Origin of the sequence: Methylobacterium organophilum, from assembly GCF_022533465.1 — a bacterium.
GTDB classification, from domain to species: domain Bacteria; phylum Pseudomonadota; class Alphaproteobacteria; order Rhizobiales; family Beijerinckiaceae; genus Methylobacterium; species Methylobacterium organophilum.
Genome location: NZ_CP092848.1, coordinates 3638684 through 3750845, shown reverse-complemented (window position 1 = coordinate 3750845; position 112162 = coordinate 3638684). Strand labels below are relative to the sequence as shown.

Sequence of the window (112162 nt, the reverse complement as noted above, 5' to 3'; positions counted from 1 at the left end):
CGTTCTCGGCGGCGATCAGCGCGGGATCCTTCCAGATCGGCTGCCCGTCCCGCCGCCAGTACAGGGCGAAGGCCCAGCGCGGCAGGCTCTCGCCGGGATACCACTTGCCCTGGCCGTAATGCAGGAGCCCGCCGGGGGCGAAGCGGTCGCGCAGGCGGCGGATCAGCTGGTCGGCGAGCCCGCGCTTGGTGGGCCCGACCGCGGCGGTGTTCCATTCCGGCGACTGGAAGTCGTCCACCGAGACGAAGGTCGGCTCGCCGCCCATGGTCAGGCGCACGTCCTGGTCGGCGAGATCGGCATCGACCCGCGCGCCGAGGGCGTCCATGGCCGTCCAGACCGCGTCGGAGAAGGGCTTGGTGATGCGCGGGGCCTCGGCGACCCGGCTCACCTTCATCTCGTAATGGAACTCGACCTTGGCCGGTTCGGCGAGGCCGGAGATCGGCGCGGCGGAGTGGTAATGCGGCGTGGCGGCGAGCGGGATGTGCCCCTCGCCGCAGATCAGGCCGGAGGTGGCGTCGAGCCCGATCCAGCCGGCGCCGGGAAGATAGACCTCGGCCCAGGCATGCAGGTCGGTGAAGTCGGTCGTGGTGCCCGCCGGTCCGTCCACGGCGGTGGTGTCGGGCACGAGCTGGATCAGGTAGCCGGAGACGAAGCGCGCGGCGAAGCCGAGCTTGCGCAGCACCTGCACCAGCAGCCAGGCGGAATCCCGGCAGGAGCCGCTCTTGAGCGTGAGCGTCTCGGCGGGCGTCTGCACCCCCGGCTCCATGCGCACGCCGTAGGCGACCGCGTCCCGGACGCGCTGGTTGAGGGCGACCAGGAAGGGCACGGTGCGCTCTTCCTGCGGCACGGCCTCGAGGAAGGCGGCGAGCTCCGGCCCGTCCGCATCCTGGGGCGTCAGGTAGGGGGTGAGCTCGCCGGCGAGCTCCTGCGCGTAGGCGAAGGGCTGGGTCTCGGCATAGGGCTCGACGAAGAAGTCGAAGGGGTTGATGACCGCGAGATCCGCGGTGAGGTCGACCTCGATGCGCAGCTCGTCGGTCTTCTCGGGAAAGACCAGGCGGGCGAGCCAGTTGCCGTTGGGATCCTGCTGCCAGTTGATGAAGTGGTTCTCCGGCCGGACCTTCAGGGCGTAGGCCGGGATCTTCGTGCGCGCATGCGGCGCCGGGCGCAGGCGGACCACCTGCGGCCCGAGGGCGATCGGCCGGTCGTAGCGGTAGTGGGTGACGTGATGCAGGGCGGCTTGGATCGACACGGAGGCTCCCGTTGCGCTGTCCGGCGGCATGGCCGAGGACGCCCCTCGGCGGCCCGGCCTTATACACGCGGTGCCGACCGGATGCCGCCTGACGCGTCGTCCGTGTCCGCAAGGGGCTGAGTTAGCAAGATCCGTGCATCGAGGGCAGCCGGTCCGGGGGCGGAGCGCCCGGCCGCGCACGGGAACTTCATCCCATGCCCCGTCTTTGAGGAAGACGCCCGTGGCCCGCCGGGCGCCGACAGGTCCGCCCGATGAAGATCTTCCAGTGCCAGGCCTGCGACCAGCCCGTCACCTTCGAAAGCACCGCCTGCGAGAGCTGCGAGCGGCGGCTCGGCTATGTCTGCGCGGTGCACGAGGTCTCGGCCCTGGAGCCCTGCCCCGAGGAGCCGGGGACCGGGCCGCTCTGGCACGCCTATGCCGATCCCGGGCGGAAATACCGCTTCTGTGCCAATGCCGGCCATGGCGGCTGCAACTGGCTGGTGCCCGCCGATTCCCCCGAGACCTATTGCACCACCTGCCGGCACAACCGCGTCGTGCCCGATCTCGGCATGCCCTGGAACCTCACCCGCTGGCGCCAGATCGAGGCGGCCAAGCACCGGCTGTTCTACACGCTGCTGCGCCTCGATCTGCCGCTGGCCACCCGCGCCCAGTATTCCGACGGGCTCGCCTTCGACTTCCTGGTCGACCCGGCCGAGAACCAGCTCGCCGGCCCGCCGGTGCTGACCGGCCACGACAACGGGCTCATCACCCTCAACATCGCCGAGGCCGACGACGTCGAGCGCGAGCGGCGGCGGATGCTGTTCGGCGAGTATTACCGCACCCTGCTCGGCCATTTCCGGCACGAGATCGGGCATTACTTCTGGAACGTGCTGGTGCGCTACGATGCCAGCCTGCCGGCCTTCCGGGCGCTGTTCGGCGACGAGAGCCGGGATTACGGCCGGGCGCTCCAGGCCTACTACGCCGCCGGCCCGGCGCCGGACTGGGAGGAATCCTTCGTCTCGGCCTATGCCACCGCCCACCCTTGGGAGGATTTCGCCGAGACCTGGGCGCATTACCTGCACATCGTCGACACGCTGGAGACGGCGAGCGCCTTCGAGATCTGCGTGCGCCCGCGCCGGCGCGCCCACCCGGAGCCGGCCCCGATCACCATCGACTTCGACCCGTTCGAGACGGCGGATTTCAATCGGCTGATCGCGGCCTGGCTGCCGCTCACCTACGCGATGAACTCGCTCAACCGCTCCATGGGCCAGCCGGCGCTCTACCCGTTCAAGCTGACCCCGGCGGTGATCGCCAAGCTCGCCTTCGTGCACGAGCGTATCTACGCCGTGCGCGGCAGCGCCCCGGCGGCCCAGGGCGATGCCGACATGCTCAAGGCGGTGATCGCGGGCCTGCGCCAGAAGGTGGCCGCCCCGGTCCTGTGAGGCGGCCGGGGCCGGCTATTCCGCGGGGGCGGCGGGCTTGGCGGCCTTCGGCGCGGCGGGCGGGGCCGAAGGCTTCGGGGCGGTGGAGCCGGTCTTGGACGCGGCGGCCGGCGCGGGGGCGGCACCCGGCGTGGCCTGGGCGGCGGCCGGCGGGACCTTCGGCGCCCATTCGGCGTCGGCGCGGGGGCCGTTCGGACCGTTGGTCGGGCCGGTGAGCTGGCCGGGCAGCGTGTCGGTCACCCGCTTCCAGGTCTGCGACTGGCACAGGAAGGCGATCAGGCAGCCCTTCACGGTCAGCTCGTCCGCCTCGTCGGACCAGACGGTGACGTCGTAGAACTTGCCGTCCTCGGCATTGTAGATCTTGCCCTCGTAATGGGCGTCCTCGTTGAGCTTCAGACCGAGGATCAGCTGGTGGCCGAGGGAGGCGCGGGTGCGCTTCTTCGGGTCGGGATTGCGGAAATCGACCCGCGGCTTGCCTTCGTCGTTCAGCGGCACCTTGAGCCACACGGCGTAGCCGCAGAGGTTCTTCTCCTGCGGGCCGCATTTCTCGACGCGGATGCGCGCCTTGCCGTCCTGGGTGAGCCAGGTGCCCGAGGGATCGTGCGGTGCGGCGGCCGAGGCGGCGACCGGCGCCAGCAGGGCGATGGCGGCCGTGGCGGCGGCGCGGCGCCAGAAACGGAAAAGGCGCGTCGTCGCACCGATTCTCGATCCGAAGGTCATACAGTCTTCCTCACATCCGGTCCGGGGACCCGGCTTGTCCGCCGGTTTCAGCCCCTGGCCCTCAAGCCTTTGACCCCCGCCTTCGGATGCGAAGGTGACCGCATCATGACCGGCTTGCGGCCAAGATGGAGGAAAACGCCTGTCGCGCCGCCGGCCGGCGCGGGCCCGGGCCGACCTCCGGCGCGCATGCGAAAAGGGCCGGCGCGGTGCCGGCCCTTCTCATCGTTCGATCCTTGAGACCGATCACTCGGCGGGGATGACGTCCGCCGCGAAGTGGCCGCACCAGTCCTGGCCGGCGACGACCGGCCAGAGGCCGTGGCCCTGCGGATCCGGCTGGCTCACCGGCGGGTTGAAGCGGCAGAGGCCTTCGTCCGTGGCGGCGGCGCCGGCATTGTTCTTGTGCTCGTCGTAGAAGCGGCAGCTCTGGCAGTTCGCGGAACCGGTGGTCGCCATGGATCTCTCTCCTGTTTCGGGCGGGCATCCGGGGAAGCCCCGTCGCTCGTTGGGTTCAGAATTAGAATAACTCCAGGCTGTCGTCAACAGTTTGGAACGATTCTGATCTAATGGCCACGCTGTCGCCGGCCCGAGGGCGGCCGGCGCTTCGCGATCTGCGGAAGGCGGGGAGCGGTGACCCGTGCGGGGCCGCACCGGCGCCGGCGCCGGTTCGACGAAGCGCGCGAAGAGGCGATTGACAGGCGGCCGAAAGGGTTTATCCGCCGCCGGACGGTGGGCGGCCGCATTGCGCCCCGTCCGCCGCTCCAGGACCCCTTCTCCATGCCCAGCGACAGTCACAGTCGATCGACCGCGCCGTTCGTGCGCGCCGCTGTCCGCAAGGGCGCCTGACCGGGCGCGCCTCGGGCCGGCCGCGTGCGAGCGGCCGGTCGTCAGCGAGGTGCCCCATGACCCTGTTTCGATTCTCCCTGGCCGCCCTCCCCTTCGGCGGCCTCCTCTCCGATGGCTGCGGCGCGCCCGCCCCGCTCCCGGCCGTCGAAGCCGGACCCCTGCGCCTGCGCGCCGTCTGGTCCATGGACCGGGCGACCGGACGCCTGGTCTGCCGCTGGGTGGCGGAGCCGACCGAGCCCGCCCCGCGCCAGGCCCGCTCCCCGGCGGTCGCGGACGGCCTCCGGCGCGACCACCGCCCCGCCCCGGGGGCGGAGGGGCCGCGCCGCACCGCCTGGCGGTTTCGTCAGGCGGCCTGAGGCCGGGGCCGGCTCAGGCCGTCCAGGTCTGCCCGTGATAGACGAAGCGCTCGCCCTCGCGTGCGAGGGCGGCGAGGCCGTTCAGGGCCGGGTCCTGCACGGTGATCACGCTCGTCGGGATGGCCTTCATCTGCGCGGCGAAGGGATGCTTCGTCTCGAAGGCCTTCCGGAACGCCCCCTCCTCCAGCACCTCGAGGAGGCGGGGGGCGATGCCGCCGCCGATATAGACGCCGCCCACCGCCAGGAAGGTGAGCGCGAGATCGCCGCAGACCCGGCCGAGCACCTTGGCGAAGAGGCGGATCGCCGCGGCGGCCTCCGCATCCGTGCCGTCGAGGCCCGTCCGGGTCACGGTCGCCGGATCGAGGGGATGCGCCTCGTGGCCGCGGACCTTGCGCAGGGCGGCGTGGAGCCGTGCCAGCCCGGCGCCCGACAGCACGGTCTCCACCGTGATGCGCCCCTCGACCCGCTCCAGCGCCGCCCAGACCTGCGCCTCCTCCGGGTCGGTCGGGCCGAGATCGGTGTGACCCGCCTCCGTCGAGACGATGGCGAGCCGGTCGGCATAGGGGACCAGGGCGGCGGCGCCGAAGCCGGTGCCGGGGCCCAGCACCAGCCGCGCGCCGTGGCCCGGCTCCGCCACGCCGCCGATCGGGGAGAGGTCGCCCGGCGCGATGCCCGCCGCGCCCGCCGCCACCGGCACGTAGTCGTTGACCACCACGACGCGGGACAGGCCGAAATCCGTCCCGATCCGCGCCCCCTCGATCACCCATTCCGCATTGGTGAGCCGCACGGCCGGCGCATCCACCCGGCCGGCGATGGCGAGGATCGCCGAGCGCGGCGCGGCCGCGCCGCCCTTCTCCAGCGCGGCACGGATCGCGGCGCTCGGATGGGGATGGCCGGCGGTGGGCTCGTGCGAGAGGACCCGGGGTTCGGCGTCCGGCGCGTCGATCAGGCCGAAGCGGGCATTCGTTCCGCCGATATCCCCCACCAGCACCGGGTATTCGAACATGCCCGCTCTCTCCTCATGGCCGGCTCCGCCGGCCGCGAGGCCCGGACGGCCGCACCCGCGACGCCGCATTCCCGAGACCGGGCCCCGCACGGGACCGGCCCTCCGACGCTGAGTCTGCAAAGCCGCGCCCGATCCGCAACCCTCTTCACGGATCCGCAATCCCGGCCAGGCCGGCTCCGCCCGAAATCCCGCCATGAGGTGCCGCGCCGACCGACCGGACAGGGCCGAAAGCCCAGTTGCCGTGGCCGCCCATGCCGATTATAGACCCCCCAGTCAGACCCCGCGCCCTTCGTCTAGCGGTCCAGGACGTCGCCCTTTCACGGCGAAAACACGGGTTCGATTCCCGTAGGGCGCGCCATTATATTCCTAAGCCATTGTCTGGCTGGAATTTCTGCTAAAATCAGTACCTTAGGCCGCCGCCGGTCATGCAATCGGGCGGTGCAAACGGGCCATGGCGCTGATGTCGTATCTCTCCCGTGATCGGCTGGGCACGTACTACTTTCGCAGGGTGATCCCGGCGGAGCTGCGCCCCTTCATGCCGGCGCCGTGGACCGGAAAGGCGAACTGGAAGCAGAGCCTCAGGACCAAGGAACCGGCTGCCGCCAAAAAGGCCGGCTCCAGGATGCTGCGCGACTGCATGGCCAACTTCGAGGTGGCGGAGCGGGCAAAGCGCGGGGAGATCCCAACGGCTCTGGCTCGACGCCCTGCCGCGATGCCCGGGCCTCAGGAGGAGGCGGACGTGCCGGCGGAGCTGCTCGCTGCGGATGAGGCCGAGCGATCGGACGGGGATGCTCGCAGACAGCTCCAGACCGCCGCCGAGCGTTCGCAGTGGCCCGACCTGATGCCGGTCGCCTTCGGCCGCCGCGGGATGGCTGAGGACCACCACCACGTCTACGGCGGTGATCCGCTCGATGTTGGCCTTGGTGGCGGCTTCCCGTTGCGCTTCCTCGAAGAGGCGCACGATGCCCGCAGCCACGCCCGTCTGGTCGTTGCTCATGGTCTGATCTCCGAAGGGACTGCTAGAGCGGTTCCCGCCTACGTAGCGACGGCCAAGTCGTTGTCGTAGCCGGCGGCGGCGAGGCTGTTGCGGCACTCGTCTGGGGTGAAGCGGGTGAAGGCGTGCCGGATGGCGTCCCAGAGGTCTGGCAGGGTGCGGGCGGCTGCGCTCCGCAGCAGGGCTTTCAGCTTGGCGAAGATCTGTTCGATCGGGTTGCACTCGGGGCTATAGGGCGGAAGGTAGAGCAGCCGGGCGCCGGCCGCCTCGACCCGCTCGCGGATGCCGCTGACCTTGTGAGCTTGCAGGTTGTCGAGGATCACGATGTCGCCGGGCCGCAGCACCGGGCCGAGGCGGTTGGCGACGTAGTCGCGAAAGCGCTGGCCATTGGTAGCGCCATCCGCGAGGTCGAAGGCGCACAGGCCGGTGGTGCGCAGGGCGGCGGTGACAGTGGTCGTTTTGTAATGGCCCTGGGGCACGAGGAGCCGGCAGCGCTCGCCGCACGGGGCGCGGCCGTAGCGGCGGGCCATGTTGGTGGCGGCCGCCGTCTCGTCGAGGAAGACGAGCCTGTCGGGGTCGCGGTCAGGCTGGGCCGCGAACCACGCTTCACGCGCCGCCTTCACGTCGGCCCGCTCCTGCTCCGTTGCGTACAGCGCCCCTTTTTACGGGTGATCCCATGGCGAGCGAAGAAGCGTGACAGCCCGCTCGTGCTGGTCTGCACGCCCTGCTCGGCCAGGGCGTCGCGCACCTCACGCAGGAAGCGTTCGGGCTGGGCCTCGTCGAGGGAGAGGATCAGATCCGCATGCGCCTCGATCGCCGGCAGGCGGTCGTCGCCGTGTGTCGGTTTGGGGGCGGCGTGACCCTGCTGCGCAAACCGTTGCGACCAGCGGCTGGCGCTCGACACGCTCACCCCGAACCGCGCCGCCGCCTGATGGAAGGAAGCGCCCTCTGTCACGGCCGCCACGACGCGCTCGCGCAGATCGACAGACAACGGTGAAGGCATCGCTGGATCCTTCACCGGTCAACGCTCCAGCCACCGTCCTGTCGCAACACCGCCGGGAACGGCCCTAATCGCCCAACGCGCCGCATCCCAACGACGTTCCGCAACCAAACAATTAGATTTCTCCGAAATCCTTAGTCCCGCCACTGCCCTTGATTGGATCAAGCTATAAAAGCCGTGCCTCTATGCCTCCAAATAGCTCGCGGCGAAAATCAATCAATAAACTGCAGGAGCTATTTGACAACTATGCTTTCATATAGCCTAAGAGCGCACCTAGTATATTCGTATATATGCTGTTTTGTTAAATAATCATTGTAGAACCGATTTGCATTCTGAGTTATGTATGAAAAATAGCCCGGAGCTTTGCTCTCAATCGTCAGGTACTCAACCACGTCAGAGTCATTATCTATTGGTATATAATGCTCCCAAGCATGTAATGCGCTGAAATAAAACAGCATACTATTGGATTTGTATTTCATCAGAACTGAATTCGACTTCAATGAATTAACTATACGCGCGCAAGTAGCGCCATTTCCATCCATAGATATAATAAATTTGTTAGCAAGCTGTTCCTGTAAAGCTATTTTCTTGTTGGTTCCGAAACCCATTGCTGCAAGTTTTTCGAATGTTGCCTGATTGTCGAACTGAACTATAACAGGCAAATCAAAATAGACATCGCTGCTTCCACGGAAATTTAATGCAGAGCGAACTCGCTGAACTTCTCCACTGAGTAGATGCTTTTCGGTGATAGTTCTCATCGGGTTACCATCAACTACCTGCAGAGGAGCGCCAGTCGTTGAGCCAACAAAAATTGCTTTACAAGCCTTATCGTCAAACAACCTATTATCTACAAATTCTACGGACTCATAAAAGTTATATAGAAAGAAATCTATGTCTGGTATCAACATATTATTGCCATTTATTTCTTTTTGAAAGGAAAAAATCGGAAAGCTAACGTTCGGCAGGTCGCCGTCATCAGCGTAGACGCCGAATGTGTATTTAGATTTTGGAGATGCATCACAGAATATTTCTTTAAAGAAGTTGTGATATACAGATGCGCGGTACCTTAACGATTGATTTTCCGCATCCACGTTGCTTAAAAGCGAGATATTCTGGTTTTCTAGGCCGAATACCAATAGCCCCCTATATATGTTCGATAAGTTTAAAAGATTCGACCTGATTACTGAGTCATCAAGCTTTTCGACATCCTTCCATCGAAGGATATCATCGATGAAGAATGGAAGATATTTTCCAACCTGTATGGACATATCGAATCTCCCGGCTAAATCTGATCAGATCAGTTCTGGAATTGTTGAGAACCGGAATGCTGGCGCTCGATTATTTTAAAGCGCCAGCATGCTAGGATAAACACGAAGCTTTGATCTATACCAGTGATATCATCAGGAAGTGCAATGCTTTAGCTTCGCTCGGCCGAACTGGTGCTAACGGTTGTCAATATCCTCCACCCGGATGATGTAGTCCTCACCCGTGTAGGAGCCGACCTCCACCTTGATCAGTTCCAGGGGAATCTTTCCGGGGTTGGTCAGCCGGTGCATCGAGCCTATCGGCAGATAGACCGCCTCGTTCTCGTGGACGAGGAGGATCTGATCGTTCAGCGTCACCTCGGCCGTGCCCTTCACCACCACCCCAGTGTTCGGCCCGGTGGAAGTGCTTCTGCAGCGACAACCGCCCGCCCGGCGTCACCATGATCCGCTTCACCTGGAAGCGTTCGCCGATATCGATGCGCTGGTACCAGCCCCAGGGCCGGTACATCCGGCGATGGGCATCCGCTTCCGGATGGGCCTTCTCCCGCAGGGCGCCGACCAGGTCCTTGACCTTGCCTGATCGGGCCTTCGAGGCGACCAGCACCGCGTCGGGGGTCGAGACCACCACCATGTCGTCGAGCCCGACGACCGTAGTGAGCCCGTCGCCCTCGCTGTGCACGAGGCTGCCCGTGGTCTCCACCAGCTCGACGCGGCCGCGCACGGAGTTGCCGTGGGCGTCCCCTCCAGCACCTGCCAGACCGCGTCCCAGGTGCCGACATCCGACCACGCGAAGGACACCTTGAGCACGCCGGCGCGGGTCGTCCGTTCCATCCCCGCGTAGTCGATCGAGGTTTTCGGCGCCTGCGCGAAGGCGCTCGCTTCGAGCCGGATGAAATCGAGGTCGGTCATGGCGTTCGCCAGGGCCCCGCGGGCGGCCTCCAAGACCTGGGGCGCGTCCACCTCCAGTTCGGCGATCATCACGTCGGCCCGGAACAGGAAGTAGCCCGAGTTCCAAAGGGCGTCCTCCCCGATCAGCCGCTCGGCACCGGCTGAGTCCGGCTTCTCGACGAAGTGCGCGACCCGGTGGAGATCGGGCGCGCCCGGAATGGCCTCGCCCGTGCGGATGTAGCCGTACTCGGTCGCGGCCCGGGTCGGCGCGATGCCGAGGGTCATGATCAGGCCGAGGCGGGCGCCGATGGCGGGCTGCCGGGCAGCCTGGGCGAAGGCGGCGGCATCCTCGATGACGTGGTCGGCGGCCATCACCAGCACCACCGTCTCCGGCCCCAGGGGCGCGCCGTGCACGGCGGCCACCGCCACCGCGGCGGCGGAATCGCGGCGCTCGGGTTCGAGCAGGATGTCGGCGGCGATGTGCGCCTGCGCCAGCTGCTCGGCGACGATGAAGCGGGACTCGGCCGAGGCGATCACCGTGGGCCTGGCAAACACGCTCCCATCGGGAACGCGGCGGACCGTCGCCTGGAAGGTCGAGGTCTCGGAATTGACCAGCGGCGTGAACTGCTTGGGCATGCTCTCGCGGGAGGCCGGCCAAAGCCGCGTGCCCGAGCCGCCGCACAGAATCACGGGTAGAATCAGATCACTTGTATGCATAGGATCAACCTTTTATACTGCCAGAACATTCTTTTCAGAAAATATAAGGATGCATGTTAATTCGTCCAAAATTCTCGACATATGACAATCGGCTATGTAAATCATCTTGCGCACATAGTAACAATGACGAAACACCTACTCCGATCATACGGTTGTCACTATCTGTGAATTTACTTAGATCTTTCACACCATTACTAATAATTACAATACTAACGCGAATTCCAGAACTAGTTGCATCATGATTGTGTATTCTAAAGCACAAATTATTATTTCCTCCAATTTCGACAGCAACCGGGCGGGAGTTATTGATTGAAATTTTTATCTCTTGATCAGCCGAATGTGCTTTGAGTTGCAAATAAAGCAAGGCGTCAGTGCTTAAACCTGCAACATAAGCATGTATCTGAGCCTCGCTATCTGATGCCCAAACGCCCCAATCCTCAGGCTTGTGCCAATTGCTTCCATACCGAAGTAAGTATCCCTTAAGATTGTCATGCGATACAACAGGATCGATGTTTGCCGCAAATTTATACAATATACCCGGCATTATGGAATGTAGTTCGCTCATGCGAGTTTGGTGGAGAGAAGCCTGAACAGCAACTTCGATAATTCCGTTTGAAATCTCGTTCCACGTTCTGCATTGATAGGAAAGAACTATTTTCTCTCTTTCCAAGCGGTATTCCGAGTTGAAAATCAAATGTTGAATTGCCATTATAAATGAATCTAAGCTGCCGCTAAGAAAATATTCCGCGAATTCACCGCCGGCCTCTGTTAGAGATGTATTTCGAGGTATGAGAGGTACCTTTCCATAAAACAGACTTTCTGTGATTGGAAGCCCCCAGCCCTCATAATGCGAATTGTAAAGCGTAAATAAGCAACACTTGTACAAATAACTCAAATCATTGTCGCCAACATTTGAGAGTATAGTCACCTTGCTTTTCAATATCGAGCTGTTATTATAGCGTGACATTGCGGACTCAACTAACCAGCCAAGCTTTCCGACGCAGATTAAGTTCGGAATGTTATCAATTCCGTGAGTGCGGCAAAGCTCAATCCACGCATCAAAGATAAATAGATGATTCTTTCTGCTCTCGATTGTACTAACAAATAGGACATAGGGACGAGCTGTCGCCCGGCTGGTAACGGCGGAAATTTTCGAATGTTTTTGAGTAAATTCCGGAGCAGCATCTAGTCGACATACGACGGGATCTATCTTCAACCCGTGAATAGACCAAGCTGCATCTTTTACATCTTTTGCTGTTTGAGAAGAATTCACGATTATGGCGTCTGCTTGAAGCAGAATTGCATATGCCCACTGCGTAAATTCACAAACAAGCTCTGGAGAACAATGTTCCGGTACCTTCATCGGGATCAAATCATGGATGAATGGAACATATTTTGCCCCAAAGCCCTCCTTTAACTCAGAAACTGCATTTATATAATTAGGTATCCACCAAGACGTTCCAAGATTGACGAGCACTGATTTTTCTGTGAAACCCGCGTAGTCAGAATTGTTCATAAAAGAATCGATTTCTTTGATAGCGTTACGCCAGGCTTCATCTTCGATATCATACCCAGTCTGCGACAACACCATCGCCGTTGTGAGCAAATCTAAATCAATTGCCTTCCAAAATCCGTACGGATAGATCATCGCAATAGCACGGTACCTTACATTTTTCTCAACAGACAGTATTACTTTTGTTTGGACTCTTTGAATTCCTGTCGGAGCGCGATTTTGTCTCCAGTATTGGAGAAGGTCGCTGACATCAAAACATAAATCAATGTCATCCTTGAAAACTGATGCCAGACCCTCATTCGATTCCGGCGATGCATCAATCTTAACTGCCATGTCCATCTCCGCTGTTGTTAACAAGATCATCTTCTTATCGGTCTCAATTGGATTGATGATGTTTTAATTCCTAGAGCAGCAACAAACTGCGTCATTCATGACACATGTATATTACACATTTATACGAATCTTAGATCCGCGAAATTGAGCCGACAAGTCAGTGCAGCTTGATTTGCAAGATGTCCCATTAATAGTACATGGTAGCGGTATCCATCAAGCCAAACGGATGGGACGTTACAGTACAATATGGTGCGAAAACCCAATGTATAACAACGTAAACACTAACTGCACGGTGCCAGCCGAAGATTCGGCAGTTTAGTTTTGTAGTGAGGGTATTTGGGGCGCATCATTTCAAAGTGCTTGAAGTTTCATCTATAATTACGGTTCTCCTAAATCCGGCTCACCAACGTTGCGTCATGCCAAATCAGCACTCTTTCCACAGTCTCGCGGCCGCTCACATCTTCATTGTGACGGCTAAAGATCATTAGTTTCAATCCTTCGTTAGAATGGCACCGGCGACGTGCGCTCTTTAGTCCGCTACGGCCGAGCTGGCTAGAGCCGTTCCCGGCGGTGTTGCGACAGGACGGTGGCTGGAGCGTTGACCGGTGAAGGATCCAGCGATGCCTTCACCGTTGTCTGTCGATCTGCGCGAGCGCGTCGTGGCGGCCGTGACAGAGGGCGCTTCCTTCCATCAGGCGGCGGCGCGGTTCGGGGTGAGCGTGTCGAGCGCCAGCCGCTGGTCGCAACGGTTTGCGCAGCAGGGTCACGCCGCCCCCAAACCGACACACGGCGACGACCGCCTGCCGGCGATCGAGGCGCATGCGGATCTGATCCTCTCCCTCGACGAGGCCCAGCCCGAACGCTTCCTGCGTGAGGTGCGCGACGCCCTGGCCGAGCAGGGCGTGCAGACCAGCACGAGCGGGCTGTCACGCTTCTTCGCTCGCCATGGGATCACCCGTAAAAAGGGGCGCTGTACGCAACGGAGCAGGAGCGGGCCGACGTGAAGGCGGCGCGTGAAGCGTGGTTCGCGGCCCAGCCTGACCGCGACCCCGACAGGCTCGTCTTCCTCGACGAGACGGCGGCCGCCACCAACATGGCCCGCCGCTACGGCCGCGCCCCGTGCGGCGAGCGCTGCCGGCTCCTCGTGCCCCAGGGCCATTACAAAACGACCACTGTCACCGCCGCCCTGCGCACCACCGGCCTGTGCGCCTTCGACCTCGCGGATGGCGCTACCAATGGCCAGCGCTTTCGCGACTACGTCGCCAACCGCCTCGGCCCGGTGCTGCGGCCCGGCGACATCGTGATCCTCGACAACCTGCAAGCTCACAAGGTCAGCGGCATCCGCGAGCGGGTCGAGGCGGCCGGCGCCCGGCTGCTCTACCTTCCGCCCTATAGCCCCGAGTGCAACCCGATCGAACAGATCTTCGCCAAGCTGAAAGCCCTGCTGCGGAGCGCAGCCGCCCGCACCCTGCCAGACCTCTGGGACGCCATCCGGCACGCCTTCACCCGCTTCACCCCAGACGAGTGCCGCAACAGCCTCGCCGCCGCCGGCTACGACAACGACTTGGCCGTCGCTACGTAGGCGGGAACCGCTCTAGGTAGGGGACTCATACAACCAATTGCTTTCTCTTGCGTTTTCTTCCTGGGTATGGGGCTTCCTGCGTAGGAGGATCGCAATGGCACGGCTGTTCTGGCTCTCGGACGAAGCCTGGGCGCGGATCGAACCGCAGTTGCCTCACGGTCAACCGGGCAAGCCGCGGGTCGATGACCGGCGGGTGATCAGCGGCATCCTACATGTGCTGAAGGTCGGCTGCCGCTGGCAGGACACGCCCTCTGCCTACGGCCCGCACACGACGATCTACAACCGCTACAACAGGTGGTCTCAGCGCGGTGTCTGGCAGCGGCTTTTTGCCAGGCTCGCTGCCGCAGGTCCTGTCCCCGAGGAGCTGATGCTCGATGCCTCTCACGTGAAGGCACACCGCTCGGCATCCGGCGGAAAAGGGGGGCCTGGATCCAAGCCATCGGCCGCTCGCGCGGCGGCTTCACGAGCAAAATCCATTGCTTGGCCGATGGTCGTGGCCGACCGATTGCGTTCACCCTGACACCGGGCAACGTGGCCGACATCAGTATGGCGTTGCCTCTGTTACAGGCCGTCGTACCACCCAAGCGCCTGATTGCCGACAAGGCCTACGACGCACAGAGCCTGAGGGATTGGTTGAAGAGCCGCAAGGTGATCGCCACCATCCCGTCCACGGCCTCCCGGACGGTCCCCTACAAGCACAGCCGGATCGCCTACCGGCGGCGCAACCGGATCGAGCGCCTGTTCGGCCATCTCAAAAACTGGCGGCGCGTCGCGACCCGATATGACCGTTTGTCTTGCAACTATCTGGCCGCCGTCGCGCTCGTTTCCTGTGTCGTCGCATGGACCTGAATGAGTCCACGACCTAGTCCTTAGGTCGCACCAGGCCCTCCTCCCCCGCCGTGCAACCGCCTGGAGGGAGGTCCGGGGTGGGCATACGGGGGAAATTCTGGCTCGCCCCGCGTAGGGTTACGTCTCGCGTGTGTGACCCTCTGGGCAAAGCGAGAGGAGGGCGCCCGATGAGCTGCCTTGACCGCTCAGCCCATCAGGTCGTACAACGCGGACCTTCAAGGCGGCTCCAGGCCACTGATTTATAAGCAGAATTACGAGCGGCCGAGCCCTCCCGTAGGGCGCGCCATTTGCGTACAGAAGTGCGAACACCAGCCGTACCTTGGACGGCACCGCTGGCAACAGCGGCTTCGAGGTTAGCCTTATCGCCGACGATGCGGATGACATCGTCATCGACCTCGACGCGATCGACGATGGATTGCAGCCAGGCCTTGCGGAACGGGATTTCCCCGGTCGTCACGTTCTTGCGCATGAGCGTCCCGAACCGTTCGACCAGTTCCGGGGAGATGGATGCCGGAGGGTGTTCCGCTACACGGATGCGATCCAGCGCCGCCTTGGCGCGGTCGCGTTCCAGCTTCAACGCCGCCAGCCGCTCGCGCAGGATGTCGTCGAGATCGGTCAGACCATCCTCGACCATCGCGTAGAGCCGCTTGAGCTTGTCCTGCGCTGCCGTGACCTCAGCCAGGAGGCTGTTCACGCGGCCATCGACCTCTGCCGCTCTATCGGACCGCAAAGCCCACAGCGAGGCCAGCGTCGCGCGAAGCCGGTCGGGCTGCAGCAACTCGGCGACGAGATGATCCGTCACCAGGTTGTCGAGCTTCTGCATCGGGATCGAGCGTCCCTTGCTGCCGGTTTTGCCCTGGCGACCGTGGGTCGAGCAGGAATAGTACGTGTACACTCGCCCCGATTTCGAGGTGCCGGTGCGCATCGTCATCGGCCCCGAGCAGGTGGCGCAGGTAGCCAAGCCCGTGAGCAGGACCGGCCCGGTCACGACGCGGGCTGGCGTGGCGCGCGGATTGTGCGCCTTGAGCGTTGCGTCCACCGCCTCGAACTCGAGCCGGTCGATGATGGCCGGCACCTTGATCGGGATGTGCTCGGTCTTCGGCTTCTCGACGAGGGTCTTCGAGTCGCGCCGGTTGAACACCCACTCGCCGATATAGACGCGGTTGGTCAGAATGCCGTGGATCGTGGCGACGCCGAAGCGGGCCCCGTTGCGGGTGCGGTAGCCGCGCTCGTTGAGCCAACAGGTCAGCGCCTTGATCCCCAGCGGACCCGAACGGCCGTCACCATTGCGATAGAGTTTGAAGATCAGCCTTACGGTCTCGGCCTCGACCGGATCGACGACGAGGCGCTTCTTGGCCCGGTTGCCGCGCTTCTCGCGTAGCCGAGCGGTAGGGTTGCGCCGTTGTAGAACCCCTGGCGCGCGTTCTCCTTCATGGCTCGAGGACATGCTTGGCGTTCTCGCGCGACTGATACTCGTCGAACAATGCGATCACTTGGCGCATCATGACTTGCGCGGGATCGTCGCCCAACTCCTGGGTGATCGAGACGAGGCGTACGCCGGACTTGGCCAGGCCGCGCACGTACATTTCCAGGCCGACGCCGTGCTGCTGAAGTGGATCCGCACCGTCCATCTCGGTTCGCGCCAGACCTACGGCGCACCGCGTGTCCACGCCGACCTGCGCGAGCAGGGCGAGCGGCATTCTCGCAAGCGCATCGCCCGGCTGATGCGGGAGGCCGGCCTCGTCGGAGCCAGCCATCGACGCGGCGGTCACGTGACGACGCGGCGCGATCAGGAGGTGCGGTCGGCCCCCGACCTCGTCGACCGCAACTTCAGGGCCGAAGCGCCGAACCGGCTGTGGGTCGCTGACATCACCTACGTGCCGACCGCGGTCGGCTTCCTCTACCTCGCGGTGGTGTTCGACGCCTTCAGCCGGCGGATCGTCGGTTGGGCGATGACCAACCACCTGCGCTCGGAGTTGGTGCTCGACGCCCTGGAGATGGCCGTCACGCAGCGCAAGCCGCGCGACGTGATCCATCATTCGGATCAGGGCTCGCAGTACACGTCGCTGGCCTTCGGCAACCGATGCCAGGAAGCGGGTGTACGCCCGTCGATGGGCTCGGTCGGCGACGCCTACGACAATGCCATGGCCGAGAGCTTCTTCTCCACCCTCGAATGCGAGGTGCGCGCCCGCCGCCGCTTCCGCTCGCAGGCGGAGGCACGCATGGCCGTCTTCAGCTACATCGAAGGCTTCTACAATCCGCTGCGCCGCCACTCGGCGCTCGGCTACCGCTCGCCGCTCGTCTACGAGCAAAAGACCGCGTCAGAACTGCCAATCGAGACCTTGCTCAGCCAAGCCCCCTGACCGTCCACAAAAACGGGGCAATCCCAGCCTATCGGCTTGGCCCGTGTGCGTCCTTCCCGCACGAAGGCCTCGTGCCAGCGCACGGCACTGGCGGGACCGACCTCGAACCGTCTGGCGGCCTCCCGGCGTGAGGCGCCTGCCTCGATCGCCATCATGACGCGTTCACGCAAATCGGCCGACAGGGCTGAGGGCATCCGGCGCTCCTCTTGGAAAGCCGGGCATGGAATCATATCCGCGCCGCTCTCGGAACCCCAGACGATTCAAGCCGGTCGGACACCGCTCTGGCTTCAGAATGAAGGCAGGCCAGGGGACAAGGTCAGCTACCGGGGAAGGCCGACGAGACGCGCGAGGCTTTCGAGGGCGGCCGGTTCCATTCGGGCGATGTCGGCTTCCTCGACGAAGAGGGCTACCTCACGGTGGTCGACAGGCTGAAGGACGTCATCAAGACAACCTCTTCCAATCGGGGAGCCCTGCCCCCGGCCATAACGTCCGCCATTCGGCAGCGGGTTTCAGGCCTTATCGGCTTCCTCCGGTCGCCAGCATGCCCGAGCTTCAACCCGAGGCCAGTTTTCGGTAGGATGACGGTGTCATGTGGAGGCGGTTGCTGAAGACGTGGGTCATGTGGCTCTGGTCGGAAAAGCCACAATTGGCCGCGACCACCTTGAGCGGAAGGGTCGATTGCGCCAATTGCTGCTTGGCGCGCAGGATCCGTCTCTGCATCACGTATGCATGTGGCGGACACCCGAATTCACTGCGAAACTTGCGCGTGAAGTGAAACACGCTCAGCCGGACGACTCCGGCCAATTCCGCAAGGGTAATCGGTTGATCGAGATTGTCCTCAACGTATTGCGTGATCAGCCGTCGTTGCAAGAGGGAGAGACCGCCGTGCGCCGCCGATGCCCGGAACTGGACCTCCGTGTAGTGGCGCAGGAGATGGATGCAGGCGCATTGCCGGACGGATTCGACGTAGAGGGGACTGCCGAGCCCGCGCTGGCGCGTCTCCTGCGCCAGGGCCATTACCATCCCGGCGAGCACGGGATCGTCCGCCCGCAGCACGTCGCGGAGGTTCACGGTACTGATCTCGCGTTCGAAGAGGTCCGACGCCGCTGCCATGAGGTGCGAGGGTGACAGATAGAGGTGCAGGACTTCGGTCGGTTCCGTCCAGCGCCAGTGCGAATGAATCTCGTGGCTCAGGAAGGAGATGCTGCCGGGCGCCACGAGATCGTTGCGCCAATCGCCCTCACAGCGGCGGTGCATCGGCGTGGCGCCGTCCATGTAGACGACGATGAGCAGATCCTGCATCGGCGGAATAGGCACGTCCGATGGCGCATAGCGGTAGCCGCGCACACGGATATTGTCCCACTGCAGAGCGGCACTGTCGACAGTCACCTCACCGGGCACCCAGATGGGCAATTCATCGGGTGTGATCAGTGCGCTCATCGGAAGAAGCTCACTGCTTCAGTGTCTGGTAGCAAAACATCGTTCATTCCGACCGCCAAGCGAGCTGCAACAAAGAATTGCATTGCCCTCTTTCTCAGCGTTGGCGCTGACGAGACTCGCAAGTCGCATTATATTGCACATCCGTGAAGCGCAAGCCACCGAGAACGATCCGGCGCTGGCGGCTCGGCCACGTTCCAGTACGTAGACAACCGTCTCCCGCTCCGATCTCTCGTCATTTGGACGAGGTCGAAACCTAAGACAGAGACGTGTTGCGACGGCCTCTCCCGCGCGGAACCCGCATCCGCTTCGGGCGGAGCGCGTACTCGCTCGCGAACCCGTCGGCCGGAGGGCCGAGGGGACCGGACAGCAAAATCAGACAACAGGTCGCTGCGGCCCGTTCAAGACTGCACGCCCGCATTGGCGGCTTCATGGCGTTACCGGTCGCTTAGGGAGGTCAGCGCAGCCGGAACAAGGGAACCGGGGGCCGACTCAACCGAGCGCCTCTCGAGCTGAGCTGTCCCAGCGAGCATGCCGTTCCGATCGATCAATCACGACGAAATCGGCCAGAATATCTCATAAAAATACGATAGGGAGAAAACGATGTCTGACGCGATCTCTTCCGCGGAAGTGAGCCACGCGCGCGCGCCGACACTGAGCCTAGACGCCATGATTATCGGCACGGGTGTGGCGGGCCTATATGAAGTTTATCTCCTGCGGCAGCAGGGCCTGTCGGTGATGGCCTTCGATACCGCCTCGGATGTCGGCGGAACTTGGTACTGGAACCGTTACCCGGGCGCACGGTTCGACTCGGAAGCCTATATCTACCAGTATCTCTTTTCGGAAGAGCTCTACAAAGGCTGGAGCTGGAGCGAGAAGTTTCCCGGTCAGCCCGAGATCGAGCGCTGGATGCACTACGTCGTCGATCGGCTCGACCTGCGCAAGGACATGCGCTTCGACACCACGGTCACGACGGCGCGCTTCGACGAGTCGACCGGCCGCTGGCGGGTGGAGACCGACCGGGGTGACGTGATCGACACTCGCTACCTGATCACCTGCTGCGGGATGCTGTCGGCTCCGCTGACCTCGGCGTTTCCGGGCCAGAACAGCTTCGAGGGGACGCTGTTCCACACGGCACGCTGGCCCAAGACCCCCGTCGACTTTTCCGGCAAGCGAGTCGGCGTGATCGGCATTGGCGCCACCGGCATCCAAGTGATCCAGACCATCGCCGACAAGGTCGGGCACCTCACGGTCTTCGCACGCACGCCGCAATACACGCTGCCGATGAAGAACCCGACCTACGGGGGCGCCGAGCAGGCCGCCTACAAGGCCCGCTTCCAGGAGCTGGCAGGCCGGATCCCGCACACCTTCTCCGGCTTCGAATACGATTTCGAGAACGGCGCGTGGGCCGATAGGACCCCGGAGGAGCGGCACGCGATCATCGATGAGATCTGGCGGGACGGCTCCCTCAAGCTGTGGCTGGCCTCGTTCGCGGAGATCTTCTCCGACGAGGAGGCCAGCGAGACGGTGTCGGAATTCGTGCGCGCGAAGATGCGCGAGCGGCTGAAGGACCCCCGCCTCTGCGACATCCTGATCCCCACGGATTACGGTTTCGGCACGCATCGCGTGCCGCTGGAACGCGGCTTCCTCGACGTGTTCCACCGGCCGAACGTGACGCTCGTCGGCCTGCGGGAGACCGCGATCTCCGCCATCACTCCCAAGGGGATCAGGCTCGCCGACGGGACCGAGCACGCGCTCGACGTGATCATCCTGGCGACCGGCTTCGACGCCGGGTCCGGTGCGCTGACACGGATCGACATCCGCGGACGCGACAACCGCTCCCTCAAGGAGGAATGGGGACAGGACATCCGCACCACCATGGGTCTGCAGGTCCACGGCTACCCCAACCTCTTCATGACCGGCGCGCCCCTCGCTCCCTCGGCGGCGCTCTGCAATATGACCACCTGCCTCCAGCAGCAGGTGGAGTGGATCAGCGACTGCATAGACTACATGCGGTCCAAGGACGTGCACGTGATTGAGGCGACGAAGGCGGCGCAGGACGAGTGGGTCGAGCATCACGACGCGCTCGCCGAGGCCACGCTCGTGACGAAGACCAACTCTTGGTACATGGGCTCGAACGTCGCCGGCAAGCCGCGCAGGCTCCTGTCCTACATCGGCGGCGTCGGCACCTACCGCCAGAAATGCACCGCCGTGGCTGAGCGCGGCTATCCCGGCTTCACCTTCCGCTGAGCCGACACGACGGACCACCACCGTCGATGAAAACGGGGCACGGCCTCCGGTGCCGTGCCCCTGCTCTTCAGCATCATGGGAGGCAGGGTATGACTGACATTTCGACATCGGCCGACTTGCGGAGGGAGCCCCTCGACGCGATCCTGCGGAACGCCGTCGCTTCCGAAGCCGGTGTGCCGGGGGTCGTCGCGATGGCGACGGACCGGCACAGGACGATCTATGAGGGCGCGGCCGGGCGCAGCCGCATCGACGGCGATGCCGCGATGACCCCCGACAAGGTCTTCGCGATCTTCTCGACAACCAAGGCGATCACCGGCACGGCGGCGCTCCAGCTCGTTGAGGAGGGACTACTCGACCTCGACGCGCCGGCATCGACCTACGCCCCCGATCTCGGGCGGCTGCAGGTTCTCGATGGCTTCGACGCGGCCGGCGAGCCGCGCCTGCGTGCGCCCAAACGAGCCGTCACCACGCGGATGCTGCTGCTGCACACCGCCGGGTTCGGGTACGACTTCTTCAACCGCAACTATGCGCGCTTGGCCGAGGAACGGGGGCAGCCGAGCGTCATCACGAGCTCGAAGGCGTCGTTGATGACGCCGCTGCTGTTCGACCCGGGCGACCGCTGGGAATACGGCAGCAACCTCGATTGGTGCGGTCAGGTCATCGAAGGCATCACGGGGCGGCGGCTCGGCGAGGTGCTGCAAGCGCGGATCTTCAAGCCCCTCGGCATGCGCGAAACGAGCTTCGTGCTGACCGACGCCATGCGTCGGCGCCTCGCCAGCATGCATGCCCGCAATCCCGACGGCACCCTCGCGGCGATGGATTTCGAGCTGCCGCAGGAGCCCGAGGTCCACATGGGCGGTCACGGCCTCTACAGCACGGCAGGCGACTACATCCGCTTCATCCGGATGTGGCTGAACGACGGCGAGGGTGAGCACGGCCGCGTCCTCAAGCCTGAGACGGTGCGGCTGGCCGAGCAGAACCATCTGCGGGGCCAGACCGTGACGATGCTGCCGGGCGTGATCCCCTCGCTCTCGAACGATGCGGAGTTCTTCCCCGGACAGAAGAAATCCTGGGGGCTCAGCTTCATGATCAACGACGAGGACGCGCCGACGGGCCGGCCCGCCGGCTCGCTCGGCTGGGCAGGTCTTGCCAACCTGTTCTACTGGATCGATCGCCGCAACGGCGTCGGCGGCTTCTGGGCGACGCAGATCCTGCCGTTCGGAGACCCGGTCTCGTTTGGCAGCTATCTCGCCTTCGAGTCCGAGGTCTATCGCGGCCTGTAAGAGTGCCTCACAAACTCCCGACCCCGGACGGCTCTCGCCTTGAGTCTGACGGCGCCACGGGAGTTTTGTGAGAGACGCTAAAGGCGCGAGCATTCGCTGTCCGGTACGAAGATCGGCCGAGGTCGAGCGAATTTGGAGGGGCGGATCCGGACGGCAATCCCCGCCTGTCCTACGGGATCGGGGGCGACATGCAGTGATGCCCCCCGATCCCGCTCGGCCTTTCGCATCGACGCCGCCAGGGTCCGGGCAATCGATCCCGAAATCCAGATCCGCAAAACGACACCGTTGGGACATTTTCCATGGAAGTGATCGCCGGTTCCGTGGGAATAAATGCGGCACAATCAATCTAATCGACCATTTTCCGCACAATTATTGCGAGTATAGAAAAATATTTCGGATCAAGATAAAATATTTATCTTGCTCGTTCTGCGACAGCAGAAATTATGATGACAAATACTAGAGAAACAAAAACATCGCGCCGTCTGGCGCAACAACGAATGCTGCGCTCAAAAAATTTCGAAATCTTGGGGGCATATGATGATCATGGGATTTCTAGGGCATCGTCCCAAACGGTGGTTTCCGGCTTTCGAGACAAGACGATGCGAAAACAAGGGTCGGGAGCACCGTCCCGAATCCGATATCCGGGACGATGCTCGAGCGCTCTTCGCCGAAGCGGATGCCGGATCGGTGAAACAGAGCGCGTCAAAACAGCGACCGGGCGCCGTTCCCGATTGCAACGCGACCGGACGCCGCTCTAGCCGAAGAGTGAGTTGGCTGAGGAAGAGTGCGGCCGATTTGGTTCTCCTCGCCACCGCGACCTGCCTGCCCAGCCGGAACGCGCAGGCGCAGGAGATCATGCCCTATGATTTCACCGTTCTGCCGGCCGGAACGACCCTGGCCATGGGCTACTATGCCTATGGCCACAACACCGATTACAGAATCACGGGCGGGCCGACCCTGCGGGACTCGGGCCTTGAGGTTCACGCCGGCATCGCCCGCCTCGTGCACTATGGTGAGATCGGCAGCATCCGCGGCGGCGTTCAGGTTTTCCAGATCTTCGGAGGCCTCCAAGATGTCCGGATCGGCTGTCAGCCCGTCGCGAGCACATTCGGCGCGCAGAACGTGACGCTCTCCGCTTTCTTCTGGCCCTACATCAACGTCGATTCCCAAACGGCGGTCATGGTGCTCGGCTTCATCAACCCGCCCACGGGGACCTACGATCGCTTCGCCGCGCTCAATCTCGGCGACAACCGCGTCAGGGGGACGGTCCAGCTCGGGCTGCAACAGGGCTTTGGCGAACACCTCGGCCTCGATCTCGCCTACGACGCGCAATTCTACGGCGAGAACGACCGCGCCTTCCCCGGCACCGGCCTGCTGACACAGGCACCGACCCACCGCATCCAGGCCTGGCTGAATTGGCGATGGAATCCGTCCTTCAGTACCTCGATCGGGTACACCGGGATCTGGGGCGGCGCACAAAACTTGAACGGCCTCCCCACCGGCGCGCGCACCGAAACGCAGAGGATCCGCTTTCATGGCGGATACTTCATCGATCCGACGCTTCAGATCGGCCTCGAACTCAACCACGACCTCCATTCTGAGGGCGGATTTCGACAGGATTTTGGAGCGATCATGCGTGTTCTGAAGGTATTTTAGCAACTGGCGTGATCCCCTCGCTCTCGAACGACGCGGAATTCTTCCCCGGACAGAAGAAGTCCTGGCGGCTCAGCTTCGTGATCAACGGCGAGGACGCGCTGATGGGCCGGCTCGCTCGGCTGGGCGAATCTCGCCAACCTGTTCTACTGAATGGATCGGCGCAACGGCGTCGGCGGCTTCTGGGTGACGCAGATCCTGCCGTTCGGCGATCCCGTATGCCGAACAGTTTCGGCGGATCGTGGCACAGACCCAGGGCTCGGCTGTACCGCTGTTGCCTTGGCTCGCCGGATACCCCTTGAAGGCCATGGGCCTCGCGGAGCAAGGGCCGCATCTTCTCGCCGTGGTGCGGTGGTGCGTCGATCATCCGCGATCCGGCATCTACCTGCGCCAGGCCGATATTCCTGGTGTCCACAGCAAGTTCATCGAGGCTCATCGCCCGGTCTTGGCGGAGTTGCTCTATCTCGCGTACCGCCCGAGACGATCGCTGGCGAGCGCTCTGGTATCGTGCAGTTCGCCGCGTGATACAGGTTCCGGGAGAAGCCCACCCGCATCCGCTTCAGGACCCTCGACCCGTCCAGGCTGCTGCGGAGTGCAGGCGCACGGGATTGTAGAAACCCTCGATGAAGGTGAACACGGCCATGCGGGCCTGTGCCTGAGAGGCGAAGCGCCGGCGGTCGAGCAACTCGCACTCCAACGTCGCGAAGAAGCTCTCGCACATTGCGTTGTCGTAGGCGTCGCCCACCGAGCCCATGGAGGGCCGCACGCCCGCTTCGCGGCAGCGACCGCCGAAGGCCCGCGACGTGTATTGCGATCCCTGATCGGAGCGATGGATCACGTCGCGTGGCCGGCGCACCGGCACGCGCTGATGACGTGCATCGCCTGTGCCTACCTGCAGCACCTGCGTTTGGCTGAGCCCGACCGGACGGATCGGGGGAAAAAAGGTGGCCAGCCTACCGGGGCCGCCGCCGTCTCCGAGCCTGCCAGCCATGCGTCAGGCCATCATCGGGCAGTTGTTCGTGGCGCTCATCCCGCCCGTGCAATGCCCGCACTGCCGGCGCCGCTTCCGGCTGCCGGCTGACCTCAAAGTGCCCAGGTAGTGCTAGAGGCTGTTACGGACCGGTGAGTGCGCCAGATTTGAAGGGATGCAATCCCGCCGCGCCTACCCCTCCGATGTCAGCGATGAAGAGTGGGCCGCTGATCGCCCCTTACCTGACGCTTCTGCCTGAGACTGCCGCGCAGCGGGAACACAGCCTGCGAGAGGCCTTCAACGGTCTGCGCTACATCGTGCGCTACGGCGTGGCTTGGCGCGCGCTGCCCCACGACTTGCCGCCCTGGCACTCGGTCTACGATCAGGCCCAGCGCTGGCTGCGAGGCGCGAGGGCCATGTCGCACTTTCGCCTCGTAGGCCTGACCAATGCGTCGGGCGCTTCGACGACTTGGAGCGCGCGGAGGTTGGCTCTCGGCGTTAGTGAGACCGCCTGGCGTTGATAGGAACGTGTTATCGAAATTATCTCGTCACCTCAATGACATACGTGTTCGCATTTTTATTCGACGTGGCGCGCCATCCTTCCCGAGCCTGATCCGGCCGGACTTTTTCTGGATTTCAGCATCGCGAAGCCTCTGCCGGGCACGCCGTCGGGCGGCGGGCTGAGGCCGTGTTCCCGGTGCGACAGGGCCGGCCGCGCGGGCCGGACCGGGGTGCCTCACGGTTTTTCGGTGAGCGCACCCCGGGGGCATGACCCCGCGCTACAGCTTGGCGGTCAGGGTAGCCAGCACGGAGAGGGGGGCTCCGGGCAGGTTGTTGAACATGTTGAACGGCTGCTCGATGTAGCGCGCGTTGGTCAGGTTGCGGGCGTTGATGGCGAGGCGGTAATGCTCGTCGACATCGTAGTACAGGGCCGCATCCACGCGGGTATAGGCGCCGACCGTGTAGCTGTTGTTCAGGTCGCCGAAGCGCTTGCCCACATAGGTCACGCCGGCGCCGATCCCGAGGCCGCGCAGGGCCCCCTCCTGGATCTGGTAGGTCGTCCAGACGCTGCCGCTGAAGGCCGGGGCGGCGAGCAGCCGGTTGCCCACCGCGAAGGTCGTGTCCCGGGTGATCCGGGCATCGAGATAGCCGACGCTGCCGATCACGTTCCAGCCCGGCAGGATCTCGCCCGCGAGGTCGGCCTCCACGCCCTCGGAGCGCTGCTGGCCGGTGATGACCGAGAAGCCGGTATGGACCGGATCGTTGGCCGAGACGTTGTTGCGCGTGATCTGGAAGGCGGCCGTGGAGAGCGTGAGGGTCGGCAGGATGTCGAGGCGGCTGCCGACCTCGTACTGCTCCCCGGTCTCCGGCGGCGGGTTGACGGTGTTCAGGACGTTGTCGGTCTGCAGCTTGAACGAGGTCGAATAGCTCGCATACAGCGTCAGCGGCTCGACGGGCCGGTAGATCAGCCCGACCCGCGGCGAGGTGCCCGACAGCGCCTGCGTCGGCGGAATCGTGCGCGAGGTCAAGGTGCGGCTGAAGTAGAACTGCTCGCCGTCGTCGTAGCGGATGCCGAGCAGGAGCTGGAAGCCGGCGCCGAGCTCGATCTGGTCCTGGGCGTAGAGGCTCGTCAGCGCGTTCTTCTGCTTCAGGTCGGCCTGGAGTGCGAGGGCGCCGGGGGGCGCGCCGAAGGTCGGGTTGAGGAAGCTGACCGAGGCGACGTTGCCCTGCGTCGTGTAGGCGCGGCGATAGCCGTTGGTGTACTCGACGCCGACGAGGACCGTGTGGCGCAGGCCGAGAAGGTCGAACTTGGCGACGACCTCGCTCTGGCTGTCCACGGTCGCGTAGGTCGAGGCGACGCCGGTGTCGCGCCGCGTGACCAGGGTGTTGCCCTTGGTCAGGCCGGTGGCGCGGGTGGCCAGCAGGTCGAAGCCGCCTCCCTGCGCGCTGAGCACCTGGCGCAGGGTGATGTTCTCGTTGAGATCGTGCTCGACCCGGAGCAGCCCGAAATTGGCCGCCGCGTTGTAGCGGGAATAGGGCTCGCCGTAGTAGCGCGCGATGTTGTCCAGCGGCACGCGCCCGTTCACGGCGATCAGGCCCTCGTCGTACTGGCTGTCCACCTTCGTGAACTCGCCGACGAAGGAGATGCGGGTGTCGGGGCTCGGGCTGTAGGTGAAGGCGGGCGCCACGAAGTTGCGCGTGTTGGTCCGGTCGCCGAAGTTGCGGAAGGTCGGGTCGTCCTGGAGCGCGAAGCTCACGCGGCCGGCCAGCCCGTCGATCTCGGGGATCGCCCCCGACACCGAGCCCTGCAGGCGCCGGAAGCCGAAGCTGCCGCCCTGCAGGGTGAGGTCGGCGGAGGGGGCGAAGGTCGGGCGCCGGGTGACGATGTTGATGAGGCCGCCGGGATCGCCGCGCCCGTAGAGCACCGAGGCGGGGCCCTTCAGCACCTCGATCCGCTCGACATCGGCGAGGTCGCGGGTCACCACCGCGAAGTTGTTGGCCTGGTTCAGGAGCACGCCGTCGATGGCGTAGGTCTGGGTCTTGAAGCCGCGGATCACGAAGGTGTCGGACCGGCCCTGGATCGTGCCGGCGGGCTGCACGTTGCTCACGTTCTGCAGGGCATCCGTCAGGCGGAGGTCCTGCTGGTCGGTCAGCACCTCGCGCGGGACGACGTTGACGGATTGCGGGCTGTCGCGCAGGGGCGTGTCGGTCCGCGTCGCCGTGCCGGAGCGGGTGGCGCGATAGCCGCGCACCGGGCTGACGGCCGTTTCCTTGCCGGGGCCGTTGCCCGTGACGCTGAGTTCCGAGAGGACCGTCTCCGCCTCGCCGTCGACACGGACGACGTCAGGCCTGGCGAGCGCGGCCTGGGGCGGCATCGCCAGGAAACCGAAGACGGCGCTACCGGCACAGACGGATAGCAACTTATAGTTGCGCACCGATCTTTTGGCTCTGCTGACGCGTGACATGCTGGGGATTCGTTCCAGGCCGCAAACAACATGCGATCTCATCGGGCGTTATTCGGCGGCCCTGCCCTTGTCCAATGCCCTCTGCCGTGAGCACCATGTAAAACCGATGTTCCGGGGCGAAGTTGCAGAAAAATCACAGATTGGAATTATTTAAATGAAGGATTTCACGTCGATTTTTGCGAAGAATGGGCCGCATTATCGTGCCGCTTTATTTGTCGATGTCTCATGAAAATCGCTGTTGAACAGTCGCTGGCGGCCGCTCTCGACGCGTGGCGGTCGCTTCCGTGCCTGTTTCGGCCCAGATGAAGGCCGCTTCCGGCAGGCGCGTGAGGCCCCGGCAGGCCTACGCGCCGGTCAGATCTCGATCTCCGTCCCGACCTCCATGGCCCGGCGCGGCGGGATGCAGAAATAGCTCGCCGTCTCCTCGGCATTGCGCTGCATCAGGGCGAAGATCTCCTCGCGCCAGCCCGTCATGCCCGGCCGCGCGTCGGAGGGGATCACCGTCTCCCGGCCGATGCAGTAGCTGATCGCGTCGGGGTCGATTCCGGGCAGCAGGCCGGCTTCGGCCGCGCAGCGGATGCCCTCGGGCACCTGCGGCTTCTCCATGAAGCCGAAGGACAGGATCACCCGGCGCATTCGATCGGTGATCGGCACGACCCGCGCCCGCTCGCCCGCCGGCACATAGGGCACGTCCTCGCTCCGGATCGTGACGATCAGCACCCGCTCGTAGATCGCGTGGACGTGGCGCACGAAGCTCATCAGCGGCAGGGGCACGCCCTCCTCCGCCGCGGTCAGGAAGGCCGCCGTGCCGGGCACGGTCGGCAGGTGCTTGGCCTCGATCCGGGCGAGGAAGTCGGCCTCCGGCATCCGGATCTCCCGGCGTGCCGCCTCGACCAGCTGCATGCCCCGGCGCCAGGTCAGCATCAGGAAGGCGACGCCGGCGGCGAGCGCCAGGGGAAACCAGCCGCCCTCGAGGAGCTTCAGGCTGTTCGCGCCGAAGAAGGTGAGATCGACCAGCAGGAAGGCGCCGTTGGCGGCCAGCACCAGGGCCGGGTTGAAGCCCCAGTGCAGGGCGACCAGGGCGGCGAGCACGGTGGTGATGACCATCAGCAGGGAGACCGCGATGCCGTAGGCGCCGGCCAGCGCGTCCGACGAGCGGAAGGCGAGCACCGCCCCGAGCGTCGCCAGGGCCAGCAGCCAGTTCACGATCGGGACGTAGATCTGGCCCTCCTCGTGGCTCGCCGTGTGGGTGATGCGCAGGCGTGGGAAGAAGCCGAGCTGGATCGCCTGTTGGGTCAGGGAGAAGGCGCCGGAGATGATCGCTTGCGAGGCGATCACGGTGGCGAGGGTCGCGAAGGCCACCAGGGGATAGTGGATCCAGGCCGGGGCGAGCTGGAAGAACGGGTTGTCCGCGGCGGCGGGGTCCGCGAGCAGCAGCGCGCCCTGGCCGAGATAGTTCAGGGCGAGCGCCGGCAGTACGATCGTGAACCAGGCGAGCCGGATCGGCAGCCGTCCGAAATGCCCGAGATCGGCATACATCGCCTCGCCGCCGGTGACGGCGAGGAAGGCGGCGCCCAGCATGGCGAAGGCGGTGCCGGGGCCGGCCTTCACCAGGTAGCCGAGGGCATGGAGCGGGTTCAGGGCCTGCAGGATCGCCGGATCGGCCGCGATGCCGAGGAGGCCGATGGCGCCGATCACGGCGAACCAGACCAGCATGACCGGACCGAAGATGCGGCCGATGAAGCCCGTGCCCTTCCGCTGCACCGAGAACAGGCCGATGAGGATGACGAGGGTGATCGGCACCACGAAGGGCGCGAGGGCCGGGGCGTCGACCTTCAGGCCCTCCACCGCCGAGAGCACCGAGATGGCGGGCGTGATCGCCCCGTCGCCGTAGAGCAAAGCCGCGCCGACCAGCCCGACCACGAGCAGGAGCGCCTGCCGGGAGCCGGGCCGGGCGTGGCGGGCGCCGAGCAGCGCCAGCATCGCGACGATGCCGCCCTCCCCCCGGTTGTCCGCCCGCAGGATCAGGATGGCGTATTTGAGCGCCACGATCAGCACGAGCGACCACAGGATCAGGGAGACCGAGCCGAGGACGGCCTCCCGCGAGAGCGCCTCCCCGGCCCCGGCGGCCCGGACCGTCTCCTTCAGCGCGTAGAGCGGGCTCGTCCCGATATCGCCGTAGACGATGCCGAGGGCGCCCAGCGCCGTGGCGACGACGGTGGGCCGGGCCTGGGCGGCCTCCGAACGCGCGCGCGGTCCAGCATCCATGGCCTTCGCCCCTTCATGCGATCCGGACGCGGGATCGGCGGGGCAGATACAGGCGACGGCCTCCTTTCGTTCCCCCGGGCCGGGCCGCTCACGAGGTTGTCAGGACGGCGCGCCGGCGAGGGGCGTCCCGACGACACCCTCCGGGCCGGGTGACGATCGGCCCTCCCGCGCCTCCGGCCCCGTCAAAAGGGGGGCGGTTCGATCAGAGGGGGCCTCTAGACGATGATTTGAAGCAGTGTCTGGGTATCCCAAGCAGGCGCCCCGCTCCATTTTGCAATTCAAAGATGAATTTATAAAAATTCACACAATTTAAAATCATTTAAACCACAAGTTAATCAATGCAATACATGACTATACGCTCATCAACGGGCGGTGATTGGAACGAAATCTATGAGAATTGGGACCAAGCTCACAGCATCTGCCGCCGTCTCCGGCGTGCTCGTCGGTGGGATGATCGTCAACCAGTGGCTGAGCAACCGCGCGGTCCTCGACGGCATCGCGGCGGTCGGGCGCGAGCAGACGATCCTGAGCGGGGTTTCGGCGGCGCAGCTCGCCTTCAGCCAGATTCTCCTGGACTACCGGACGATCGTGTCCGGCAGCGCCCAGGACGCCGCCGCCGCCCTGGCGGCCATCCGCAAGCGTGCCGAGACGGCCGCCCGCGGGCTCGACGAACCGATCCGTATCGCCCTGAAACCCGGCGTGCTTCAGGAGACGCAGGTCGCCCTGGGCGAGATCGCCCGCTCGGCCGAGGCCTTCGAGGGGGCCACGCACCGCTCCCCCGACCCGGCCGCCGCCGCCCGAGCCGATGCCAAGGTGCGCGAGGTCGCCGGCAAGGCGGAACGGGTGATCGACGAGTCGCGTGTGAATGCCGAGCGGTTCACCCAGGCCGCCACGGAGGCCGTGTCGGACCAGACCAGCCTGGCGAGCCGGATCGGTCTCGGCTCGGGTCTGCTCGTCCTGCTGGCCATCATCGGTTCGGCGTTCTTCATGATGGGCAACGTCGCGCGGCCGATCAAGCGGATCGGCGCCATCCTGATGCAGCTCGCGGAGGGCCGCACGGACACGGAGATCCTGTTCGTGGAGCGCAAGGACGAGATCGGCGAGACCGCGCAGGCGGCGCAGATCTTCAAGGACAACCTCGTCCGGATCCGCGCCCTCGAGATCGAGGCCGAGGCCAACCGCGCCTCGGCGGAGGAGCAGCGCAAGGCGGGCATGCGGCAGATGGCCGACGGCTTCGAGGCCGCGATCGGGGCCATCGTCGGCCAGGTTTCGTCCGCCGCGACCGAGCTGCAGGCGACCGCCCAGCAGATGACGAGCACCGCCACGCACACCGCCCACCAGTCCACCACGGTGGCGGCCGCGGCGGAGGAAGCCGCCTCCAACGTCGGAACCGTGGCGACCGCCGCCGAGGAACTCGGCAGCTCGGTGCAGGAGATCGGCCGGCAGGTGCAGGGCTCGGCCGTTCTGGCGCAGAACGCGGTCGGCGAGGCCGATCAGACCGCACGCCTCGTCCAGGCGCTGAAGACGACCTCGACGCGGATCGGCGACATGGTCGGCCTGATCTCCAACATCGCCAGCCAGACGAACCTATTGGCCCTCAACGCTACGATCGAGGCGGCCCGGGCCGGCGAGGCCGGCCGGGGCTTCGCGGTGGTGGCCGCCGAGGTCAAGGAGCTCGCCAACCAGACCGCGAAGGCGACGGAGGAGATTGCGGGCCAGATCGGCGAGATCCAGGGCGTGACCGATCAGGCGGTGGACGCGATCGGCGGGATCACCAATCGCATCCGCGAGATCGACACGGTCACCGCCTCGATCGCGGCCGCCGTGGAGCAGCAGGGGGCGGCGACGCAGGAGATCGTGCGCAACGTGGCCCAGGCCGCCACCGGCACCGGCGAGGTGACGACCAACATCGCCGGCGTGGCCCAGGCGGTGGACGAGACGGGGGCGGCGGCCAACCAGGTGCTGTCCTCGGCCTCCGAGCTCTCGCGCCAGTCCGAGCGCCTCTCGGCCGAGGTCGCCCACTTCCTGGCCACCGTGCGCGCGGCCTGAGATCGAGGCGACCGGGCCCCTCGCCCGGCCGCCCTCTCTGCCCTGTCGGGCACGGCGCCTCCCGGCCGCCGTGCCCGTGCCGCCGCTCCGGCCCGGGCGGTCCTCACCCGCCCCCTTCCGACGAGGACGTGGCGTTAAGTATTCACCGGATAGGCTCAGCGCTGCCGCGTCTGCGCGATGGAAGTCGCGCGGCCCGCATGAAGCACGGTGACATGATCCATTTCAGGCGCTGCGGATCCGTTCGATGACGACGGCCCTCTATCGCAAGGAAGCCCTCGACAGCCTGGCCGGGCCGAACCGCCTCGACGAGATGGTGAAGGTCACCTCGCCCCTCGGCTGGGCCGCGCTCAGCGTCGCCCTCGTCATCATCGGCGGCTGCCTGGGCTGGGCCTGCTTCGGCAGCTACCGCACCACGGTGAGCGGACAGGGCCTGCTGGTCCCGGCCGGCGGGGCCTTCGTCGGCGTCTACGCCCCCAAGAGCGGCTGGATCGACAGCTACCGGCAGCGCGGCGACCGCGTGAAGAAGGGCGAGCTGATCGCTGCGCTCAGCGCGCCGGAGGACGTGGCGCGCCTGAGCGACGTGGACGCGCGGGTCACCCAGCTCAAGGCGCAGCGCATCGCCCTCGCGGCGCGGCTCGACGACCATCTCGCCAAGGAGGCCATCGCCGCCCAGCGCAAGCGCGAGGCCCTGCAGGAGACCATCGCCCTGGGCCAGGCGCGGGCGAGCGCCCTGAACGAGCTCCTGCAGCAGCGCGAGTTCCTGCAATCCAAGGGGCTGACGCAGTCCGAGCGGGTCATCGAGGCCCGCGAGCGCCTGTTCGCGGCCCAGGAATCGATCTCCCGGGCCCGCACGGATCTCCTGTCCCTGGATGCGACGCTCCTGTCGCTGCGCCACCAATCCGATCAGGAGCTCGCGGCCCTCGATCGGCAAGTGCGCGACGCCGAGGGCCAGCGCGATCAGCACGCCTTGAGCAAGCAGCTCGCCACCACGGTGGCGGCGCCGGCCGACGGCGTGATCACCACGAACGAGGTCAACGACCACGCGCTCGTCGCCGCCGGCCAGAAGCTGATGGTGATCGAGAAGGGCGGGCCGCGCCTGGAGGCGCTGCTCTACGTGCCCGCGGACAGCGGCAAGGAGATCCGCCGCGGCATGGAGGTGCGCCTGTCGCCCTCCGTGGCCAAGAAGGAGGAATACGGCAGCCTGCTCGGGACCGTGATCCAGGTCGATGACAGCCCGGAGAACGAGAGCGCCCTGACCTTCCGCCTCGGCAACAGCGACTTGGCGCGGCTGTTCACGCGCAAGGGACCGCCGCTGCAGCTCGTCATCAGCCTGGCCCCCGGCCCGGGCGGGCCGGAGAGCTACGCCTGGACGACCGCGCGCGGCGCGAGCATCGAACTGACCTCGACGACGCCGTTGACCGGCGAGGTCACGGTCCGGTCGGGCCGGCCGATCAGCCTGTTCGTGCCGGCCCTGCGCAGGTTCTTCGGGCTATGACCGCCGCCAGGCCGCTGCGCTTCCCACGGATCCCGCGCCGGCGCGTGCCGACCATCCTGCAGATGGAGGCGGTGGAATGCGGCGCCGCCTGCCTCGCCATGGTGCTCGCCCATCACGGCAAGTGGGTGCCGCTCGAGGAATTGCGGGTGGCCTGCGGCGTCTCCCGCGACGGCAGCAAGGCCAGGAACCTGGTCCAGGCCGCGCGCCGCTACGGCCTCGAGGCCGAAGGCTGGCGCACGGAGCCCGCCCTGCTCGCGGGCAAGCCGCTGCCGGCGATCCTGTTCTGGGAATTCAACCACTTCGTCGTGCTGGAGGGCATCGGCCGCGACGTCGTCTACCTCAACGACCCGGCGACGGGCCCGCGCACGGTGACCCACGAGGCCTTCAGCCGCGCCTTCACCGGCGTGATGCTGACCATGAGCCCGGGCGCCGCCTTCGCGCCCTCGGGCCGGCGCCCCGACATCTGGCAGGCGATCCGGACCGAGCTCGCCCCCTCCTGGGGGGCGGTGGCCTTCCTCGTGCTCGCCGGCGTCGCGGCCCTGATCCCCGGCGTGTTCGTGCCGGCCGCGACCAAGATCTTCGTCGACGACATCCTCGTCCGGCATCTGACCGACTGGATCCGTCCCCTGATCCTCGGCCTGGCCTTCGCGGCCCTTCTCAGCGGGCTCCTGAGCGGGCTGCAGGGCTATTTCCTGGCGCGGCTGCAGTGGAAGCTCAGCCTGTCCCTCGGCCTGCGGCTGACCTGGCATCTCCTGCGGCTCTCGCCCGGCTTCTTCGCCCAGCGCTACGCCGGCGATGTCGTCAGCCGCCTGCACATGACGGAGCGGGCCTGCGACCTCATCGGCAGCCAGGTCTCCGCCCTGCTGGTCACGGGCCTCGCGACCCTGTTCTACGGGGGGCTGATGCTGGCCTACGATCCCGTTCTGGCCGGGATCGGCTTCGCCCTGGCGCTCGCGAACATCGTCTTCACGCGCCTCGTCGCGCGGCGCCAGGAGAACGCCGCCAGGAGCGTGATGCGCGAGCAGGCCACGCTCGGCAGCCTCTCGATCAACGGCATCCAGTCCATCGAGACCCTGAAGGCCACCGCCTCCGAGGACGATTTCATGACCCGCTGGGCCAATGGACAGGCCCGGACCATGAACGCGATCCGGGAGATGCAGGTGCCGATGCAGCTCCTCGGCCTCGTCCCCCAGGCCCTCGGGGCGCTGACCATGGCGGCGATCCTCGGGATCGGCGGCCTGCGCGCCATGGACGGGCTGATCACCGTCGGGACCCTCGCGGCCTTCCAGACCGTGCTGTCGAGCTTCCTCGCCCAGGTCGGCGGCCTCGTCGGCATCGCCTCCGAGATGCGGGAGCTGCGGGTCGCGATGGAGCGGGTCGACGACGTGCTGCGCTATCCCCTCGATCGCCGCGTCGTCGCGGAGGAAGGGCCCGTCGCCGCGAACGAGGCCGTGCCCACGCGCCGGCTGACCGGCGCGATCGAGGTCCGGGACCTCGTCTACGGCTACAACCCCCTCGATCCCCCCCTGATCGAAGGCTTCTCCCTCTCGGTCGCTCCGGGGGCGCGCATCGCCCTGGTCGGTCCGTCGGGCAGCGGCAAGTCGACGATCGCCCGCCTCCTCGTCGGCCTGGCCGATCCCTGGTCCGGCAGCATCGCCTTCGATGGCCTCGCGGCCGACCGCGTGCCCCCCGGCATCCGCTGTGCCTCGATCGCCTATGTCGACCAGTCGATCGTGCTGATGGAAGGCAGCGTTCGCCAGAACCTGACCCTGTGGGACGAGCGCGTCGGCGAGCGGAGCCTGCTGGATGCGGCCCGCGACGCGGAGCTGCACGAGACCATCGCCGCCCGGCCCGGCGGCTACGATGCGCCCGTCAGCGAAGGGGGGGCCAACTGGTCCGGCGGTCAGGCCCAGCGCCTGGAGATCGCCCGCGCCCTGGCCCTGGAGCCCAGCATCCTCGTCCTCGACGAGGCGACCTCGGCGCTCGACGCCGTGACCGAGCAGGCCATCCTGGACAATCTGCGCCGGCGCGGCTGCACCGTCCTCCTCGTCACCCACCGTCTCAGCGCGATCCGCGACTGCGACGAGATCCTCGTCCTCGAGCGGGGCCGCGTCGTCGAGCGGGGACGGCACGAAGCCATGCGGAACGGGGCCGGAACCTACGCGGAGCTGATCCGTGCTGCATGAGCCCGCTCATCGGATCGCCGGGCAACCCGTCGCCGCGGACGGGCGGTCGGCGGTCGCTCTCGAAGGGGGCGGCCTGCGCCTCGAGGAGGGCTCGGCGGTCCTCTATCTCGACCGGCCCGGTCAGGCCGGCCGCCGGCGGCGGCTTCTCACCCTGGAGGCGGGCGACATCGCCCTTCCGCTGGAAGGGGACGAGAGCGGGCTGCGCCTGCTCGCCTTCCCGGCGGAGGGCGCCCGCCTCTCGTGCGTCCCGCCGGAGCCGTTCCTGGCGGCGCTGGAGGCGGCGGATCCCGCGGCGATCGCGGCCATGGAGCGGTGGCTCCGGCAGATCGCCCGGGTGCTGGAGACGCCGCCCGCCGGCCAGGCCGGGCTTCTCGAGGAAGGCACCGGCGCCGTCGAGCCCGATCGCGTCGCCCGCCCCGCCGAGGGCCTGCTCTGGATCGACGTGATCGAAGGTGCGGTCGCCACCGGGCTGCCGGGCGCCGATCCCTGCCGGCCCGGCGATCCGCCCGTTCCGGTCGCGGCCGCGACCGGCGGGATCACGTCGGAGCAGGGCGCGACCGTCCTCGGGCGCAGCAGCGCAGGGCTCGCCGCGGAGGGCGGGCTCGCACGGGCCTTCGCCGCGCATCAGGCGCGCCTATCCCGAGCCTTTGCCGCGTGCCTCGCGGAGGCCGATGCCGCCGAGGCCGCCTTCATCGCGGGCAAGGCCCGCCACGACCAGGCCGTGCTCGCGGCGACGATCGAACCCCTCCTGGCGGAGAGCGGCCGGGACGCGTCCGCGGGCTCCTCCCTTGCAGGGGCCTTCCGCGCCGTCGCGGTCGCGAGCGGCGTCGCGCTTCCCTCCGGTTCCCCGCCCGCCCCCGAGGCGGAGGCCCCCCCGGAGAGCCGGATCGACTCCCTCGCCGCCTGGGCCGGCACGCGCCCCCGCCGGGTCCGTCTCACCGATGGCTGGTGGCGCAAGGGCGGCCAGGCGATGCTCGGCTTCCGTGCGGCCGACGGGGCGCCGGTCGCGCTGATCGCCGGGACCGGATGGCAGGGCGGCTACCGGGTCTGGTGGAACGGCGCCCGCCGCCGGGTCGACGCCCGCGTCGCGGCCGGTCTCGCCGATCACGGCTACGTGCTGCAGCGCCGCCTGCCGGACGCGCCCATCGACGGGCGCGGCCTGCTGCGCTTCGCGAGCCCGCTGGCGCTGCCGCTCCTCCTCGCCGTGCTGGTCATCGGGCTGGCGAGCAGCGCCCTGAGCCTGGTGATGCCGATCGCGACGGAGATCCTGTTCGAGACCGTCATCCCCGCCTCCTCGCGTCCGGAACTGCTCCAGCTGACGGCCGGCATCGCCGCCCTCGGGCTCGGCGCCATCGTGTTCGAGCTGGTCCGCAGCTTCGTCCTCCTGCGCCTCGCCACGCTCCTGAACGTGGATCTGGAAGGGGCGGTGTGGGATCGCCTGCTGCGGCTGCCGGCCTCGTTCTTCCGAACCTACGCCTCCGGCGACCTCGCCCTGCGTGCCTCGGCGATCAACCAGATGCGGGACGCCATCAGCGGCACGGTGATCGGGACCCTGCTCTCGGCGGTCTTCTCCGTCTCGAGCCTCGCCCTGATCGTCTATTACGAGTGGCGTCTGGCCCTGGTGGCGATCGGGCTCGTGCTGATCGAGCTCACCGTCATGATCCTCGTCAATCTGCGCGTCCTCGCCTGGAAGCGGCAGGCCCTGGCGGCGGAGGGGCGCCTGCAAGCCCTCGCGCTGCAGCTGATCCAGGGCATCGCCAAGCTGAAGGTCGCCGGGGCGGAGGCGCGCGGCTTCGCCCGCTGGGCCAGCCTCTTCATCGAGCGGCGGGGGCTGGACTTCCGCCAGCACGGGGTCGCGGCGGGCTTCTCGGCATTCGGGACCGCCTTCGGCATCGCCGGCACCGCGCTCATGATCGGCATCATCGGGCTGGGCGGCGTGGAGATCGGCCTCGGCCGCTTCATCGCCTTCAACGCCGCCTACGGGCAGTTCATGGCCGCCACCCTGTCGCTGGGCGGTGCGCTCCCCGCGCTCCTGTCCCTGCGTCCCCTCTACGAGCGCGCCGCGCCGCTGCTCCAGGCGGTCCCGGAGGCTTCGGGCAGCCGCGGGGCGGCGCCGGATCTGCGCGGCGGCATCGAGATCCGCGACGTGGTGTTCCGCTATCAGGCGGAGGGGCCGCTGGTGCTGGACGGCGTCTCGCTCACCGTGCGGCCGGGGGAGTTCGTCGGCATCGTCGGGACCTCGGGCTCGGGCAAGTCGACGCTGCTGCGCCTGCTGCTCGGCTTCGAGAGCCCGGCGAGCGGCTCGATCTTCTTCGACGACCAGGACATGGCGGCCCTCGACAAGCGGAGCCTGCGCCGCCAGATGGGCGTGGTGCTCCAGGGCAGCCGCGCCAGCGGCGGCACGCTGAAGGACGCCATCCTGAGCGGTGCTCCCCTGCTGGAGGCGGATGCCTGGGAGGCCGCCCGCATGGCCGGCCTCGACGACGACATCCGGGCGATGCCGATGGGGATGCACACCTTCGTGGGCGAGGACGGCGCCCTGCTGTCCGGCGGGCAGCGCCAGCGCCTGCTGATCGCCCGGGCGATCGTGCGCCGGCCGCGCATCCTGCTCTTCGACGAGGCGACGAGCGCCCTCGACAACCGCACCCAGCAGATCGTTTCGGACGGCCTCGAACGACTCGACGTGACCCGCATCGTCATCGCCCATCGCCTCTCCACCATCCAGAATGCCGACCGGATCTATCTGCTCGATTCCGGCCGCATCGCCGAGCAGGGCCGCTATGCCGAGCTGATGGAGAAGAACGGCCTGTTCGCCGAGCTGGTGCGGCGCCAGATCACCTGACGACCGCTCCGGGTCGCCCGCCGACAGCCTCGCCGGTCTAGATCCGCAGGCCGAGGCGCTCGCGCCGGTCGTCCTCGGCGGCGGGAATGCCTTTCAGGACGCGGTGCGGGTAGGTGTGCACGATGCGCAGCCCCTTCGGGGCCGGATTGCATCCGATGCAGACGGCATGGGTCCAGCGCGCCCAGAGATCCGTGTTCTGGCGATCGACGGATTCCTGGCGCTTCCGGGCCTGGGCCAGGACGGCCCTGATCTCCGCGGCCCGCTCGTCGCTGACGGATCTCCGTTGCTCGGGCGTCACCGATGGAGCGTCTTGCGGGTCCTGGGCGAGCGACGGGCGAGCGAATGCAGCAAAGAACAGTACCGTGGTGATCAAAAGGCGCATCGGATGCTCCTGTTTATTCAGTGAGCATTCCCCTTCGGCGCATCCGTACGCGTATCTCGAGGAAGAAGTTTCGACCGCTGCGGGATATTTCTGATTACCCACTTGGTGGTTGGAAGTTCTTGTCGCCTGTATGCCGTCGGGCCGCGTGCGGTCCTGGCTCAGTCGCCGTCCTCGAGCTGCTTCCTGGCGATGAGCGACGCCGCGGTCCGGTTCTCGACCCCCAGCTTCGTGTAGATCCCTTCCAGATGCTTCGTCACGGTGCGCGGACTGAGGGTCAGGATCTCGCCGATGTCCCGGCTCGACTTGCCCCGCGACAGCCAGAACAGGACTTCGGCCTCGCGGCTCGTGATCGGCAGCGTCCTGCGCAGGCGCTCCGGCCCCGAGGAAGGGTTGTCCTGCGCCAGCCTGAGCAGGATCTCGTCGGCCGTGCGTCCGATGAAGCTCAGGGTGTGCCGGGCGCCCGCTGCATCCGCGAAGGGGAAGGGCGCGGCCGTGGCGCCCGCGAGGCAGCCGCGCAGCCAGGCCACGGCGCCGGGGGGCAGCCCGGGGGCGAGGTTGGGGGCGGTGCCGGGGGGCGCGTCCGCAGTCGCGAAGGCGGCGAGGACGCGTCCGGCCTGGGGCGTGGACCACAGCACGCGTCCCTCCGCCGAGACGGCGAGCAGCGTCCGGTTCAGCGTATCCAGGGCCGCCCGCGCGCTCTGGGCGAGCCGGGCCCGGGTGAGATGCACGCGGATGCGGGCCAGGAGCTCGTCGGGCGCGATCGGCTTGGTGATGTAGTCGATCCCGCCGGCATCCAGCCCCTTCACGATGTGCTCGGTCTCCGACAGGCCCGTCATGAAGATCACCGGCACGTCGGCGAGGTGCGGCTTGCGCTTGAGGCGCCGGCAGGTCTCGAACCCGTCCATCCCCGGCATCACCGCGTCGAGCAGGATCACGTCGGGCGTGAGCTCGTCGACCAGGGCGAGCGCGAGGTCGCCCGCGACCGCGACCAGGACGGTGGCGCCGGTGCGCTCGATCGCCTCCGTCAGCATGCCGAGGGCGTCGGGCGAATCGTCGACGACGAGGACGATGTCGCGATGGGCCTCAGACATGGTCCGCGTCGGCCCGCTGCAGGTCGTGCAGGATCTGGAGGTAGCGGCGCAGGTCGTAGCTCTCCGTGAGGCCGCGGAGCTGCGCGACGAGCTCGGGCGGCGCGGCGCCGTCATGGTCCAGCTCCGCGAGCTTCGCCGCGATGCCGCGGACATGCCCGATGCGGCCGAGGCGCAGCAGCTCGGCCACGTGCCGGGGGGCGAGGCTCGCCGCCGCTTCGCGGGCCGGCCTCCGTCGCTCCGAAGCGGTGGGGGCTGGGCTTGCAGGCGCCGGGGCGGGGGCTTCGAGGCCGAGAAGGCTCGTGACCTGCTCCAGGAGGTCGCGCAGGTCGAAGGGCTTGGCGATGATCGCGTCATGGGGCGCGTCCGCCCCGCGGATCGGGCTGATCTCGTGGACATTGGCCGAGACCATGCCGATGGGGCCGCCGAAGCCGGTCTCGCGCAGGTGCTTGGCCACGGCCCAGCCCGTCATGCCCGGCATGGCGATGTCGAGGAGCAGCAGGTCGACCGTCTGGCGCTGGACCAGGGCGATGCAGTCGGGGCCGGAGGCCGCCTCCAGCACGACCAGCCCGAACGGTTCGAGGATCTCGCGCATCAGGGTCCGGTGGGCGGGGTCGTCGTCGACCACGAGCACGACGCGGCGCGGTCCCGCGAAGGCCGCCGGCGAGGCCTCCGCCCCCGGAAGCGCCAGCCCGTTGCTCGCCGGGCGGGTCACCGAGGCCAGCATCAGGCGCAGGCGGAAGCAGGTGCCGCGCCCGACCACGCTGGTGACGTCGATCTCCCCGCCCATCACCTGCGCCAGGAGCTTGGCGATGGTCAGCCCGAGGCCGGTGCCCGGGGCGTTGCGGGCCGCCGGGGTCGAGCCGCGCTCGAACGGCTCGAAGATGCGCTGGAGATCGGCCTCGGGGATGCCCGGCCCGGTATCCTGGATCGTGAACAGCGCGACCTGGTTGCGGTAGCTGAGGCCGAGGGAGACCTCGCCGCGCTCGGTGAACTTGATCGCGTTGGACAAGAGGTTGAGCAGCACCTGGCGCAGGCGCTTCTCGTCGGTGGCGACGATGGCCGGCAGGGTGTCGGGCCGCGTGAAGCGGAAGGCGAGCCCCGCCTCCTGCGCCTGCAGCCGGACCATGTCGGCGAGCTGGTCGAGGAAATCGCCCAGGCGGATCTCGTTGCGGTGGATCTGCAGACGCCCGGCCTCCATGCGGGAGATGTCGAGCAGGCCGTCGATCAGCCCCGAGAGGTGCTGGGCGCTGCGCCGGATCACCCGGATGCCGTTCAGGCGCGGGGCCGGGATGGCCGGATCGCTCTCGAGGAGCTGGGCGTAGCCGAGCACCGCCGAGAGGGGCGTGCGCAGCTCGTGGCTGATGCCGACCACGTAGCGGCTCTTGGCGAGGTTGGCGGCCTCGGCGCTCTCCTTGGCGGCCTGCAGCTTCGCGTCGGTGATCTTGTGGGCCTCGATCTCGGCCTCGTAGAGCGCGGTCTGCCGCCGCGTCTCGGCCTGGGCGACCCGCCGGCTCTCCTGGGCGAGCACGAAGAGCCAACTGACGATGCCCAGGATCACCACCAGGATGAAGAACACGCTCAGCAGGGCCGCCCGGAGAACCTCGCCCTGCTCCGGATGGGCCAGCGTCGCGCCCGCCTGCACGATGCCGAGGATGAGGCCGGTCACCGAGACCAGCGTCAGCATCAGGGCGAGATAGCGCCCGAGCGGGGCGCCGATCCAGACCGCGGTGCGGGCGGGCAGGACGCGGCCGATCAGGTCCTGGGCCTGGGCCTCGAGCCGCCCGTGCGGCTTGCACTGGTCGCCGCAGCGGGCATCGAGGGAGCAGCAGAGGGAGCAGATCGGCGCCCCGTAGGCCGGGCAATGCGCCATGTCCTCATGCTCGAACGGCAGCTCGCAGACCCGGCAGACGATCTCGCCGGAGGACCAGCGCGTCTGGGGCGGACGGGCCAGGTAGTAGCGTCCCCCGGTCAGCCGGGCGATGGCGGGCGCGCCCATGAAGGCGCAGGCCAGGGCGAGGAGCGGGCCGAAGGGCTGGAGGGCCTGCCCGAGGACGCCCAGATGGGCGAGGCAGCCGATCGTCAGGGCCAGCACCATCGCCCCCGTGCCCACCGGGTTCACCGCGTAGAGATGGGCGCGCTTGAACTCGATGCCCGGCGGCGACAGGCCGAGGGGCTTGTTGATCGCGAGGTCGGCGGCGAGGGCGCCGACCCAGGAGGCGACGACGACGGCGTAGAGCGGCAGCGTGCTGGCGATGGTCTTGTCGATGCCGAGCTCCATCAGCAGCAGGGCGATCACCACGTTGAACACCAGCCAGATCACCCGCCCGGGATGGCTGTGGGTCAGCCGCGAGAAGAAGTTCGACCAGGCGATCGAGCCCGCATAGGCGTTGGTCAGGTTGATCTTCAACTGCGAGAGCACGATGAAGACGCCGACGAGCACGAGCACCGCCGGGCGCCAGTCCGTGACGGTGCCGAAGGCCACCGCGTACATCTGGGTCGGCTCGGCCACGTGCTCGGGTGGCACCCCCTGACGCAGGGCGAGATAGGCGAGGCTGGCGCCGAGCAGGATCTTGAGCACGCCCGGCACGATCCAGCCCGCGCCCCCCGCCAGGACCGCGAACCACCAGCGCCGGTCCGGCCGGCCGCCCTCGGGGGGCGGCACGAAGCGCAGGAAGTCGACCTGCTCGCCGACCTGCGCCAGCAGCGCCAGGAGCACGCCCGTCGCGAGGCCGAAGCGGGGGACGTCGAAGCCCGCCGTCGCCTCCGGGCCGAGGCCGGGGAAGGCCGCGAGGGCCTCGAAGGGCAGCGTCCCCTTCGCCAGGATGGCCGCGACCGGAAGCAGGTTGAGGATCAGCCACAGCGGCTGCGTCCAGATCTGGAAGCGGCTGATCAGGCGGATGCCGTAGACCACGAGCGGGATGACCGCGCCCGCGCTGACGAGATAGCCGAGGCCGAGGGGCAGCCCGAAGCAGAGCTGCAGGGCGAGCGCCATGATCGCCGCCTCGATGGCGAAGAACAGGAACGTGAAGCTCGCATAGATCAGCGAGGTGAGGGTCGAGCCGAGATAGCCGAACCCCGCCCCCCGGGTCAGCAGGTCCATGTCGACGCCGTAGCGCGCGGCGTAGACGGTGATCGGCGCGGCGGTGGCGAAGATGACGAGCGCGGTCGCCACCACCGCCGCCAGGGTGTTGGTGAAGCCGGCGGTGAGGACCAGGGTGCCGCCGATCGCCTCGAGCGCCAGGAAGGAGATCGAGCCCAGCGCCGTCAGCGCGACCTGCCCCGGCGTCCAGCGCCGCGCCTTCTTGGCGGTGAAGCGGAGGGCGTAGTCCTCGAGGGTCTCGTCGGCGACGAGCCGATTGTAATCGCGTCGAATCGGAATGATGCGCTGGCGACCAGAACTGGATTCGAGCCCCGTCGCTACAATGCCAGGTGAGGTGGCGCAGCAGGATGCGGAGGAATCGCAAGATCTGCGCGCGCGCGGCACTCCCGGAACAGCCCCCACATCGTTCCCCATCGCAGCACGGATGCTTCGCGCCGCCAGACAGCGGCCGACCCTGCCTGCACATCCCGGGCCGCGACATACGCAAAACAGCGTATATGCTGCGCTGCACCCGCGCCCCTAGCCTGACTGCGTCGCACCGGCCGCACCGTGCCGGAACCAGGGACGCGAAGGCACGATGGCAGACAAGACGGATCCGGGCCGGGATGGCGGCCTGCACTCGCCGCTGCGGCGCAAGCTGCTCATGGGCCTGGCGGGCGGCCTCGCCGCCGCCCCGGCCCTCGCCCTGATGGGGCGCAACGCCGCCGCGGCGGCACCGACCTCGGCCGTGAACACCACGGGCCTCGCCGTCACCGACAGCGAGGTGACGGTCGGCATCCTGCATTCGGTGACCGGCACGATGGCGATCTCGGAGACGGGGGCGCAGCAGGCCGAGAAGCTCGCCATCGAGCAGATCAACGCGGCCGGCGGCGTGCTCGGCCGCAAGATCAAGATCATCCAGGAGGACGGCGCCTCCGACTGGCCGACCTTCGCCGAGAAGGCCAAGAAGCTCCTCGTCAACGACAAGTGCGCGGCCGTGTTCGGCTGCTGGACCTCGGCCTCGCGCAAGGCGGTGCTGCCGGTCTTCGAGCAATACAACGGCATGCTGTACTACCCGACCTTCTACGAGGGCCTCGAGCAGTCGAAGAACGTCATCTATACCGGCCAGGAGGCGACGCAGCAGATCCTCGCCGGGCTCGACTGGGTGCACAAGGAGAAGGGTGGCGACACCTTCTACTTCATCGGCTCGGACTACATCTGGCCCCGCACCTCGAACAAGATCGCCCGCAAGCACGTCGAGAACGTGCTCAAGGGCAAGGTCGTCGGCGAGGAATACTTCCCCCTCGGCCACACGCAGTTCAACTCGGTCATCAACAAGATCAAGCTGACGAAGCCGAAGGTGATCTTCGCCGACGTGGTCGGCGGCTCGAACGTCGCCTTCTACAAGCAGCTCAAGGCGGCCGGCATCGACCTGTCGAAGCAGGTGCTGATGACCATCTCGGTCACCGAGGACGAGATCGACGGCATCGGCGGCGAGAACATCGCCGGGGCCTATGCCTGCATGAAGTACTTCCAGTCGATCGAGAACGACAACAACAAGGCCTTCGTCGCCGCCTTCAAGAAGATGTGGGGCGAGAAGACCGTCATCGGCGACGTCACCCAGGCGGCCTATCTGGGCCCGTTCCTGTGGAAGCTCACCGTCGAGAAGGCCGGCTCCTTCGACGTCGACAAGATCGCCGCCGCCTCGGCCGATGTCGAGTTCAAGGGCGCCCCGGAAGGCTATGTGCGGATCGACCCGAACCATCACCTCTGGTCGAAGACCCGGGTCGGCCGCGCCAAGACCGACGGTCAGTTCGAGATCGTCTACACCAGCCCCGAGCTGATCAAGCCCGACCCGTTCCCGAAGGGCTACCAGTAATCGCACGCGAGCCCCCCTCCCCTCTCCGGGGGAGGGGGCTCGGGAGATGCCGCGCGACGAAACGGAGGACGATCGCCCTCCGCCCCTGCTCACAGCGGAAGCTCGACAAGCATGTTCGGCGACTATTCCCTCGGCGATCTCGGCGCGATCTTCGCGATGCAGGGCTTCGCCGGCCTGATCCTGTTCTCGGTCTACGTGCTGATGGCGCTGGGTCTGGCGATCATCTTCGGCCAGATGGGCGTGATCAACATGGCGCACGGGGAGTTCATGATCCTCGGCGCGTACATGACCTATCTGTGCTCGTCCTTCTTCCAGGCGCATCTGCCGGCCCTGTTCCCGGCCTATTTCTTCGTCGCGATGGGCCTCGCCTTCCTGGCCTCCGGCGCCCTCGGGATGCTGGTGGAATGGGCGCTCATCCGCCACCTCTACAAGCGGCCGCTGGACACGCTGCTCGCCACCTGGGGCCTGTCGCTGATCCTCCAGCAGGCCTACCGCTCGCTGTTCGGTGCCCGCGAGGTCGGCGTCGAGCTCCCGTCCTGGCTGATCGGATCGGTGCAGGTCACCGACACGATCGAGGTGCCGATCAACGGCCTGTTCGTGATGGGCGTCACCGCGCTGATCACCCTCGGCGTCGCCCTGCTGATCTTCCGCTCGCGCTTCGGCCAGCAGATCCGGGCCGTGATGGCGAACCGCACGATGGCGGGGGCCGTCGGCATCGACACCGACCGGGTCGACCGCCTCACCTTCGGGCTCGGCTGCGGCATCGCCGGCGTCGCCGGCTCCGCCTTCACGATGATCGGCTCGACGGGGCCCACCTCGGGCCAGCTCTACATCGTCGACACCTTCCTGATCGTCGTGTTCGGCGGCGCCGCGAGCCTGGTCGGCACCATCGCCTCGGCCTTCTCGATCTCGCAGACGCAATCGACGCTCGAGTTCTTCCTCTCCGGCTCGATGGCCAAGGTGCTCACCCTGCTCGCCGTCGTGGTGATCCTGATGCTGCGGCCGCAGGGCCTCTTCACCCTGAAAGTCCGGCGCTGAGGAGGCCGCCCGCGATGACGAACCCCGTCCAGAACCTGTCGAAGGCGGTGACCGTCAACGACAACCCCTTCATGAAGCCGGTCGAGTGGCTGAGCCTCCTGGTGCTCGCCGGCGTGATCCTGGTGGTGCTGCCGCTCGCCCTCGACGGCTTCCGCCTCAACCTCGTCGGCAAGTATCTCACCTACGCCTTCGTCGCCCTCGGCCTGGTCATCTGCTGGGGCTATGCCGGCATCCTCTCGCTCGGCCAGGGCGTGTTCTTCGGGCTCGGCGGCTATTGCATGGCGATGTACCTGAAGCTGGAGGCTTCGAGCGTCGCGAACACGAAGATCCAGTCGACGCCCGGCATCCCGGACTTCATGGACTGGAACCAGATCACGGCGCTGCCCTGGTTCTGGCAGCCCTTCAAGAGCCTGCCGCTGACCCTGATCCTCGTGATCGCGATTCCGGTCCTGTTCGCCTTCGTGATCTCGTTCGCGATGTTCAAGCGCCGGGTCGGGGGCACCTACTTCGCCATCATCACCCAGGCGATCGCCGCCATCCTGACGATCCTGATCGTGGGCCAGCAGGGCTATACCGGCGGCATCAACGGCATCACCGACCTGCGCACCCTGCACGGCTGGGACATCCGAACGGATGCGGCGAAATTCGTGCTGTATTTCATCAACGGCGGCTTGCTGATCGCCTGCATCCTGGCCGCGCAATACGTGAAGAAGTCCAAGCTCGGGCGCATCCTCGTCGCCATGCGCGACCAGGAGGACCGGGTCCGCTTCTCCGGCTACTCGGTCGCCGGGTTCAAGGTCTTCGCCTTCTGCCTGGCGGCGGCCTTCGCGGCGGTCGGCGGCGCCATGTTCACCCTGCAGGTCGGCTTCATGTCGCCCTCCTTCGTCGGCATCGTGCCCTCCATCGAGATGGTGATCTACGCCGCCGTCGGCGGCCGCCTCTCGCTCTTCGGCGCGGTCTGGGGGACGCTCTTGGTCAATTGGGCCAAGACCAGCTTCTCCGAGAGCTTCCCCGACCTCTGGCTGTTCGGCCTCGGCGCCCTGTTCATCGCCGTGGTGCTGGCCTTCCCCAACGGCCTCGCCGGCCTGTGGCGGGAGCAGGTCGAGCCCCGCCTCCTGCGCCGGGTGAGGGCCCTGCGCGCCGTGCCCCCCGGCATCGCCCCCCACGGCACCCCGGCCGAGTGAGGACCCGATGAACGCCAGCCTGCTTCCCGCGGCCCTGACCGGCGAGCCCGTACTCGACCCCGCCGCCGCCCCCGACTTCCTGCTCGCCGTCGAGGCGCTCACCGTCTCCTTCGACGGGTTCAAGGCGGTCAACGACGTGTCCTTCTACGTCGATCCGGACGAGATCCGGGTGATCATCGGCCCGAACGGCGCCGGCAAGACCACGGTGCTCGACCTGATCTGCGGCCGCACCCGGGCGAGCTCCGGCTCGATCAAGTACCGGGGCCAGGAGCTGACCCGGCTCTCCGAGAGCGCGATCGTGCAGGCGGGGGTCGGGCGCAAGTTCCAGACGCCCTCGATCTACGACGACCTCACCGTGTTCGAGAACCTGGAGATCTCGTTCCCCCGGGGGCGGTCGGTCTTCGGCGCCCTGACCTTCCGCCGTGACGCCGAGGTGCGCGACCGGATCCACCAGATCGCCGAGACGATCTTCCTCAAGGATCACCTCGAGGCCCGCGCCGCGTTCCTGAGCCACGGCCAGAAGCAGTGGCTCGAGATCGGCATGCTGCTGATCCAGGACCCGGAGCTGCTGATGCTCGACGAGCCGGTGGCCGGGATGAGTGTGGCCGAGCGGGTGAAGACCGCCGAGCTGCTCAACCAGATCATCAAGGGCCGCTCCGTGCTCGTCATCGAGCACGACATGAAGTTCGTCGAGGACATCGCGCACCGGGTCACGGTGCTGCACCAGGGCAGGGTTCTGTCCGAGGGCTCGATGGACCGGGTCAAGAACGACCCCAAGGTCATCGAAGTCTATCTCGGTCACTAGGGAGGGCGATCATGCTCCAGACGATGGCCGCCGCCGCTCCGCCGATCGCCCCCCTCCCCGCCCCCGGGCCGGTCCTCGCCGTGGAGAGCCTGCACGCCGCCTATGGCCAGAGCGAGGTGCTGCACGGGCTCGACATCGCCGTGGCGCCCGGCGAGATCGTCGCCGTGATGGGCCGCAACGGCATGGGCAAGTCCACGCTGATGCGTACCCTCATGGGCATCGTGCCGGTGAAGTCCGGCGCGATCCGCCTCGACGGCGCGGAGATCGGCGGCCTGAAGAGCCATGCCCGGGTCGCGAAGGGCCTCGCCTACGTGCCGCAGGGCCGGATGATCTTCTCGACCATGACGGTCCAGGAGAACATCGAGACCGGGCTGACCGTGACGGGCGCCCGCAGGGTGCCGCAGGATCTCTACGCGATGTTCCCGGTGCTCCTGGAGATGCGGGGCCGGCGCGGGGGCAATCTCTCCGGCGGCCAGCAGCAGCAGCTCGCCATCGCCCGGGCGCTCGCCAGCAACCCGAAGGTGCTGCTCCTCGACGAGCCGACCGAGGGCATCCAGCCCTCGATCATCCGCGAGATGGGCCGGACGCTGCGGAGGATCCGCGACGAGCGCGGGCTCTCCATCGTCGTCTCGGAGCAGGTGCTGAGCTTCGCCCTCGACGTGGCCGACCGGGTGCTCGTCCTCGAGAACGGCCAGATCGTCCACGAGGCGCCCCGCGCCGGCATCGACGAGGCCGCGGTCGCCCGCTTCCTGTCGGTCTGAGATCCGGCAGGCGCCCCGCGGGGCGCCGACATCCCCGACTTCCACCCGGCGGCCGGTTCCACCGGACACGCGGACGGCGACGGCTACCCTGAACGCGAGAGGAGAAGGACATGCCCGAGACGCTGATCAAGGTCGATCTCACGCAATCGGCCTATGACAACGACATGGTGCACAATCGCTGGCACCCGGACATCCCGATGGTCGCCACCGTGAAGCCGGGCGCCGACTTCATCGTCGAGACCTACGACTGGACCGGCGGCTTCATCAAGAACGACGATTCCGCCGACGACGTGCGCGACATCGACCTGTCGATCGTCCACTTCCTCTCCGGCCCGATCGGCGTCGAGGGCGCCGAGCCCGGCGATCTCCTGGTGGTCGATCTCCTCGATATCGGCGCCAAGCCGGATTCCCAGTGGGGCTTCAACGGCTTCTTCTCGAAGAACAACGGCGGCGGCTTCCTGACCGAACACTTTCCCTCCGCCCAGAAGTCGATCTGGGACTTCGAGGGCCTGTTCACCAAGTCGCGCCACGTGCCCGGCGTGCGCTTCCCCGGCCTGATCCATCCCGGCCTGATCGGCTGCCTGCCCGATCCGAAGCTGCTCTCGACCTGGAACGAGCGCGAGATCGCCTTCGTCAACACCGATCCGGACCGGGTGCCGGCGCTCGGCACCGTGCCGTTCGGGCCGACCGCCCATATGGGCCGGCTCAAGGGCGAGGCGCGCGACAAGGCGGCGGGGGAAGGCGCCCGCACGGTGCCGCCGCGCGAGCATGGCGGCAATTGCGACATCAAGGATCTGTCGCGCGGCTCGAAGATCTATTTCCCGGTCTACGTGCCCGGTGCCGGCCTCTCCATGGGCGACCTGCATTTCAGCCAGGGCGACGGCGAGATCACCTTCTGCGGCGCCATCGAGATGGCGGGCTGGGTCCACCTCAAGGTGGACCTGATCAAGGGCGGCATGGCCAAGTACGGGATCAAGAACCCGATCTTCAAGCCGTCGCCGATCACGCCGAAATACGACGATTACCTGATCTTTGAAGGCATCTCCGTCGACGAGTGGGGCCAACAGCACTATCTCGACGTGCACGTGGCCTATCGCCAGGCCTGCCTCAACGCGATCGAATACCTGAAGAAGTTCGGCTATTCCGGCGCCCAGGCCTACTCGATCCTCGGCACCGCCCCGGTCCAGGGCCACATCTCGGGCGTGGTCGACATCCCGAACGCCTGCGCGACCCTCTGGATTCCGACCGGCATCTTCGATTTCGACATCAACCCGACCGCCGCGGGACCGCAAAAGTTCCTCGACGGCTCGATCCAGATGCCGCTCTCGCCGGATCTGTGAGATGCCGGTCTACGACTATGCCTGCGAGGCCTGCGGGCCCTTCACGGTCATGCGGCCGATGGCCGAGTTCCGCGAGCCGCACGATTGCCCGGATTGCGGGGCGCAGAGCCCCCGCGCCTTCCTCCGCGCGCCCCGGCTGTCGGGCATGGATCCCGGCCTGAAGGCCGCGCATGCCACCAACGAGCGCAGCCGCCACGCGCCCCGGCGCTCGGGCGGCCACGGGGCCGGCTGCGGCTGCTGCACGCCCCGGACGGCGGCGGCCGCCCCCGCCGCGGCCAAGAGCTTCCCGAAGGCCCGGCCCTGGATGATCAGCCACTGATCGGACCGGCCTCGGAGCCTGCGCCCCGAGGCCATCTCCGCACAACATGGACAGGAGAATGATGCGATGATGCACGGCGATATCTCGTCGAGCCAGGACAGCGTCGGCGTCGCCGTCGTGAACTACAAGATGCCGCGCCTGCACACCAAGGCGGAGGTTCTCGAGAACGCGAAGAAGATCGGCGAGATGATCGTCGGGATGAAGGCCGGCCTGCCGGGCCTCGATCTCGTGATCTTCCCCGAATACTCGACCCACGGGATCATGTACGACGCGGCCGAGATGTACGAGACCGCCTCGACCATTCCCGGTGCCGAGACCGAGATCTTCGCCGCGGCCTGCCGCAAGGCCAAGGTGTGGGGCGTGTTCTCCCTCACCGGCGAGCGCCACGAGGAGCATCCGCGCAAGGCGCCCTACAACACCCTGATCCTGATGAACGATCAGGGCGAGATCGTGCAGAAGTACCGCAAGATCATGCCCTGGACGCCGATCGAAGGCTGGTATCCGGGCGACCGCACCTATGTCTCGGAGGGGCCGAAGGGGCTCAAGGTCAGCCTGATCATCTGCGACGACGGCAATTATCCCGAGATCTGGCGCGACTGCGCCATGCGCGGCGCCGAACTCATCATCCGCTGCCAGGGCTACATGTATCCGGCCAAGGAACAGCAGGTCCTGATCTCGAAGGCGATGGCCTTCGCCAACAACGTCTATGTGGCGGTGGCCAATGCCGCCGGCTTCGACGGCGTCTACACCTATTTCGGCCACTCGGCGATCGTCGGCTTCGACGGCCGGACGCTGGGCGAATGCGGCGAGGAGGAGATGGGCATCCAGTATGCCGCCCTGTCGAAATTCCTGATCCGCGACTTCCGCGCCCATGGCCAGTCGGAGAACCACCTCTTCAAGCTGCTCCACCGCGGCTATACCGGCATGATCAACTCGAAGGAGAACCGGCACGGCCTGTCCGAATGCCCCTACGACTTCTACCGGCGCTGGATCGAGGATCCCGACGGTGTCCGTGATGCGGTGCGGGCGATCACGCGCTCGAGCGTCGGCACGGAGGAATGCCCGATCGAGGGCATCCCGTTCGTCGGCCGCGGCGAGGCGCCTGCCGGCCCGTAACGGGGCCGGATCCGGGCCGCCGCGGCGCTACTCGTAGAAGGCGAAGAGCTTCCGGGCCGGCTCGACGATCTCCCAGGTCCCGGTGAAGCCGGCCGGCGAGACGAAGGCGTCGCCCGCCCGGAAGGTCGTCCGCTCGCCGGCTTCGTCGGTCACGACGATCACGCCTTCGAGCAGGTGGCAGAACTCGCTCTCCGTGAAGACGACGCGCCAGGTGCCCCGTTCCGCCGACCAGGTGCCGGCGGAGAAACGGCCATCCGCGCTGGTGAAGACGAGGGTGGCGGTCTGGACGGGATCGCCGTCCAGGATGCGCTCCGGGGCCGGCCGGTAGGTCGAGGGTGTGGCGGAGGTCTTCGCGAAGGCGATGACTTTCTGCATGGAGGCAGCTCCCTGGCCTGTGGCCCGACGACGCGGAGACCGGGTCGCCGGAAGAAGGTCCGGTGTCGCGAGGACCTGGCGCCGCCGACCCGATGCGATCCGGTCGGAGACGGCTCTAGAACAGGTGGCTGTAGCGCTCGATCTCCCACGGGCTCACCGTGAGATGATAGGCGTTCCACTCCTCGCGCTTGTAGCGGATGAACTCGTCCCGCAGGCCCGTGCCCAGGGTCTTCTCGACGAGGGGATCGGCGGCGAAGGCCTCCACGGCCTCCTGCAGGGTCTGGGGCAGGAAGGCGATGCCCCGCTCCCGGCGCTGGGCCTCGCTCAGCTCGTAGAGATTGTCCTCGTTGGGCTGGCCCGGATCGATCCGCTCGCGCACCCCCTCGAGCCCCGCCGCCAGCACCAGGGCGGCGGCGAGATAGGGATTGACCGCGCCGTCCGCGTTGCGGCTCTCGCAGCGCCCGCCGCCGGCCGGCACGCGCACCGAATTGGTGCGGTTGTTCGAACCGTAGGAATTGAACACCGGCGCCCAGGAGAAGCCGGCCATCGCCCCCTGGCGCACGAGGCGCTTGTAGCTGTTCACGGTGGGCGCGAAGGCCGCGCAGAGCGCCCGGCCGTGGCGCAGCACGCCGCCGATGAAATGGTAGCCCGTCTCGGTGAGGCCGAGGCCGCGGGGGTCGTCCGCCGGCGCGCAGGCGAAGGCGTTGCGCCCGGTCTCCCGATCCGAGAGCGACATGTTGAAATGCGCGCCGTTGCCCGTGCGGTCGGCGAAGGGCTTGGGCATCATCGTCGCGATCAGCCCCTCCTCCTTCGCGTAATGCTTGGTCATCATGCGGAAGAAGGTCAGCCGGTCGCACATGGTCAGAGCGTCGGCATAGTTGAAATCGAATTCGAACTGCCCGTTCGCATCCTCGTGATCGAACGAATACAGGTCCCAGCCGAGATCGTTGATGGTGGTGGCGACCTTGTCGAGCCAGGAGAAGTTGTCGACGAAGCCGCGCACGTCGTAGCAAGGCTTCACGAGCTTGTCGTCGGGCACGGGCGTGTGGAGCGAGCCGTCCGCCGCCTGGCGCAGCAGGAAGATCTCGCACTCGATGCCGAGATTGAAGCCGAAGCCCATCGCCTCGGCCTCGGCGAGGACGTTCTTCAGGGCCACGCGGGTCGAGAGCGGGTAGGGCTTTCCCTGGAAGGTGAGGTCGGCGGGCGCCCAGGCGAGCTTGCTCTCCCAGGGCAGCTGGATCACCCGGGCGAGATCCGGGACCGAGGCGAGCTCGTCCTCGTTCGGGGCCTGGCCGAGGCCGTCGAGGGCGTAGCCGGTATAGCGCTCGGAGCCCGCGGCCATCTGCGGGAGGTGGTCGATCGGCACCACCTTCGCCTTCTGCGCGCCGTGGATGTCGACATAGGCGCCGATGACGTATTTCACGCCCCGTGCGCGCAGGTCCTCCTGCACGGCGCGGACCTGCGGATCGACGTCGCTTGCGTGGGCCATGGTCAGGCTCCTTCGGTGGGGACGGCCGGGCCGTCGTAGGAATGGGGAAGCGGAGGCGTCTCGCCGAGCCCGCGCCGCACGAGGGCGGCGAGGTCCTCGACCATCCAGGCGAAGAGCTCGGCGCCCTCCGCCGGGCTCGCCTGCGAGGGGCAGCCGGTGACGCCGTTGCGGCTCGTGCGGTTCACCGGATGGGCGAAGACGAGGCCGGCGGTGCGGTCCGGGTCGTCGGCATCCGCGATGCGCCCCGCGCGGACGAGATCCGGGGCGAGGGCCTGCATCAGCGCGGTCTCGGCCCGGTTCGCGTGCCAGTCCTCGGCATCGGCGAAATGGGCCGCGCGGACGCGCTCGCTGACGGTCGCGGTGTTGACGAGGGCCACCATCAGGTCGTCGTGGGTGGCGCGCAGCAGCTCCAGGGCGCAGCGCAGGGGGGCGACGTTGGTCACGTGCGCGTTGACCAGGAACAGGCGGCGCACGCCCGAATGGTAGGCCTGCGTCCCGATCTGCCGGACGAGCTCGGTCATCAGAAGCGGATCGAGGGCGATCGTGCCGGGCCAGCGGCGCGAATGGCCCAGCGAGCAGCCATAGGGGAGGCTCGGCAGCATCGGCACGCCGGTACGGCCCGAGACCGCCCGGCAGACGGCCTCGGCCAGCACGAAATCCATGCCGCAGCCGAGATGCGGGCCGTGCTGCTCGGTGGCGCCCACGGGCAGGAGGGCGGCGTGGGCCGCGCCTGCGAGCGCCGGCGGGATCTCCTCCCAGGTCCGCTCGGACCAGAGGACGGGCGCGCTGTCCATCATTCCACCTCGTCCCCGACGCTGGTCATGCGCGCGACCATGGCGAGGCCGCCCTCGGCGGCCTCCGGCCCGGCCTCGTCCTTGGGCGGATGGATCAGGGCGTCGAGGCGGGCGCGGGTCGCGCGGAATTCCGGCGAGAGCACCTGGCCCGGGCTGCGGGGCCGGGGCACCGGCACCTCGATCAGCTCCGCCACCTCGCCGGGATGGGCCTTCAGCACCAGGATGCGGTCGGCGAGGGAGACCGCCTCGTCGAGATCGTGGGTGATGAAGACGATCGTGATGTCGATCTTGCGCCAGATCTCGATGAGATAGGCCTGCATCCGGGCGCGCGACTGCGCGTCGAGGGCCGAGAAGGGCTCGTCCATGAGCAGGATCTGCGGGCGCATGGCGAGCGCCCGGGCGATGGCCACGCGCTGCTTCATGCCGCCCGAGAGCTGGTGCGGATAGGCCTGCGCGAACGGTTCGAGGCCGATCAGGGAGAGCCATTGCGCCGCCTCGCGCTCCGCGGCGCGGCGGGGCTCGCCATTCTCCTCCAGGCCGAAGGCGACGTTGCGCAGCACCGTGAGCCAGGGGAACAGCGTGTAGCCCTGGAACACCATGCCCCGGTCGGCGCCCGGCCCCGAGACCGGCACGCCGCTGACGCAGACCGTGCCGCTCGTCTTGGTCTCGAGACCCGCCAGGATGCGCACGAAGGTGGACTTGCCGCAGCCGGACGGGCCGACCACGCAGAGGAACTCGCGGCGATGCGTGACGAGGTCGATGCCGCGGAGCGCCACGGTCTCGACCCCGTCCGCGTTGCGGAAGGTCTTGCCGAGATTCTCGACGCGCAGGGCCACGTCGCGGGCCTTCAGGCGGTCGAAGCGCGCCCGCACCGTCTCGCATTGCGTGCGGTAGTCGCAGGGCTCGACCGGCAGGACCAGGGGGGAGCCGGATCCGCTCATGCTTCGCCCCGCGCGTGAGGGAACAGCCTGCGGCCGATCAGGGCCAGCCCGAGATCCGTCGCCGAGCCGACGAGCCCGATGATGAGGATCGCGGCGTAGACGTTGTCGAAGTGCTGGTAGCGGGCCTGCTGGGTGATGAAGAAGGTGATGCCCGACGAGGTGCCGATCAGCTCCGCCACGATCAGGTAGGTCCAGGCCCAGCCGAGCAGGATGCGCTGGTCGCGGTAGAGCTGCGGCAGGATCGCCGGAACGATCACGCGCCGCACGAGGCGCAGGTTGCGCGAGCCCATGGTCAGCGCCGCCTCGACCAGGAGCGGGTCGACCCGGCGCGTCGTGTTGGCGATGACCAGCACCTGCTGGAAGAAGGTGCCGATCACGATGATCGCGATCTTCGGGCCGTCGTAGATGCCCAGGATCGCCACCATCAGCGCGCCGAAGGCGGGGGCCGGCATGTAGCGCACGAACTCGATGACGGGCTCGGTCAGCCGCGCCAGGGTCGGCTGCGCCCCGCAGAGGACACCGAGGGGAAGGCCGACGACGGAGGAGATCAGGAAGCCCCAGAAGATGATCTGGATCGAGTGCCACAGGCTCGCCGGCAGCCAGATCGCGTCCCGCTGCGGCGGGGGCGCCGTCAGCGAGGTCCAGAGCGCGACGGCCACCTCGTGCGGGGCGGGCAGGTAGACGGGGTTGGCCGGCGTCCCGCGCGGGGCCGCCGTGCCGGCCGCGCCCGCCGCGGCCACCTCCTCGGCGAAGGCGGCGTTGGGCACCCGCATGCCCGGCTCCATCCAGGCCACCTCGCCGGGATCGCTCACGGCGACGAAGGGGTGCCATAGGAACGGCAGGTAGGAGACCGCCGCCCAGGCTCCGAGGGGCAGCAGGAACGAGAGCAGGGCCAGGACGAGGCGCCGGCGCGGGCGCAGCGGCCGCGCCACGCCGATCCAGGAGCTGCGCGCCCGCGCCCCCGCATGGGCGGGGCGCCGGTGCGGTGCGGCGGCCGGGGCCGCGGCCTCGCCCCCGCCGCCCGGCGGCGGAGCGGCCACGCCCGCCGGGCCGGGGGCCGGCCGGTCCGCTCGCGGGGTCAGGCGCAGCGCGCTCACGGCCGCCTCACTTGCCGTCGGTCAGGGCGGGGTCGATGCTCGCCTTCACGTCCTGCGGGGTCTTGTAGACCTCGTACTTGACGTTGAAGGCGTCCGCATGCCGGCTCGATCCGTAGAGGGAGCCGAAGCCCTCGGCCTCCGCCATCACCTTGCGGCCCTCGGCGAGCGGCAGCAGCTTGGTGCCCTTGAGGAAGCGGGTGAAGGTGCCCGGGTCGACGCCGACCTTGGCGGCCATGATCGCGACCGCGTCTCCTTGCGTCTTCGGGTCCTCGATATAGGCGACGACCTTGTCCCAGAGGCCGACGAGCTTGATCCACTCGGCGCGCCGGGCGGCGAGGCTCGCCGGGCTCACCGTCACCACGTCGTAGATCAGGCCGGGGGCGTTGGCCGAGGTATAGAGGGGCCGGGCGCCGGCCGCGCCCTTCATCGCCTGGCCGGCGATGGGCTGCCACGCGCCGACCGCGGCCACGTCCCCGGAGGCGAGGACCTGCGGCGTCTCGTTGGTCTTGGCGTTGACGAGGGTGACGTCGGTCTCCTTCATTCCCGCCTTGGTCAGGCCGTCGATGAGGAGCAGGTGCTCGACGAGGCCGACCTCGAGCCCGACCTTCTTGCCCTTCAGGTCGGCCAGGGACTTCACGCCCGGCTTGCCGACGATCATGTCGTTGCCGTTCGAGTAGTCGGTGAGCATGATCATGACGTTGCGGGCGCCGTTGCCGCTCATGACCAGCGCGTCGCCGTTCGTGCAGGTCACCGCATCGAGCTTGCCGGCCGAGAAGGCATCCATCGAGGCCGAGTAGTCGAACCACTCGAACCGCGCGTCGATGCCCGCTTCCTTCAACCAGCCCTTGTCGATGGCGACCTGCCATGCCACCCAGCCCGGCCAGTCGCTGTAGCCGATGCGAAGCGGCTCGGCGGCCTGCACGGAAGCACCGGCTGCGAACACACCGAACGCGATCGTTGTCGCGGCCAGTCCTCGACGGAACCAGCCCATGGCGCCACACGCAGATCTGAGAAGTCGCATCCCACGTCTCCCAAGGCAGCGGTAACACGATTCTCAAATATCGTAATACCGCAATTCGGCGTAACAATTTCCGTGCCAGGATGGGCTGCGGGGCGGGGAAGAGCGATGTCAGAAAAGCTGCCGAGCGACGGCGACCGACCGGCCCTCGAGGGAACGGAGCCCCGGCGGGGTCAGGTCAGCCGGATCAGCCTTTCGATCCCGGAGGAGCTGCTGCGGGAGCTCGACACCATGGTCGACGAGCGCGGTTTCGCCAGCCGATCGCAGGCGGTCGCGACGCTGCTGCACCGGTCCCTGGTCGAGCACCGCAACGAGGTCGGCAACCGGGTGATGGTCGGGACGATCACGCTGTTCTACGGCCATCAGCCGCACGGCCTGCAGCAGCGGCTGGCCGAGCTTCAGCGCCGCCACATCGCGGAGGTGATCTCGTCCCTCCACGTCCACCTGATGAACAACCAGACTCTCGAGGTCATCCTCGTGCAGGGGCCCGCCCCCAAACTCAAGGCGATCGCCGATCAGATGATCACCGAGCGGGGCGTCATCTCGGGCCGCCTCGATCTGGCCGCGGCCCTGATCCCGCAGCTGCATCCCTTCTCCGACGAGGCGGGGTGACCGGCGGCGGTGCGGGGCGGGAGAGGGCTACGCGCCCCACCCCGTCAGCCACAGTGCCGCGCCCAGGATCAGGAGCGCGAGGGCGCCGCACAGGCGCGCGTAGAGGAGGCCGACGAGGCGGTCGTCGGTCGGCATCCGCCAGTTCCGCATCCTGGCGAGCGCCTGCGTGTTGACCCGTGCCATCGTGCGCAAGATGCACCTCGCAGGGAGGGGCCGGTCCCCTCGGGGACCGGCAGCCTGTCGGGACCCGGGCACGTCGCGCCCGTTCACCGGAACCGCGCCTGCAAGTTCCCGGCCGATGTCGGCCGCAGGGGCGGCCGCCGGCGTCACGCCTCCTCGATCACCGCCACGAGGTCGCCCGCCCGCAGGGTGCGGCCGGGCTGGGCCCGGACCGCGCGGACGCGGCCGGAAGCGGGGGCGGTGACGTCGATCTCCATCTTCATCGCCTCGAGGATCGCGATGGTCTGGCCGGCCTCGACCCGGTCGCCTTCGGCGATCAGCACCTTCCAGACATTGCCCGGCACGGTGGTCGGGGCGCCGAGGCAGTTGGGGGGGATCTCGGCCGCTTCCAGGGGGCCGCCCTCGTCGGCCACGAAGCTGTCGAGGCCGTTGGCCTTCCAGCGCTCGCGCTCGGCTTCGAAGGCGGCTTGGCGGCGGGCGGTGAAGGCTTCGATCGCCTCGGCCTCGGCCGCCAGCGCCGCCCGATGCGCGGCGTAGGAGAAGGTGCCCTCCTCGATGCGCAGGGGATAGGCGCCGTGGGGGAAGGCGGCCCGGGCCTCCAGCAACTCCTGCGCCGAGACCGGGAAGAAGCGGATCCGGTCGAAGGGGCGCAGCAGCCAGGGATGGCCGGGCACGAAGTCGCGGGTGGTCCGCCAGGTGTTCCAGACCTGGATCGTGCGCCCGAAGAGCTGGTACCCGCCCGGCCCCTCCATGCCGTAGATGCACATGTAGGCGCCCCCGATCCCGACCGCGTTCTCGGGCGTCCAGGTGCGGGCGGGATTGTATTTGGTGGTCACCAGCCGGTGGCGCGGATCGACCGGCGTCGCCACCGGCGCGCCGAGATAGACGTCGCCGAGCCCCATCACGAGATACTGCGCGCCGAACACGATCGCGCGCACGGCATCCGCGTCGGGCAGGCCGTTGATGCGCCGGATGAACTCGATGTTCGAGGGGCACCAGGGCGCGTTCGGCCGCACCAGCTCCTGGTACTTGCGCATGGCGAGGGCGGCCTGCGGATCGTCCCAGGAGAGCGGCAGGTGGACGGTCCGGCTCGGGACGCTGATCGCCTCCGCCGGCGGCAGGCTCGCCTCGATCTCGCGCAGCAGGCCGAGGAGGCGCGCCCGCGGCACCCGGGTGCCGTCGTAGTGGATCTGGAGCGAGCGGATGCCGGGGGTGAGGTCGATGAGCCCCGGCAGCCCCGCGGCGGCCTCGGCGAGCCGGTGCACCCGCAGGCGCAGACCGAGATCGAGGCTCATCGGCCCGTACTCGACGAGCAGGTTGTCGTCGCCCTGGCGGCGATAGACCACCGGCACCGGCCCGGCCTCGTCCCGGGCGAGGATGGCCGAGCCGGTCTCCGGCGCCGGGCGATGCACCGCGGGAGCGGCCAGCGTCTCGGCCAGGGTCGGGCCGGCGACGGGATCCTCCGGCCGCGCCGCGGGCCGGAACCGCACCGTGTCGCCCGGCCGCAGCTGGCCGAGCTTCCAGAGCTCGTCGCGGGCCACGACGGCGGGGCAGACGAAGCCGCCGAGGCTCGGGCCGTCCGGGCCGAGCAGGATCGGCATGTCGCCGGTGAAGTCGATGGCGCCGACCGCGTAGGCGTTGTCGTGCAGGTTCGAGGGGTGCAGGCCCGCCTCGCCGCCATCGGGGCGGGCCCAGCGCGGCGTCGGCCCGATCAGGCGCACGCCGGTGCGGGCGGAGTTGAAATGCACCTCGTAGGCGGCCGAGAACAGGTCGGCGATGTCGGCGTCCCGGAAGAAGTCCGGCGCGCCGTGCGGGCCGTAGACGACGCCGATCTCCCAGTCGTGGGTCAGCGGCGCCGGCCCGGGCGGCGCAGGGGACGGCGCAGGGGCGGGCGCGTCGGCGAGATGCAGGGTCTCGCCGGCCTTGAGCACCCCCGTGGCGTGCCCGCCGAAGGCCCCGAGCGCGAAGGTCGCCCGCGAGCCGAGCACCACCGGCGCGGCGAAGCCCCCGCGCACGGCGAGATAGGCCCGCTGCCCCGGCCCGGCGATCGCGCCGATGGCGAGATTCTGGCCGGCGGCCACGGCGAAGGCTTCCCCGTGCGGGCGCGGGGCGCCGTCGAGGGTCAGGGCCATGGCGGCCCCGGCGAGCGCCACCACCGCGTCGGTGTGGAAGCGCAGCGTGGGGCCGGAGACGGTGAGTTCGAGGGCGCAGGTCTCGTCCGGATTGCCGACGAGGGCGTTGGCCCGGGCGAAGGAGCGGGCATCCATCGGCCCGCTCGGCGGCACGCCGACATGCCAGAGGCCGAGCCGGCCGGGCAGCTCCTGGAGGCTCGATTGCGGCCCCGGCTGCAGCACCGCGACGCCCCGGGGCGCATAGGCCAGGTCGCGCAGCGCCGTGGTGGCGACGCGCCCGCTCGCCAGCATCTCGGAGCCGGCGATGGTGCGCAGGTAGTCGAGATTGGTCTCGATGCCGGACACCGCGGTCTCGGCGAGCGCCGCGCGCAGGGCCGCGATCGCCGCCGGGCGGTCGGCGCCCGTGACGATGATCTTGGCGAGCATCGGGTCGTAATAGGGCGTCACCTCGGTGCCGGTGGCGATCCAGCCGTCGATGCGCGCCCCGGCCGGGAAGCGCACCTCGGTGAGCAGGCCCGCGCTCGGCGCGAACTGGGCGTGCGGGATCTCGGCATAGAGCCGCGCCTCGATCGCGGCGCCGCGGGGGGCCGGCGGGCCGGCCGGCCCGATCGGATCCTCGCCGGCCGCCTGGCGGATCATCCATTCGACGAGATCGACGCCGAACACCGCCTCGGTGACCGGGTGCTCGACCTGCAGGCGGGTATTGACCTCGAGGAAGGAGAAATCCTCGCGCTGCGGATCGTAGATGAACTCGACGGTGCCGGCGGAGGCGTAGGCCACGCTCTCCCCGAGGGTCACCGCCGCGGCGTGCAGGCGGGCGCGCACCGCCTCGGACAGGCCGGGGGCCGGCGTCTCCTCGATCACCTTCTGGTTCCGGCGCTGCAGCGAGCAGTCGCGCTCGCCGAGCGCCACGACCCGGCCGCGCCCGTCTCCGAAGATCTGCACCTCGACATGGCGCGCCTCGGCCACGAAGCGCTCGAGATAGACGCGGGCGTCGCCGAAGCTCGCCTGGGCGGTGCGCTCCACCGCCGCGAAGCGTTCGGCCAGCTCCGCGGGCGCGGCGCAGAGATGCATGCCGATGCCGCCGCCGCCCGCCGTGCTCTTGAGCATCACCGGATAGCCGATCGCCTCCGCCGCGCGCAGCGCGCTCTCGACATCCGGCAGCAGGTCGGTGCCGGGCAGGAGCGGCACGCCGCTTGCCCGGGCCAGTTCCCGCGCCGTGTGCTTGAGGCCGAAGGCGCGCAGATGCTCCGGCCGCGGGCCGATGAAGGCGATGCCCTCCGCCGCGAGCCGCTCGGCGAAGGCCGCGTTCTCCGACAGGAAGCCGTAGCCGGGATGCACGGCCTCCGCCCCCGTCGCCCGGCAGGCGGCCAGCACCGCCTCGACGTCGAGATAGCTCTGGGCGGCGGGCGCGGGGCCGAGGCGCACGGCCTCGTCCGCCTCCAGCACGCCGGGGGTGAAGCGGTCGGCATCCGAGTAGACGGCGACCGAGGCGATGCCCATGCGCCGGAGCGTGCGCACGACGCGGCGGGCGATCTCGCCGCGATTGGCGACCAGGACCTTGCGGAACATGCGCCTCAGGCCCCGTCCCGGATGGTCACGCGGATCGGCGTCGGGTTGAAGCCGTTGCAGGGATTGTTGATCTGCGGGCAGTTCGAGATCACGCAGATCACGTCCATCTCCGCCCGCAGCTCGACATGGTCGCCCGGCTTCGAGACGCCGTCGGCGATGGCGAGCGTGCCGTCCTGCTCGATCGGCACGTTCATGAAGAAGTTGATGTTCGGCACGATGTCGCGCTTCGACAGGCCGTATTTCGCGACCTCCAGGGCGAAGTTCTCGCGGCAGGCATGCAGGTACTTGGTCGCGTGGCCGAAGCGCACCGTGTTGCTCTCGCAGGAGCAGGCGCCGGCGGAGGTGTCGTGGCGGCCGCAGCTGTCGGCGGTCACCGTCAGCATCACCCGGCCCTCGTTGGAGATCACCCGCGTGCCGGTGGTGACATAGGCGGAGCCCTGCACCCGCAGGGTGTCCTGCGCGGAGTAGCGCTCGCCCATGTCGTCGGCCCGGTAGAACAGGGTGTCGACGGCCTGGCAGCCCTCGCTGTCGGTGATGCGCAGGGTCTGGCCGCGGCGCACGAGGCCCGACCAGGGCGCCTCGGCGGGCACAAGTTCGTCGCGCAGGATGGCGCCGGTGCTGGTCTCGGTCATGGGGGCCTCCCTCACAGGCACGCGGCGGCGTTGTTCTCGAAGCCGCGCACGGCCTCGAGGGTGGCGGTGCGGCAGAGATCGTCCGCCTGCGGCGCGGGGGCGCGGAAGCGCGTCGCCGCGACGGGAGGGGGGGCGTAGTCCGGGGCCGGATCGAGGGGATGGGGGCAGTTCGACAGGGCGACGAGGAGGTCCATCTCGGCGCGCAGGTCGACGAAGTCGCCCCCGCGGCGGCCGGCGGCGTTCCAGGCGAAGCGGCCCTCCGCGCCCACCTGAACGGGGGCGAAGAAGGAGAGGCAGGGGGGCAGGTCGCGCCGGTCGAGCCCGTGCTTCAGGGCGGCGAGCAGGAGGTTGTCGCGGGTGTTGCGGTGCGGCCCGCCGGAATAGCGCGCCGCGTTCGAGGCGGCGGTGGAGCCGCCGGTCAGGGCGTCGTGGGCGCCGCAGGAATCCTCGATCAGGGAGAGCATCACCCGGCCCATGTCCGAGAACAGGACCCGGCCCTTGCCCAGGGCCGCGGTCCACTGGATCTTGACCGTGTCGGCGTAGTTCAGGCGCTCGCTGGGATCCCGCGCGCTCCAGGCCACCAGGGCGACGCTGGACGGCCCTTCCTCCAGGGCGATCCGCAGGCCCTCGCCGGCCTTCAGCGGCGTGGCCCAGTACCAGCCGCCGGGGATGACCTCGCGGTGGATCACCGCCTCCGCCGCGAGCGGGGGCGCCCCGCGCGGGCTCGGCGGCGGCAGGGTCCGCGCCGTGTGGCCCTGGGCCGCCTGCTTCAGGGCCTCGTAGCGCCGGCGGTTCTCGGCGATCGTCGCCTCTGTCCGGGACATGTCCGTCTCCTTCGGGATCGGCCGGGTCGTCCCGGTCTCACGGAGCCCGTCGAGGCCGGGTCGTCCCGGCGGGGCGGATCGGGGGAGGCTGCGCGCCGGCGCTCACGACGCGCGTGAGCGCGCGCCGCGGGGCGGCGGGCGCTTCGGGACGGGCGGTGTGTGGATCGGGCGAGTCATCTGATCCCTTCCATCCGAGAAAGGGATTGCGCACGACCTTCGCTCGCCATCCCTGGCCAGTGAGGTCTCCCGGGCTTTTGTCCCGCCGTGCATCCGGGCGGATGTCTCCCGCACCGGAGACCGCTCTCGGACCAGACGCATCTACACGATGCCGGAACCCTAGCGGTCAACTCGGCAAGAATTTTATCGAGGCGGCGCGGCGACGGTCAATCCGAGATCAGGACCGGATTGCGCAAATTGAGTCGCGCTTGTGATGCGTTTTTAATCCGAATGTTGCTTGAAGAGGCAGTTTGTCCGCCATCCTCGACGCCTCGGTTTCGTCCCGGCGCCGGCCAGGGCGTGGCGCATGCCGGGGCGATTCTCTGTGGCCGCGCGCATCCGGGCCTTAACCCTCCGCTTACCGTGGCCGCCGAGGGTGGGCGCCTCAGGTGAGCACGAGGAAGGCATGACCGAGACCACGGACACGGTAGGCGTCGCGGGCGCGCGCATCCGCTCCATCATCGAGCGGGTCGAGCAGGTCGAGGAGGAGATCAAGGCCCTGATGGAGGGCAAGAAGGAGATCTTCGCCGAGGCCAAGGGCGAGGGGCTCGACGTGAAGGTGCTCAAGGAGATCCTGAAGCTGCGCAAGCAGGACAAGGACGAGCGCGACGAGCAGGAGAGCCTGCTCGAGGTCTATCTGCGCGCCATGGACGCGCCCTCGCCCGTCGCCAAGGCGGCGTGAAGCCGGCGGGCTGGCGGGAAGGCCAGCCCGTGCGGAACCTCCCGGTGGCGCCGCCGCCGGGACCGGCGGTCAGGCCGGCGGCAGGACCGTCTGGTCCGGCTGGATGCCGAGCGAGAGCTCGGCCCCGTCGTCCTGCGGGGCGAGGCGCGCGAGGATGGTCTCGCGGTAGCGGGTGAGCCCCTTGTACTCCGCGAGCTCGGGCGGCAGCGTCGTCAGCACCCGGTTCAGGCGCTTGCGCCATTTCTCCACGCGCTCGATGTCCTTGAGGCTGAGCAGGTAGCAGCGGATGCCGAACAGGATCGCGTTGGAGCGCGGCAGCCGGAACAGGGTCTGCAATTCGACTCGCAGATGCACCTTCTCGGCGACGTTCTCCGGCGTCACCGTGGTCCGGTCCGGCCCCCAATCGGGATAGTTCTCCGGCGAGGTGTCGAGGCGGGGATTGATGGTCATGGTCCAGTTCAGGCGCCGGACCGGATGGCCGTATTGCAGGCGCAGCAGGAAGCGCAGCGCCCGGTCGAACACGCCGATATCGTGGGCGAGCGGCACCGGACCGTGCCATTCGTGGAAGGACATGCCGATGTCGAAATCGAGGGACCAGTCGGCCTGGGTCGTCACCATGCCGCCATCGACGAAGAGATTGTCGTCGCGCTGATCCTGCAGGGTGAAGTCGCCCTGAGCCTGGCGGGTGATGTATTCGAAGGGCTCGCAGGGCAGCGTCTCCGGCTTGCCGAAGACGAAGCTCTGATCGATGCCGAGGGGCCGGTTGATCCAGCGCCAGGTGTCGCCGTCCTTCTCCAGGCTGAAATGCTCGGGATAGTCCGCCGCGAGGCTCTCCATGAGCAGTTCGAGTGTGTCCCATTGCGCCGGCATCATGTGCGGCAGCACCTGGCAGCGGCCGGGATCGTCGGCGAGCACCAGGGCGCGCTCCTGGCACTCGGCGATGTAATGCTCGTCGATATCAAAGGGATGGGCGAAGGCCGGGGTCGGGCCGCCGCGGGTATGGGGCTCGATATTGACCGAGTACATGTAGCGGTCCTCCCCGAACGGGAAGGGAAAGCGCAGCACGCCCGCGTCGCTGTTGACGTAGGAGAAGCTCTCGCGGAACCGCTCGTCCTTGCGGAACTGAATGCCCATCGGGGTTTCTCCTTGATCTTACAGGTCGAGCACGAGCGCGTCGGAGCGCGCCCGTGACACGCAGGTGGCGATCAGCTTGCCGTCGGCCCGCTCCGCCTCGGTGAGGACGTGGTCGCGATGCTCCACCGCGCCGTCGATCACGCCCGTGAGGCAGACGCCGCAGGCGCCGCCGCGGCACAGGCAGGGCGCCTCGACCCCCGCCGCCTCCAGGGCTTCGAGCAGGCTCTGCGTCTCGGAGACGGCGATGCTGCGCCCCGAGCGGGCGAGCCTGACGGTGAAGGGCTTGCCGCCCTCGGCCCCGCCGAAGCTCTCCTTGTGGATGGAATGGCTCGGCCAGCCGAGATCGAGCGCCGCCTGCTCGACCGCCGCCATCAGGCGCTCCGGGCCGCAGGTATAGACATGCGTGCCCAGCGGCTGGTCGGCGAGGATCTCGGCGACCGAGCGCCGGGAGGCACTGCCATGGATGGTGACGGCGCCGCCCGCTTCCGCGAGCAGCTGCCCGAAGGTCTCCGTCTCCGCGTCGGTGCAGTATTGGTGCAGCTCGAAGGCCGCGCCCCGGGCGCGCAGGACCGGCAGGAAGGACAGGAACGGCGTGAGCCCGATGCCGCCGCCGATCAGGATGTGGCGGCGGGCCAGGCTGGCGATGGGGAACAGGCTCGCCGGCGCTCCGATCTCGACGCGGTCGCCAACGCGAAGATGGTCGTGCAGGAAATGCGAGCCGCCCCGCGACGCCTCCACCCGGCGCACGATGATCGCGTAGGCGTCGCGCGCCTCCGGCGGCGTGACCAGGGAATAGGCGTTCTTCCAGACGCGCTCGGGCCCGCGCAGGGTCACGAGGATATGCGCCCCCGGCGCGGCGGTCGGGAAGGTTCCCCGCTCCGGCTCGAAGCGGAAGCGCTTCAGGGTCGGGCTCAAGGACTCGATGCCGGCCACGCGGGCCGGGAGGGTGCCGTCGAGGATCATGGATAGGCCCGTTCCGCCTGCGGGACGTCGCCCGGCTGCTCCGCGTCGACCTTGACGCCCTGGAAGGCCGAGAGCCGGCGCGAGAAGTGATCGCGTACGAACAGATTCGCGCCGCAGCCGGCGCAGCGCACGATCGTGGTGGTGACGCCTTCGTTGAAGGTCTTGCAGTGGACGCACTGGACCCGGCGGGCCAGGGTGCCGGACTGCTTCAGGAAGACCTCCTGCCGGCCGAGGCCATGGGCCTGGGCGATCCCGAACACGTCCCAGAGGAAATCCTCCGGGCCCTCGGCATAGAGGCGCAGGCCCATCCGTTCGGAGGCGAGGCGCCGGCCCAGGGTCTCCATGAGCTGGCGGGCGGAGCGGAAGCGGCGCTCCCCCTCCCCCTGCGGGCGTTCGAGGGTGCCCTCCGCGCTCGCCGGCGCGACGGTCCAGCTCTCGAGGGGACCGTCCGCCAGGGCGGGAGGCGGCGGCTCCGATCCGGCGGAGACGTAGAGATGGCGCCGCCCGGACGAATCGCGGCGCAGGGCGGCATAGATCGGTCGGCTCTTGATGCCCTGATCGGTCATCGTCACCTCGGGAGGAAAGGGTGTGCATCGGCCCGGCATCGGCGCCGGAGCTTGGGCGGGCCTCGGGCGGATCCTGTCGCGTCCCGCGGGCCGAATTCTCGATGAGAACGATACTTTCTCATCAAGAATAACATTGTCAATCGGGGCGTGTGCGGGATCTGGAGGACGGGGCGAATCTCCCGCGTTGCTGCGGCCTCGCCCGCGGGCGTCGCCAACATCCTGATCGGAAAGGGAAAATATCAAAGTCAGCCGGATTCGCCGGCGCGCCGGCCCACGATGCCGGGCATGACTCGGTGCCACGCTCCCGCTGCGAGGCGCCCGCTTGACGGGCATAATGCACTAAAATTCTTCATTGTGATCAAATTCACGGCATAATTCGAGCATTGCCGGTTTGGCGAGCAGGATTCTGCTTGACAGCCCATCCCCCCGGAGAAATGAATATTCTCATCGAGAACCGAGGCGGGATGCGCCCCGTCGCGGTCCGAGCGTCCGGAATGAAGGGCCGCCGACGCACGGATTGTCTCTGTCTGAGGCGATATCTCGTCGATCTTCGATTCTGAGCCATGCTCAGCAGCCAATACGAAGTGAAGCGGCCCCATGCGATCGAATCTCCAGAGCACAACCGCCTGAAGGCGGAGACGAGACAGGAATGACGTCCCGCCGCGTTCCGCGGACGGACGCGATGTGCCTGTTTTTCCGTGGCCGAACCGGCCGCGTGATCTCGAATGAGCTGATTCGGATCTTTGTTTTCCCGAATCGAACGGCATCACCCCGCAAATCCTGTTTGGGAGATCTCACGATGAGTGTCGGAATCAGTTCGACGACGCCGGTCTCGCCGGCCGTCCCCATCGCCACCGGCGTGGACCAGGGCCAGCTTCACCGCAGCATCAACTGGACGGGCGCCTTCTGGGTCGCGAGCGGCGTGCCGGCCCTGGTGCTGTTCTCGGTGGGCGGCATCGCCGGCAATACCGGCAAGCTCGCCTTCGTGATCTGGACGCTGTCCATGCTGATGGGCTTCATCCAGTCCTTCAGCTACGCCGAGATCGCAGGCCTGTTCCCGAACAAGTCCGGCGGCGCCTCGGTCTATGGTGCGGCCGCCTGGGTGCGCTACTCGAAGCTGATCGCGCCGCTCTCGGTCTGGTGCAACTGGTTCGCCTGGAGCCCGGTGCTCTCCCTCGGCTGCTCGATCGCCGCCTCCTACATCATCAACGCGCTCGCGCCGGCGCCCACGGCGACCTCGCCGGCCGTGGTGCAGTGGCTCGCCGCCCACGGGGCCGCCCTTCAGGGCACGGAGGCGGAAAAGCTCGCCGCGGCGGTGGCGGCGGTCTCGCCGACCTTGCGGACCTGGACCCTGTTCTCGACCACCCTCGGGCCGGTCTCGTTCTCGCTCAACGCCGCCTTCTTCATCGGCGCGGTGCTGATGCTCGCGGTCTTCGCCGTGCAGCACCGGGGCATCCTTGGCACGGCCAATGTGCAGAAGTGGATCGGCCTGCTCGTCATCGTGCCGATGTTCATCGTCGGCGTAGTGCCCTTGCTCCTGCACGGGGTGAACTGGGGCAACTTCACGCCGCTGGTGCCGCTCGCCGCCCCCGCCGCGCCGGAGCCCGGCGCCTGGAACATCACCGGCTGGACGCTGGTGCTGGGCGGCATGTTCATCGCCGCCTGGTCGACCTACGGCTTCGAGACCGCGATCTGCTACACCAGCGAGTTCAAGGACCCGAGCCGCGACACCTTCAAGGCGATCTTCTATTCGGGCCTGCTCTGCCTCGCTTTGTTCACCCTGGTGCCCTTCACCTTCCAGAGCATGCTCGGCGTCGAGGGCATGCTGGAGCCCTCCGTGGTCGACGGCTCGGGCGTCGCGGCGGCCCTCGCCCACATGGTCGGCGGCGGCCCGGTGATCGAGAGCGTCCTCGTGATGCTGATGATCCTCGCCCTGATCCTGTGCATCATGACCGCGATGGCCGGCTCCTCGCGCACGCTCTACCAGGGCTCGGTCGATGGCTGGCTGCCGCGCTATCTCAGCCATGCCAACGCGCACGGCGCCCCGACGGCGGCGATGTGGACCGATCTCGGCGTGAACCTGCTGGTGCTGGCGATCGCCTGCGCCGACGCGACGAGCTTCTTCTTCATCCTCGCCGTGTCGAATTGCGGCTATATCATCTTCAACTTCCTCAACCTGAACTCGGCCTGGATCCACCGCATCGACTCGGCCCGCGTGCCGCGTCCCTACCGGGCGCCGACCTTCGTGCTGGTGCTGGGCGGCCTCTTCGCCTTCGTGAACGTGGTCTTCATGGGCGCGGGCGCGAAGGTGTGGAACCCGGTCGCCCTCTGGGCGGGGCTGATCACCGCGGCCCTGATCATCCCGGTCTTCCTGTTCCGCCACTATGTGCAGGACGGCGGCAAGTTCCCGCACGAGACCTTCGAGGACCTTCATGTCGGCCCGGAGGGCGCCGTCAGCGCCAAGCGGGCCGGGATCCTGCCCTATCTCACCCTCGTCGCCGGCGTGGCGGTGCTGCTGATCTCGAACTGGTTCTTCACGCTCTGAGACCGGCTTGATCCCGAGAACGGCCCGGCGCGGGGACACCCGCGCCGGGTTTTGTGCTTTGTCAGGCGGGGCGGCCGGAAGACGACGCGGGAAGCCTCCCCCTCTCCCGGCCTGCGGGGCGAGGGGCGCCTCGGCACTGACGCGCCCGACCGCTCAGGCCGCGGGAATCACGTCGAGGGGAAGAAGGGGCTGAACTTCTTCACGAGGTCGCGCTCCGAGGAGACCTCGGCTTTGCGGTAGATGCGCAGCTTGCAGTTCTTGATCGTGCCCTTGCTGATCGCCAGGGCCTGCGCGATCTGCCCCGTGGCCTGCCCCTTCATCGTCAGGCTGAGGATGTCGCGCTCCCGCGGGGTGAGCGCCTGCAGGATCTGGGCGGCGGCCCGGTAATCCACCGAATCCTCCTGGGCCGCGGCGCGGGCCTCCAGGGTGAAGATCCGGCCGCCGGGCGCCAGGGGAAAGTCCCGGTCGAAGGGCTCGGTCTTCAGCACGTAGTCCCGCCCCTGCAGCGTCGTCAGGCCCTCCGCGCTGCCGAAGGCGGCGATCAGGGGCAGGATCGAGGCATCCGCCGCCACCGCCTCGCGCCAGGAAGCGTTCGAGAACACCTCCACGGCGTGCCGGTCGCGGATCAGGGTCGGGCGGCTGACGAGGCCGCCGCTGGCCGCCCCGCTCGTGTAGCGCAGGTGGTTGAAGAGCTGCCCGAGATGGCTGCGGTGATAGCCCTCCAGCGCCGGGAAGATCAGCTTGGCCCGCTCGATATCCGCCTTCGAGAAGCTGCCCCGCTCGCGCTCCAGGAACAGGCCGAAGCAGCAATGCCCGACGGTGGAGAAGAACATCCCGATCTCGTCGGCGATGTTGGCCGTCGGGGTGAAGATCTGCTTGTAGAGAATCGCTTCCGGGCCCTCGGCGGCGATCTCCGAGAGGGTGAGCACCCCTGGCTGCCCCGTGCGGCGCCAGCGGGCGGAGAACGGATCGAGATACTGCCCCTTCTCGTCGTAGAAGGCGACGATCTCGTCCGGCACGCCCGCGGTGTAGAGCACGTCGGGGGGCGCGACCCGCGAATAGCGGATGATCCAGCTCGAATCGTGCCGGATGCAGAGCCCGGCCAGATGCAGCAACTTGCGATGGAAGCTGTCCGTCCCGATCGAGGCGGCGACCTCGCCGAGCTGCGCGAACCATTCGCTGTCAGTCAGCCGGACGGGATCGATGCTGCGCGGAGCCTCGCTCACGCGGGGGGCGATCCGCCGAGGCTTGTCATCGGGCTCGAAGCCGAACGTCGCGGAAGGCGAAGGCAGCAAGGGAAAAGGCCTCTATTCGCACGTCCTGATTGTCGTCGACCGAACAACTTTCTGTGCTGACGGCGCCGGACGCAAGGATCTTCCGTAGGCAAGGATCGTGCGGGGACCGTGCTTTCCCCTCCTGTCTCGAAGATCTCCGCCCCCGGGCCGGGCCGATGGTGCCAACAGTCACCATTGCTCCGCCGTTCCGGCGAGGTCTAAAAATTTTCCCGACAAGAAAGATGTCCGGCGAGGAGGGCGCAATCCCCTCGCCGGCCGGCACGCCCGGCGGCCCTTCATCAGCCGGGCCGCGTGCCGGCCGCCTGATGACCCGACGCTGCGCGGGCCAATCCCCCGTGTCCGGTCGAGACCACCTCCGCGAGAGAAGGGGCAGACGACATGAGCTACAAAGATTTCCCCCGCCAATCCGCCCTCAACGAGCGCCACCTCGCGCTGGGCTCGAAGCTGGACGCGGAATGGAACGGGATGCCGATCCCGCAGACCTATTCCACCGATCCCTACGAGGAGACCACCATCGTCCGGTCCCGGGCCGGCCTGTTCGACGTGACCGGCCTGCGCCTCATCGATGTCTCCGGCCCCGATGCCGAGGCGATGCTCAACGCCATGCTGACGAGCGACGTCTCCACGCTGAAGCCGGGCGAATCGGCGATCAGCAACATCGTCGACGACGAGGGCTCGCTGATCGACGACGTGCTCGTCTACCGCGACGGGCCCCAGGCCTTCCGCCTCTCCCATGGCGGCGGCAGCCTGGAGGACGCGCTGCCGCTCTTCACCGAGGGGCGCAACGTCACGGTGGCCAAGGACGACGACGTCCACATCCTCTCGCTCCAGGGCCCCCTCGCCCTCGACATCCTGAAGCCGCACACGCCCCTCGACCTGGCCGGGCTGAAATACTTCCGGCACGCCCGCACGACGCTGTTCGGCTACGACGTGTCGCTGGCCCGGGGCGGCTATTCCGCCGAGCGCGGCTACGAGGTGTTCTGCGCGGCCAAGGACGCGGTCGCGATCTGGGACGCGATCCTGGAGGCCGGCAAGCCCTTCGGCATCTGCGCCGCCTCCTGGGCCTGCCTCGACATCGTGCGCGTCGAGGGCGCGCTGCTGTTCTTCCCCTTCGACATGCCGCTGCCCGACACCACCCCCTGGGAGGTCGGCGCCGATTGGACGGTCGATCTGAGCAAGCCGGATTTCCGCGGCAAGGCCGCCCTGGAGCGCCGCCGCAACGCGATCCGCTTCCGCCAGGTCGGGCTCGAAATCCTCGACGACGAGGCGGTGCCTCCTGGCTCCCGGATCTTCCACGAAGGCCGCGAGGTCGGCACGCTCAACAGCTCGACCTATAGCCGCCACCTGATGAAGTCGCTCGGCCTGGCGCATCTGCCGCCGGAGCTCGCGGCCCTCGGCACCGCCGTCGAGATCCGCACGGACAAGGGCACCCTCGCCGCCAACGTGGTGCGCACGCCCTTCTACGACCCGATGCGCCTGCGCACGCACCCGCTCGACGAGCGCGCCTGACCCGATCCTTCAGCCGATTTCCGAGGGAACTCACTATGACCAAGCGTGTCGCCATCATCGGCGCCGGCCCGAGCGGTCTGGCGCAGCTGCGGGCCTTCGAGGCCGCGCGCCGGGCCGGCGCCGAGGTGCCCGAGCTCGTCTGCTACGAGAAGCAGTCGAACTGGGGCGGTTTGTGGAACTACACCTGGCGCACCGGTCTCGACGAGAACGGTGAACCGGTCCACGGCAGCATGTACCGTTACCTCTGGTCGAACGGCCCGAAGGAATGCCTGGAATTCGCCGATTACTCCTTCGAGGAGCATTTCGGCCGGCCGATTCCCTCCTACCCGCCCCGGGCCGTGCTGCACGACTACATCGCCGGCCGGGTCGAGCGCAGCGACGTGCGCAAGTATATCCGCTTCTGCACGCCGGTGCGCTGGGTCTCCTATTCCGAGGAGACCGGCACGTTCACCGTGACGGCCAAGGATCTGATCAAGGACGAGCACCAGACGGAAGAGTTCGACTACGTGGTCGTCGCCAACGGCCACTTCTCGGTGCCCAACGTCCCGCATTTCGAGGGCATCGAGCAGTTCCCGGGCCGGGTCATGCACGCCCACGATTTCCGCGTGGCGGACGAGTTCGCCGGCAAGCGCATCCTGATGGTGGGCTCGAGCTACTCGGCCGAGGATATCGGCACGCAGTGCATCAAGTACGGCGCCAAGGGCATCGTGTTCAGCTACCGCACCAAGCCGATGGGCTTCGACTGGCCCGCCGGCTTCGAGGAGCGGCCGCTGCTGACCAAGTTCACCGGCAAGGTCGCCCACTTCAAGGACGGCTCCTCGGCCGAGGTCGACGCGGTGATCTTCTGCACCGGCTACCAGCACAGCTACCCGTTCCTGCCGGATTCCCTGCGGCTCAAGACCAAGAACTGCCTCTACCCGGCCGGGCTCTACAAGGGCATCTTCTGGCAGGACAATCCGAAGCTGATCTATCTCGGCATGCAGGACCAGTATTACACCTTCAACATGTTCGATGCGCAGGCGTGGTACGCCCGCGACGTGATCATGGGCAAGCTGGCGCTGCCGAGCCGCGAGGAACAGGCCGCCGACATCGCCAAGTGGCTGGCCGACCAGGACACCCTGACCAACCCTTTCGAGGCGATCGACTTCCAGACCGAGTACGTCCGCGAGCTGCTGGCCGCGACCGACTACCCGCATCTCGACGTCGACAAGGTGGCGGCCCTGTTCAAGGAATGGGAGCACCACAAGATGGAAGGCATCCTGACCTATCGCGACCGGTCCTATCCCTCGACCATCACCGGCACGATGTCGCCCGGCCATCACACCACCTGGATGAAGGCCCTGGACGATTCCCTCCCCGCCTTCATGGGCCTGCCCCAGGCGGCCGAGTAGGACCGGCCCGGTCCCGTCCGCGAACCGATCCCGAGGAACGAGGGATGCCATGAACCAGATCTGGTTTCAGCCTGCCCTGCAGCCGGGGGGCGGCGCGACGCTGCCGCCCCGGGAGCGCTCGATCCGCGTGCCGGGGGGCCGGTGCTGCGTCTTCGCGGTCTCGGCCGGCGACGCCCTGCGCGTCGTCGACCCGGAGGGGCTGCAGGGGGGGCTGCTCTACGCCCTGCCCGGCACCTTCGCGGCGGGATCCATAGGGCAGCCGCCGGCGCTCGCCGCCCTGCTCGAGGACGGCCTCGGCGCGGCCGCGGCGGCGCGGTCCGCCCTGGACGCGGGCGGGATCGGTCCCTCGGACCTCGCCGGTCTCGTGATCCTCGACGGGGAGCATGCGGCCGGCGCCGCCTGGGAGGGCGTCGCCGCGCAAGCCTCGCTCTGCGTTCTGGTCGCCCCGGGCGCGCCGATGGCGCCCGAGGCGCAGAATCCGCCGACCGAGCTGCGGCTGGTGATCCGGCCCGCCGCCTCGATCGTCGGGCAGGCGCCCCCTCCCCTCGCCCCGCCGCTGCAGGATCTGCGCATCGATGCGGCGACGGCCCGCGCCTTCACGGTGAAGGCCGGGCAATACATCCAGATCATCGACGTGGACGGGCGCCAATGCGCCGACTTCCTGGCCTTCGATGCCGCCGAGTTGGCGCAGGGCCGCGAATGCGGGCTCGACGCCACCACGACGCATACGCTGATGGGCACGTCCTCGCCGAAGCCGGGCCTGCACGCCAAGTATTTCGACGCACGGATGGTGCCCCTCGTCGAGGTGGTGCAGGACACGGTCGGGCGCCACGACACCTTCATGCTCGCCTGCTCGGCGAAATACTATGAAGACATGGGCTATCCCGGCCATTCCAACTGCACCGACAATTTCAACGCGGTGCTGGCGCCGCACGGCATCGCCTCGCGCAAGGGCTGGCCGGCGATCAACTTCTTCTACAACACGATTCCCGGCGCGAACGACCGGATCGACATGGACGAGCCCTGGTCGCGGCCGGGCGACTACGTGCTCCTGCGGGCGCTGACCGATCTCGTCTGCGCCGCCTCCTCCTGCGCCGACGACATCGACCCGGCCAATGGCTGGTTCCCGACCGACATCCATGTGCGCGTCTACGACGCCGCCTGTGCCTTTCCCCGTGGGATGAGCCACCGCATGACGCCCGATTCCGAGCCGCGCCTGACCCGCGAGACGGGTTTCCACCCCCGTACCTCGGCCCTCACCCGCAAGATGGAGGATTATCGCGGCTTCTGGCTGCAGAGCTGCTTCTCCTCTGCCGGACCGATCGCCGAATACTGGGCCTGCCGCGAGCGCGCGGTGGTGCTGGACCTCTCGGCCCTGCGCAAGTTCGAGGTGATCGGCCCGGATGCCGAGGCGCTGATGCAGCTCGCGCTCACCCGCGACGTGCGCAAGCTCGCGGTCGGCCAGATCGTCTATGCGGCGATGTGCTACGAGCACGGCGGCATGATCGACGACGGCACGCTGTTCCGTCTCGGCCCGACCAACTTCCGCTGGATTTGCGGCGACGAGTATTGCGGCCTGTGGCTGCGCCAGCTCGCCGAGCGGAACGGCTTCAAGGTCTGGGTCAAGGAATCGACCGACCAGCTCCACAACCTCTCCGTCCAGGGGCCCCGGGCCCGGGACATCCTCGCGCCCCTCCTGGTGACGCCGCCGCATCAGCCGAGCCTGTCCGAGCTGAAATGGTTCCGCTTCACCGTCGGCCGCCTCGCCGGCGTGCCGGTGGTGGTCTCGCGCACGGGCTATACCGGCGAGCTCGGCTATGAGGTCTGGTGTCATCCCTCCCAGGCGGTCGCGGTCTGGGACGCGATCATGGAGGCGGGGGCACCGCACGGCCTCACCCCGGCGGGCCTCGCCGCCCTCGACATGCTGCGCATCGAGGCGGGCCTCGTCTTCGCGGATTACGAGTTCTGCGATCAGACCGACCCGTTCGAGGCGGGCATCGGCTTCGCCGTGGCGACGGCGAAGGCCGATCCCTATATCGGAAAGGAGGCCCTGGAGCGCCGCCGGGCGGCGCCGCATCGCCGCCTCGTCGGCCTCGACGTCGCCGGCAACGAGGCGGTCGGCCATGGCGACCCGGTCTATGTCGGGCGCGGGCAGGTCGGCGTGATCACCAGCGCCCTGAAATCGCCGATCCTTCGCAAGACCATCGCCCTCGCCCGGCTCGACGTCAGCGCTGCGGAGGACGGGACGGCGGTGGAGATCGGCAAGCTCGACGGCCACCAGAAGCGGCTCGCGGCGACCGTCGTGCCCTTCCCGCATTACGACCCCAAGAAGACCCGGGTGCGGGCCGAGGCGGACACGGCCGCGCCCCCGCCGCCCCCGGCCTCGGCCGCCGACACGGTGGCGACGGCGGGCATCCCCGCCTGAACCCCGACCTCTGACCCGACGCGAATCGTCGGGGCTTGTCCCGATCGGAATTTGAGACCCGCCAGCCTGGAGCGATCAGGCTGGCGGGCATTCCGTCTTGGCTAATCCCGGCAGTGATGAGCAAAACCCGGGACGTTGCAAAGTTGTGACACCGCGCTTCCAAAGCGCCTCAGCAAACAAAAGCGCGGCATTTGCCTTCATTTTATCCTTGAGATGATTGTTTGCCTTCTGAGAAAATCGTTTCAGCAGCAGTGACAGGTCGGCCGGGGTCGATCGAGGGGCTGCACTGATCTTTGCGCCGGAGTTGCCCTTATGAAGAGACGATCCTTCACCCGTGCTCTGGTCGCGGCCGGGACACTTCTCTGCGCCCAGGCCGAGGCGGCCGATCTCGCCGCCCCGAAGGAGATGCCGGCCGAGGCGAAGGCGGCCGACAACCTGATCGGCTTCTCCTTCTTCTCGCGTTACGCCACGGACTACAATTTCCGCGGCGTGTCGCAGTCCAATCTGCAGGGCAGCTATCAGACCTATTTCGAGGTCAACTTCTTCAATAACTTCTTCTACACGGCCTTCGCGACGCTCCAGACGCGCCTGCCGACCCAGCCGGACTTCGAGTTCGACCTGATGGCCGGCATCCGGCCGACCTGGGACAAGTTCACCTTCGACCTCGGCATCCTCTACTACTTCTACCCGAACGAGAAGCGGATCTACGGCTTCGACGCCGTCAACAATCCCTTCCCGATCACGCAGGCGAATTCCGACTTCTACGAAGGCGCGGCCAAGGTCCTCTACCAGGCGACGGACGCCCTGGTGCTCGGCGCCAACGTCTACCACACGCCGAACTTCTTCGGCACGCATGCGGTCGGCACCTACGCCTCGGGCACGGCGGCCTATACCCTGCCCGCCTCCCTGTTCTCGTTCCTGCCCGAGGCCTATGCCGGCGGCTTCTCGATCTCGGGCGAGCTCGGCTACTTCACCCTCGGCGCCGCGCGGACCTCGGCGACCGGCCCGTTCAACCCGGTCACCGGCCGCTTCCCCTCGGTCAACCTGTCGAGCTACCTCTACGGCAACGTCGGCATCTCCTATGCCTACAAGAACCTGCTGCTCGACGTGCGCTACCACGACACCGACCTGACGCCGTCCGAGTGCTTCACCTTCACCGGCGATTACCGCGGCTTCCTGAACGGCGGCACCTCCCGCTGGTGCGGCTCGGCCTTCATCGGCACCATCACCTGGCAGGCCTCGACCGCGGCCCCGGGCGTCTATGCGGAGCCGGGCGGCATCCTGGATTTCTTCAAGTAAGCCTGCGGTTCTTCCGTCGAACATCGGTTCGGGCCGGCTCTTCGGAGCCGGCCTTTTCTGTATGCACGCAGACGCGCGGCCCTCGCCCGGAGCCGGCGGTGCCCGTCTCCGGTGACAGGCGCGGATTTCCGCGGCACGGATCGCCGCCTGCGGGGTTGCCCTGTACCGCCCTGCCCGCTCCGGAGGCCGCTCGACCGTGTCCCTCGAAACCCTGCTCAAGGAGGCCGCCGCCCGCGGCCGCCGCCACGCCGAAGCCTTCGACGGCGGATCGAAGGAGGCCCTGCCCTGGAAGGTCATCGAGGCCTTCGATGCCGAGATCCGCGGCCATGTCGAGCGGGACCGCCGGATCGAGGACGAGCGCGACCGGGTGCTGATCGCCGCGGTGAAGCTCGCCGAGACGCCCATGAACGACGAGGAGGCGGTCGCGGTGGCGCGGCGCCATCTCGTCCGCGCCCTCGATTATCTGGAGGAGGCGGTGCTCCGCTTCGGCCGCGTCAACCGGCAGGCCGCCGCGCGGGGCCACGGGGAGGCCGGCGCCGCCGTCGCCTCCGGCCGCTGAGCGGGCGGTCCCGGACGATGCGGGCCGATTGTCGCCCGGGGCAAGCGCGCCCGCCTCGACTCGCCCCGCCCCGCCATGGCATCGCCAGCACAGGATCACCGTCTCGCGTGACGCTCCCGCCGCTCCACCGGGGCCGAGGGAAGCACCCCCCTTCGGGCGCCGCGCGAGGCGCAGAAGGACCACCGGAGGAAACCATGCAGCGTCTGGCCGAGCTCAAGTCGGATCCCGCCTTTCGTCAGGCCGTTCTGGCCGTGAAGGGGGCGGCCAGCACCCTCAGCGGGCGCGCCATGACCCAGGAGGAGGCGGAATTGCTGGTGAGCTTCGCCCTGGCGACCTTCGCCAATGCCGGCGGCCTCTCGGAGCCGAGCCTCAGCCGCATCGCCCGCTTCGCCGGCCAGGTCCCGCTCGACGAGAGCGTGGAAGGCCTGATGAAGCATTGAATCCGGTCGCGGCGGCTCGCCGCGATCCGCTTCCGGCACGATGCGCGGGAGAGCGAGGCCTCCCGCCACGAAAGATGTCCCAAGACCGCGCCCCGCCTCCAGGCGGGGTCTTCTGGAAAGGACGTGGTTGAGGGCGCCGGTCCCGTCCCTGGATCGGCATGATTTCTTCGGGAAGAAGAAAAATTCTGCAACATTTCTGCGCCGCAGCGACGTTTCCTGCTTGACGCACGTTCGGCGTGGCAGGATATTTCCTTCCAAGAACGGGAAATTCCCGTGAAGAATGGTCTCCTTGGGAGGAGATATGCCATGCAGGATCCCCGGGTCTCTGCCATGTTCGGCCGCGACCGCGCGGCGGCCATCCTCGCCGTCGTCATCGTCTGGCTGGTCTACGCCTTCACCTTCTGGACCATGCGGCAGGCCTTCGCGGATTCGCACGTCACCGCGCTGATGGTCGTGCTCGGGATCTGCGTCGTCCTGCTCAACACCGCCGCGATCGTGGCGATGATCCGCCACTACAGCGAGGACCGGGCCGCGATCTACGGCATGGACCTCTACTATCTCGATCGCCTGCGGGCCCTGCGCCGCAACCGGGGAGCCTGAGCCATGGCCTTGCAGACGGGATCCCGCAAACCCTACGAGCCGCCGGTGCAGTCGGTCGCCGGCCAGATCTTCGACGCCGTGCTGATGCTGGTGCTGGTCTTCATCACCCTCTACCTGCCCCTGCTCCTGAAGCTCGCGGGCGGGGGCACCACCACCACCGAATATCCCAACGCGACCTGGGAGAGCCTGGGCCAGAACCCGACCATGGCGGCGCAGTGGGAGAAGCTCGGCTTCGCCCCCGAGAAGGCCGCCGCCATCATCGGCACGCGCTTCGACTACGCCTTCAACTGGGGCGCCGTGGCGCTCACCGCGATCATCATCGTCGGCTACTTCGTCTTCATGTTCCGCTACTCCGACCGGGAGTACCGCGAGGTGATCGCCGAGCATTTCGACGGCGAGGGGCGCCCGCGCCCCTGACGCGGCGGCGCCCGCGCGTCCGCGTCACGATCCATCCCCCTTCGTCCTCAAGCCGGGGAAGCCTGTCATGGTGGCCATCATGAACTGGGGCGCCTGGGCGCTCGCGACCGTCCTCGCCCTCTGGATGGGGTTCGATCTCCTGCGCACCAACCGAACGTATGACGAGACCTACCTGCTCTCCTCGGAGGAGGGCGAGATCGTGGATTCCGAGGTCGGCGAAACCGCAGCGAGGTCGTGATGCCCGTGACGCAATCCCTGCCCACGTCTTCCCTGTCCCCCTCCCCCGCCGCGCCGGTGCCCCTCGCGGGCGCCCCCGCCGCGGCGCCCGCCGCCGGGACGGACACGCGGATCGCCCTGCTCCGGGTGCTCGGGCCGGGCCATGTCTGGGCGCTCGGCGTCGGCATCGTGCTCGTCGGCGAGTTCATGGGCTGGAACTTCGCGGTCGGCAAAGGCGGACCCGTGGCCGCCCTCGCCGCCTGCTGGCTCGCCGGCATCCTCTATACCTGCGTCGCGATGATCGATTCCGAGATCACCTCGACGGTCGCCGCCGCGGGCGGGCAATACGCCCAGGCCAAGCACATCATCGGGCCGCTCGCGGCCTTCAATGTCGGCCTCTACCTCGTCATGGCCTACACCATGCTCGAGGTCTCCAACGCGATCGTGGCCGGCGACCTGATCGAGGCCTTCGCCCAGAGCCTCGGCCTGGAGGGCGCGATCGACAAGCGCGCCTTCATGGTGCTCACCGTGGTGGCGCTGGCCTTCCTCAACTATCGCGGCGTGCTCGCCACCCTGACGCTGAACCTCGTCATCACCGCGGCGGCCTTCGCCGCCATCGTGGTGCTGTTCGTGGCGTCCCAGCCCTGGGCGCCCGGCGCCGTGCTCCAGCACAAGGGGCTGCTCGTCGACCTGCCCTACGGCTCGCTCGGCATCCTCGCGGCCATGCATTTCGGCCTGTGGTTCTATCTCGGCATCGAGGGCACGACCCAGGCCGCGGAGGAGGTGCGCTCCCCGGCCCGGGCCCTGCCGCTCGGCACCATGACCGGCATGATGACCCTGCTGATCGCGGCGACCCTGACCTGGTACGTCTCGACCGGCCTGATGCCCTGGGAATATCTCGGCCAGGCGGTGACGCCGCTCTACGACGCGGCCCGGCTCACCGGCAGCCGCTGGCTGGAGGCCTTCCTCTTCCTCGGCACGCTCTTCGCCACCGTGGCCTCGGCCAATGGCTGCATCAACGACGCCTCCCGCGCCTGGTTCGCCATGGGCCGCGACCGCTACATGCCGGTCTGGTTCGGCGCCGTGCACCCGACCTACCGCACGCCCTACCGCGCGATCGTGTTCTTCGTGCCGATCGCGATCCTGTTCGCCGTCTCGACGCCGCTCGACCAGACCATCACCTTCTCGATCCTGTCGGGCCTGCTCGGCTACACGCTGATGGCGCTCTCGATCATGCTGTTCCGCCGGAAATGGCCGCTGGGCTCGATCCAGCGCGGCTACGTGCACCCGCTGCACCCGCTGCCGGCGATCCTGCTGCTCCTGCTCTGCGTGGTGACCTATCTCGCGGTCTTCCTCGGCTACGGCACGCAGCTCGTCGCGATGATGGCCTTCTACATCACCGCCTCCGCCTGGTTCGTGCTGCACCGCTACAAGTATGTCCGCCGGGGCGACCAGTTCACGATGCCCTGGCCCAAGCCCCGGGGCTATTGAGGCGCCATGCTCGCCGCCCTCGCCGGCCTGATCGCCCTCGCCGCCGCCGGGTTCTGCTGGTCGCAGAACCGGGCGGCGGCCGCCTGGCGGGCGGGGCTGCTGTCGGACGGGACGCGCCTCCTGCGCGCCGCGCGCCTCGGTCGCGACCGGGCCGGCTTCGCCACCCTCGACGGCCGCTTCGGGGCCTTCGAGGCGCGCCTGCGGCTGATCCCGGAGGCGCTGGTCTTCCGCCGCCTGCCCCAGCTCTGGCTCTCGGTGACCCTGCGGGCGCCGCTGCCGGCGGGCATGACCCTCGACGTCCTGCGCCGGCCGGCGGGCGCCGAGTTCTACGCCCCCGACGACCTCCCGACCCGCTTTCCCGCGCCGCCGGGCTGGCCCGCCGACACCCTGGTGCGCGGCACGCAGGGTGCCGAGGCGCTGCTCGCCCGGGCCGCGCCGGCCCTGGACACGATCCTGGCCGATCCGCGGGTGAAGGAGGTGCTGCTGACGCCGAAGGGCCTGCGCCTCGTGCTCCAGGCGAGCGAGGGGACCCGCGGGGCCTATCTGCTCCTGCGCGGCAGCCGCTTCCCCCTAGAGCGGATCCCGCCCGAGACCCTGCGCCTCGGGCTGGAGGCGGCGCGCGACCTCGCCCTCGTCCTCTCGGAGCCGCCCGATGCCCGTCTCGCCGCCTGACCCGCGCAGGGTCCTGCTCGTCGCCGCGCTCCTGCCCGGGATGGGCCATGTCTGGACCGGCCGCGCCGCCCGGGGCCTGGGCTTTGCCCTGTTCACCCTCGTCGGGGGCTGGCTCTGTGCGAAATTCGCGAGCCCGGAAGCGAGCTTCGTCGGGCGTCACGCGGCGGGGTTCTTCGTCTGGGCGCTGTCCCTGCCCGACGCCTATCGCTGCGCCCGGCTCGACCAGGCGCGGGCGGAGCGCCTCACTCCATCACCGCGGCCTTCATGATCACGACCATGGTCGCCCGGCCCGGCTTGTCGCCCAGGCAGCGCACGGTGTGCGGGCGGTCGCAGCGATAGCGCAGGGTCTCGCCGGCGGCGGCGCGCTGCACCTCGCCGGCCACGTCCACCTCGAACTGCCCTTCCATGACGGAGAGCGATTCCACCGAGCCCCGCTGGTGCGGGTCGGAATCGAGCACGCCGCCGGGCTCGGCCGTGACGTCGTACCATTGCAGCCACTCGACCGTCTTGATCCAGCCGATGATGGCGAGCCGTACCTTGCCGTCCTCGGAGAGCAGGCTCGGCGTGTCGGCCCGGGAGGACTTCTCGATGAAGTGCTCCTCGTCCGAGGTGGCGAGAACCCGCTCGATCGAGACGTCCAGCGCCTGGCTCAGGCGCCAGATGGTGGCGAGCGTCGGGTTGGTCTCGTTGCGCTCGATCTGGCTGATGATCGACTTCGCCACGCCCGATTGCTCGGCGAGCTCCGACAGGGAGAGATTGTAGGCCTTGCGCAGGCGCTGGATGGTCTTGCCGAGCTGGCCGGAGAGCACCTGCGCGCCGCTCACGAGATCCTTCTGCCGCACCCGCTCGAGGCTCGTCGTGATGTCCTGCATGACCGCGCTGACCCGTGACTCGTCGTTCCGTTATCCGAACGGACGTTTGCTAATTCAAACGCAAACGCGTCGGAAGCGCAACCCGCACAGGCGGAACGCAGGGCGAACATCCGGGTCGCCGGGCACGGTCCCGGGCGGTTCAACCCCAGAGTGCGTGGAAATGGTGCACCGGCCCGTGTCCCTTGCCCACGGGCTGGGAATCCGCCGCAGCGATGGCGGCGGTGATGTAGGCCTTGGCCTGGGCGACGGCGGCGTTGAGGTCGAGCCCGCGGGCGAGGCCCGCGGCCACCGCCGCCGAGAGGGTGCAGCCGGTGCCGTGGCTGTTGCGGGTGGCGACCCGCGGGGCCGCGAAGCGGCGCAGGGGGCCGTCCTCGGTCAGCAGGTGGTCGACGCTCTCGGTGCCCTCCGCATGCCCGCCCTTGATGAGCACGCCCTTGGCGCCGGCGGCGCGCAGGCGGCGGGCCTGGGCCACGGCCTCGTTCTCGGTGGCGGCGGTGGGCTCGCCCAGCAGCGTGGCCGCCTCGGGCAGGTTCGGCGTCACGACGACGGCAAGCGGCATCAGCGTTTCCCGCAGGGTCGCGACCGCCTCCTCGGAGATCAGGCGGTCGCCGCTGGTGGCGACCATGACCGGGTCGAGCACGATCGGGATCCCGCCGGCGTGGCGGCGCAGGCCCTCGGCGACGGCGCGGATGGTGCCCGGGCTCGAGAGCATGCCGATCTTCACCGCGCCGACCGCGAGATCGGAGAAGACGGACTCGATCTGCGCGCTCACGAAGTCGGCGGGCACGTCGTGGATGGCCTGGACGCCGGTGGTGTTCTGCGCCGTCAGCGCGGTGATCACGCTGGCGCCGTAGACGCGCAGGGCGGCGAAGGTCTTGAGATCCGCCTGGATGCCGGCGCCGCCGCTCGAATCCGAGCCGGCGATGGTCACCGCGATGGCCGTGCGCGCCGTCATGGCGTCCCCTCCCCTTTTCCATCCCCGCGTGCATTCAACGCCGCGTCGATGCGCCCGCGCAAGTCGCGCGCCTTGCCGCGGGTGTCGCCGCCGCTGAACAAGGCCGTGATCACCGCGACCCCGTCCGCCCCGGCCGCGACCACGGAGGCCGCGTTCTCGCGTCCGATCCCGGCAATGGCGCCGAGGGGGAAGTCGCCGCCGCGGGCCAGCCGGCCGCGGAACACGATCCGCTGCAGCCCGTCGAGGCCGACCGGCGGATCGGGATTGTCCTTGCTCGTGGTGGCGAAGACGCCGCCGATGCAGGCGTAGTCGACCGGCAGGCGGTAGAGCTCGTCGGCCTGGTGGCCGGTCTTCACGGTAAGCCCGATGATCGCCCCCGGCCCGAGCAGCCGGCGGGCCTCGTCCGGGTGGAGATCGCTCTGGCCGAGATGCACGCCCTCGGCGCCCGCCGCCAGGGCGAGATCGACCCGGTCGTTGACGAGAACGGGCACCCGGCCCCCCACCGCGTTGCGGATCGCCCGGATGCGGGCGAGGGCGGCCCGGGCATCGGCGATGTCCTTCTCGCGGTACTGGAGCAGGGTGCAGCCTCCGGTCACCGCCTCCGCGGCGAGGGCCGCGAGGGTCGCCGCGTCCCCGCCGAGCACGCCGGTGTCGAGGAGGCCGTAGAGGCGCAGGTCGACCGGGACGGTGCCCGCACGGCTCTGTCCCACGCTCACCATGCCGCGCCTCCGGGCGCGACGCTCCGATCGTGCATGCGGTTCCTCCCTGCGCGCGTGTTTGCGACGCTGTGTGACCATCCTGCCGGCTTTTCAAGCGCCGGCGAACGGCAAGGGCTGCGGCGGTCTTGGGAGGATAGCGCGCCTCCCGACCGCTCCGGACCCCTGCGGGCCGTTCGGAATCGTTGTAGAGGAGCGGCGAGGGTCCCGTCCCGGGACCGCTGCAGGATGTTCTGGACGACGATGACCACGGCCGACCCGCTCCGGGCCGACTCCCGCTCTCAGACCGCGCCGCTGCCCGTCAGCGCCTCCTCCGTGGGCCTGGTGGCGGTGATCGTGGCCGCCACGGGCGGAGAGCCGCGCGCCCTCACGGTGCAGGTGGCGGGGCAGGCGCGGGGCCGCGAGACCGGCCTGCCGGCGGGCCCCCTGGTGCCCGAGCACACGACCCTGGAGCGCGGCCTGCGGGCCTGGGTGGAGCAGCAGACCCACCAGCGCCTCGGCTATGTCGAGCAGCTCTACACCTTCGGCGACCGCGACCGGAAAGCGGGCGGCCCGGAGGGCGTGCACCTGCTCTCGGTGGCCTATCTCGCCCTCGTCCGCGAGGCGCGCCCGGCCGGCCTCGCGGAGGCGGCCTGGCGCAACTGGTACGCCTATCTGCCCTGGGAGGATTTTCGCGAGGGACGCCCGGCGGCCCTCGACGCGATCGAGCCGCGGCTGATGGCCTGGGTCCAGGAGGCCGCCGACCCGAAGCTGCGCCGCCTGCGCGAGGACCGGGTCGGCCTGAATTTCGGCGGTACCTGGAACGAGGAACGGGTGCTCGAACGCTACGAGCTTCTGTTCGAGGCCGGCCTGATCCCGGAGGCGGAGGGCCAGAGCGGCGCCGCCGTCCCCGCCGATGCCGCCGTTACCGGCGTGCCCATGGCCCTCGACCATCGCCGCGTCCTCGCGACCGCGATCGGGCGCCTGCGCGGCAAGATCAAGTATCGCCCGGTGGTGTTCGAGCTGATGCCCCCCGCCTTCACCCTGCTCCAGCTGCAAAGGACGGTCGAGGCGCTCTCGGGCACGCGGCTGCACAAGCAGAATTTCCGCCGGCTGGTCGCCCAGCAGGGCCTGGTGGAGGAGACGGAGGCCGTCACGAGCGGGACGGCCGGCCGCCCGGCCCGCCTCGTCCGCTTTCGCCGCGAGGTGCTGCTGGAGCGCCCCGCGCCGGGGGTGCGGCTCACGCCGTCCCGCCGGCCCGGCTGAGCCGGTTCGCGGGGCGAAGGGGCGCGGCCCGTCTCAGGCTTCCTTCCTGCGGCGGGGCGCCCGGGGCTTCTTGGCCGCCGGCTCCTCCGCCGGGGGGGCGGCTTCCACGGGGGGCGGCTCGCTGGCCGCGGGCCGGCGGCGCTGCTGGCCGAGGCCGAGGGCGCGGGCGAGTTCGGAGCGCTGCTCGGAATAGCTCGCCGAAGTCATCGGATAGTCCGGGCCGAGGCCCCACTTCGCCCGATACTGTTCCGGCGACAGGCCGCGCAGGGTGAGGTGCCGGCGCAGGGTCTTGTAGGGTTTCCCGTCCTCGAAGCTGATCAGGTAATCGTGCGAGATCGACTTCTTGATCTCCTGCGGTGTCGCCTTGGGCGGACCCGAATCCTGCCCGTTGGCGGCATGAGCGGTGACGCCGAGGATCGCGCCGTGCACGTCGCTAAGCAGCTTCGCCAGATCTGCGCTCTGGACATGGTTGTTGCTGACATAGGCAGAGACGATGTCCGCCGCGAGGGTGATGAGTCTTGCGGACTCGGCTGTATCTTCACTCATGTTAAGAAATGCCGTCTTTGAGGAGCGTTTGACATCCAGAGCGTAAGCTCAGCTCCACTACACGGCAAGACGTTTCCAAAGAATTTTCGGATTACGAGCGATCAAAAGCCGAGCTATTTCGGTTTTTCATCCAGTCCTCTCTTGCACAGGCGAGTGCAGGCTCGGGGACGTCCCGGTCGTGGCGATGGATGGGGGGCGATGGGAAAAAACAGGCTTCTCGCAGGCCCCGGCGCGAGACATCCCGCGGCCCATATCTGAAATTCCCGCACGGGATCAGATATTTGCCTCGTCTTTTGCGGATGGGGGCGCCATAGGCATCGCTTCTGTCGACGGCCGACCCGGGTCGACATTGGCCGATCACGGGTCCTGGATGCGCGAAATCTTGTGGATCGTGTGCCTGTGCGCTGCGGGCATGCGGCAGCGCTCCCTCAAATCTGCGCGACAGGCCGCGTTTCGCGCCGGCCTGCGCCGTCGCCGCTCACCGGCGGGCGGAAGATTGCAGCGCACGATAACTGATTTTCATCGCGCGTATCTTGAGACGATGCTTGTTGTGAGGGCGCCGGTCTCCGGGCCCGTCCTCGCGCTCAGGGCGGAAACCGCTTCACCGGGCCGCCGCCAGCGGATGAAGCCGGGGCGGCCCTTCGGACAAGGATCGCTGGGATCGAGGATCGCGCCGCGTCGCCGGGCGCGCCGACGGCCGATTCCGGACGAGCGGATCGGCGGCGGCTCCGGCGCGTGTTCCCGGCCGGCGCTCCGGCTTCGTTCTCAGGGGGGGGGACGACGAGGCGACGGGAGCCCCGTCGTCCTGAGGTGCCGGGCGGTCAGTCGAGCCCGAGCATCAGGCCGAGATTCTGCACCGCCGCACCGGAGGCGCCCTTGCCGAGATTGTCCAGGCGGGCGACGAGCACGGCCTGGCGGTGGCTGTCCGAGCCGAAGACCCGCAGCTCCAGCCGGTCGGTGTCGTTGAGCCCCTCGGGCTCGATCCGCTCGCGATGGGCGCCGGCTTCCGCGCCCTTGACCACCGAGACGAGGGCGCTGCCCGCGTACCAGTCGGCGAGGGCGTCCTCGAGATCGCCCGGGGTCGGGCGGCCGGGCAGGCTGTCGAGATGCAGGGGCACGCTCACCAGCATGCCCTGCCGGAAATTGCCGACGGAGGGCACGAAGATCGGCCGCCGGGTCAGGCGGGCATAGGCCTGCAGCTCGGGGACGTGCTTGTGGCCGAGGCCGAGGCCGTACATCTCGAAGGCGGGCGCCTCGTTGCGCTCGTAGGCCTCGATCATGGAGCGGCCGCCGCCGCTATAGCCGCTGACCGCGTTCACGCTCATGGGGAAGTCGGCCGGGATCAGGCCGCCCTCGACGAGGGGGCGCAGCAGGGCGATGCCCCCGGTCGGGTAGCAGCCGGGATTGGCGACCCGGCGCGCGGCGCGGATCGCCTCCGCCTGGCCCGGGGCGAGCTCGGGAAAGCCGTAGGCCCAGCCCTGGGCGACGCGGTGGGCGGTGCTGGCATCGAGGATGCGCGGGCCGCCGCCGGGCAGGCCGTCGGCGAGCGCCACGGTCTCCTTGGCCGCGTCGTCGGGCAGGCACAGCACCACCAGGTCGACGCCGGCGATCAGGTCGCGCTTCACGGCCGCATCCTTGCGGTGCTCGTGCGGGATGCTGACGAGGCGCACGCGGCCCTCGCGCTCCAGGCGCTCGCGGATGCCGAGGCCCGTGGTCCCGGCCTCGCCGTCGATGAATACCGTGGGGGCGCTGTTCGCCGACATGCCTTCGTCTCCGCTGCGGGCACGCCCGCATCGCCTGTTCGTCCACCGGTCTTCCTCGCGCCGAAGCATGACGGTGGCGCGACGGGGAAGAGCGATGCCCGCGCGAGGTGAGACCTTCGCGCCCCGCTGTCAACGCATCCGTTCCCCCTGCGCATGGGGGATTGTCCCCAGGATGCGGCGAAGCGGGCTGGAACGCCGGGGCCTCGCGCCCGATTGACCGCCCAATCCCCCGTCGAGGAGACACGATCATGGCCGAGCGCGCCAAGAAGACCGATCCGAAGCTCTGGGAAAAGGTGAAGGCGAAGGTCACCCGCTCCGACAAGGGCGGCAAGCCGGGGCAATGGTCCGCCCGCAAGGCACAGATGGCCACGAGCACGTACAAGAAGGAGGGCGGCGGCTACGAGGGCGGGAAGTCGTCCGACAACCACCTCAAGCAATGGACCGACGAGGGATGGGGCACGAAGTCGGGCAAGGAGAGCGGCAAGACCGGCGAGCGCTACCTGCCCAAGAAGGCCCGCGAGAGCCTGAGCGCGTCCGAATACGCCCGCTCCACCGCGAAGAAGCGCGCCGATTCCGCCAAGGGCAAGCAGCATTCGAAGCAGCCCGCGGACGTGGCGAAGAAGGCCGCCTCCGCCCGCAAGACGGGTTCGACGTCGTCCCGGGCGGGGAGCGGCGAGACCAAGGCCGAGCTGATGAAGAAGGCGCGGGCGAAAGACATTTCCGGCCGCTCCCGCATGTCGAAGGCCGAGCTCGCCCGGGCGGTGCACGCCTGAGCGCCGGGCCCTCTCGAAAGGCCGCCCTCAGAGCCCGGCGGCGGCCTTGAGGGCGGCGTTGATGCGGTCCTGCCAGCCGGGGCCGTCCTTCTGGAAATGCTCCAGCACCGCCTTGTCGAGGCGCAGGGAGACGGTCTCGCGGACACCGGGGACGGCCGTCGCCGCGGCCGGTCCCGGCGCCGGGGCGGGTGCGGGCTTGCGGGTGGTCACCGCCTTGAAGGCGGCTTCGGCGGCGGCGCGGGGGTCGCTGGAGCGGCGGGGGCGGTCGAAGGCCATGGCGATCCTCTCCCTCAGGCCTTGGTGCGCCGGCGCTTGGGCGCAGGCGGATTGGCGGCGCGCTCCGCGGCCTCCTCGGCCTCCTTGGCGAGGCGGAGGGCGCGCAGGCGGAGCGTACGCTCGTCGACGGCGCGGATCGCCGCCTGGTGTTCCGCCATCGCCTCGGCGCCTTCGCGGGCCATGCGCTCCGCGCGCTCCGCGCGCGCCTCGGCGCGGATCTTGGCGGCAATGTCGTCGGTCATGGAACGTCTTCCATCGCGCCGCCCTCGTCCCGGCGGCCGGCCCGGGGCCGGCGCCATCCCTTTGCTCGCGGCCTCCTCGCGGTGTCCGGCGGAGCGATCGGGGGACGGGCGGTGGTGAAGCCCTCGGGGCGCGGATCGCCACCGGATAAGGCTTCGCAACCCTAGCAGGCCGCGGCCCGGAAGGCGAATGCACGCGCGGTTTCTCTCCCCGGCTCATTGCGGGCCGGGGCGCCTCCTCCGGCGCGGTTGCCGGGAAGTTGTTCCTGCGCCGCGGCCGTCGGCGGGCGGATTTCGTGCGTGATCTCGCAGCGTCATGCCGATATGGCAGAGGCGAGTGCGCGTCGAAACGGAACTTGCGGCGTCAACCAATCTCTCAGGAGCAGCATTCATGCGGGTTCTCGTCACCGGTGCCGCAGGATTCATCGGATTTCATCTTGCGCATCGCTTGCTGTCCGACGGCGTCGAGGTCGTCGGCATCGACGGGATGACCAGCTACTACGACGTCGCGCTGAAACGCGCCCGGCTCGCGCATCTCTCGGCCCACGACCGCTTCTCGTTCCACGAATTCATGCTCGAGGATGCGGACCGCATCCGCGCGGTCATGCGGGCGACTCGGCCGGATGTCGTCGTCCATCTCGCGGCCCAGGCCGGCGTGCGCTACAGCCTGGAGCAGCCGCGCCAATACATCGCGAGCAACATCGTCGGCACGTTCAACCTGTTCGAGGCCTGCCGGGGCCTCGACATCCAGCACGTGATGTTCGCCTCGACCTCCTCGGCCTATGGCGGCAACACGACGCTGCCGTTCCGGGAGACGGACCGCTCCGCCGCGCCGATGAGCATCTACGCGGCGACGAAGCTCTCCGGCGAGGTGCTGGCCCATACCTACGCGCATCTGTGGCGGCTGCCGGTCACGTCCTTCCGCTTCTTCACGGTCTACGGCCCCTGGGGCCGGCCCGACATGTCGCTGTTCCTGTTCACCCGCAAGATCCTGGCGGGCGAGCCGGTCGACGTCTACGGCCATGGCCGCGCGGTGCGGGACTTCACCTATGTCGGCGACCTGGTGGAAAGCATCCACCGCCTCCTCGGAAAGCCGCCCGCCGCCGACCCGCAGGCCCGTCTGTCCGAGGCCGACACCCTGAGCCCGGTCGCGCCCTATCGGCTCGTCAATATCGGTGGCGGCCAGCCCGTCAGCGTGTCGCGGATCCTCGACCTCCTCGAAGCCAGCCTCGGGCGGAGCGCGACCCGCGTGCTGAAGGATCTGCCCCCCGGGGACGTGGAGAAGACGGAGGCGAGCACCGCGCTCCTGCGGGACCTGATCGGCTACGTGCCGGTGACGCCCGTCGAGGAGGGGATCGCGGCTTTCGTCGACTGGTACGTCAAGTATACCGCTTCTCAGACCGGCGCTTGACGGGCGCCTCCTTGGGAGGGGCCGGCGAGACGCCTTCCTCTGTCAGGGAGCCGACCCATGCGGCGTGGGACTTCGAAACGCGTTCTGGTCACCGGCGGCGCCGGGTTCCTCGGGTCGCATCTCTGCGAGAAGCTGCTCGGGCTCGGGCATGAGGTGCTGTGCGTCGACAACCTGTTCACGGGCAGTCGGCGCAACATCGCGCATCTGCTCCCGGAACCGCGCTTCGAGTTCCTGCGCCACGACGTGACCTTCCCGCTCTATGTCGAGGTGGACGAGATCTACAATCTCGCCTGCCCGGCCTCGCCGATCCACTACCAGTTCGACCCCGTCCAGACGACCAAGACCAGCGTGATCGGCGCGATCAACATGCTGGGGCTGGCCAAGCGGCTGAAGATCCCGATCCTCCAGGCCTCGACCTCCGAGGTCTATGGCGATCCCGAGATCCATCCCCAGCCCGAGGAATACTGGGGCCGGGTGAACCCGATCGGCTTCCGCTCCTGCTACGACGAGGGCAAGCGCTGCGCGGAGACGCTGTTCTTCGACTACCACCGGCAGCACGGGCTCGCGATCAAGGTGGTGCGCATCTTCAACACCTACGGCCCCCGGATGCACCCCCATGACGGGCGGGTGGTCTCCAACCTCGTGGTCCAGGCCCTGAAGGGCGAGGACATCACCCTCTACGGCGACGGCCGGCAGACCCGCTCCTTCTGCTACGTGGACGACCTCGTCGACGGCTTCGTGGCCATGATGGAGAGCGGCCCGGAGGTGACCGGGCCGATCAACATCGGCAATCCGGGCGAGTTCACCATCGCGGAGCTCGCCGCGCTCGTGCTCGAGCTCACGGGCTCGACCTCCAGGCTGGTCTTCCGCCCCCTCCCGCCCGACGATCCCCGCCAGCGCCGCCCGGACATCGCCAAGGCGCAAGCGGTGCTGGGCTGGAACCCCACCGTGCCGTTGCGCGAGGGGCTGGCGCGCACCATCGCGTATTTCGAGGCCTCCCTGCGCGCCTGACCTCGCGGGGCGCGGAAACGGGGCCTGCGGCGCGCCGTCGACGGGGCGGCGGGCCGGCAATCGTCAGCCGGCGCGAAAGCAGCGCTTGTGCCCCGGGATCGCATCTGTTATCCGCTGCGCCGCTCCCACCGGTGCAGCCACTTCGGCCGGCCCCGGGTGCGACGAGCGGCCATGGCGGAATTGGTAGACGCGCTAGCTTGAGGTGCTAGTCCCGCGAGGGGTGGAGGTTCGAGTCCTCTTGGCCGCACCATTCTCTTCGTCTTGCGAGACCGAAGAAAAGGTGCCTGTTTTTTGACAGGAAGGACGGCAAGTCCTCTGTACCGGCAGATGATCCGGTTCCCATGATGAACGAGGGCGAAGGCTTCGCGGCCTGACGCCGAGGATCGGCGGCCGTCGGGGTTCCCGCGGGTCTCACGCCGCGCCGAAACGTGAGGCTGCCGGCCTGCGCCGGGCCGGCACGGCGATCAGGCGAAGGCCACGGCTGGCCGGTCGGCGGCCGTGGCCGCCTGCCCGAGCGGGCCCGCTTCGAGGCGTTCGATCAGCGCCACGATCGCGTCCGGGTAGGTCGAGACATCCTCCAGGCCGAAAGCGAGGTCGAGGGCCGGCATGACGCTTCGGAGGAAGGCCCGCGTGCCCGGGAACGGGCTTGCGGCTCGCCCCGCGCCGGCATGCGGGATCGGCAGGACGGGAACACCGAGAGGCGTGGTCGGGAGGGCGAGCATGGCGTCCGAGCGGAAGTCCCGCGCCGAGGCGGCGGAGCTCCGGATGGAGCGGCCGTTCGTGCGAGGTGGGCCAAGCTAGGCCGCGCCGGTTGAACCGGACCTGAAGGCTCCGCCGGTGGCGCGATTTGGTGGTGCCGGTCCCCTGGCCTATGCTCGCCCGCCAGCAGGAGAGCTTCATGACCTACACCGTTCACTACACGGCGCCCTCTGGCTCCAAGGCGGAAGAGCACGCGATCGGCGTCCGCGCCGCCGAGCGGGCGATGACCTTCTCCAGCCTCGGCGCCGCGGATGTCTATGTCGAGACGGGGGATGGCCAGGTGTTCCGTGCGCCGGGGGAGATCGACGCGCTGGTCCGCTACGCCCAGAATTCCGACGACGCGGGCGCCTGAGGGGCCCCGCGCAAAGGTGCAACCTGCGCGCGAGGCAATCGCCGATGTTCGCAAATCTCGGCGATTGCCTTAACGCTTGGGAAAAAATCGCCTCATAGATTGCCGGGTGCCTCACCAGAGGATGAGCCGGCACGTCCATGCAACGTCTTATTGAAGCGGGCCTGAGCCGTCCCTGGTACAGGCTCCGGCTGCCCGCCCCCCTGGAAGCGCGCTACCGCGCCGAGACCGCCCGTCAGAACGGTCTCTATGTCCAGACCTGGCTCGGCGTCTTCGTGCTGTTCAACGTCCTGTCCCTGGCGATGGACTACGATGCCTTCGGCCCCGAGGCCTTCGCGGTCCCGCTCGTGCTGACGCTGGGGGTGTTCTGCCCCATCACGCTGACCGCGATCGTCCTCCTGCGCGGGCGCCCCACGGTGATGCGGCTGTCCTGCGCGGCCCTCGCGACTTCGCTGGTCGATCTGGCGGTCGTCCTCAACAGTGCCCGGCTCGTGCCGGCCTCGCACACCGCCTCCTACGTCATCATCGCGGCGATCGTGCCGCTCGTGGTCGGCCTCATCGCGCCGCAGCCGTTCCGGCACAGCCTCTGGTTCTGCGGTTCGTCCCTGATCCTCTATGTCGGGATGATCGTCGCCTTCGGCCTCACGGATGCGGCCGGCAACGGGCTGCCGCTCCTGGTGTCGGGGCTGATCGTGGTGCCGCTCAAGCTCCATTATTCCAACGAATGGGAGGCCAAGAAGGTCTTCCTCGCGGGCTTGCGGGAATCCCTCCAGGCCGAGGCCCTGGCGGAGGCGAATGCCCGTCTCCGGATCCTGTCCGAGACCGATTCCCTCACCGGCGTCGCCAATCGCCGCCACTTCTCGGATCGGCTCGACGAGGCCTGGGAGGCCTGCGAGCGGCAGGAGGCGTGGCTCGGGGTCATCCTGGTCGATATCGACCACTTCAAGCGCCTCAACGACGCGGCCGGCCATGCCGAGGGCGACCGTTGCCTCGTCCAGGTCGCGGCGGCCCTGCGTGGCGCCATCGCCGCGAGCGGCGGCCTCGTGGCCCGTTACGGCGGCGAGGAATTCGCGGCCTTCCTGCCCGGGGCGACGCTGGCCGAGGCCTGCGCGGCGGCGGAGGCCCTGCGCGCCGCCGTGGCGGAGCTGGCGATCCCCCATCCGGGCCAGCCGCAGGGCGCACGGCTGACCGTGAGCATCGGCGTCACCGCGGCCTACGGCCCGACCCGCTGGCTCGGCATCGCCTATCCGGATCTTCTCAAATCCGCCGACCAGGCACTCTACCTCGCCAAGGCCCAGGGACGGGACCGCGTGGCGAGCGCCACGGCCGCCCACAACGCCAATTGGCCCCCGCTTCCGGCCGAGCCCGGGCTCCGCACGGATCTCTCGACGGAGGCGCGCCGGCCGATGACCGTGGTGGGCTGAGTCGATTCCCCGGGCGGGCGCCTCAGCCCCGCTCGACGGTCTCGATGTCGAAGGACAGATGCGCGCGCAGGACGATCTGCCGGTTCTCGTCGCGGACGATGGCGAAGACGTCCTGGCGCTCGGGTGCGCCCGCCAGATTCTGGGCGGCCCGGGCCATGATCCGGGCCAGGCGTTCGCGCACGGCTTGCTCGTCCGGAAGGTCGAAGCCGACCTTGTCCTTCACGAAATTGGCGCCGTCATGGAGGTCGATGAAGAAGCGGGGCATCGAAGTCGTTCGGTGGGAAATTATCCCACTGTAGTGCCGCCAGCGACGTGTGGCGACCTCACGTGGAGTCGCAGCCGACATCCCGGCTCCGAGGGCCAGCGTCGCCTCGTCTCGGAAGGAGCCGAGATCCAGGTCAGCGGGAATTCGGGAGATCCATGGCGCCGTGCCGCTCGAATCGGCAGCCTCTGACACGGGCAGGATACTCGCCCAAGCTGAACCGGAGCTGTGCACGCGATTCAGCGCGTGTGCAACGTGCCGGTGCGAATTTCGGGCCATGCGGCCGGGACATCGCCGCATTCCGCGAGGCCGGGTCGTCGCCCGGCCAGTGGCCTGTCCGTCAGGGGAATGGTCATGAAGAGATTGGCTGCGCTCTCGGCTGCCGCGCTCATGGGCGTCGGCGTCCTCACCTCCTCGGCCGCCGAGGCGCGGGGCGGCGGTGCCCTCGCCGCGGGCATCATCGGCGGCCTCGCGGCAGGTGCGCTGCTCGGCGCCGTCGCGGCCGAGGCCCATCCCGGCCCGGCCTACGGCGCCTATGGGCGGCCCTACGACGTGGAGGCCGCCCCGGTCGATGGCCCCTACGAGGAGGGGGCGCCGGTCTACGAGCGGCGCCGGGTGATCGCCTACGAGGACGGCCCGCGCTTCGACCGGTACGGCTACGGCTATTCCCGCCGCCCGCATCGCTGGCACTGCGACCGGGAGGGGTTCTACGGCGCGCGCGGCTGGTAGCAGGCGGAAGGGCAAGCGGGCGGGATCCGGGATCCCGCCCATCGTTCCGGTCAGATGAACGTCGCCGTCGGCCGCGCCTCGGGATGCGCGTCGGGCTGCGGCGCGGATTCGCCGGAGACATAGGCGCTGCCCGGGGCGACCAGGGTGAGGATCAGCGCGATCGCCGACAGGATGGCGGCGAGCGCCGCGGGGAACAGGAAGGCCTGCTCGCCGAAATAGATGTGCAAGGTGCCGCCTGCGATGGCACCGACCGTCAGGGCGCTCCAGAGCGGTGCCTGGATCCAGAAGGACGGCGCCGGCTTGTGCAGCACCATGTTGGCGAGGCCCGTGCCGAAGCGCACCACCGCGCCGGTGACGTAGGTGAGTGCGATGCTGCGGCCCTCCCCGTCCTGCAGGGTGGCGTTCTGGATGCCGAGGGCGAACACGATCGGATAGGCGTGGAGCGGGAAGGCCTCCGACCCGTTCGGCACATAGAGGCCGATGGCGAGGAACACCGCCTGCGCGATCAGCAGCACGGTCAGCCGCCAGCGTCCGGACCAGGCGGCCAGCAGCGTGCCGAAGAAGGCGCCGACGCAGAACAGCGCGATGACGCTGCCGAAGCGGAAGGTGCCCACCCAGTCGGCATGGCTCACGGCGGTGCCGAAGCGGGTGGTGTTGCCGCTCATGAAGGACATGAACAGCTGCGAGAATTCGAGGAAGCCGATGGAATCCGCTGCGCCCGCCAGGGCGGAGAGCGCCAGCGCGAAGGGGATTCGCGTGGTCGAACTCGCCGGAAATGCCTTGTTCTCCATCCGCACCTCGTCTCGGGGAACCGCCGCTGGGCCATCGCGGCCCAACGGAGCAGTTCCCTATTGGTTGCACGCACAAGTGTTTCCGGTTGTGAGGAATCTCACCCCGGCCGTCGAAGGACGAGAAGGCGCCCCGGGACCGCCCGGCCGTTCTGCCGCCGGATGCCGGCAGGCTCGGCCGAGACGATGGCGAGCCCCGCTCCGGCGATCGCCTGCCGCAGGTGGCCGTCGCCATGGGCGTAGCGCCCATCCGGCCCGAGCCGGACGGACGTGTCCGTTTCGTCGTCCTCAGGGGACTGAACGGTGAAGCTCGCCAATCCATCCCGACGCAGGACGCGCGCGATCGCCGCAAGCACCGGCCCGAGATCCCCGCAATAGATGAACACGTCCGCCGCGGTGACGAGGTCCGCGCCCGCCTCCGGCTCCCCCGCCAGGACGCCGAGGAGCTCGCCTTCGAGGAGACGGTCGTAGCAGCCCCTGCGGCGGGCGAGCGCCAGCATCGCCGGCGAGAGGTCGATTCCGGTGAGATGTCCGACCCGGCCGGCAAGCGCCGCGCCCATCAGCCCGGTGCCGCAGCCGAGGTCGAGCGCCGTGCCGAAGCGCACATCGGGCGCGGCCGCCTGCAGCGCGTCGCGGATCATCTCCGGGCCGCGATAGCCGAGATCGCCGACGAGATGCCGCTCGAAGCGCGGGGCGTAGCCGTCGAACAGGGCGCGGATATAGGCCGGGCCGATCGCGGCGTCCGCGGGCCCCTCCCCCAGGGCCGCGAGCCGCATCCGCGCGCCGAGCGCGTCCTCCGGCTCGAGGGCGAGCGCCCGGGCGAAGGCCTCCCGCGCCGGTGCCGCCTGCGCGGGATCGCCGGCGCGCAGGAGTGCGTCCCGGGCCTCGCCGAGGAGGAACCAGGCGGGGGCGTAATCCGGCGCGAGGGCGAGGGCCTGCTCCGCCATCTCCGCCGCGCCCGCGGCGTCCCCCTCCGCGAGGCAGGCGGCGGCATAGGCGTAGCGGCGGTCGGCGAGGAGGTCCCCGGAGGAGCGCTGGCGTGACATGGTGTTCCGGCGGATGCGGCGGCTGTGCCGGCCCCTATATCCGCAGCGATGCCGATGCGCGCCTCCGATCTCCTCACGCTCACCCGGGAGGGCCTCTACTGCCCCCTCGGGGGATTCCACGTCGACCCGACCCGGCCGGTGGAGCGGGCGCTGATCACCCATGGCCATGCCGACCACGCCCGCTCCGGCCATGCCCACGTGCTGGCGACGCCCGAGACCCTGCGCATCATGGCCGTGCGCTACGGCGAGGATTTTTGCCGGCACCGGCAGGAGGCGCGCCTCGGCGAGGTCCTGCGGGTGGGCGAGGTCAGCGTGCGCTTCGCCCCGGCGGGCCACGTGCTCGGCTCGGCGCAGATCGCCATCGAGAAGGACGGCGCCCGCGTCGTGGTCTCCGGCGACTACAAGCGGGCGCAGGACCCGACCTGCCTGCCCTTCGAGGTGGTGCCCTGCGACGTCTTCATCACGGAGGCGACCTTCGGCCTGCCGGTCTTCCGCCATCCCGACACGAGGGGCGAGGTGCGCAAGCTCCTCGAATCCGTGCGGCTGTTCCCGGAGCGCGCCCATATCGTCGGCGCCTATGCGCTGGGCAAGGCGCAGCGGGTGATGGCGCTCCTGCGCGAGGAGGGCTGGGAGAAGCCGATCCACCTGCATGGCGCCATGGAGAAGCTGACCGCGCTCTACAAGCGCGAGGGCGTGCCGCTCGGCGAAACGCCGAAGGTGGTCGCGGCCGAGCGCAAGGACCTGCACGGCGCCATCGTGCTCTGCCCGCCCTCCGCGATCCAGGATCTGTGGTCGCGCAAGTTCCCCGATCCGGTCACGGCCTTCGCCTCGGGCTGGATGCGGGTGCGCGCCCGCGCCCGCCAGAAGGGCGTCGAACTGCCCCTCGTCATCTCCGACCATTCCGACTGGCCCGATCTCTGCCGCACCATCCGCGACACCGGCGCGGAGGAGGTCTGGGTGACCCATGGCCAGGAGGACGCCCTGGTCCATTGGTGCGGCAGCCAGGGCATTCGGGCCAGGCCCCTGCACCTGCTGGGCTACGGCGACGACGGCGAGGCCGAGCCCGATCCGGGCGCGACGGCGGCCCTGGAGGAGGCGCGCGCGTGAACGACTTCGCCCATCTCCTCGACCGCCTCGCCTACGAGCCGCGCCGCACCGCCAAGCTGCGCCTGCTCCAGGAATTCTTCGCGCGCACCCCCGACCCGGAGCGCGGCTACGCGCTGGCCGCCATGACCGGCGCCCTGAGCTTCCGCGAGGCCAAGCCGGCGCTGATCCGGGGGCTGGTGGAGGAGCGGGTCGATCCGGTGCTGTTCGCCCTCTCGCACAACTATGTCGGCGATCTCGCGGAGACGACCGCGCTGATCTGGCCCGCCGCCGAGGCCTCCGCCGCTCCCGCAGGGGCGCGAGGGGACGCGCCCGGCCCCGGCCACAACAAGCCCCCGCCCCACCTCCCCACCCTGTCCGAGGTCGTGGACACCCTGGCCACCACCGCCCGGAAGACCCTGCCCAAGCATCTGGCCGAATGGCTCGACGCCCTCGACGAGACCGGGCGCTGGGCGCTCCTGAAGCTCGTCACCGGCAATCTGCGCGTCGGCGTCTCCGCGCGGCTCGCCAAGACCGCGGTCGGGGCGCTGGGCGGGCACGAGGCGGATGCGGTGGAAGAGGTCTGGCACGGCCTCGTGCCGCCCTATGAGAGCCTGTTCGCCTGGGTCGAGGGCCGGGGCGCGCGCCCGGAGACCCTGAACCCGGCCCCGTTCCGGCCGCCGATGCTCTCCCACCCGATCGAGGAGGAGGCCGATCTCGAGAAGCTCGAGCCGGAGGCCTTCTCCGCCGAGTGGAAATGGGACGGCATCCGCGTGCAGCTCGCCGGCGGGCGCGACCGGACCGGGCTTCAGGTCGGCAGGATCTATTCGCGCACCGGCGAGGACATCACCCACGCCTTCCCCGACCTCGCCGAGGCGATCACCTTCGAGGGGGCGCTCGACGGCGAGCTGCTGATCCTGCGCGAGGGCCGGGTGCAGAGCTTCAACGTGCTGCAGCAGCGCCTGAACCGGAAGGCGGTGACGGGCAAGCTGCTCGACGACTTCCCCGCCCATGTGCGCGCCTACGACCTCCTCGCCGCCGAGGGGGAGGACCTGCGCCCCCTGCCCTTCTCCGAGCGCCGGGCGCGGCTCGAAGCCTTCGTCGCCCGGCTCGACCATGCCCGCATCGACCTCTCGCCCCTGGTGCCCTTCGCGAGCTGGGCGGAGGTGGCGGCGGCCCGGGCCGATCCGGCCTCGGTCGGGGCCGGCGCGGATGCCGACGCCATCGAGGGCGTGATGCTGAAGCGCGTGAACAGCGCCTACCTGCCCGGCCGCCCCAAGGGGCCGTGGTGGAAGTGGAAGCGCGAGCCGTATCGGGTCGATGCCGTGATGATGTACGCCCAGCGCGGGCACGGGAAGCGCTCGTCCTTCTACTCGGACTACACGTTCGGCTGCTGGCGGAGGGGCGCGGACGGCGCGGAGGAGCTCGTGCCCGTGGGCAAGGCCTATCACGGCTTCACCGATGCCGAGCTCGCGAAGCTCGACCGCTACGTCCGCAACAACACGGTGAAGCGCTTCGGCCCCGTGCGCGAGGTCGCCTATGGCCGGGACGAGGGGCTGGTACTGGAGATCGCCTTCGAGGGCGTGCAGCGCTCCACCCGGCACAAATCCGGCGTCGCCATGCGGTTTCCCCGGGTGGCGCGGATCCGCTGGGACAAGCCGCCCGCGGAGGCCGACCGGCTGGAGGCGCTGGAGCGCATCCTGGAGCGGGGCGAGCGGGAGATCGCGCCGGGCGCGGAACTGGAGATGGACGCATGAGGAGCGCGGGCAGGATCGGCGGCCTGGAGGGCTTTTCCACCGGCGCGGTCACGCGGCAGGCGAGCGCCCGCCTCACCGTCTCGACGCCGGGCCAGGGCTTCACCGACGTGACCGGGGCTGTGGCCGATTTCGTCGCGCGGAGCGGCCTGACCCGCGGCCTCGTCGCCGTGTTCTGCCGGCACACCTCGGCCTCGCTCACCATCCAGGAGAATGCCGACCCGGATGTGCGCACCGACCTGATGACGGCCCTCGACGGCCTCGCCCCGCGCCACGGCTCGTACGTGCACGGGATCGAGGGGCCGGACGACATGCCGGCCCATATCCGCACCCTGCTGACCGATTCCGGGCTGACCATCCCCGTGATCGACGGCAGGCTGGCGCTCGGCACCTGGCAGGGGATCTATCTCATCGAGCACCGGGACCGGGGGCATCGGCGGGAGATCGTGTTGCAGGCGGTGGGGGCATCATCGGCGGAGTCGTTCTAGCGCCGGATCAGGACGACGCCGCCGATCAGCAAAGCGATACCGATCAGGCGCAATGGGTCCATCGGGCGCTGTGCGAGGCCGATCCAGCCGAAATGGTCGAAGGTGACCGAGGCAAGCATCTGGCCCGCCACGAGAAGGGCGACGAAGGTCGCGGCCCCCATGAGCGGCACGAGCAGGATCGCCAGGCCGACGAAGACGGCTCCGAAAACGCCGCCGCTCCACGCCCACCACGGGACCCGTGCGGCCAAGCTCAACGAAGGAGCCGGCTCGCGCAGGAGCAGGGCGAGCATGCCCATGCAGAGGACCCCGACGGCGTAACTCATGAAGCCCGACCAGGCCGCCGAGGCGAAGGCGGCGCGAAGATTCGCGTTCAGGACCTGCTGAACCACGACGCTGACCCCGGCGAGGATGGCGAGCGTCCAAAGAAGAATGTCGGGCATGGCTGTCGGCTCTGGCGGGACGGGGCCGTGGCAGCTCCTCGTTCCGATGCCGCCATTGACACCTCCATCGGTCCATGCCGTCAAATGACCCAATCAGCGATTTCCATGCAAATCAGGCATGATGAACCCGGCTCATCTCGATCTGTTTCGCGCCGTGCTGCGCCATGGCGGCATGACACGGGCGGCGGTGGCCCTCGGGATCGGCCAGCCTCACGTCAGCCGCGCCATCGCGCAGCTTGAAGCCGATCTCGGCTTTCCCCTCTTTGTGCGTGGGCACGGGAGCGCGGTGCCGACGCGGGAGGGCGAGGCCTTTGCCAGGGAGGTTGCCCGGACCTATGCGGGGCTCGATCACCTGCGTTTGGCGGCACGCCAGATCCGTGAACTCGGAACCGGACCGTTGCGCGTGGCCTGTCAGCCCTCGCTCGCTTCGCGGCTGCTTCCGCGGGCGATCCGGTGTCTCTACGAGGCGTGTTCGACCGTGCACGTCGCCGTCCACGTACCGGATCCGGACACGATCTGGTCCTGGGTGGCGACCGGCCAGTGTGACCTCGGCCTCGTCCGGCCGCGCTCCGGTCATGCGGGTGTGGCGAGCGAGCCCTTCCTCACGGTCGATGCGGTGTGCGCTTTGCCGCGCCGGCACCCGCTGGCACGGCGGACGGTCGTCACCCTCCAGGACTTGGCGGAGGAGACGTTGATCGGAGGCGCGCCGGGCGTTCTGCAGCAGGATGTCGAGGCCGCCTTCGCGGCGGCCGGAATCGTGCCCCGCTTCGCGCTCGCGGCGCAGTACACGGCGGCACGATGTGGACTCGTCGCCGAGGGACTCGGGATCGCCTTCGTCGATCCGATTCCGGCCTGCGAGCGCCCGGACCCTTCGGTCGTGCTGCGTCCGTTTCGGCCCAGCCTTCCCCTTGAGACGCGCATGATCCGGGCGGCGGAGCGGCCGCCCGGACCTCTTGTGGAACGCCTCATGAGCGCCCTGCTGGCCGAGCGCGACGCGCTCCTGCTCAGGATCCCGTCCCTTGTCCCTGCCGGTCGAGCCAGGCCTTCGCGAGCCCGACATCCATCTGCGTGAGGCCGTGGCCGGCGGGCAGGGTCTGGTGCTCGACCCGGGCACCGGCGCCGGCGAGATCGGCCGCGAGGCGGCCGGCATTGGCGGCCGGCACGATCGGGTCCTGCGCGCCCGACAGGATCAGGACCGGCGTGCCGGGCAACCTCGCGGCGGGGGTGTCCGCGAGGGGCACCATGGCGCGCAGGAGCACCGCGCCGGCCAGCGCCTCCGGATGCCGCATCAGCACGGCGGCGGCGATGTTGGCGCCGTTGGAGAAGCCGACGGCGATGGGCGCGCCGAGCCCGTAGGCCGCCCGGGCCTGCCCGACGAAGGCGGCGAGTTCGTCCGCCCGGCGGCGCACATCCGCTTCGTCGAACACGCCCTCCGCCAGCCGCCGGAAGAAGCGCGGCATGCCGTTCTCCAGGACCGGCCCCCGCGGGGACAGCAGGGCCGCCCCCGGCGCCAGCGTGCGGCCGAGGGGGAGCAGGTCGTTCTCGTCGCCCCCCGTGCCGTGGAGCAGCAGAAGCGGCGCCCGGCCCGAATCGGTGCCGGGCTCGTAGCGATGGTGGAAGGACGGCGCGGACATGGCGGGCCTCGCGGGGGAACGCGGCGGGAGAAGACGGGAAGACGGCCCGCCCCGGTGACCCGGGGCGGGGGAGGAGCGTCAGGCGACCTTGGGCAGGACCTGCTCGATCTGGCCGCGATGCGGCTCGAGGAAGGCGGGCAGCTTCAGCGCCGTGCCGAGGCTCTCCGCCGGCTCGTCCACGGCGAAGCCGGGGCTATCCGTGGCGATCTCGAACAGGACGCCGCCCGGCTCCCGGAAATAGACCGAGCGGAAGTAGTTGCGGTCCCGCTGCTCGGTCACGGCGAGGCCGTGCACGCTGCGCAGGCGCTCCGCCATCGCTTCCTGCTCCGCGTCGTCGGCGGCCCGGAAGGCGATGTGGTGGACGGAGCCCGCCCCCGGCCGCCCCGGCAGGAAGCCGCCGACGGCGCGCAGCGTCACGACACCGCCGGTCGCCGCCCCGCTGGACAGCCGGATCAGCGAACCTTCCCGGCCGGTCTCGGCGAAGCCGAGCACGTCGGTGAGGATCGCCGCCGTGGGCGCCGCCTCCTTCAGGAGCAGCGTGACCCCGTGGAAGCCGCGGATCGCGTGCTCGGCCGGGATGCCGCCGTCCCAGGGGGCGCCGGCCGCCTCGGTTCCGGTGTCGTCGGTGCCGACCAGCGCCAGCATCATCCCGTCCGGATCGCGGAAGCGGAGCACCGTGTCCCCGAAGACGTGGACCGGCGGCTCGAAGGCCACGCCCGTCTCGGTGAAACGGTGCGCCCACCAGCCGATCGCGGCCCGGGGCACGCGGAAGCCCGTCTCCTGCGTCTCGCCGATGCCGGCCCGGCCGGGAGCCGCCTGCTCGATCGGAAAGAAGGTCAGGATCGAGCCGGGGGTGCCGTCGGCGTCGCCGTAATAGAGGTGGTAGGTGCCCGGATCGTCGAAATTGACGGTCTTCTTCACCAGCCGGAGACCCAGCACCCGCGTGTAGAAATCGAGGTTGCGCCGGACCGGGCCGGAAAAGGCGGTGACGTGGTGGAGGCCGTGGCGGGTCATGGGCTGATCTCCGGTTTGCTTTCCGGCCGCCGTCCCGACTGTGGGTTGCGCTGCGGGCGGCGTCGTTGCGGGCAATCTGGGCCTTGCCGTTCCGTTGTGAAACGGAAACGATGGAAATTCATCGTTTCAGGAAGTGCACCATGCAGCGGCTCCCCGATTTCGAGGCCTGGGCGGTCTTCGCCAAGGTGGCGGAGGCCGGCTCCTTCGCCCGGGCCGCGGCCGAGCTCGGCCTGTCCAAGGCGACCGTCTCCAAGGCGGTGGCGCGGCTGGAGGCGCGCATCGGCGCGCAGCTCTTCAGCCGCACCTCGCGCCGCCTCGCCCTCACGGAGGCCGGCCGCGCCGCCCGCGGGGATGCCGAGCGCATCCTGGCCGCGGGGGAGGTCGCCGAAGCCCAGGCCAGCGCCGCCGCGTCCGCGCCGCGAGGCCGCGTGCGGCTCGCCGCGCCGATGTCCTTCGGCGTCCTGCACGTGGCGCCGCTCCTGCCGGACTTCCTCGCGGCGCACGAGGGCGTCAGCGTCGACCTGCATCTCAGCGACGCTCTGGTGGATCTCGTCGGCGGCGGCTTCGATCTCGGCCTGCGCATCGCGGCCCTGCCGGATTCCTCGCTGCGGGTGCGCCGGCTCTGCCCGATCCGCCGTTCGCTGGTCGCCGCCCCCGCCTATCTGGAGCGGCGGGGTGTGCCGACCCATCCCGAGGCGCTCTCGGGGCATGCCTGCCTCGGCTATGCCTATCTGCCGAGCCCGGACCGCTGGCGCTTCCTTCACGTCTCCGGCGCGGAAGCCTCGGTCGTGCCGGAGGGTCCGCTGCGGGCCAACAATGCCGATGCGCTCGCCCCCGCCCTCCGGGCCGGGCTCGGCCTCGCCGTGCAGCCCGACTTCATGATCTGGGACGATCTCGAGGCCGGCCGTCTCGTGCGGGTTCTGCCGGACTGGTCGCCCCCGCCCATCGCCCTCAACCTGGTGATGCCGCCGGGCAGCCTGCGGCCCGCCCGCGTCGCGGCCTTGATCGCCTATCTGGAGACCGCGCTGTCAGCCCCGCGCTGGGCGGCGTGAGCTTGTCGAAAATCTTGAACGTTGCGATCGGTTTTTTTCGGGTTTTCCTGGAAGCGAGGGGGCCCCATCTTTTGGTCATCGGCGGCGCGAACGGCGCCGTCTCATGGATCGAACGAATCGGAGCCCGTCATGTCCACCACCCGTCTCGCCCGTCTCGCCCTCGCCGCCGCGCTCTCGGCCGGCCTGCCCGCGACCGCCGCCCTGGCCCAGAGCTACACCGCCCCGGCCGGCATCCCCACCCAGACCGCCCCCGGCTCCACCGTCGAGACCGGCCGGGGCCGCGCCCTCCCGACCCTGCTGCCGAACCGCGGCGACGATCTCTCGACGGGCTCGGTCAACCGCCGGCACCGCAGCGAGGAGCGCAATCCGCGTCGTTGATCCGTCGACGTCCCATCGACGAAGGCCGGATCGATGTCGATCCGGCCTTCGTGCTGTCTGAAGCGGCGAGATGAATTTCAATATACGATGTCTTTGCAAAAGAAATCGTATCATCGATAATCTGTTTTAACAGGAGCGGGATCTCAGTCCCCCTCGGTCCCCTTGCCGCGCAGGCGCTTGACGCCGGAGCGGTGGCTCTTGGCTTCGAGGCGCCGCCGCTTGGAGGCCAGGGTCGGCTTCGTCGGACGGCGCGGGACCGGCGGCACCGCCGCCTCCGCGATCAGGGCGGCGAGGCGCTCCCGGGCATCCGCCCGGTTGCGCTCCTGCGTGCGGAAGCGCTGGGCCGTGATGACGAGGACCCCCTCCCCCGTCAGCCGGCTGCCGGCGAGCCGCATCAGCCGCACGGCGACCGCATCCGGCAGGGAGGGCGAGCGGCGCACGTCGAAGCGCAGCTGCACCGCGGTCGAGAGCTTGTTGACGTTCTGCCCGCCGGGGCCGGAGGCGCGCACGAAGCTCTCCTCCAGCTCCGCCTCGTCGAGGACGATCTGCGGGGTGCAGTGCAGCGCCATGCGAGGGCCTTTCCCGGACGGCGCGCCCGATGTGGGTCAGATCCCGGCCTCGGCCGGGGTGCGGGCGCGCAGGGCCAGCGCATGCAGCCCGCGCCGGAAGCCCTCCTCGAGCAGGCCGTTGACGAGGCGGTGGCGCTCGACCCGGCTCTTCCCTTCGAAGGCGGCCGAGACCACATCCAGTCGGAAATGCGTTTCCCCCTCCGGCCGCGCCCCGGCATGGCCGGCATGCAGGTGGGATTCGTCGATCACGTCGAGCTGGGCCGGCGTGAGCGCCGCGCCGAGGGTTGCCGCGATCCAATCTTTAAGGGTTTCGGCCAAGCTCCCGCTCCTGCCCGTCCGTTTCGGGTTCCGGCCGTCAAGCCGGAAACGCCCGATGCGTCATCAGGCCCTTTGGCCTTGTCACCGGGGCTCACCCCCTCATAATCGCCTCGTCATGGATCTCAACTCGCCCCTGTTCGACCGTATCCGCATCAAGCCGACCTGCGACGACCCCAAGGCCGGCGCGAAGAGCGGCGCGAAGGGGCGCGGCGGCGGCCGGGCCACGACCGGCGCGGCGACGGCCGAGATCACCTGCGAGAGCGCCGGCTGCACCCATCTGGGGCTCTACCGGGCGCCCAAGGGCCGGCGCCAGGAGGGGCAGTACTGGCATTTCTGCCTCGACCACGTCCGCGCCTACAACGCGGCCTACAACTACTTCGACGGCATGAACGACGCCGCGGTCGAGGCCTACCAGAAGGACGCGATCATCGGGCACCGCCCGACCTGGTCGATGGGCGTGAACCGCCACGGCGCCGCCACCGCGGAGACGAAGCCGGAGGCCGAGCGCGACTGGGCCTATGCCGACCCGCTGGGCATCCTGCGCGCCAACGGCCTCGGCGGCCAGAACCGCAAGGCGGTGGAGCCGGAGCCGAAGCGCCCGCGCTACTCCTCCCAGGTGCGCAAGGCGCTCGACGTGCTCGGCCTCGACGACACCGCGGACCAGGCGGCGATCAAGGCGCAGTACAAGGTGCTGGTGAAGCGCTTCCATCCCGACGCCAATGGCGGCGACCGCTCCTTCGAGGAGCGGCTGCGCGACATCATCCGCGCCCACGACATCCTGCGGGCCGCCGGTCTCTGCTGACCCGGTCTGCTTGCCGTCGGCATGGGGCATGCTTGCCGCCGGGGGCGTCGATTGCCGGCTCGGGGCCTATATGTTGGTTCAAGCCCTGGCCCCCGCCGGCCACGGCGATTAAGGAGAACCGTCCTCCGCTGCGCCGCGGTTTCCCGGCTCGGAAGGGACGAAAACACTGGCGCATTGAGACTGAGAGCGGGTTTTGCGAGAGGGGCGCCGACGAGGCGGCCCGGAGCCCGCGCCGAAGAGGTACCGTATGCTGTCTGACGAAAAGCCCGCCTCGCTGCCCGACCGCGAGGTGTCCGTCCGCGAGACCTTCGGCATCGACCTCGACCTCAAGGTGCCCGCCTTCTCCGAGACCGACGAGCACGTGCCGGAGCTCGACCCGGACTACATCTTCGACCGGGAGACGACGCTCGCGATCCTGGCCGGCTTCGCCCGGAACCGCCGCGTGATGGTCACGGGCTATCACGGCACCGGCAAGTCCACCCATATCGAGCAGGTCGCCGCCCGCCTGAACTGGCCCTGCGTGCGCATCAACCTCGACAGCCACGTCTCGCGCATCGACCTCGTCGGCAAGGACGCGATCGTGCTCAAGGACGGCAAGCAGGTCACCGCCTTCCAGGACGGCATCCTGCCCTGGGCGCTGCAGAACAACGTCGCCCTCGTCTTCGACGAGTACGATGCCGGCCGCCCGGACGTGATGTTCGTGATCCAGCGCGTGCTGGAGGTGTCGGGCCGCCTGACGCTCCTCGACCAGAAGCGCGTGATCCGCCCGCACGGGGCCTTCCGCCTGTTCGCCACCGCCAACACGGTCGGCCTCGGCGACACCTCGGGCCTCTATCACGGCACCCAGCAGATCAACCAGGGCCAGATGGACCGCTGGTCGATCGTGACCACGCTCAACTACCTGCCCCACGACCGGGAGGTGGACATCGTCCTGTCCAAGGCGACCCATTACCGGGGCGAGGGCGGGCGCGACGTCGTCAACCGCATGGTGCGGGTGGCGGACCTCACCCGCAACGCCTTCATGAACGGCGACCTCTCGACGGTGATGAGCCCGCGCACGGTCATCACCTGGGCCGAGAACGCGGACATCTTCCGCGACGTCGGCTTCGCCTTCCGGGTGAGCTTCCTCAACAAGTGCGACGAGCTGGAGCGGCCCCTGGTCGCCGAGTTCTACCAGCGCGCCTTCGGCAAGGAGCTGCCGGAGAGCGCGGTGAACGTCGCGCTGAGCTGATCCCGCATGGGGGAAGCGCGCGCGGCCGCCGCTCCGGACATCCGCGACGGGGCGGCGGACGAGACCCGTCCGCCGCTCGAACCCGATTCCATGAAGCGTTAGGCGCATGTCCATCTCGAACCGCAAGCCGAGCGACCGCCGCGAGCCCGTGGCCGAGCCCTTCAAGCGCTCGGTGGCGGGGTGCCTGCGCGCCATCGCCCGGCGCTCGGAGATCGAGGTCACCTATGCCAGCGACCGGCCGGCCCTGATCGGCGACAAGGCCCGTCTGCCCGAGCCCGCGCGCAAGCTGACCGCCGAGGACGTGGCGGTGCTGCGCGGCCATTCCGATTCGATGGCGCTCCGCCTCGGCTGCCACGACGTCGCCCTGCACCGCCGCTTCGCGCCGGAGAACGCCGCCGCCCGCGCCGTCTACGACGCGGTGGAGCAGGCCCGCGTCGAGGCGATCGGCTCGCGCCGCATGGCGGGCGTGGCCTCCAACATCACCGCGATGCTGGAGGACCGCTACCACCGCGGCGGCAAGTACGAGGACATCACCGACCGGGCCGACGCGCCGATGGAGGACGCCGTCGCCCTGATGGTGCGCGAGCGCCTGACCGGGCAGAAGCCGCCCCAGGCCGCCGAGAAGATCGTCGCGCTCTGGCGCGAGCATATCGAGAGCCGGGCGGGCAAGGACCTCGACGGTCTGCTCGGCGCCCTGGAGAACCAGCGCAGCTTCGCCCGCTCCGTGCGCGAGCTGCTCTCCTCCCTCGACCTCGCCGACGAATCGCCCGCCGACATGGAGGACGAGAACGACGACGAGGAGGCCGAGGGCCAGGACGACGAGCAGCAGCCCAACGAGGGCGAGGCCGAGGAGCAGTCCCAGGGCGACCGCGCCGAGATCGAGGTGACCGACGAGGCCGCCGACGAGCTGGAGGACGGGGCGACCGAATCCGCCGATGCGCCCTCCGGCGAGCTGCCGGAGGAGGCCGAGGACGCGGAATCGGAGGAGGCCTCCGAATCCTGGCGCCCGCCGCCGCCCCGCACCAACGAGAATCGCGGCCCCGATTACCGGATCTACAATCCGCGCTTCGACGAGGTGGTGGAGGCCGAGGACCTCTGCGACGCGGAGGAGCTCGCCCGCCTGCGCTCCTATCTCGACAAGCAGCTCGCCCATCTCCAGGGCGTGGTCGGCCGCCTCGCCAACCGGCTGCAGCGGCGTCTGCTCGCCCAGCAGAACCGGGCCTGGGACTTCGATCTCGAAGAGGGCCAGCTCGATCCCGCGCGCCTCGTGCGCGTGGTGACGGACCCGTTCCAGCCCCTCTCCTTCAAGCAGGAGAAGGACACGAATTTCCGCGACACGGTCGTCACGCTGCTCCTCGACAATTCGGGCTCCATGCGCGGGCGGCCGATCACCGTGGCGGCGACCTGCGCCGACATCCTGGCGCGGACGCTGGAGCGCTGCGGCGTGAAGGTCGAGATCCTCGGCTTCACCACCCGGGCCTGGAAGGGCGGCCAGTCGCGCGAGGCCTGGCTCGCCGGCGGCAAGCCGGCCAATCCCGGCCGCCTGAACGACCTGCGCCACATCGTCTACAAGAGCGCCGACGCGCCCTGGCGCCGGGCCCGCAAGAATCTCGGGCTGATGATGCGCGAGGGCCTGCTCAAGGAGAACATCGACGGCGAGGCGCTGGACTGGGCGCACAAGCGCCTGCTCGGCCGGCCCGAGCAGCGCCGCATCCTGATGGTGATCTCCGACGGGGCGCCGGTCGACGACTCGACCCTCTCGGTCAATCCGGGCAACTACCTGGAGCGCCACCTGCGCTACATGATCGAGGAGATCGAGCAGCGCTCGCCGGTGGAACTCCTGGCCATCGGCATCGGCCACGACGTGACCCGCTACTACCGCCGCGCCGTCACCATCGTCGACGCGGAGGAACTCGGCGGGGCGATGACCGAAAAGCTCGCCGAGCTGTTCGAGGAGGACGCGGCCCCGGCCGGCCGGGTCCAGGCCCCGCGCCGGGCGGCCGGCGGGCGGCGCTGAGGCGCCGCCCTTCCTCGACCATCTCCGGTCGGTCGCGCGGTTCGACGCGCATCCCCGCGCCCCGCTTGCGGGGAGAGGAAAACCCGTGTGCGCCCGCCATGACGGTGGAGCGCTGGACGCCCGGCCGAGAAAGCCGTCTCAGCCGTGGCCGAGCACGGTGAGCCAGACCAGCACGGTCCCGGCCGCGAGCAGGGTCGAGAGCAGGACCGAGGCGGCGACCAGCCCCTGCTCGGTCCGGTAGCGGGCGGCGAGCAGGTAGGCGTTGATCCCCACCGGCATGGTCGCGAACAGGGTGGCGACGCCGGCATAGGCCGGCGGCATGGTGAAGACGTGGAAGGCGAGCAGCCACACGGCCAGCGGATGCACCACGAGCTTCAGGGTGGTGACGGTGAGCGCGCCCGGCAGGTCGTGGACGACCCGGTAGCGCTTCAGCCCGGCCCCCAGGGCGATGAGGGCGCAGGTGGAGGCGGTGCCGCCCAGGGCGTCGACGAGCGCCTTCGGCACGCCGCCGAGGCCGATGCCGCCGGCGCGCAGGGCCAGGCCGGCGGCGAGCGCCAGGAAGATCGGGTTGCGGAACAGCACCGCCCCGAGGCCCTTCAGGCGCGCCGCGTAGGAGCGGCCGCCCTCCGCCTCGATCAGGAAGGTCGCCGCGCCCATCATCAGCGGCAGGTGCACCGCGAGCAGCATGAAGAGCGGGAAGGCGCCGGCTTCGCCATAGGCCTGCAGGATCGTCGGCACGCCGATGAAGATCGTGTTCGACTGGCTCGCGGCGAAGCCGTGGATGGTCGCGCCGCGCCCGTCGATGCCGTGGCGGCGGCGGGCGATCAGGCTCGCGAGGCCCCAGGCAACGGCGACGCCGCCGAAATAGCTGAACCAGAACGACCAGGCGATCTCGCCCTCGAGCCCCGGCTTCGTCAGGGTGCCGACGATCAGCGCCGGCACCGCCAGGGCGAAGACGTATTCCGAGAGCCCGTCGCTGACCTTGTCGGACAGGATGCCGGTCAGCGCCGCCGCCCATCCGATCAGGACGAGGCCGAAGATCGGGACGATGAGGGCGAGCGCGGTCATGGCGGCCTTGCGGCGTTCGGCCAAGCGAAAGACCGCCGTGCGCCGGGAGGCGCACGACGGCCTTGTTCACATTGAGGAAGGCGAAGCGGGGGCGCCGTGACGGCGCCCGGCCGGCCTCAGGCCGCGGCGGCCTGGGTCTCGGAGAGCTTCTTCTCGATCTCGCGCTTGAGCAGGCGGGCGGTCTGGGACAGCTCCACCTCGCGGGCCTTCACCAGGAAGGCGTCGAGGCCGCCGCGATGCTCCACGGAGCGCAGGGCATGGGCGGTGATGCGCAGGCGCACCCGGCGGGCGAGCGCGTCGGACTGGAGCGTGACGTTGCACAGGTTCGGCAGGAACCGGGTCTTCGTCTTGCGGTTGGAGTGGCTCACGAGGTGGCCGACCTGCACGGCCTTGCCGGTCAGTTCGCAGCGGCGCGACATAGCGTTGATCCCGTCATCGTTCCGCAAACTCAATCGACCGCGTCGGGCGAAACAGGGCCGACGCGGCGCACCGCGGGCCTGAAACCCTCGCGTGAATCGATGCCAGCGGAGTTCTATTGAAGGCGCGAGCCTATAGGCGAGCCCCCCGGGTGCCGTCAAGGCGGAGCGTGTCGAGAAGGGTGCTCCCTGTGCCCCGCGGGAGACGGCCGGCCCGCCAACGGTCTGTTAACCATGGGGAAGGACGATACGGAACGCGTCAGGCTCGGGGTCGGTCCCGACTCGGAGCCGGCGTCCAGGAATCCCCGAGTCGAGACCATGTGCGCCATCGCCCGCCCGCGCGCCACCGCCGCCGTGATCGCCGCCGCGCTCGCCTTCGCCCTGCCGCCCGCCGCCGAGGCGAAGCGGGCGCCCAAGGCGGGGGCCACGGAGGTCACGGTCGATTACGGCGTGAACCTCGCCGGCATCCCGATCGGCACGGCCCAGCTCTCCGGCGCCTTCGAGGGCAGCCGCTACCGCATGGACGTCTCGGCCCGGCTCACCGGCCTCGTCGGCGCGGTCACCGGCGGCCAGGGCTCGGCCCGGGCGAGCGGCGCCGTCGCGGCGCAGCCCCAGCCCGGCGCCTTCTCGATCGCCACCCGCACCAGCAATTCCGGCATCGCCGTGCGCATGGCGCTGGCCCACGGCAACGTCACCCAGGCGGAGATCACCCCGCCCCTCGTCGACATGGGCGACCGGGTGCCCGTCACCAGCGGCATGAAGCGCGGCATCGTCGATCCGGCGAGCGCCCTGATGATGCCGGCGCTGGCCCGGGGCGACCTGATCGACCCGGCCAATTGCGACCGCACCATCCCCGTCTTCGACGGCGCCACCCGCTTCAACGTGGTCCTCAGCTACGGCGAGACCCGGCAGGTGGAGAAGCCGGGCTATAGCGGCCCCGTCCTCGTCTGCAACGCGCGCTACGTCGCCATCGCCGGCCACCGGCCCGACCGGCCCGGCGTGAAGTGGATGGAGGACAACCGCGAGATGTCGGTCTGGCTCGCCCCCGTCGAGGGGGCGCGGGTGCTGCTGCCGGTGCGGATCTCCGTGCTGACCACCATCGGCACCAACATCATCGAGGCGACCCGCTGGAGCCGCGCCGGGGCGGGGTCGACGG

97 protein-coding genes, 2 tRNA genes, 10 pseudogenes and 1 riboswitch (2 of these 110 cut by a window edge) are annotated in these 112162 nt (G+C 68.7%); of the genes and pseudogenes, 60 read left to right on the top strand and 49 right to left on the bottom strand.

Annotated features, from left to right (window positions below; genetic code table 11):
• Positions 1-1249, bottom strand: partial view of a transglutaminase family protein gene (locus MMB17_RS17700; RefSeq protein ID WP_241099735.1) — the 5' portion only. 2024 nt of this gene lie to the left of the window's left edge; only the first 1249 of its 3273 coding nucleotides appear in the window; the start codon lies at positions 1247-1249; its stop codon lies beyond the left edge, outside the window.
• A 251-nt stretch (positions 1250-1500) separates the two neighbouring features.
• Between MMB17_RS17700 and MMB17_RS17695 the strand changes: the two genes are divergently transcribed.
• Complete coding sequence (locus MMB17_RS17695; protein ID WP_241099734.1) at positions 1501-2670, top strand: zinc-binding metallopeptidase family protein; 1170 nt, start codon at positions 1501-1503, stop codon at positions 2668-2670.
• Between the two features lie 15 nt (positions 2671-2685).
• Here the strand turns inward: MMB17_RS17695 and MMB17_RS17690 are convergent, their stop codons facing one another.
• Both MMB17_RS17690 and MMB17_RS17685 read right to left on the bottom strand, forming a co-directional pair.
• Positions 2686-3390 (bottom strand): DUF2147 domain-containing protein, encoded by a 705-nt coding sequence (locus tag MMB17_RS17690; RefSeq protein WP_241099733.1) that lies wholly within the window; start codon positions 3388-3390, stop codon positions 2686-2688.
• A 243-nt stretch (positions 3391-3633) separates the two neighbouring features.
• A complete protein-coding gene (locus tag MMB17_RS17685) occupies positions 3634-3843 on the bottom strand; it encodes a hypothetical protein (protein WP_241099732.1) in 210 nt (69 codons plus the stop codon).
• Between the two features lie 446 nt (positions 3844-4289).
• Between MMB17_RS17685 and MMB17_RS17680 the strand changes: the two genes are divergently transcribed.
• The gene (locus tag MMB17_RS17680) at positions 4290-4589 is read left to right on the top strand and encodes a hypothetical protein (RefSeq protein WP_241099731.1); all 300 of its coding nucleotides are present in this window, start codon (positions 4290-4292) and stop codon (positions 4587-4589) included.
• 13 nt (positions 4590-4602) lie between these two features.
• On the opposite strand, the gene MMB17_RS17675 is transcribed toward MMB17_RS17680, so the two are convergent.
• A complete protein-coding gene (locus MMB17_RS17675; RefSeq protein WP_238311086.1) occupies positions 4603-5595 on the bottom strand; it encodes a glucokinase in 993 nt (330 codons plus the stop codon).
• 282 nt (positions 5596-5877) lie between these two features.
• Here MMB17_RS17675 and MMB17_RS17670 point away from each other — a divergent pair.
• Both MMB17_RS17670 and MMB17_RS17665 read left to right on the top strand, forming a co-directional pair.
• Positions 5878-5953, top strand: a tRNA-Glu gene (locus tag MMB17_RS17670).
• Between the two features lie 93 nt (positions 5954-6046).
• Complete coding sequence (locus tag MMB17_RS17665; RefSeq protein ID WP_241099730.1) at positions 6047-6661, top strand: DUF6538 domain-containing protein; 615 nt, start codon at positions 6047-6049, stop codon at positions 6659-6661.
• On the opposite strand, the gene MMB17_RS17660 is transcribed toward MMB17_RS17665, so the two are convergent.
• The 4 genes and pseudogenes from MMB17_RS17660 to MMB17_RS17645 form a co-directional block, all read right to left on the bottom strand.
• Positions 6631-7592, bottom strand: a protein-coding gene (locus MMB17_RS17660) for an IS630 family transposase (RefSeq protein WP_241099727.1) whose coding sequence is annotated in 2 segments (ribosomal slippage) — positions 6631-7241 and positions 7241-7592 — 963 coding nt in all. Because the reading frame shifts where the segments join, the coding sequence is not laid out codon by codon here. The genes MMB17_RS17665 and MMB17_RS17660 overlap by 31 nt on opposite strands.
• Before the next feature lie 230 nt (positions 7593-7822).
• Positions 7823-8857, bottom strand: a complete 1035-nt coding sequence (locus MMB17_RS17655; RefSeq protein WP_241099729.1) for a glycosyl transferase family 90 — start codon at positions 8855-8857, stop codon at positions 7823-7825.
• Positions 8858-9031: 174 nt separating this feature from the next.
• A pseudogene (locus MMB17_RS17650) lies at positions 9032-10459 on the bottom strand (mannose-1-phosphate guanylyltransferase/mannose-6-phosphate isomerase).
• Between the two features lie 34 nt (positions 10460-10493).
• On the bottom strand, positions 10494-12305 hold the full coding sequence (locus MMB17_RS17645) for a glycosyltransferase (protein ID WP_241099728.1): 1812 nt from the start codon (positions 12303-12305) through the stop codon (positions 10494-10496).
• A gap of 620 nt (positions 12306-12925) precedes the next feature.
• On the opposite strand from MMB17_RS17645, the gene MMB17_RS17640 reads away from it, so the two are divergent.
• Positions 12926-13887, top strand: a protein-coding gene (locus MMB17_RS17640) for an IS630 family transposase (protein WP_241099727.1) whose coding sequence is annotated in 2 segments (ribosomal slippage) — positions 12926-13277 and positions 13277-13887 — 963 coding nt in all. Because the reading frame shifts where the segments join, the coding sequence is not laid out codon by codon here.
• A 94-nt stretch (positions 13888-13981) separates the two neighbouring features.
• Positions 13982-14736: pseudogene (locus MMB17_RS17635) on the top strand (IS5 family transposase).
• 193 nt (positions 14737-14929) lie between these two features.
• On the opposite strand, the gene MMB17_RS17630 reads toward MMB17_RS17635, so the two are convergent.
• The gene (locus MMB17_RS17630) at positions 14930-16183 is read right to left on the bottom strand and encodes a recombinase family protein (protein WP_241099726.1); all 1254 of its coding nucleotides are present in this window, start codon (positions 16181-16183) and stop codon (positions 14930-14932) included.
• Positions 16184-16328: 145 nt separating this feature from the next.
• Between MMB17_RS17630 and MMB17_RS17625 the strand changes: the two are divergent.
• Positions 16329-17099: pseudogene (locus tag MMB17_RS17625) on the top strand (IS3 family transposase); the annotation flags it as partial.
• 20 nt (positions 17100-17119) lie between these two features.
• Here MMB17_RS17625 and MMB17_RS17620 read toward each other — a convergent pair.
• Both MMB17_RS17620 and MMB17_RS17610 read right to left on the bottom strand, forming a co-directional pair.
• A pseudogene (locus MMB17_RS17620) lies at positions 17120-17293 on the bottom strand (IS630 transposase-related protein); the annotation flags it as partial.
• Positions 17294-17651: 358 nt separating this feature from the next.
• Positions 17652-18539: an AraC family transcriptional regulator gene (locus MMB17_RS17610; RefSeq protein WP_241099725.1), complete on the bottom strand. Its 888-nt coding sequence runs from the start codon at positions 18537-18539 to the stop codon at positions 17652-17654.
• A gap of 600 nt (positions 18540-19139) precedes the next feature.
• Here MMB17_RS17610 and MMB17_RS17605 point away from each other — a divergent pair.
• The 5 genes and pseudogenes from MMB17_RS17605 to MMB17_RS25425 form a co-directional block, all read left to right on the top strand.
• Positions 19140-20786: a flavin-containing monooxygenase gene (locus MMB17_RS17605; RefSeq protein ID WP_241099724.1), complete on the top strand. Its 1647-nt coding sequence runs from the start codon at positions 19140-19142 to the stop codon at positions 20784-20786.
• Between the two features lie 89 nt (positions 20787-20875).
• Positions 20876-22069, top strand: coding sequence for a methyl acetate hydrolase AcmB (gene acmB, locus MMB17_RS17600; protein ID WP_241099723.1), 1194 nt, complete (start codon positions 20876-20878; stop codon positions 22067-22069).
• Between the two features lie 795 nt (positions 22070-22864).
• Positions 22865-23725: a transporter gene (locus MMB17_RS17595; RefSeq protein WP_241099722.1), complete on the top strand. Its 861-nt coding sequence runs from the start codon at positions 22865-22867 to the stop codon at positions 23723-23725.
• A gap of 2 nt (positions 23726-23727) precedes the next feature.
• Positions 23728-23938, top strand: a pseudogene (locus tag MMB17_RS17590) (1,4-butanediol diacrylate esterase); the annotation flags it as partial.
• A 25-nt stretch (positions 23939-23963) separates the two neighbouring features.
• Positions 23964-24122 (top strand): annotated as a pseudogene (locus MMB17_RS25425) (DUF3322 domain-containing protein); the annotation flags it as partial.
• A gap of 159 nt (positions 24123-24281) precedes the next feature.
• Here MMB17_RS25425 and MMB17_RS17585 read toward each other — a convergent pair.
• A pseudogene (locus MMB17_RS17585) lies at positions 24282-24575 on the bottom strand (integrase core domain-containing protein); the annotation flags it as partial.
• On the opposite strand from MMB17_RS17585, the pseudogene MMB17_RS17580 reads away from it, so the two are divergent.
• Both MMB17_RS17580 and MMB17_RS17575 read left to right on the top strand, forming a co-directional pair.
• Positions 24576-24803: pseudogene (locus tag MMB17_RS17580) on the top strand (IS701 family transposase); the annotation flags it as partial.
• A gap of 64 nt (positions 24804-24867) precedes the next feature.
• Positions 24868-25093, top strand: a pseudogene (locus tag MMB17_RS17575) (transposase); the annotation flags it as partial.
• 378 nt (positions 25094-25471) lie between these two features.
• On the opposite strand, the gene MMB17_RS17570 reads toward MMB17_RS17575, so the two are convergent.
• Positions 25472-27658 carry a TonB-dependent siderophore receptor gene (locus tag MMB17_RS17570; RefSeq protein WP_241099721.1) on the bottom strand — a complete coding sequence of 729 codons (2187 nt, stop codon included), beginning with the start codon at positions 27656-27658 and terminating at the stop codon, positions 25472-25474.
• Here MMB17_RS17570 and MMB17_RS17565 point away from each other — a divergent pair.
• Positions 27621-27812, top strand: coding sequence for a hypothetical protein (locus MMB17_RS17565; RefSeq protein WP_241102311.1), 192 nt, complete (start codon positions 27621-27623; stop codon positions 27810-27812). The two genes, MMB17_RS17570 and MMB17_RS17565, sit on opposite strands and share 38 nt — an antisense overlap.
• 200 nt (positions 27813-28012) lie before the next feature.
• Here MMB17_RS17565 and MMB17_RS17560 read toward each other — a convergent pair whose 3' ends face one another.
• The gene (locus MMB17_RS17560; RefSeq protein ID WP_241099720.1) at positions 28013-29926 is read right to left on the bottom strand and encodes a potassium transporter Kup; all 1914 of its coding nucleotides are present in this window, start codon (positions 29924-29926) and stop codon (positions 28013-28015) included.
• A 390-nt stretch (positions 29927-30316) separates the two neighbouring features.
• On the opposite strand from MMB17_RS17560, the gene MMB17_RS17555 reads away from it, so the two are divergent.
• From MMB17_RS17555 to MMB17_RS17540, 4 genes are all read left to right on the top strand, one after another.
• Positions 30317-31975 (top strand): methyl-accepting chemotaxis protein, encoded by a 1659-nt coding sequence (locus MMB17_RS17555; protein WP_241099719.1) that lies wholly within the window; start codon positions 30317-30319, stop codon positions 31973-31975.
• Between the two features lie 244 nt (positions 31976-32219).
• Entirely contained in the window at positions 32220-33470 is a 1251-nt protein-coding gene (locus MMB17_RS17550; protein ID WP_241099718.1) for an NHLP bacteriocin system secretion protein, read from the top strand.
• Positions 33471-33514: 44 nt separating this feature from the next.
• Positions 33515-35656 (top strand): NHLP family bacteriocin export ABC transporter peptidase/permease/ATPase subunit, encoded by a 2142-nt coding sequence (locus MMB17_RS17545; protein ID WP_241099717.1) that lies wholly within the window; start codon positions 33515-33517, stop codon positions 35654-35656.
• Complete coding sequence (locus MMB17_RS17540; RefSeq protein ID WP_241099716.1) at positions 35646-38498, top strand: NHLP bacteriocin export ABC transporter permease/ATPase subunit; 2853 nt, start codon at positions 35646-35648, stop codon at positions 38496-38498. Before MMB17_RS17545 ends, MMB17_RS17540 begins: the two co-directional genes overlap by 11 nt.
• A 37-nt stretch (positions 38499-38535) precedes the next feature.
• On the opposite strand, the gene MMB17_RS17535 is transcribed toward MMB17_RS17540, so the two are convergent.
• The 3 genes from MMB17_RS17535 to MMB17_RS17525 form a co-directional block, all read right to left on the bottom strand.
• A complete protein-coding gene (locus tag MMB17_RS17535) occupies positions 38536-38796 on the bottom strand; it encodes a hypothetical protein (RefSeq protein WP_241099715.1) in 261 nt (86 codons plus the stop codon).
• Positions 38797-39038: 242 nt separating this feature from the next.
• Positions 39039-39971 carry a response regulator transcription factor gene (locus MMB17_RS17530; protein WP_238311066.1) on the bottom strand — a complete coding sequence of 311 codons (933 nt, stop codon included), beginning with the start codon at positions 39969-39971 and terminating at the stop codon, positions 39039-39041.
• Positions 39964-43146, bottom strand: a complete 3183-nt coding sequence (locus tag MMB17_RS17525; protein WP_241102226.1) for a hybrid sensor histidine kinase/response regulator — start codon at positions 43144-43146, stop codon at positions 39964-39966. Before MMB17_RS17525 ends, MMB17_RS17530 begins: the two co-directional genes overlap by 8 nt.
• Before the next feature lie 502 nt (positions 43147-43648).
• Here MMB17_RS17525 and urtA point away from each other — a divergent pair.
• From urtA to MMB17_RS17485, 8 genes are all read left to right on the top strand, one after another.
• Positions 43649-44929 (top strand): urea ABC transporter substrate-binding protein, encoded by a 1281-nt coding sequence (gene urtA / locus MMB17_RS17520; protein ID WP_238311065.1) that lies wholly within the window; start codon positions 43649-43651, stop codon positions 44927-44929.
• Positions 44930-45040: 111 nt separating this feature from the next.
• Positions 45041-45967, top strand: coding sequence for an urea ABC transporter permease subunit UrtB (urtB, locus tag MMB17_RS17515; RefSeq protein WP_241099714.1), 927 nt, complete (start codon positions 45041-45043; stop codon positions 45965-45967).
• Positions 45968-45981: 14 nt separating this feature from the next.
• Positions 45982-47151 carry an urea ABC transporter permease subunit UrtC gene (urtC, locus tag MMB17_RS17510; protein ID WP_241099713.1) on the top strand — a complete coding sequence of 390 codons (1170 nt, stop codon included), beginning with the start codon at positions 45982-45984 and terminating at the stop codon, positions 47149-47151.
• Between the two features lie 7 nt (positions 47152-47158).
• Positions 47159-47956, top strand: coding sequence for an urea ABC transporter ATP-binding protein UrtD (gene urtD, locus MMB17_RS17505; RefSeq protein WP_241099712.1), 798 nt, complete (start codon positions 47159-47161; stop codon positions 47954-47956).
• 11 nt (positions 47957-47967) lie between these two features.
• The gene (gene urtE / locus MMB17_RS17500) at positions 47968-48717 is read left to right on the top strand and encodes an urea ABC transporter ATP-binding subunit UrtE (RefSeq protein WP_241099711.1); all 750 of its coding nucleotides are present in this window, start codon (positions 47968-47970) and stop codon (positions 48715-48717) included.
• 110 nt (positions 48718-48827) lie between these two features.
• Entirely contained in the window at positions 48828-50057 is a 1230-nt protein-coding gene (fmdA, locus tag MMB17_RS17495) for a formamidase (RefSeq protein WP_238311061.1), read from the top strand.
• Position 50058: 1 nt separating this feature from the next.
• Complete coding sequence (locus MMB17_RS17490; RefSeq protein ID WP_241099710.1) at positions 50059-50376, top strand: FmdB family zinc ribbon protein; 318 nt, start codon at positions 50059-50061, stop codon at positions 50374-50376.
• A 66-nt stretch (positions 50377-50442) separates the two neighbouring features.
• Positions 50443-51492 (top strand): aliphatic amidase, encoded by a 1050-nt coding sequence (locus tag MMB17_RS17485; RefSeq protein WP_238311059.1) that lies wholly within the window; start codon positions 50443-50445, stop codon positions 51490-51492.
• A gap of 27 nt (positions 51493-51519) precedes the next feature.
• Here MMB17_RS17485 and MMB17_RS17480 read toward each other — a convergent pair whose 3' ends face one another.
• The 6 genes from MMB17_RS17480 to MMB17_RS17455 all read right to left on the bottom strand — a co-directional run bounded on the left by MMB17_RS17480 (position 51520) and on the right by MMB17_RS17455 (position 57209).
• Positions 51520-51867 (bottom strand): cupin domain-containing protein, encoded by a 348-nt coding sequence (locus MMB17_RS17480; RefSeq protein WP_238311058.1) that lies wholly within the window; start codon positions 51865-51867, stop codon positions 51520-51522.
• Positions 51868-51982: 115 nt separating this feature from the next.
• Entirely contained in the window at positions 51983-53356 is a 1374-nt protein-coding gene (gene glnT / locus MMB17_RS17475; RefSeq protein WP_238311057.1) for a type III glutamate--ammonia ligase, read from the bottom strand.
• A gap of 2 nt (positions 53357-53358) precedes the next feature.
• Positions 53359-54153 carry a creatininase family protein gene (locus tag MMB17_RS17470; RefSeq protein WP_241099709.1) on the bottom strand — a complete coding sequence of 265 codons (795 nt, stop codon included), beginning with the start codon at positions 54151-54153 and terminating at the stop codon, positions 53359-53361.
• The gene (locus MMB17_RS17465) at positions 54150-55091 is read right to left on the bottom strand and encodes an ABC transporter ATP-binding protein (protein WP_241099708.1); all 942 of its coding nucleotides are present in this window, start codon (positions 55089-55091) and stop codon (positions 54150-54152) included. Before MMB17_RS17465 ends, MMB17_RS17470 begins: the two co-directional genes overlap by 4 nt.
• Positions 55088-56188, bottom strand: a complete 1101-nt coding sequence (locus MMB17_RS17460) for an ABC transporter permease (protein ID WP_241099707.1) — start codon at positions 56186-56188, stop codon at positions 55088-55090. Before MMB17_RS17460 ends, MMB17_RS17465 begins: the two co-directional genes overlap by 4 nt.
• Positions 56189-56195: 7 nt before the next feature.
• Positions 56196-57209, bottom strand: coding sequence for an ABC transporter substrate-binding protein (locus tag MMB17_RS17455; protein ID WP_308445660.1), 1014 nt, complete (start codon positions 57207-57209; stop codon positions 56196-56198).
• Between the two features lie 105 nt (positions 57210-57314).
• Here MMB17_RS17455 and nikR point away from each other — a divergent pair, with 105 nt between their 5' ends.
• Positions 57315-57818, top strand: a complete 504-nt coding sequence (nikR, locus tag MMB17_RS17450) for a nickel-responsive transcriptional regulator NikR (protein WP_238311052.1) — start codon at positions 57315-57317, stop codon at positions 57816-57818.
• A 27-nt stretch (positions 57819-57845) separates the two neighbouring features.
• Here nikR and MMB17_RS17445 read toward each other — a convergent pair whose 3' ends face one another.
• From MMB17_RS17445 to MMB17_RS17430, 4 genes are all read right to left on the bottom strand, one after another.
• The gene (locus MMB17_RS17445) at positions 57846-58001 is read right to left on the bottom strand and encodes a hypothetical protein (protein WP_238311051.1); all 156 of its coding nucleotides are present in this window, start codon (positions 57999-58001) and stop codon (positions 57846-57848) included.
• A gap of 143 nt (positions 58002-58144) precedes the next feature.
• On the bottom strand, positions 58145-61702 hold the full coding sequence (gene uca, locus MMB17_RS17440; protein WP_241099706.1) for an urea carboxylase: 3558 nt from the start codon (positions 61700-61702) through the stop codon (positions 58145-58147).
• A 5-nt stretch (positions 61703-61707) separates the two neighbouring features.
• Positions 61708-62334 carry an urea amidolyase associated protein UAAP2 gene (locus MMB17_RS17435; RefSeq protein WP_241099705.1) on the bottom strand — a complete coding sequence of 209 codons (627 nt, stop codon included), beginning with the start codon at positions 62332-62334 and terminating at the stop codon, positions 61708-61710.
• A gap of 11 nt (positions 62335-62345) precedes the next feature.
• Positions 62346-63158 carry an urea amidolyase associated protein UAAP1 gene (locus tag MMB17_RS17430; RefSeq protein ID WP_241099704.1) on the bottom strand — a complete coding sequence of 271 codons (813 nt, stop codon included), beginning with the start codon at positions 63156-63158 and terminating at the stop codon, positions 62346-62348.
• A gap of 241 nt (positions 63159-63399) precedes the next feature.
• A riboswitch (guanidine-I (ykkC/yxkD leader) is annotated at positions 63400-63509 on the bottom strand.
• A 271-nt stretch (positions 63510-63780) separates the two neighbouring features.
• On the opposite strand from MMB17_RS17430, the gene MMB17_RS17425 reads away from it, so the two are divergent.
• The gene (locus tag MMB17_RS17425; protein ID WP_238311047.1) at positions 63781-64056 is read left to right on the top strand and encodes a DUF2312 domain-containing protein; all 276 of its coding nucleotides are present in this window, start codon (positions 63781-63783) and stop codon (positions 64054-64056) included.
• Positions 64057-64125: 69 nt separating this feature from the next.
• Here MMB17_RS17425 and MMB17_RS17420 read toward each other — a convergent pair whose 3' ends face one another.
• The 3 genes from MMB17_RS17420 to MMB17_RS17410 are packed head-to-tail and all read right to left on the bottom strand — an operon-like array spanning position 64126 to position 66719.
• Positions 64126-65190: a heme-dependent oxidative N-demethylase family protein gene (locus tag MMB17_RS17420; RefSeq protein ID WP_238311046.1), complete on the bottom strand. Its 1065-nt coding sequence runs from the start codon at positions 65188-65190 to the stop codon at positions 64126-64128.
• Positions 65191-65208: 18 nt separating this feature from the next.
• The gene (locus MMB17_RS17415; RefSeq protein WP_241099703.1) at positions 65209-66153 is read right to left on the bottom strand and encodes a PDR/VanB family oxidoreductase; all 945 of its coding nucleotides are present in this window, start codon (positions 66151-66153) and stop codon (positions 65209-65211) included.
• Positions 66150-66719 (bottom strand): dimethylamine monooxygenase subunit DmmA family protein, encoded by a 570-nt coding sequence (locus MMB17_RS17410; RefSeq protein ID WP_238311044.1) that lies wholly within the window; start codon positions 66717-66719, stop codon positions 66150-66152. The genes MMB17_RS17415 and MMB17_RS17410 overlap by 4 nt, the downstream gene beginning before the upstream one ends.
• A 799-nt stretch (positions 66720-67518) precedes the next feature.
• Between MMB17_RS17410 and MMB17_RS17405 the strand changes: the two genes are divergently transcribed.
• Positions 67519-69264, top strand: a complete 1746-nt coding sequence (locus tag MMB17_RS17405) for a trimethylamine N-oxide permease (protein ID WP_241099702.1) — start codon at positions 67519-67521, stop codon at positions 69262-69264.
• 167 nt (positions 69265-69431) lie between these two features.
• On the opposite strand, the gene MMB17_RS17400 is transcribed toward MMB17_RS17405, so the two are convergent.
• Positions 69432-70490: a helix-turn-helix transcriptional regulator gene (locus tag MMB17_RS17400; protein ID WP_241099701.1), complete on the bottom strand. Its 1059-nt coding sequence runs from the start codon at positions 70488-70490 to the stop codon at positions 69432-69434.
• A 447-nt stretch (positions 70491-70937) separates the two neighbouring features.
• Between MMB17_RS17400 and MMB17_RS17395 the strand changes: the two genes are divergently transcribed.
• The 12 genes and pseudogenes from MMB17_RS17395 to MMB17_RS17340 all read left to right on the top strand — a co-directional run bounded on the left by MMB17_RS17395 (position 70938) and on the right by MMB17_RS17340 (position 81846).
• Positions 70938-72068 carry an aminomethyl transferase family protein gene (locus MMB17_RS17395; RefSeq protein WP_241099700.1) on the top strand — a complete coding sequence of 377 codons (1131 nt, stop codon included), beginning with the start codon at positions 70938-70940 and terminating at the stop codon, positions 72066-72068.
• A 35-nt stretch (positions 72069-72103) separates the two neighbouring features.
• A complete protein-coding gene (locus MMB17_RS17390) occupies positions 72104-73459 on the top strand; it encodes an NAD(P)-binding domain-containing protein (protein ID WP_241099699.1) in 1356 nt (451 codons plus the stop codon).
• A gap of 49 nt (positions 73460-73508) precedes the next feature.
• Positions 73509-75806 (top strand): annotated as a pseudogene (locus MMB17_RS17385) (DUF1989 domain-containing protein); the annotation flags it as partial.
• A gap of 390 nt (positions 75807-76196) precedes the next feature.
• Complete coding sequence (locus tag MMB17_RS17380; protein ID WP_241099698.1) at positions 76197-77183, top strand: TorF family putative porin; 987 nt, start codon at positions 76197-76199, stop codon at positions 77181-77183.
• Positions 77184-77379: 196 nt separating this feature from the next.
• Entirely contained in the window at positions 77380-77742 is a 363-nt protein-coding gene (locus tag MMB17_RS17375) for a hypothetical protein (RefSeq protein WP_241099697.1), read from the top strand.
• A 194-nt stretch (positions 77743-77936) separates the two neighbouring features.
• On the top strand, positions 77937-78182 hold the full coding sequence (locus MMB17_RS17370; RefSeq protein WP_238311037.1) for a hypothetical protein: 246 nt from the start codon (positions 77937-77939) through the stop codon (positions 78180-78182).
• A gap of 306 nt (positions 78183-78488) precedes the next feature.
• Positions 78489-78782 (top strand): hypothetical protein, encoded by a 294-nt coding sequence (locus tag MMB17_RS17365; protein ID WP_241099696.1) that lies wholly within the window; start codon positions 78489-78491, stop codon positions 78780-78782.
• A gap of 3 nt (positions 78783-78785) precedes the next feature.
• Entirely contained in the window at positions 78786-79199 is a 414-nt protein-coding gene (locus MMB17_RS17360) for a hypothetical protein (RefSeq protein ID WP_241099695.1), read from the top strand.
• 67 nt (positions 79200-79266) lie between these two features.
• Positions 79267-79437, top strand: coding sequence for a hypothetical protein (locus tag MMB17_RS17355; protein ID WP_238311034.1), 171 nt, complete (start codon positions 79267-79269; stop codon positions 79435-79437).
• Complete coding sequence (locus MMB17_RS17350; protein ID WP_241099694.1) at positions 79437-80906, top strand: APC family permease; 1470 nt, start codon at positions 79437-79439, stop codon at positions 80904-80906. Before MMB17_RS17355 ends, MMB17_RS17350 begins: the two co-directional genes overlap by 1 nt.
• A 6-nt stretch (positions 80907-80912) precedes the next feature.
• Positions 80913-81578: a hypothetical protein gene (locus tag MMB17_RS17345; RefSeq protein WP_241099693.1), complete on the top strand. Its 666-nt coding sequence runs from the start codon at positions 80913-80915 to the stop codon at positions 81576-81578.
• Positions 81559-81846 (top strand): hypothetical protein, encoded by a 288-nt coding sequence (locus tag MMB17_RS17340; protein ID WP_241099692.1) that lies wholly within the window; start codon positions 81559-81561, stop codon positions 81844-81846. Before MMB17_RS17345 ends, MMB17_RS17340 begins: the two co-directional genes overlap by 20 nt.
• On the opposite strand, the gene MMB17_RS17335 is transcribed toward MMB17_RS17340, so the two are convergent.
• The 3 genes from MMB17_RS17335 to thiE all read right to left on the bottom strand — a co-directional run bounded on the left by MMB17_RS17335 (position 81821) and on the right by thiE (position 84124).
• Positions 81821-82450 (bottom strand): helix-turn-helix domain-containing protein, encoded by a 630-nt coding sequence (locus MMB17_RS17335; RefSeq protein WP_238311030.1) that lies wholly within the window; start codon positions 82448-82450, stop codon positions 81821-81823. The genes MMB17_RS17340 and MMB17_RS17335 overlap by 26 nt on opposite strands.
• Positions 82451-82589: 139 nt before the next feature.
• A complete protein-coding gene (gene thiD, locus MMB17_RS17330; protein WP_238311029.1) occupies positions 82590-83405 on the bottom strand; it encodes a bifunctional hydroxymethylpyrimidine kinase/phosphomethylpyrimidine kinase in 816 nt (271 codons plus the stop codon).
• Positions 83402-84124, bottom strand: a complete 723-nt coding sequence (gene thiE / locus MMB17_RS17325) for a thiamine phosphate synthase (protein ID WP_241099691.1) — start codon at positions 84122-84124, stop codon at positions 83402-83404. The genes thiD and thiE overlap by 4 nt, the downstream gene beginning before the upstream one ends.
• 240 nt (positions 84125-84364) lie before the next feature.
• On the opposite strand from thiE, the gene MMB17_RS17320 reads away from it, so the two are divergent.
• Positions 84365-85366: an NUDIX hydrolase gene (locus MMB17_RS17320; RefSeq protein ID WP_238311242.1), complete on the top strand. Its 1002-nt coding sequence runs from the start codon at positions 84365-84367 to the stop codon at positions 85364-85366.
• A 33-nt stretch (positions 85367-85399) separates the two neighbouring features.
• Here MMB17_RS17320 and MMB17_RS17315 read toward each other — a convergent pair whose 3' ends face one another.
• Entirely contained in the window at positions 85400-85912 is a 513-nt protein-coding gene (locus MMB17_RS17315; protein ID WP_238311027.1) for a Ros/MucR family transcriptional regulator, read from the bottom strand.
• A gap of 821 nt (positions 85913-86733) precedes the next feature.
• Entirely contained in the window at positions 86734-87675 is a 942-nt protein-coding gene (gene argC / locus MMB17_RS17310) for an N-acetyl-gamma-glutamyl-phosphate reductase (protein WP_241099690.1), read from the bottom strand.
• 248 nt (positions 87676-87923) lie between these two features.
• On the opposite strand from argC, the gene MMB17_RS17305 reads away from it, so the two are divergent.
• Positions 87924-88448, top strand: coding sequence for a hypothetical protein (locus tag MMB17_RS17305; RefSeq protein WP_241099689.1), 525 nt, complete (start codon positions 87924-87926; stop codon positions 88446-88448).
• 27 nt (positions 88449-88475) lie between these two features.
• Here the strand turns inward: MMB17_RS17305 and MMB17_RS17300 are convergent, their stop codons facing one another.
• Positions 88476-88724, bottom strand: a complete 249-nt coding sequence (locus MMB17_RS17300) for a BrnA antitoxin family protein (RefSeq protein ID WP_238311024.1) — start codon at positions 88722-88724, stop codon at positions 88476-88478.
• Positions 88725-88738: 14 nt separating this feature from the next.
• The gene (locus MMB17_RS17295) at positions 88739-88966 is read right to left on the bottom strand and encodes a hypothetical protein (RefSeq protein WP_238311023.1); all 228 of its coding nucleotides are present in this window, start codon (positions 88964-88966) and stop codon (positions 88739-88741) included.
• Positions 88967-89354: 388 nt separating this feature from the next.
• On the opposite strand from MMB17_RS17295, the gene MMB17_RS17290 reads away from it, so the two are divergent.
• The 3 genes from MMB17_RS17290 to MMB17_RS17280 all read left to right on the top strand — a co-directional run bounded on the left by MMB17_RS17290 (position 89355) and on the right by MMB17_RS17280 (position 91635).
• A complete protein-coding gene (locus tag MMB17_RS17290; protein ID WP_241099688.1) occupies positions 89355-90374 on the top strand; it encodes an SDR family NAD(P)-dependent oxidoreductase in 1020 nt (339 codons plus the stop codon).
• A 57-nt stretch (positions 90375-90431) separates the two neighbouring features.
• Positions 90432-91385 (top strand): UDP-glucuronic acid decarboxylase family protein, encoded by a 954-nt coding sequence (locus MMB17_RS17285; RefSeq protein WP_241099687.1) that lies wholly within the window; start codon positions 90432-90434, stop codon positions 91383-91385.
• A gap of 165 nt (positions 91386-91550) precedes the next feature.
• Positions 91551-91635, top strand: a tRNA-Leu gene (locus MMB17_RS17280).
• A 214-nt stretch (positions 91636-91849) separates the two neighbouring features.
• Here MMB17_RS17280 and MMB17_RS17275 read toward each other — a convergent pair.
• Complete coding sequence (locus MMB17_RS17275; protein ID WP_241099686.1) at positions 91850-92107, bottom strand: hypothetical protein; 258 nt, start codon at positions 92105-92107, stop codon at positions 91850-91852.
• A 176-nt stretch (positions 92108-92283) separates the two neighbouring features.
• Between MMB17_RS17275 and MMB17_RS17270 the strand changes: the two genes are divergently transcribed.
• Both MMB17_RS17270 and MMB17_RS17265 read left to right on the top strand, forming a co-directional pair.
• Complete coding sequence (locus tag MMB17_RS17270) at positions 92284-92496, top strand: hypothetical protein (RefSeq protein ID WP_238311019.1); 213 nt, start codon at positions 92284-92286, stop codon at positions 92494-92496.
• Between the two features lie 137 nt (positions 92497-92633).
• Positions 92634-93917 (top strand): GGDEF domain-containing protein, encoded by a 1284-nt coding sequence (locus tag MMB17_RS17265; protein ID WP_241099685.1) that lies wholly within the window; start codon positions 92634-92636, stop codon positions 93915-93917.
• Between the two features lie 22 nt (positions 93918-93939).
• On the opposite strand, the gene MMB17_RS17260 is transcribed toward MMB17_RS17265, so the two are convergent.
• Positions 93940-94182 (bottom strand): DUF6894 family protein, encoded by a 243-nt coding sequence (locus MMB17_RS17260; protein ID WP_238311017.1) that lies wholly within the window; start codon positions 94180-94182, stop codon positions 93940-93942.
• Between the two features lie 351 nt (positions 94183-94533).
• On the opposite strand from MMB17_RS17260, the gene MMB17_RS17255 reads away from it, so the two are divergent.
• Positions 94534-94908: a hypothetical protein gene (locus tag MMB17_RS17255; protein ID WP_241099684.1), complete on the top strand. Its 375-nt coding sequence runs from the start codon at positions 94534-94536 to the stop codon at positions 94906-94908.
• Positions 94909-94958: 50 nt separating this feature from the next.
• Here MMB17_RS17255 and MMB17_RS17250 read toward each other — a convergent pair whose 3' ends face one another.
• Both MMB17_RS17250 and MMB17_RS17245 read right to left on the bottom strand, forming a co-directional pair.
• Positions 94959-95699 carry a YoaK family protein gene (locus MMB17_RS17250; RefSeq protein WP_238311015.1) on the bottom strand — a complete coding sequence of 247 codons (741 nt, stop codon included), beginning with the start codon at positions 95697-95699 and terminating at the stop codon, positions 94959-94961.
• 98 nt (positions 95700-95797) lie between these two features.
• A complete protein-coding gene (locus MMB17_RS17245) occupies positions 95798-96742 on the bottom strand; it encodes a class I SAM-dependent DNA methyltransferase (protein WP_241099683.1) in 945 nt (314 codons plus the stop codon).
• A gap of 48 nt (positions 96743-96790) precedes the next feature.
• Here MMB17_RS17245 and MMB17_RS17240 point away from each other — a divergent pair, with 48 nt between their 5' ends.
• The 3 genes from MMB17_RS17240 to MMB17_RS17230 are packed head-to-tail and all read left to right on the top strand — an operon-like array spanning position 96791 to position 100067.
• Positions 96791-97849, top strand: a complete 1059-nt coding sequence (locus tag MMB17_RS17240) for a ligase-associated DNA damage response exonuclease (protein WP_238311241.1) — start codon at positions 96791-96793, stop codon at positions 97847-97849.
• A complete protein-coding gene (locus MMB17_RS17235; RefSeq protein ID WP_241099682.1) occupies positions 97846-99582 on the top strand; it encodes a cisplatin damage response ATP-dependent DNA ligase in 1737 nt (578 codons plus the stop codon). The genes MMB17_RS17240 and MMB17_RS17235 overlap by 4 nt, the downstream gene beginning before the upstream one ends.
• On the top strand, positions 99579-100067 hold the full coding sequence (locus MMB17_RS17230) for a secondary thiamine-phosphate synthase enzyme YjbQ (protein ID WP_241099681.1): 489 nt from the start codon (positions 99579-99581) through the stop codon (positions 100065-100067). The genes MMB17_RS17235 and MMB17_RS17230 overlap by 4 nt, the downstream gene beginning before the upstream one ends.
• On the opposite strand, the gene MMB17_RS17225 is transcribed toward MMB17_RS17230, so the two are convergent.
• Positions 100064-100507: a DMT family transporter gene (locus MMB17_RS17225; RefSeq protein WP_241099680.1), complete on the bottom strand. Its 444-nt coding sequence runs from the start codon at positions 100505-100507 to the stop codon at positions 100064-100066. The genes MMB17_RS17230 and MMB17_RS17225 overlap by 4 nt on opposite strands.
• Before the next feature lie 118 nt (positions 100508-100625).
• Here MMB17_RS17225 and MMB17_RS17220 point away from each other — a divergent pair, with 118 nt between their 5' ends.
• The gene (locus MMB17_RS17220; protein ID WP_241099679.1) at positions 100626-101579 is read left to right on the top strand and encodes a LysR family transcriptional regulator; all 954 of its coding nucleotides are present in this window, start codon (positions 100626-100628) and stop codon (positions 101577-101579) included.
• Here MMB17_RS17220 and MMB17_RS17215 read toward each other — a convergent pair.
• Both MMB17_RS17215 and MMB17_RS17210 read right to left on the bottom strand, forming a co-directional pair.
• Complete coding sequence (locus tag MMB17_RS17215; protein ID WP_241099678.1) at positions 101512-102141, bottom strand: alpha/beta hydrolase; 630 nt, start codon at positions 102139-102141, stop codon at positions 101512-101514. The two genes, MMB17_RS17220 and MMB17_RS17215, sit on opposite strands and share 68 nt — an antisense overlap.
• Before the next feature lie 78 nt (positions 102142-102219).
• Positions 102220-103155 carry a ring-cleaving dioxygenase gene (locus tag MMB17_RS17210; RefSeq protein ID WP_241099677.1) on the bottom strand — a complete coding sequence of 312 codons (936 nt, stop codon included), beginning with the start codon at positions 103153-103155 and terminating at the stop codon, positions 102220-102222.
• Between the two features lie 140 nt (positions 103156-103295).
• On the opposite strand from MMB17_RS17210, the gene MMB17_RS17205 reads away from it, so the two are divergent.
• Positions 103296-104207 carry a LysR family transcriptional regulator gene (locus MMB17_RS17205; RefSeq protein WP_241099676.1) on the top strand — a complete coding sequence of 304 codons (912 nt, stop codon included), beginning with the start codon at positions 103296-103298 and terminating at the stop codon, positions 104205-104207.
• A gap of 129 nt (positions 104208-104336) precedes the next feature.
• On the top strand, positions 104337-104585 hold the full coding sequence (locus MMB17_RS17200; RefSeq protein ID WP_241099675.1) for a hypothetical protein: 249 nt from the start codon (positions 104337-104339) through the stop codon (positions 104583-104585).
• Between the two features lie 143 nt (positions 104586-104728).
• Here MMB17_RS17200 and arfB read toward each other — a convergent pair whose 3' ends face one another.
• Together arfB and MMB17_RS17190 are read right to left on the bottom strand one after the other, a co-directional pair.
• Positions 104729-105154 (bottom strand): alternative ribosome rescue aminoacyl-tRNA hydrolase ArfB, encoded by a 426-nt coding sequence (gene arfB / locus MMB17_RS17195; RefSeq protein ID WP_241099674.1) that lies wholly within the window; start codon positions 105152-105154, stop codon positions 104729-104731.
• Between the two features lie 36 nt (positions 105155-105190).
• Positions 105191-105472, bottom strand: coding sequence for a BolA family protein (locus MMB17_RS17190; RefSeq protein WP_241099673.1), 282 nt, complete (start codon positions 105470-105472; stop codon positions 105191-105193).
• A gap of 115 nt (positions 105473-105587) precedes the next feature.
• Between MMB17_RS17190 and MMB17_RS17185 the strand changes: the two genes are divergently transcribed.
• The 3 genes from MMB17_RS17185 to cobT all read left to right on the top strand — a co-directional run bounded on the left by MMB17_RS17185 (position 105588) and on the right by cobT (position 109522).
• Positions 105588-106274 (top strand): J domain-containing protein, encoded by a 687-nt coding sequence (locus MMB17_RS17185; protein WP_241099672.1) that lies wholly within the window; start codon positions 105588-105590, stop codon positions 106272-106274.
• A 247-nt stretch (positions 106275-106521) separates the two neighbouring features.
• Positions 106522-107505 (top strand): cobaltochelatase subunit CobS, encoded by a 984-nt coding sequence (gene cobS / locus MMB17_RS17180; protein ID WP_238311004.1) that lies wholly within the window; start codon positions 106522-106524, stop codon positions 107503-107505.
• A 106-nt stretch (positions 107506-107611) separates the two neighbouring features.
• The gene (cobT, locus tag MMB17_RS17175; RefSeq protein ID WP_238311003.1) at positions 107612-109522 is read left to right on the top strand and encodes a cobaltochelatase subunit CobT; all 1911 of its coding nucleotides are present in this window, start codon (positions 107612-107614) and stop codon (positions 109520-109522) included.
• Positions 109523-109660: 138 nt separating this feature from the next.
• Here the strand turns inward: cobT and MMB17_RS17170 are convergent, their stop codons facing one another.
• On the bottom strand, positions 109661-110590 hold the full coding sequence (locus MMB17_RS17170; RefSeq protein ID WP_241102224.1) for an AEC family transporter: 930 nt from the start codon (positions 110588-110590) through the stop codon (positions 109661-109663).
• A gap of 116 nt (positions 110591-110706) precedes the next feature.
• The gene (gene rpmB, locus MMB17_RS17165; RefSeq protein WP_238311002.1) at positions 110707-111009 is read right to left on the bottom strand and encodes a 50S ribosomal protein L28; all 303 of its coding nucleotides are present in this window, start codon (positions 111007-111009) and stop codon (positions 110707-110709) included.
• Positions 111010-111324: 315 nt separating this feature from the next.
• Between rpmB and MMB17_RS17160 the strand changes: the two genes are divergently transcribed.
• On the top strand, positions 111325-112162 hold the 5' portion of the coding sequence (locus MMB17_RS17160; protein WP_241099671.1) for a DUF3108 domain-containing protein. It continues 59 nt past the right edge of the window; the window shows 838 of its 897 coding nt (coding positions 1-838); it begins with the start codon at positions 111325-111327; the stop codon falls past the right edge of the window.

What these genes read in the sequence shown, in the direction of transcription:
- MMB17_RS17695 (WP_241099734.1), top strand. Translation starts at nt 1,501, where the DNA reads ATGAAGATCTTCCAGTGCCAGGCCTGCGACCAGCCCGTCACCTTCGAA.
- MMB17_RS17690 (WP_241099733.1), bottom strand. Translation starts at nt 3,390, where the DNA reads ATGACCTTCGGATCGAGAATCGGTGCGACGACGCGCCTTTTCCGTTTC.
- MMB17_RS17685 (WP_241099732.1), bottom strand. Translation starts at nt 3,843, where the DNA reads ATGGCGACCACCGGTTCCGCGAACTGCCAGAGCTGCCGCTTCTACGAC.
- MMB17_RS17680 (WP_241099731.1), top strand. Translation starts at nt 4,290, where the DNA reads ATGACCCTGTTTCGATTCTCCCTGGCCGCCCTCCCCTTCGGCGGCCTC.
- MMB17_RS17675 (WP_238311086.1), bottom strand. Translation starts at nt 5,595, where the DNA reads ATGTTCGAATACCCGGTGCTGGTGGGGGATATCGGCGGAACGAATGCC.
- MMB17_RS17665 (WP_241099730.1), top strand. Translation starts at nt 6,047, where the DNA reads ATGGCGCTGATGTCGTATCTCTCCCGTGATCGGCTGGGCACGTACTAC.
- MMB17_RS17655 (WP_241099729.1), bottom strand. Translation starts at nt 8,857, where the DNA reads ATGTCCATACAGGTTGGAAAATATCTTCCATTCTTCATCGATGATATC.
- MMB17_RS17645 (WP_241099728.1), bottom strand. Translation starts at nt 12,305, where the DNA reads ATGGCAGTTAAGATTGATGCATCGCCGGAATCGAATGAGGGTCTGGCA.
- MMB17_RS17630 (WP_241099726.1), bottom strand. Translation starts at nt 16,183, where the DNA reads ATGTCCTCGAGCCATGAAGGAGAACGCGCGCCAGGGGTTCTACAACGG.
- MMB17_RS17610 (WP_241099725.1), bottom strand. Translation starts at nt 18,539, where the DNA reads ATGAGCGCACTGATCACACCCGATGAATTGCCCATCTGGGTGCCCGGT.
- MMB17_RS17605 (WP_241099724.1), top strand. Translation starts at nt 19,140, where the DNA reads ATGTCTGACGCGATCTCTTCCGCGGAAGTGAGCCACGCGCGCGCGCCG.
- acmB (WP_241099723.1), top strand. Translation starts at nt 20,876, where the DNA reads ATGACTGACATTTCGACATCGGCCGACTTGCGGAGGGAGCCCCTCGAC.
- MMB17_RS17570 (WP_241099721.1), bottom strand. Translation starts at nt 27,658, where the DNA reads ATGTCACGCGTCAGCAGAGCCAAAAGATCGGTGCGCAACTATAAGTTG.
- MMB17_RS17560 (WP_241099720.1), bottom strand. Translation starts at nt 29,926, where the DNA reads ATGGATGCTGGACCGCGCGCGCGTTCGGAGGCCGCCCAGGCCCGGCCC.
- MMB17_RS17555 (WP_241099719.1), top strand. Translation starts at nt 30,317, where the DNA reads ATGAGAATTGGGACCAAGCTCACAGCATCTGCCGCCGTCTCCGGCGTG.
- MMB17_RS17550 (WP_241099718.1), top strand. Translation starts at nt 32,220, where the DNA reads ATGACGACGGCCCTCTATCGCAAGGAAGCCCTCGACAGCCTGGCCGGG.
- MMB17_RS17530 (WP_238311066.1), bottom strand. Translation starts at nt 39,971, where the DNA reads ATGTCTGAGGCCCATCGCGACATCGTCCTCGTCGTCGACGATTCGCCC.
- urtA (WP_238311065.1), top strand. Translation starts at nt 43,649, where the DNA reads ATGGCAGACAAGACGGATCCGGGCCGGGATGGCGGCCTGCACTCGCCG.
- urtB (WP_241099714.1), top strand. Translation starts at nt 45,041, where the DNA reads ATGTTCGGCGACTATTCCCTCGGCGATCTCGGCGCGATCTTCGCGATG.
- urtC (WP_241099713.1), top strand. Translation starts at nt 45,982, where the DNA reads ATGACGAACCCCGTCCAGAACCTGTCGAAGGCGGTGACCGTCAACGAC.
- urtD (WP_241099712.1), top strand. Translation starts at nt 47,159, where the DNA reads ATGAACGCCAGCCTGCTTCCCGCGGCCCTGACCGGCGAGCCCGTACTC.
- urtE (WP_241099711.1), top strand. Translation starts at nt 47,968, where the DNA reads ATGCTCCAGACGATGGCCGCCGCCGCTCCGCCGATCGCCCCCCTCCCC.
- fmdA (WP_238311061.1), top strand. Translation starts at nt 48,828, where the DNA reads ATGCCCGAGACGCTGATCAAGGTCGATCTCACGCAATCGGCCTATGAC.
- MMB17_RS17490 (WP_241099710.1), top strand. Translation starts at nt 50,059, where the DNA reads ATGCCGGTCTACGACTATGCCTGCGAGGCCTGCGGGCCCTTCACGGTC.
- MMB17_RS17485 (WP_238311059.1), top strand. Translation starts at nt 50,443, where the DNA reads ATGATGCACGGCGATATCTCGTCGAGCCAGGACAGCGTCGGCGTCGCC.
- MMB17_RS17480 (WP_238311058.1), bottom strand. Translation starts at nt 51,867, where the DNA reads ATGCAGAAAGTCATCGCCTTCGCGAAGACCTCCGCCACACCCTCGACC.
- glnT (WP_238311057.1), bottom strand. Translation starts at nt 53,356, where the DNA reads ATGGCCCACGCAAGCGACGTCGATCCGCAGGTCCGCGCCGTGCAGGAG.
- MMB17_RS17470 (WP_241099709.1), bottom strand. Translation starts at nt 54,153, where the DNA reads ATGATGGACAGCGCGCCCGTCCTCTGGTCCGAGCGGACCTGGGAGGAG.
- MMB17_RS17465 (WP_241099708.1), bottom strand. Translation starts at nt 55,091, where the DNA reads ATGAGCGGATCCGGCTCCCCCCTGGTCCTGCCGGTCGAGCCCTGCGAC.
- MMB17_RS17455 (WP_308445660.1), bottom strand. Translation starts at nt 57,209, where the DNA reads ATGCGACTTCTCAGATCTGCGTGTGGCGCCATGGGCTGGTTCCGTCGA.
- nikR (WP_238311052.1), top strand. Translation starts at nt 57,315, where the DNA reads ATGTCAGAAAAGCTGCCGAGCGACGGCGACCGACCGGCCCTCGAGGGA.
- MMB17_RS17445 (WP_238311051.1), bottom strand. Translation starts at nt 58,001, where the DNA reads ATGGCACGGGTCAACACGCAGGCGCTCGCCAGGATGCGGAACTGGCGG.
- uca (WP_241099706.1), bottom strand. Translation starts at nt 61,702, where the DNA reads ATGTTCCGCAAGGTCCTGGTCGCCAATCGCGGCGAGATCGCCCGCCGC.
- MMB17_RS17435 (WP_241099705.1), bottom strand. Translation starts at nt 62,334, where the DNA reads ATGACCGAGACCAGCACCGGCGCCATCCTGCGCGACGAACTTGTGCCC.
- MMB17_RS17430 (WP_241099704.1), bottom strand. Translation starts at nt 63,158, where the DNA reads ATGTCCCGGACAGAGGCGACGATCGCCGAGAACCGCCGGCGCTACGAG.
- MMB17_RS17425 (WP_238311047.1), top strand. Translation starts at nt 63,781, where the DNA reads ATGACCGAGACCACGGACACGGTAGGCGTCGCGGGCGCGCGCATCCGC.
- MMB17_RS17420 (WP_238311046.1), bottom strand. Translation starts at nt 65,190, where the DNA reads ATGGGCATTCAGTTCCGCAAGGACGAGCGGTTCCGCGAGAGCTTCTCC.
- MMB17_RS17415 (WP_241099703.1), bottom strand. Translation starts at nt 66,153, where the DNA reads ATGATCCTCGACGGCACCCTCCCGGCCCGCGTGGCCGGCATCGAGTCC.
- MMB17_RS17410 (WP_238311044.1), bottom strand. Translation starts at nt 66,719, where the DNA reads ATGACCGATCAGGGCATCAAGAGCCGACCGATCTATGCCGCCCTGCGC.
- MMB17_RS17405 (WP_241099702.1), top strand. Translation starts at nt 67,519, where the DNA reads ATGAGTGTCGGAATCAGTTCGACGACGCCGGTCTCGCCGGCCGTCCCC.
- MMB17_RS17395 (WP_241099700.1), top strand. Translation starts at nt 70,938, where the DNA reads ATGAGCTACAAAGATTTCCCCCGCCAATCCGCCCTCAACGAGCGCCAC.
- MMB17_RS17390 (WP_241099699.1), top strand. Translation starts at nt 72,104, where the DNA reads ATGACCAAGCGTGTCGCCATCATCGGCGCCGGCCCGAGCGGTCTGGCG.
- MMB17_RS17380 (WP_241099698.1), top strand. Translation starts at nt 76,197, where the DNA reads ATGAAGAGACGATCCTTCACCCGTGCTCTGGTCGCGGCCGGGACACTT.
- MMB17_RS17370 (WP_238311037.1), top strand. Translation starts at nt 77,937, where the DNA reads ATGCAGCGTCTGGCCGAGCTCAAGTCGGATCCCGCCTTTCGTCAGGCC.
- MMB17_RS17365 (WP_241099696.1), top strand. Translation starts at nt 78,489, where the DNA reads ATGCAGGATCCCCGGGTCTCTGCCATGTTCGGCCGCGACCGCGCGGCG.
- MMB17_RS17360 (WP_241099695.1), top strand. Translation starts at nt 78,786, where the DNA reads ATGGCCTTGCAGACGGGATCCCGCAAACCCTACGAGCCGCCGGTGCAG.
- MMB17_RS17355 (WP_238311034.1), top strand. Translation starts at nt 79,267, where the DNA reads ATGGTGGCCATCATGAACTGGGGCGCCTGGGCGCTCGCGACCGTCCTC.
- MMB17_RS17350 (WP_241099694.1), top strand. Translation starts at nt 79,437, where the DNA reads ATGCCCGTGACGCAATCCCTGCCCACGTCTTCCCTGTCCCCCTCCCCC.
- MMB17_RS17345 (WP_241099693.1), top strand. Translation starts at nt 80,913, where the DNA reads ATGCTCGCCGCCCTCGCCGGCCTGATCGCCCTCGCCGCCGCCGGGTTC.
- MMB17_RS17340 (WP_241099692.1), top strand. Translation starts at nt 81,559, where the DNA reads ATGCCCGTCTCGCCGCCTGACCCGCGCAGGGTCCTGCTCGTCGCCGCG.
- MMB17_RS17335 (WP_238311030.1), bottom strand. Translation starts at nt 82,450, where the DNA reads ATGCAGGACATCACGACGAGCCTCGAGCGGGTGCGGCAGAAGGATCTC.
- thiD (WP_238311029.1), bottom strand. Translation starts at nt 83,405, where the DNA reads ATGACGGCGCGCACGGCCATCGCGGTGACCATCGCCGGCTCGGATTCG.
- thiE (WP_241099691.1), bottom strand. Translation starts at nt 84,124, where the DNA reads ATGGTGAGCGTGGGACAGAGCCGTGCGGGCACCGTCCCGGTCGACCTG.
- MMB17_RS17320 (WP_238311242.1), top strand. Translation starts at nt 84,365, where the DNA reads ATGACCACGGCCGACCCGCTCCGGGCCGACTCCCGCTCTCAGACCGCG.
- MMB17_RS17315 (WP_238311027.1), bottom strand. Translation starts at nt 85,912, where the DNA reads ATGAGTGAAGATACAGCCGAGTCCGCAAGACTCATCACCCTCGCGGCG.
- argC (WP_241099690.1), bottom strand. Translation starts at nt 87,675, where the DNA reads ATGTCGGCGAACAGCGCCCCCACGGTATTCATCGACGGCGAGGCCGGG.
- MMB17_RS17305 (WP_241099689.1), top strand. Translation starts at nt 87,924, where the DNA reads ATGGCCGAGCGCGCCAAGAAGACCGATCCGAAGCTCTGGGAAAAGGTG.
- MMB17_RS17300 (WP_238311024.1), bottom strand. Translation starts at nt 88,724, where the DNA reads ATGGCCTTCGACCGCCCCCGCCGCTCCAGCGACCCCCGCGCCGCCGCC.
- MMB17_RS17295 (WP_238311023.1), bottom strand. Translation starts at nt 88,966, where the DNA reads ATGACCGACGACATTGCCGCCAAGATCCGCGCCGAGGCGCGCGCGGAG.
- MMB17_RS17290 (WP_241099688.1), top strand. Translation starts at nt 89,355, where the DNA reads ATGCGGGTTCTCGTCACCGGTGCCGCAGGATTCATCGGATTTCATCTT.
- MMB17_RS17285 (WP_241099687.1), top strand. Translation starts at nt 90,432, where the DNA reads ATGCGGCGTGGGACTTCGAAACGCGTTCTGGTCACCGGCGGCGCCGGG.
- MMB17_RS17275 (WP_241099686.1), bottom strand. Translation starts at nt 92,107, where the DNA reads ATGCTCGCCCTCCCGACCACGCCTCTCGGTGTTCCCGTCCTGCCGATC.
- MMB17_RS17270 (WP_238311019.1), top strand. Translation starts at nt 92,284, where the DNA reads ATGACCTACACCGTTCACTACACGGCGCCCTCTGGCTCCAAGGCGGAA.
- MMB17_RS17265 (WP_241099685.1), top strand. Translation starts at nt 92,634, where the DNA reads ATGCAACGTCTTATTGAAGCGGGCCTGAGCCGTCCCTGGTACAGGCTC.
- MMB17_RS17260 (WP_238311017.1), bottom strand. Translation starts at nt 94,182, where the DNA reads ATGCCCCGCTTCTTCATCGACCTCCATGACGGCGCCAATTTCGTGAAG.
- MMB17_RS17255 (WP_241099684.1), top strand. Translation starts at nt 94,534, where the DNA reads ATGAAGAGATTGGCTGCGCTCTCGGCTGCCGCGCTCATGGGCGTCGGC.
- MMB17_RS17250 (WP_238311015.1), bottom strand. Translation starts at nt 95,699, where the DNA reads ATGGAGAACAAGGCATTTCCGGCGAGTTCGACCACGCGAATCCCCTTC.
- MMB17_RS17245 (WP_241099683.1), bottom strand. Translation starts at nt 96,742, where the DNA reads ATGTCACGCCAGCGCTCCTCCGGGGACCTCCTCGCCGACCGCCGCTAC.
- MMB17_RS17240 (WP_238311241.1), top strand. Translation starts at nt 96,791, where the DNA reads ATGCCGATGCGCGCCTCCGATCTCCTCACGCTCACCCGGGAGGGCCTC.
- MMB17_RS17230 (WP_241099681.1), top strand. Translation starts at nt 99,579, where the DNA reads ATGAGGAGCGCGGGCAGGATCGGCGGCCTGGAGGGCTTTTCCACCGGC.
- MMB17_RS17225 (WP_241099680.1), bottom strand. Translation starts at nt 100,507, where the DNA reads ATGCCCGACATTCTTCTTTGGACGCTCGCCATCCTCGCCGGGGTCAGC.
- MMB17_RS17220 (WP_241099679.1), top strand. Translation starts at nt 100,626, where the DNA reads ATGATGAACCCGGCTCATCTCGATCTGTTTCGCGCCGTGCTGCGCCAT.
- MMB17_RS17215 (WP_241099678.1), bottom strand. Translation starts at nt 102,141, where the DNA reads ATGTCCGCGCCGTCCTTCCACCATCGCTACGAGCCCGGCACCGATTCG.
- MMB17_RS17210 (WP_241099677.1), bottom strand. Translation starts at nt 103,155, where the DNA reads ATGACCCGCCACGGCCTCCACCACGTCACCGCCTTTTCCGGCCCGGTC.
- MMB17_RS17205 (WP_241099676.1), top strand. Translation starts at nt 103,296, where the DNA reads ATGCAGCGGCTCCCCGATTTCGAGGCCTGGGCGGTCTTCGCCAAGGTG.
- MMB17_RS17200 (WP_241099675.1), top strand. Translation starts at nt 104,337, where the DNA reads ATGTCCACCACCCGTCTCGCCCGTCTCGCCCTCGCCGCCGCGCTCTCG.
- arfB (WP_241099674.1), bottom strand. Translation starts at nt 105,154, where the DNA reads ATGGCGCTGCACTGCACCCCGCAGATCGTCCTCGACGAGGCGGAGCTG.
- MMB17_RS17185 (WP_241099672.1), top strand. Translation starts at nt 105,588, where the DNA reads ATGGATCTCAACTCGCCCCTGTTCGACCGTATCCGCATCAAGCCGACC.
- cobS (WP_238311004.1), top strand. Translation starts at nt 106,522, where the DNA reads ATGCTGTCTGACGAAAAGCCCGCCTCGCTGCCCGACCGCGAGGTGTCC.
- cobT (WP_238311003.1), top strand. Translation starts at nt 107,612, where the DNA reads ATGTCCATCTCGAACCGCAAGCCGAGCGACCGCCGCGAGCCCGTGGCC.
- MMB17_RS17170 (WP_241102224.1), bottom strand. Translation starts at nt 110,590, where the DNA reads ATGACCGCGCTCGCCCTCATCGTCCCGATCTTCGGCCTCGTCCTGATC.
- rpmB (WP_238311002.1), bottom strand. Translation starts at nt 111,009, where the DNA reads ATGTCGCGCCGCTGCGAACTGACCGGCAAGGCCGTGCAGGTCGGCCAC.